Origin of the sequence: Idiomarina seosinensis (assembly GCF_003987275.1) — a bacterium.
GTDB classification, from domain to species: Bacteria; Pseudomonadota; Gammaproteobacteria; order Enterobacterales; family Alteromonadaceae; genus Idiomarina; species Idiomarina seosinensis.
Genome location: NZ_PIQF01000003.1, coordinates 173,014 through 288,356, shown reverse-complemented (window position 1 = coordinate 288,356; position 115,343 = coordinate 173,014). Strand labels below are relative to the sequence as shown.

Annotated in this window: 95 protein-coding genes, 1 other RNA gene and 1 pseudogene (2 of these 97 only partly in view); 46 read left to right on the top strand and 51 right to left on the bottom strand. The window is 47.7% G+C overall.

All coding sequences use genetic code 11. The annotated features are described in order from the left end of the window. On the bottom strand, positions 1-161 hold the 5' portion of the coding sequence (locus tag CWI81_RS10420; protein ID WP_126785260.1) for a cation efflux transmembrane domain-containing protein. It extends 736 nt beyond the left edge of the window; only the first 161 of its 897 coding nucleotides appear in the window; it begins with the start codon at positions 159-161; its stop codon lies beyond the left edge, outside the window. Positions 162-256: 95 nt separating this feature from the next. Between CWI81_RS10420 and cadR the strand changes: the two genes are divergently transcribed. The 8 genes from cadR to CWI81_RS10380 all read left to right on the top strand — a co-directional run bounded on the left by cadR (position 257) and on the right by CWI81_RS10380 (position 14,282). Then, entirely contained in the window at positions 257-664 is a 408-nt protein-coding gene (gene cadR, locus CWI81_RS10415; RefSeq protein ID WP_126785259.1) for a Cd(II)/Pb(II)-responsive transcriptional regulator, read from the top strand. 606 nt (positions 665-1,270) lie between these two features. Continuing rightward, positions 1,271-1,723: a GbsR/MarR family transcriptional regulator gene (locus CWI81_RS10410; RefSeq protein ID WP_126785258.1), complete on the top strand. Its 453-nt coding sequence runs from the start codon at positions 1,271-1,273 to the stop codon at positions 1,721-1,723. 67 nt (positions 1,724-1,790) lie between these two features. After that, entirely contained in the window at positions 1,791-2,909 is a 1,119-nt protein-coding gene (locus CWI81_RS10405; protein ID WP_126785257.1) for an efflux RND transporter periplasmic adaptor subunit, read from the top strand. Next, positions 2,909-5,989, top strand: coding sequence for an efflux RND transporter permease subunit (locus CWI81_RS10400; protein WP_126785256.1), 3,081 nt, complete (start codon positions 2,909-2,911; stop codon positions 5,987-5,989). The genes CWI81_RS10405 and CWI81_RS10400 overlap by 1 nt, the downstream gene beginning before the upstream one ends. Before the next feature lie 150 nt (positions 5,990-6,139). After that, on the top strand, positions 6,140-9,406 hold the full coding sequence (locus CWI81_RS10395) for a PAS domain S-box protein (protein WP_126785255.1): 3,267 nt from the start codon (positions 6,140-6,142) through the stop codon (positions 9,404-9,406). Then, positions 9,403-12,237 (top strand): ATP-binding protein, encoded by a 2,835-nt coding sequence (locus CWI81_RS10390; protein WP_126785254.1) that lies wholly within the window; start codon positions 9,403-9,405, stop codon positions 12,235-12,237. The genes CWI81_RS10395 and CWI81_RS10390 overlap by 4 nt, the downstream gene beginning before the upstream one ends. Then, positions 12,230-12,622: a response regulator gene (locus CWI81_RS10385; protein ID WP_126785253.1), complete on the top strand. Its 393-nt coding sequence runs from the start codon at positions 12,230-12,232 to the stop codon at positions 12,620-12,622. The genes CWI81_RS10390 and CWI81_RS10385 overlap by 8 nt, the downstream gene beginning before the upstream one ends. Next, positions 12,609-14,282, top strand: a complete 1,674-nt coding sequence (locus CWI81_RS10380) for a diguanylate cyclase (RefSeq protein ID WP_126785252.1) — start codon at positions 12,609-12,611, stop codon at positions 14,280-14,282. The genes CWI81_RS10385 and CWI81_RS10380 overlap by 14 nt, the downstream gene beginning before the upstream one ends. A 31-nt stretch (positions 14,283-14,313) precedes the next feature. Here CWI81_RS10380 and CWI81_RS10375 read toward each other — a convergent pair whose 3' ends face one another. Continuing rightward, positions 14,314-15,279, bottom strand: a complete 966-nt coding sequence (locus tag CWI81_RS10375; protein ID WP_241970419.1) for a DUF817 domain-containing protein — start codon at positions 15,277-15,279, stop codon at positions 14,314-14,316. A gap of 26 nt (positions 15,280-15,305) precedes the next feature. Between CWI81_RS10375 and CWI81_RS10370 the strand changes: the two genes are divergently transcribed. The 6 genes from CWI81_RS10370 (at position 15,306) to CWI81_RS10345 (ending at position 22,140) form a co-directional block, all read left to right on the top strand. Further along, a complete protein-coding gene (locus CWI81_RS10370) occupies positions 15,306-16,307 on the top strand; it encodes a hypothetical protein (RefSeq protein WP_126785251.1) in 1,002 nt (333 codons plus the stop codon). Positions 16,308-16,322: 15 nt separating this feature from the next. Then, positions 16,323-16,559 carry a hypothetical protein gene (locus tag CWI81_RS10365; protein ID WP_126785250.1) on the top strand — a complete coding sequence of 79 codons (237 nt, stop codon included), beginning with the start codon at positions 16,323-16,325 and terminating at the stop codon, positions 16,557-16,559. Then, a complete protein-coding gene (locus tag CWI81_RS10360; RefSeq protein WP_198678673.1) occupies positions 16,507-17,808 on the top strand; it encodes a carbohydrate porin in 1,302 nt (433 codons plus the stop codon). Before CWI81_RS10365 ends, CWI81_RS10360 begins: the two co-directional genes overlap by 53 nt. Positions 17,809-17,885: 77 nt before the next feature. After that, positions 17,886-18,710, top strand: coding sequence for an alpha/beta fold hydrolase (locus CWI81_RS10355; RefSeq protein ID WP_126785248.1), 825 nt, complete (start codon positions 17,886-17,888; stop codon positions 18,708-18,710). Positions 18,711-18,716: 6 nt separating this feature from the next. Next, positions 18,717-19,601, top strand: a complete 885-nt coding sequence (locus CWI81_RS10350) for a GGDEF domain-containing protein (protein ID WP_126785247.1) — start codon at positions 18,717-18,719, stop codon at positions 19,599-19,601. Between the two features lie 94 nt (positions 19,602-19,695). After that, on the top strand, positions 19,696-22,140 hold the full coding sequence (locus CWI81_RS10345) for an EAL domain-containing protein (protein ID WP_126785246.1): 2,445 nt from the start codon (positions 19,696-19,698) through the stop codon (positions 22,138-22,140). On the opposite strand, the gene CWI81_RS10340 is transcribed toward CWI81_RS10345, so the two are convergent. The 4 genes and pseudogenes from CWI81_RS10340 to CWI81_RS10325 all read right to left on the bottom strand — a co-directional run bounded on the left by CWI81_RS10340 (position 22,137) and on the right by CWI81_RS10325 (position 28,736). Further along, positions 22,137-25,313, bottom strand: coding sequence for a response regulator (locus CWI81_RS10340; protein ID WP_126785245.1), 3,177 nt, complete (start codon positions 25,311-25,313; stop codon positions 22,137-22,139). The two genes, CWI81_RS10345 and CWI81_RS10340, sit on opposite strands and share 4 nt — an antisense overlap. Positions 25,314-25,325: 12 nt before the next feature. Then, the gene (locus CWI81_RS10335) at positions 25,326-25,715 is read right to left on the bottom strand and encodes a response regulator (RefSeq protein WP_126785244.1); all 390 of its coding nucleotides are present in this window, start codon (positions 25,713-25,715) and stop codon (positions 25,326-25,328) included. Positions 25,716-25,727: 12 nt separating this feature from the next. Beyond that, positions 25,728-27,362: a GGDEF domain-containing protein gene (locus CWI81_RS10330; protein WP_126785243.1), complete on the bottom strand. Its 1,635-nt coding sequence runs from the start codon at positions 27,360-27,362 to the stop codon at positions 25,728-25,730. 393 nt (positions 27,363-27,755) lie between these two features. Next, positions 27,756-28,736: pseudogene (locus CWI81_RS10325) on the bottom strand (M24 family metallopeptidase). 244 nt (positions 28,737-28,980) lie between these two features. Here CWI81_RS10325 and CWI81_RS10320 point away from each other — a divergent pair. The 4 genes from CWI81_RS10320 to CWI81_RS10300 all read left to right on the top strand — a co-directional run bounded on the left by CWI81_RS10320 (position 28,981) and on the right by CWI81_RS10300 (position 31,913). Beyond that, positions 28,981-29,388, top strand: coding sequence for a hypothetical protein (locus CWI81_RS10320; RefSeq protein ID WP_126785242.1), 408 nt, complete (start codon positions 28,981-28,983; stop codon positions 29,386-29,388). 287 nt (positions 29,389-29,675) lie between these two features. Beyond that, positions 29,676-30,326, top strand: coding sequence for a DUF1707 domain-containing protein (locus tag CWI81_RS10310; RefSeq protein WP_126785240.1), 651 nt, complete (start codon positions 29,676-29,678; stop codon positions 30,324-30,326). A gap of 48 nt (positions 30,327-30,374) precedes the next feature. After that, positions 30,375-30,992 (top strand): glutathione S-transferase family protein, encoded by a 618-nt coding sequence (locus CWI81_RS10305; protein WP_126785239.1) that lies wholly within the window; start codon positions 30,375-30,377, stop codon positions 30,990-30,992. 15 nt (positions 30,993-31,007) lie between these two features. Further along, positions 31,008-31,913, top strand: a complete 906-nt coding sequence (locus CWI81_RS10300) for a mechanosensitive ion channel family protein (RefSeq protein ID WP_126785238.1) — start codon at positions 31,008-31,010, stop codon at positions 31,911-31,913. 26 nt (positions 31,914-31,939) lie between these two features. Here CWI81_RS10300 and CWI81_RS10295 read toward each other — a convergent pair whose 3' ends face one another. Beyond that, the gene (locus CWI81_RS10295; RefSeq protein WP_126785237.1) at positions 31,940-34,600 is read right to left on the bottom strand and encodes a TonB-dependent receptor domain-containing protein; all 2,661 of its coding nucleotides are present in this window, start codon (positions 34,598-34,600) and stop codon (positions 31,940-31,942) included. Between the two features lie 76 nt (positions 34,601-34,676). Beyond that, positions 34,677-37,427, bottom strand: a complete 2,751-nt coding sequence (locus CWI81_RS10290; protein WP_126785236.1) for a hypothetical protein — start codon at positions 37,425-37,427, stop codon at positions 34,677-34,679. Between the two features lie 182 nt (positions 37,428-37,609). Between CWI81_RS10290 and CWI81_RS10285 the strand changes: the two genes are divergently transcribed. The 5 genes from CWI81_RS10285 (at position 37,610) to aceA (ending at position 44,527) form a co-directional block, all read left to right on the top strand. Further along, entirely contained in the window at positions 37,610-38,452 is an 843-nt protein-coding gene (locus CWI81_RS10285) for an MBL fold metallo-hydrolase (protein ID WP_126785235.1), read from the top strand. 77 nt (positions 38,453-38,529) lie between these two features. After that, on the top strand, positions 38,530-39,675 hold the full coding sequence (argE, locus tag CWI81_RS10280; protein ID WP_126785234.1) for an acetylornithine deacetylase: 1,146 nt from the start codon (positions 38,530-38,532) through the stop codon (positions 39,673-39,675). Between the two features lie 87 nt (positions 39,676-39,762). Further along, entirely contained in the window at positions 39,763-41,394 is a 1,632-nt protein-coding gene (locus CWI81_RS10275; RefSeq protein WP_126785233.1) for a methyl-accepting chemotaxis protein, read from the top strand. Between the two features lie 184 nt (positions 41,395-41,578). Next, positions 41,579-43,162, top strand: a complete 1,584-nt coding sequence (aceB, locus tag CWI81_RS10270; RefSeq protein WP_126785232.1) for a malate synthase A — start codon at positions 41,579-41,581, stop codon at positions 43,160-43,162. Between the two features lie 27 nt (positions 43,163-43,189). Next, the gene (aceA, locus tag CWI81_RS10265; protein WP_126785231.1) at positions 43,190-44,527 is read left to right on the top strand and encodes an isocitrate lyase; all 1,338 of its coding nucleotides are present in this window, start codon (positions 43,190-43,192) and stop codon (positions 44,525-44,527) included. Here aceA and aceK read toward each other — a convergent pair. Beyond that, positions 44,511-46,217, bottom strand: a complete 1,707-nt coding sequence (aceK, locus tag CWI81_RS10260; RefSeq protein WP_126785230.1) for a bifunctional isocitrate dehydrogenase kinase/phosphatase — start codon at positions 46,215-46,217, stop codon at positions 44,511-44,513. The genes aceA and aceK overlap by 17 nt on opposite strands. 162 nt (positions 46,218-46,379) lie before the next feature. On the opposite strand from aceK, the gene CWI81_RS10255 reads away from it, so the two are divergent. Further along, entirely contained in the window at positions 46,380-47,318 is a 939-nt protein-coding gene (locus tag CWI81_RS10255; protein ID WP_126785229.1) for a LysR family transcriptional regulator, read from the top strand. Positions 47,319-47,325: 7 nt separating this feature from the next. On the opposite strand, the gene CWI81_RS10250 is transcribed toward CWI81_RS10255, so the two are convergent. Continuing rightward, on the bottom strand, positions 47,326-50,496 hold the full coding sequence (locus CWI81_RS10250) for an amidohydrolase family protein (protein WP_126785228.1): 3,171 nt from the start codon (positions 50,494-50,496) through the stop codon (positions 47,326-47,328). A gap of 151 nt (positions 50,497-50,647) precedes the next feature. On the opposite strand from CWI81_RS10250, the gene CWI81_RS10245 reads away from it, so the two are divergent. Genes CWI81_RS10245 through CWI81_RS10235 form a run of 3 tightly spaced genes read left to right on the top strand, consistent with a single transcriptional unit; the run spans position 50,648 to position 53,255 of the window. Then, the gene (locus tag CWI81_RS10245) at positions 50,648-52,021 is read left to right on the top strand and encodes a sensor histidine kinase (protein ID WP_126785227.1); all 1,374 of its coding nucleotides are present in this window, start codon (positions 50,648-50,650) and stop codon (positions 52,019-52,021) included. Positions 52,022-52,029: 8 nt separating this feature from the next. Further along, a complete protein-coding gene (locus CWI81_RS10240) occupies positions 52,030-52,491 on the top strand; it encodes a tellurite resistance TerB family protein (protein WP_126785226.1) in 462 nt (153 codons plus the stop codon). Continuing rightward, positions 52,488-53,255: a substrate-binding periplasmic protein gene (locus CWI81_RS10235; protein ID WP_126785225.1), complete on the top strand. Its 768-nt coding sequence runs from the start codon at positions 52,488-52,490 to the stop codon at positions 53,253-53,255. The genes CWI81_RS10240 and CWI81_RS10235 overlap by 4 nt, the downstream gene beginning before the upstream one ends. Here CWI81_RS10235 and CWI81_RS10230 read toward each other — a convergent pair. The 3 genes from CWI81_RS10230 to azu form a co-directional block, all read right to left on the bottom strand. After that, positions 53,233-56,340, bottom strand: coding sequence for an efflux RND transporter permease subunit (locus tag CWI81_RS10230; RefSeq protein ID WP_126785224.1), 3,108 nt, complete (start codon positions 56,338-56,340; stop codon positions 53,233-53,235). The genes CWI81_RS10235 and CWI81_RS10230 overlap by 23 nt on opposite strands. Further along, a complete protein-coding gene (locus CWI81_RS10225) occupies positions 56,340-57,395 on the bottom strand; it encodes an efflux RND transporter periplasmic adaptor subunit (RefSeq protein ID WP_126785223.1) in 1,056 nt (351 codons plus the stop codon). Before CWI81_RS10225 ends, CWI81_RS10230 begins: the two co-directional genes overlap by 1 nt. Positions 57,396-57,470: 75 nt before the next feature. Continuing rightward, on the bottom strand, positions 57,471-57,920 hold the full coding sequence (gene azu / locus CWI81_RS10220) for an azurin (RefSeq protein ID WP_126785222.1): 450 nt from the start codon (positions 57,918-57,920) through the stop codon (positions 57,471-57,473). A gap of 80 nt (positions 57,921-58,000) precedes the next feature. Here azu and CWI81_RS10215 point away from each other — a divergent pair, with 80 nt between their 5' ends. Beyond that, positions 58,001-59,161, top strand: coding sequence for a trans-sulfuration enzyme family protein (locus tag CWI81_RS10215; RefSeq protein ID WP_126785221.1), 1,161 nt, complete (start codon positions 58,001-58,003; stop codon positions 59,159-59,161). A 1-nt stretch (position 59,162) separates the two neighbouring features. Here the strand turns inward: CWI81_RS10215 and CWI81_RS10210 are convergent, their stop codons facing one another. The 5 genes from CWI81_RS10210 to CWI81_RS10190 are packed head-to-tail and all read right to left on the bottom strand — an operon-like array spanning position 59,163 to position 64,934. Beyond that, positions 59,163-60,854 (bottom strand): NAD-dependent malic enzyme, encoded by a 1,692-nt coding sequence (locus tag CWI81_RS10210; RefSeq protein ID WP_126785220.1) that lies wholly within the window; start codon positions 60,852-60,854, stop codon positions 59,163-59,165. A 12-nt stretch (positions 60,855-60,866) separates the two neighbouring features. Then, complete coding sequence (locus CWI81_RS10205) at positions 60,867-61,286, bottom strand: MAPEG family protein (protein ID WP_126785219.1); 420 nt, start codon at positions 61,284-61,286, stop codon at positions 60,867-60,869. Between the two features lie 13 nt (positions 61,287-61,299). Continuing rightward, positions 61,300-62,046, bottom strand: a complete 747-nt coding sequence (murI, locus tag CWI81_RS10200) for a glutamate racemase (RefSeq protein WP_126785218.1) — start codon at positions 62,044-62,046, stop codon at positions 61,300-61,302. Between the two features lie 6 nt (positions 62,047-62,052). Next, entirely contained in the window at positions 62,053-64,305 is a 2,253-nt protein-coding gene (locus tag CWI81_RS10195; RefSeq protein WP_126785217.1) for a heavy metal translocating P-type ATPase, read from the bottom strand. Next, the gene (locus CWI81_RS10190; RefSeq protein ID WP_126785216.1) at positions 64,305-64,934 is read right to left on the bottom strand and encodes a DUF998 domain-containing protein; all 630 of its coding nucleotides are present in this window, start codon (positions 64,932-64,934) and stop codon (positions 64,305-64,307) included. Before CWI81_RS10190 ends, CWI81_RS10195 begins: the two co-directional genes overlap by 1 nt. 78 nt (positions 64,935-65,012) lie before the next feature. Between CWI81_RS10190 and CWI81_RS10185 the strand changes: the two genes are divergently transcribed. Continuing rightward, the gene (locus CWI81_RS10185; protein ID WP_126785215.1) at positions 65,013-65,810 is read left to right on the top strand and encodes a 3',5'-cyclic-nucleotide phosphodiesterase; all 798 of its coding nucleotides are present in this window, start codon (positions 65,013-65,015) and stop codon (positions 65,808-65,810) included. A 15-nt stretch (positions 65,811-65,825) separates the two neighbouring features. Continuing rightward, positions 65,826-66,701 (top strand): LysR family transcriptional regulator, encoded by an 876-nt coding sequence (locus CWI81_RS10180; RefSeq protein ID WP_126785214.1) that lies wholly within the window; start codon positions 65,826-65,828, stop codon positions 66,699-66,701. Here CWI81_RS10180 and CWI81_RS10175 read toward each other — a convergent pair. The 8 genes from CWI81_RS10175 to CWI81_RS10140 all read right to left on the bottom strand — a co-directional run bounded on the left by CWI81_RS10175 (position 66,670) and on the right by CWI81_RS10140 (position 72,833). Further along, positions 66,670-67,119 carry a PH domain-containing protein gene (locus CWI81_RS10175; RefSeq protein ID WP_126785213.1) on the bottom strand — a complete coding sequence of 150 codons (450 nt, stop codon included), beginning with the start codon at positions 67,117-67,119 and terminating at the stop codon, positions 66,670-66,672. The two genes, CWI81_RS10180 and CWI81_RS10175, sit on opposite strands and share 32 nt — an antisense overlap. Before the next feature lie 28 nt (positions 67,120-67,147). Further along, complete coding sequence (locus CWI81_RS10170; protein WP_126785212.1) at positions 67,148-68,314, bottom strand: APC family permease; 1,167 nt, start codon at positions 68,312-68,314, stop codon at positions 67,148-67,150. 3 nt (positions 68,315-68,317) lie between these two features. Next, positions 68,318-68,512 (bottom strand): zinc ribbon domain-containing protein, encoded by a 195-nt coding sequence (locus tag CWI81_RS10165; RefSeq protein WP_126785211.1) that lies wholly within the window; start codon positions 68,510-68,512, stop codon positions 68,318-68,320. A gap of 25 nt (positions 68,513-68,537) precedes the next feature. After that, a complete protein-coding gene (locus CWI81_RS10160; protein WP_126785210.1) occupies positions 68,538-69,245 on the bottom strand; it encodes a nuclease-related domain-containing protein in 708 nt (235 codons plus the stop codon). A gap of 72 nt (positions 69,246-69,317) precedes the next feature. Beyond that, positions 69,318-69,620, bottom strand: a complete 303-nt coding sequence (locus tag CWI81_RS10155; RefSeq protein WP_126785209.1) for a Rho termination factor N-terminal domain-containing protein — start codon at positions 69,618-69,620, stop codon at positions 69,318-69,320. Between the two features lie 18 nt (positions 69,621-69,638). Next, a complete protein-coding gene (locus CWI81_RS10150) occupies positions 69,639-71,075 on the bottom strand; it encodes an HNH endonuclease domain-containing protein (protein ID WP_126785208.1) in 1,437 nt (478 codons plus the stop codon). Next, positions 71,072-71,674, bottom strand: a complete 603-nt coding sequence (locus CWI81_RS10145; RefSeq protein ID WP_126785207.1) for a class I SAM-dependent methyltransferase — start codon at positions 71,672-71,674, stop codon at positions 71,072-71,074. Before CWI81_RS10145 ends, CWI81_RS10150 begins: the two co-directional genes overlap by 4 nt. Before the next feature lie 133 nt (positions 71,675-71,807). Continuing rightward, a complete protein-coding gene (locus tag CWI81_RS10140; protein WP_126785206.1) occupies positions 71,808-72,833 on the bottom strand; it encodes a thrombospondin type 3 repeat-containing protein in 1,026 nt (341 codons plus the stop codon). 337 nt (positions 72,834-73,170) lie between these two features. On the opposite strand from CWI81_RS10140, the gene CWI81_RS10135 reads away from it, so the two are divergent. The 3 genes from CWI81_RS10135 (at position 73,171) to CWI81_RS10125 (ending at position 75,025) form a co-directional block, all read left to right on the top strand. After that, the gene (locus tag CWI81_RS10135; RefSeq protein ID WP_126785205.1) at positions 73,171-73,800 is read left to right on the top strand and encodes a hypothetical protein; all 630 of its coding nucleotides are present in this window, start codon (positions 73,171-73,173) and stop codon (positions 73,798-73,800) included. 4 nt (positions 73,801-73,804) lie between these two features. Continuing rightward, positions 73,805-74,587, top strand: coding sequence for a DUF3307 domain-containing protein (locus CWI81_RS10130; RefSeq protein WP_126785204.1), 783 nt, complete (start codon positions 73,805-73,807; stop codon positions 74,585-74,587). 117 nt (positions 74,588-74,704) lie between these two features. Further along, positions 74,705-75,025 (top strand): hypothetical protein, encoded by a 321-nt coding sequence (locus CWI81_RS10125; protein ID WP_126785203.1) that lies wholly within the window; start codon positions 74,705-74,707, stop codon positions 75,023-75,025. A 4-nt stretch (positions 75,026-75,029) separates the two neighbouring features. Here the strand turns inward: CWI81_RS10125 and CWI81_RS10120 are convergent, their stop codons facing one another. Then, the gene (locus CWI81_RS10120) at positions 75,030-78,083 is read right to left on the bottom strand and encodes an efflux RND transporter permease subunit (RefSeq protein ID WP_126785202.1); all 3,054 of its coding nucleotides are present in this window, start codon (positions 78,081-78,083) and stop codon (positions 75,030-75,032) included. Then, positions 78,083-79,141 (bottom strand): efflux RND transporter periplasmic adaptor subunit, encoded by a 1,059-nt coding sequence (locus CWI81_RS10115; protein WP_126785201.1) that lies wholly within the window; start codon positions 79,139-79,141, stop codon positions 78,083-78,085. Before CWI81_RS10115 ends, CWI81_RS10120 begins: the two co-directional genes overlap by 1 nt. Before the next feature lie 116 nt (positions 79,142-79,257). Here CWI81_RS10115 and CWI81_RS10110 point away from each other — a divergent pair, with 116 nt between their 5' ends. The 7 genes from CWI81_RS10110 to CWI81_RS10080 all read left to right on the top strand — a co-directional run bounded on the left by CWI81_RS10110 (position 79,258) and on the right by CWI81_RS10080 (position 84,694). Further along, a complete protein-coding gene (locus CWI81_RS10110) occupies positions 79,258-79,509 on the top strand; it encodes a TIGR03643 family protein (RefSeq protein ID WP_126785200.1) in 252 nt (83 codons plus the stop codon). Between the two features lie 109 nt (positions 79,510-79,618). Then, entirely contained in the window at positions 79,619-79,837 is a 219-nt protein-coding gene (locus CWI81_RS10105) for a DUF4177 domain-containing protein (protein ID WP_126785199.1), read from the top strand. 5 nt (positions 79,838-79,842) lie between these two features. Continuing rightward, positions 79,843-80,088: a membrane protein insertion efficiency factor YidD gene (yidD, locus tag CWI81_RS10100; RefSeq protein ID WP_126785198.1), complete on the top strand. Its 246-nt coding sequence runs from the start codon at positions 79,843-79,845 to the stop codon at positions 80,086-80,088. Further along, on the top strand, positions 80,078-80,458 hold the full coding sequence (locus tag CWI81_RS10095; RefSeq protein ID WP_126785197.1) for a TM2 domain-containing protein: 381 nt from the start codon (positions 80,078-80,080) through the stop codon (positions 80,456-80,458). Before yidD ends, CWI81_RS10095 begins: the two co-directional genes overlap by 11 nt. Before the next feature lie 462 nt (positions 80,459-80,920). Then, on the top strand, positions 80,921-82,666 hold the full coding sequence (locus CWI81_RS12895) for a PAS domain S-box protein (RefSeq protein WP_126785196.1): 1,746 nt from the start codon (positions 80,921-80,923) through the stop codon (positions 82,664-82,666). Positions 82,667-83,387: 721 nt separating this feature from the next. Further along, complete coding sequence (locus CWI81_RS10085; RefSeq protein ID WP_126785195.1) at positions 83,388-83,606, top strand: hypothetical protein; 219 nt, start codon at positions 83,388-83,390, stop codon at positions 83,604-83,606. 260 nt (positions 83,607-83,866) lie between these two features. Continuing rightward, positions 83,867-84,694 carry a MipA/OmpV family protein gene (locus CWI81_RS10080; protein ID WP_126785194.1) on the top strand — a complete coding sequence of 276 codons (828 nt, stop codon included), beginning with the start codon at positions 83,867-83,869 and terminating at the stop codon, positions 84,692-84,694. 68 nt (positions 84,695-84,762) lie between these two features. Here the strand turns inward: CWI81_RS10080 and gcvP are convergent, their stop codons facing one another. From gcvP to gcvT, 3 genes are all read right to left on the bottom strand, one after another. Beyond that, positions 84,763-87,651: an aminomethyl-transferring glycine dehydrogenase gene (gcvP, locus tag CWI81_RS10075; protein ID WP_126785193.1), complete on the bottom strand. Its 2,889-nt coding sequence runs from the start codon at positions 87,649-87,651 to the stop codon at positions 84,763-84,765. A gap of 119 nt (positions 87,652-87,770) precedes the next feature. Next, positions 87,771-88,160, bottom strand: coding sequence for a glycine cleavage system protein GcvH (gcvH, locus tag CWI81_RS10070; RefSeq protein WP_126785192.1), 390 nt, complete (start codon positions 88,158-88,160; stop codon positions 87,771-87,773). A 43-nt stretch (positions 88,161-88,203) separates the two neighbouring features. Continuing rightward, complete coding sequence (gene gcvT / locus CWI81_RS10065; RefSeq protein ID WP_126785191.1) at positions 88,204-89,283, bottom strand: glycine cleavage system aminomethyltransferase GcvT; 1,080 nt, start codon at positions 89,281-89,283, stop codon at positions 88,204-88,206. 131 nt (positions 89,284-89,414) lie between these two features. On the opposite strand from gcvT, the gene CWI81_RS10060 reads away from it, so the two are divergent. Then, positions 89,415-90,257 (top strand): LysR family transcriptional regulator, encoded by an 843-nt coding sequence (locus CWI81_RS10060; RefSeq protein WP_126785190.1) that lies wholly within the window; start codon positions 89,415-89,417, stop codon positions 90,255-90,257. Here the strand turns inward: CWI81_RS10060 and CWI81_RS10055 are convergent. The 4 genes from CWI81_RS10055 to CWI81_RS10040 are packed head-to-tail and all read right to left on the bottom strand — an operon-like array spanning position 90,254 to position 94,495. Further along, positions 90,254-91,435: an FAD-dependent monooxygenase gene (locus tag CWI81_RS10055; protein WP_126785189.1), complete on the bottom strand. Its 1,182-nt coding sequence runs from the start codon at positions 91,433-91,435 to the stop codon at positions 90,254-90,256. The genes CWI81_RS10060 and CWI81_RS10055 overlap by 4 nt on opposite strands. Continuing rightward, entirely contained in the window at positions 91,428-92,597 is a 1,170-nt protein-coding gene (gene ubiH, locus CWI81_RS10050; protein WP_126785188.1) for a 2-octaprenyl-6-methoxyphenyl hydroxylase, read from the bottom strand. Before ubiH ends, CWI81_RS10055 begins: the two co-directional genes overlap by 8 nt. Continuing rightward, positions 92,579-93,901: a Xaa-Pro aminopeptidase gene (gene pepP / locus CWI81_RS10045; RefSeq protein WP_126785187.1), complete on the bottom strand. Its 1,323-nt coding sequence runs from the start codon at positions 93,899-93,901 to the stop codon at positions 92,579-92,581. Before pepP ends, ubiH begins: the two co-directional genes overlap by 19 nt. Positions 93,902-93,928: 27 nt before the next feature. Further along, entirely contained in the window at positions 93,929-94,495 is a 567-nt protein-coding gene (locus CWI81_RS10040) for a UPF0149 family protein (RefSeq protein ID WP_126785186.1), read from the bottom strand. 134 nt (positions 94,496-94,629) lie between these two features. Here CWI81_RS10040 and zapA point away from each other — a divergent pair, with 134 nt between their 5' ends. Next, complete coding sequence (gene zapA / locus CWI81_RS10035; RefSeq protein WP_126785185.1) at positions 94,630-94,947, top strand: cell division protein ZapA; 318 nt, start codon at positions 94,630-94,632, stop codon at positions 94,945-94,947. 18 nt (positions 94,948-94,965) lie between these two features. Then, positions 94,966-95,150, top strand: a non-coding RNA gene (gene ssrS, locus CWI81_RS10030) — 6S RNA. Between the two features lie 24 nt (positions 95,151-95,174). Here ssrS and CWI81_RS10025 read toward each other — a convergent pair. Beyond that, positions 95,175-96,743 carry an amidohydrolase family protein gene (locus CWI81_RS10025; protein WP_126785184.1) on the bottom strand — a complete coding sequence of 523 codons (1,569 nt, stop codon included), beginning with the start codon at positions 96,741-96,743 and terminating at the stop codon, positions 95,175-95,177. 47 nt (positions 96,744-96,790) lie between these two features. Here CWI81_RS10025 and CWI81_RS10020 point away from each other — a divergent pair, with 47 nt between their 5' ends. The 3 genes from CWI81_RS10020 to serA all read left to right on the top strand — a co-directional run bounded on the left by CWI81_RS10020 (position 96,791) and on the right by serA (position 99,385). Continuing rightward, positions 96,791-97,381, top strand: a complete 591-nt coding sequence (locus CWI81_RS10020; RefSeq protein ID WP_126785183.1) for a 5-formyltetrahydrofolate cyclo-ligase — start codon at positions 96,791-96,793, stop codon at positions 97,379-97,381. 81 nt (positions 97,382-97,462) lie between these two features. Beyond that, complete coding sequence (rpiA, locus tag CWI81_RS10015; protein ID WP_126785182.1) at positions 97,463-98,128, top strand: ribose-5-phosphate isomerase RpiA; 666 nt, start codon at positions 97,463-97,465, stop codon at positions 98,126-98,128. Between the two features lie 21 nt (positions 98,129-98,149). Then, positions 98,150-99,385, top strand: coding sequence for a phosphoglycerate dehydrogenase (gene serA, locus CWI81_RS10010; protein WP_126785181.1), 1,236 nt, complete (start codon positions 98,150-98,152; stop codon positions 99,383-99,385). A 12-nt stretch (positions 99,386-99,397) separates the two neighbouring features. On the opposite strand, the gene phoU is transcribed toward serA, so the two are convergent. From phoU to CWI81_RS09935, 15 genes are all read right to left on the bottom strand, one after another. Beyond that, positions 99,398-100,117: a phosphate signaling complex protein PhoU gene (gene phoU / locus CWI81_RS10005; protein ID WP_126785180.1), complete on the bottom strand. Its 720-nt coding sequence runs from the start codon at positions 100,115-100,117 to the stop codon at positions 99,398-99,400. A gap of 10 nt (positions 100,118-100,127) precedes the next feature. Continuing rightward, positions 100,128-100,946, bottom strand: a complete 819-nt coding sequence (pstB, locus tag CWI81_RS10000) for a phosphate ABC transporter ATP-binding protein PstB (protein WP_126785179.1) — start codon at positions 100,944-100,946, stop codon at positions 100,128-100,130. Between the two features lie 33 nt (positions 100,947-100,979). Next, positions 100,980-102,641, bottom strand: coding sequence for a phosphate ABC transporter permease PstA (pstA, locus tag CWI81_RS09995; RefSeq protein ID WP_126785178.1), 1,662 nt, complete (start codon positions 102,639-102,641; stop codon positions 100,980-100,982). 20 nt (positions 102,642-102,661) lie between these two features. Then, the gene (locus tag CWI81_RS09990; RefSeq protein ID WP_126785177.1) at positions 102,662-104,929 is read right to left on the bottom strand and encodes an ABC transporter permease subunit; all 2,268 of its coding nucleotides are present in this window, start codon (positions 104,927-104,929) and stop codon (positions 102,662-102,664) included. Positions 104,930-105,083: 154 nt separating this feature from the next. Beyond that, positions 105,084-106,073, bottom strand: a complete 990-nt coding sequence (locus CWI81_RS09985; protein WP_126785176.1) for a PstS family phosphate ABC transporter substrate-binding protein — start codon at positions 106,071-106,073, stop codon at positions 105,084-105,086. A gap of 104 nt (positions 106,074-106,177) precedes the next feature. Continuing rightward, the gene (gene phoR, locus CWI81_RS09980) at positions 106,178-107,476 is read right to left on the bottom strand and encodes a phosphate regulon sensor histidine kinase PhoR (RefSeq protein ID WP_126785175.1); all 1,299 of its coding nucleotides are present in this window, start codon (positions 107,474-107,476) and stop codon (positions 106,178-106,180) included. Between the two features lie 37 nt (positions 107,477-107,513). Beyond that, positions 107,514-108,200: a phosphate regulon transcriptional regulator PhoB gene (phoB, locus tag CWI81_RS09975; protein ID WP_126785174.1), complete on the bottom strand. Its 687-nt coding sequence runs from the start codon at positions 108,198-108,200 to the stop codon at positions 107,514-107,516. 87 nt (positions 108,201-108,287) lie between these two features. Further along, positions 108,288-109,211, bottom strand: a complete 924-nt coding sequence (locus tag CWI81_RS09970; protein ID WP_126785173.1) for an AEC family transporter — start codon at positions 109,209-109,211, stop codon at positions 108,288-108,290. Positions 109,212-109,307: 96 nt separating this feature from the next. Continuing rightward, on the bottom strand, positions 109,308-110,291 hold the full coding sequence (locus CWI81_RS09965) for a porin (RefSeq protein ID WP_126785172.1): 984 nt from the start codon (positions 110,289-110,291) through the stop codon (positions 109,308-109,310). A 161-nt stretch (positions 110,292-110,452) separates the two neighbouring features. Further along, positions 110,453-111,718, bottom strand: a complete 1,266-nt coding sequence (locus CWI81_RS09960; RefSeq protein WP_198678672.1) for a CDC27 family protein — start codon at positions 111,716-111,718, stop codon at positions 110,453-110,455. 12 nt (positions 111,719-111,730) lie between these two features. Continuing rightward, complete coding sequence (locus CWI81_RS09955; RefSeq protein ID WP_126785171.1) at positions 111,731-112,333, bottom strand: energy transducer TonB; 603 nt, start codon at positions 112,331-112,333, stop codon at positions 111,731-111,733. A gap of 1 nt (position 112,334) precedes the next feature. Further along, positions 112,335-112,742, bottom strand: coding sequence for an ExbD/TolR family protein (locus tag CWI81_RS09950; RefSeq protein WP_126785170.1), 408 nt, complete (start codon positions 112,740-112,742; stop codon positions 112,335-112,337). A gap of 1 nt (position 112,743) precedes the next feature. Then, a complete protein-coding gene (locus CWI81_RS09945) occupies positions 112,744-113,274 on the bottom strand; it encodes a MotA/TolQ/ExbB proton channel family protein (protein WP_126785169.1) in 531 nt (176 codons plus the stop codon). Between the two features lie 2 nt (positions 113,275-113,276). Further along, a complete protein-coding gene (locus tag CWI81_RS09940) occupies positions 113,277-114,653 on the bottom strand; it encodes a MotA/TolQ/ExbB proton channel family protein (protein WP_126785168.1) in 1,377 nt (458 codons plus the stop codon). Positions 114,654-114,669: 16 nt separating this feature from the next. Continuing rightward, on the bottom strand, positions 114,670-115,343 hold the 3' portion of the coding sequence (locus CWI81_RS09935; protein WP_126785167.1) for a DUF3450 domain-containing protein. 97 nt of this gene lie beyond the right edge of the window; only the last 674 of its 771 coding nucleotides appear in the window; its start codon lies beyond the right edge, outside the window — the gene reads right to left on this strand; it ends in the stop codon at positions 114,670-114,672.

Genomic DNA, 115,343 nt, shown 5'->3' with positions numbered 1-115,343 from the left:
TTCAGGGCTAGGCGAATCATTCGTTCTTCTGATGGACAGTCCATCTTCGGCACGGCATAAACACTGACCCATCTCCCTGGCGCCTCGGAGGAGGCCTGTATATCGGTATCCGCTGCGGACGTTGCATCACCGCCACAGGCGCCACCACAGGATTTGCTCATGATACGACTCCACTTGAACAATGTTGTGGTACCATTTTAAACTATAAAGCTACTATAAGGTCAATAGAGTAAAGAATCCGTTGGGGAGGAGGCTGATGCGCATTGGTCAGTTGGCGCAGTTGGTAGGGGTCGAAACACAGACGATCCGCTTCTATGAACAGCAGGGCTTGTTGCCGCCGCCTGATCGGCAGGACAACGGTTACCGTGTCTATACCGAGAAGCATGGTGAGGGGCTGGCCTTCATCCGTCGCTGCAGAATCCTGGGCCTGTCACTGGCTGAGATTCACGAACTACAGAGCTATCAGGACGACCCTCATCAGCCTTGTACCGCCGTCAACGCCTTGCTCGATGATCACATCTCTCATGTGCGGTCGCAGATAACCGCTCTGCAAGCGCTTGAGAAACAACTCGTTTCACTGAGAGCGAGTTGCAACGATGAGCGGGAAGTTGAGGCGTGTGGGGTTCTTGCTGGAATTAGCGAAGGAAACATGCACCAGCAGTAGGTGAAGCATCAACCAGATAATCCGATGAGATGCCGGTCTGTCTCACTCTCATGCAAAGGTAAGATCAACCATTTAATCCGCTTACCCGAATTTATTTGCCACTACACGTTCACAAGTTGCAGACCACTATAGCTATGTTCAACGTGTTAAGCGAGTATTGGGCATAGCCAAAAAGTTAAAAGATTCATTTGTGAAAAAGCTTTCAATCAAAAAACTAAAGCTGAAGTTTTAGTAACAAGGTAAGTAACACGCTTGAATCTTAATATTTTTTATCCACTATAAAACAATAAGTTATTAGATCTTATCGATTCCGCCTCCGGCACCACTATTCTAAAGGCCCTGCACAATGTGCGGGGCTTTTTAGTTTCTGGCGGTGTACCAAGTTTGTTCCAATCGAGCCAAACCGTGTTGGCTTATGATTAAAATTAAACTCCATCATAGCCAATAATAAGTTCGCATACCCATAATACTTAATTCACTAGAACCTCGTAACCCATTTTTTATTGGAGTATCCACACTTGGCGTTAACTCGTTTTATTTGTTTAATCTTGACTGAACAGATTAAACAGATTAATCTAAAATTATCCAAATTAACAAGTTTTTACTATGAATAAGCTTACCGAAGCAGAATTGCAGTTTATTACCGATATGGGCATGCACACTCAGGGCTATGGTCTTTCTCGAATTGCTGGGCAAATAATTGCGGCTCTTATCATATCTGATGCCCCACTAAATACAGCCGATCTCATGAACTTACTTGAAATAAGTAAAGGAAGTGTCAGCACCAATATTCGCTTTTTGGAAATGCTTCAGCTGGTCGAACGCAGAGCGCTGCCTGGAAAGCGCCAAAACCATTTTGTAATGCGTACCAACCCTTATGATTCGCTGCTGGAATTAAAGATAAAACAGCATCAAGAAGCGAAAAAGATAATAACGGAAGCCAAAGCAAGTATTAAGAATACTAGAGCTCAGGAGAAAATTACTGAGTTGGAAAGGTTTAATACACTCTACGATGAAAGCGTGAAAAAGTTGCTGCTGGAGTTGAAATCCGAACGCTAAGCCATGCTCAATAGTCAGAAAAATTGACGTTTGACGAAAACATTTAAATTATTTAGGTGCAACATCAATGACCTCATCATCACGTGGCTCACTGCACAAGCAGCAAGGCCGAATCAGTAGCTCTACAGCCGTATTTATTGCCATCGTAACCTTGGTTTTTTTGTGGATAGCCAGTGGTTTCATCTTCAGAGGCGATACCGAAAAGACAAGCGCAACTGAGAGCAGTTTACCGTCAGTTGCAGTAAGAAATAGTCAAGCCCAGCTTGTGGCTCGCGAGTTGACACTAAACGGCGAAATTAGACCAAATCAGCAACTTAATATTCGAGCACGTACTGACGGCATGCTCGAAATGATTGCCGACAGTGGTGCTGAGGTCAGCCAGGGTGACGTCATTGCAAAACTTTCCATTGATGATCGCGAAGTTCAACGTACTCAGGCAGAAGCTCAACTAACAAAGGCACAAAGCGATTTCAATGCGACTAAAAAGCTCATCGAACAAAATTTGTCGTCCCAGTCTCAACTCCAGGCGTTAGAAGCACAACTAGAAGCAGCACGAGCACAGCTTCGCCGTATTACCTTTGATATTGAAAATACTAAACTGACAGCACCGGTCAGCGGCGTTATCAATCAACGCTTTATTGAGCAAGGTGCTTATGTGTCAGCTGGCAATCAAGTGCTAGAGCTTATCGATAACGATCCGTTAATCGCCATTATTAACGTACAACAAAGTCAAATTCACAGGCTCAAACTCAACATGCCCGCGACGGTCAAACTTATCGGTGGTACTGATCGTCAGGGACAGGTCAGCTTTATCGCTCCTATTGCCGATCCGCAGACCCGGACATTTCGCGTTGAAATAACCATCCCAAACCAGAACGACCCTATCCCTTCCGGTATGAGTGCCGAAGTCACTATTGAAACCAACAACGTTAAAGCACACAAAATTTCTGCGGCCCAAATCAAAATAGATGCGGCTGGCCGCATGGGTGTTTTAACCATTAATGACAATAACGAAACACGTTTTTCTCCAGTTACTGTGGAGCAGGCAGACGTTAATGCCTTATGGGTCAGCGGGCTGGATGACGAAACGCGTTTAGTCATCATTAGCCATAGTTCGTTGACCGCCGGTCAAAAAGTTACCCCCAAACCCGTACCTGCTGATTATGACAAAGGCGAGGAATTATAATGAAAGCCTTTATTGCCGCCGCTTTCTCACGCAATCGCGCAGCGATACTGTTACTCGCTGTGTTGTTTATAATGGGCAGCATCGCCTACGCCACAATTCCCAAAGAAGCAGCCCCTGAAATTGACATTCCGGTATTCACGGTCACCGTAAGCTACCCTGGCATTTCAACCGAAGACAGCGCACGCTTATTGGTCGAGCCGCTTGAGCGAAAATTACAAAGCATCGACGGTTTAGATACTTTAACCGCTCAAGCCGGTGAAGGCTTTGCCATGTTGCAACTGGAGTTTGCCGCAGGCTTCGATAACGAAAAAGCATTACGTGATGTCAAAGATGAAACTGAAAAAGCAGAGCAAGATTTACCATCCGATGCTGAGAAGCCCACAGTGCAAGAAGTTGATCTGTCGTTATTCCCCATTTTAACGGTCGCGCTCTCAGGCAATATTCCCGAACGGGACTTAATCCAACTGGCACGTAACTTAGAGGATAAACTTGAAACGCTTAATGGTGTACTCGAAGTTGATATGTCCGGTGATCGTGAAGATCTGTTAGAGATCATCATCGAACCGTTAGCCATGCAGTCTTACAACATTTCTTTAGCGGAAGTATCGCAAGCTATTAGTAATAACAACCTTCTGGTTACCGCGGGTGCAATGGATACCGGAGCAGGGCGCATTAGCGTCGCCATCCCTGGCACCATTGAAAACATTGTCGATGTATTCGAGATGCCGGTAAAAACTACGCCCAATAATGTCGTACGGGTAAGCGATGTCGCTGAAGTTCGACGCACCTTTAAAGATCCCGTCAGTTACGCCCGTATTGATGGTCAACCGTCGATAGCACTTGATATTACAAAACTGAGCAGCGCTAATGTGATTGACGTTGTCGACCGTGTAACCCAAATGGTCGAACAGGAGCGCACCGACTGGCCTGCAACCGTTAATGTCGCTTATATGCAAAACCAGGCCGACGATGTTAAGCAATTTCTGGGCGACCTTGAAAACAATGTCATTCTCGCCATTATTCTGGTCATACTAACTGTTGTGGTGGCTTTGGGCGTCAAAGCTTCCCTGCTCGTTGCTCTTGCGATTCCAGGCTCATTTCTTGGCGGCATCTTGACGCTGCAACTGCTGGGTATAACCCTGAACATCGTGGTGCTGTTCGCACTCATTTTAGTGATTGGAATGTTAGTCGATGGTGCCATTGTTGTGGTCGACCTTGCGGAGCGCTATCGTCGACAGGGACAAGACCGATTACAAGCCTACCTGGCAGCTTCGCAACGCATGGCGTGGCCTATTATTGCGTCGACAATGACCACCCTCGCCGTATTTATACCACTGCTCTTTTGGCCGGGTATGGCCGGGCAATTTATGTTTTATCTGCCCGCCACTGTTATCATAACACTGCTCATGTCTTTGCTCATGGCACTGGTTTTCGTTCCGATAATTGGCTCATCAGTAAAAAGCAAAGTATCAGTGACCTCACAATCAGAGAAAGCACCAGACAAAGGCTCAAAACTCCAGTCTTTGGTCAGCTATATGGTAGGTAAGCCGTTACTTGCTTTGCTGGTCAGCCTGTTTGTCTTATTACTTTCATTTTTCCTCTACAGCAAGCTCGGGCAAGGCGTAAACTTTTTCCCTGACATCGAGGCCGATCGTATACAAATACAAGTTCAAGCCGATGGTAATTTATCAGTAAGTGAAGCTGATAATCTGGTTAAGCTGGTCGATAAGACCGTTGAGCCGGTCGCGGGCATTGAACGCATTTATTCTCGCACCATAGGGTCAGTTGAGGAAAGGCTGAAAGCCAACCTGGACTCAGAAATTATTGGTACACTACAAATTGATTTGCTGGATTGGCAGGAGCGTGATTCTGCCGCAAAAATCATACAGCGTATTCGCGCTAAAACAGACAACTTACCCGGGATAGCACTAAAGATTGAAAAACAACAAAGCGGTCCGTCCTCTGCTCGTCCCGTCTCTATAGAAGTGTCAGCGAAAGATCGGAACTTATTGCCTGAAGCCGTGGGTAAGTTACTCGAGATAATGAAAGAATCAGATGATTTTATTGATACCTCCAGTGACATGGCGACCCCTAAGCCACAGATAAAAATTGATGTAGACCGTGAAAAAGCTGCTGAGTATGGTGTCGATGTCGCGACCTTAGGTACCTTAGCGCGTCTATTGACCGATGGTGTCTTAGTTGGCACTTATCTGCCTGAGTCGGCACCAGAGCAAGTCGATATTCGTATACGTTATCCCTGGGAAGAACGCTCAATGGCGGACCTTGCTAATTTACGCATTCCAGCAAGCAGAGGTCTCATGCCTATAGAGAATTTTGTCCAGCTATCGCCCAGTTTAAGCCCAACTATTATCACTCGTGTGAATTCACGCAACGTACAAACAATTGAATCAGGTCTTGTTGCTGGAGTGACTGTTGGCGAAGCAACGGAAACGTTGCGACAGAAGATCAAGCAGAGTGATTTTGCCAAAGGTGTGGAATTTGATTTTACCGGAGAGCTTGACGACCAAAATGAAGCCATGAGCTTTTTATTACTGGCATTTGCCTTAGCCATTTTCTTAATGCTGTTCGTCCTACTATTACAGTTGAATAGCTTCTTCCAGAGTGCTTTAGTGCTATCCGCTATTGTATTCTCTTTAGCTGGCGTGCTGCTTGCATTACTCGTGCGGCAAGAACCCTTTTCTGTAGTAATGAGCGGAATCGGCATTATGGCTCTGGCGGGTATTGTAGTAAATAATAATATCGTTCTAATTGACGCATATAACGAGTACCGCTCGGATGGGTTATCGCCGATGGAAGCTGCGGTAAAAGCAGCAATGCAACGTTTAAACCCGGTACTTCTCACCGCGACAACGACGATAGTCGGATTGTTACCTATGGTGTTGGGTTTAACCGTCGACTTTTTTGAGCGGGATATTTTTGTTGGGGCGCCTTCAGGACAATACTGGATTCAGTTATCTACAGCACTGGTTGGCGGACTGCTAGTTGCGACGTTTATTACGCTTCTGTTAACTCCGGCAATGCTTGCCTGGGACGGCCAAAGAAGGGAGAAAGCCAATTAAACATGGCTACTTTAAAGCCTCGTAAAATGGTAACCGATAATACTACTTTGATTCCGGAACCTTTTAAGAATCGCTCTGCACAAAATCATTGCAGTTCCTTACCTAGCTACATAGTATTGTTCTGAGGCGGTTATAAAGTGGAGCGTTTAAATGAAATCAGCTGATATCCCAGATAATGAACAACAACGTTTAAAAGCGTTACAAGAAACGGGACTGCTGGACTCTCCCCCGGAAGAACGATTTGATCGACTATCTCGCATTGCACAAACTGCCCTGAACGTGCCAATCGCCCTTATTTCCCTTGTCGATGAGTGCCGACAATGGTTTAAATCTAAGCAAGGCCTTTCGGTTTCAGAAACACCACGTGAATTTGCATTCTGCGCCTACAGCATACTCAACGACAAAGTGTTTGAAGTTAACGACACAAAGGAAGACAGCCGGTTTAGCGATAACCCGTTAGTCATTGATGACCCAAAAATCCGGTTTTATGCGGGCTGCCCCATTCAAAGTATCGATGGTTTTCGGATTGGCACTCTCTGTGTTATCGATACTCGACCTCGCGTACTTTCTGTTGCAGAAAGAAGCATTTTGCAAGACATTGCGTCGGCCGTGCAGGATGAAATCAAACTCACTGAGAAGCTCAAAGCAACGAAAAAGAATGAACAACGGCTCCAGTCCATTTTAGAAGGAACCAACGTCGGCACCTGGGAATGGAATGTCCAAACCGGAGAAACAGTTTTTAATGAGCGCTGGGCAAATATCGTTGGCTACACCCTGGCGGAACTTGAACCCATCTCAATTGATACCTGGATGTCGCTTGCACATCCTGACGATTTAGAAAAGTCTAATGAGTTGTTACAACAACACTTTCGGGGTGAAACCGATTTCTATGATTTCAACGCGCGCATGCGTCACAAAGATGGACATTGGGTATGGGTCCATGACCGCGGGCGGTTGGTTTCGACCACTGAAAGTGGCGAGCCTCTTCTCATTGCTGGTACTCATGAAGATATTACCAAGCAGAAACAAGCAGAGAGAGAAATAAAGTCTCAGCGCGAATTTCTTGAAAAGATTTTTAACAGTAATGTTGTTGCTTTCTTCGTACTCGATGAGGCGGGCAAATTCACCTACGCAAATGCTGAAGCAGTCAATGTTTTGGGGTTAGAGCCACAGGAATCACCGGATAAAACTAATGCAACCTTTGACGACCCGCGCTGGCAAATTACTAAAATCGATGGGTCATTCTTTCCCCCCGAAGAGCTTCCTTTTCCTGTTGTCCGTCGAACCGGTCAATCCATCAGCGATGTGCAGCACGCTATCCATTGGCCGAGTGGGGAGTGGAAAGCGTTATCAGTTAACGGTGCCCCCCTCGTCGTGGGCGCTGAAACTCACTACGTATTCGCGGTTCGCGATATAACCCAGCAAGTAAAAAGTGAACAAGCATTAAAAGCCAGTGAAGCTCAGTTTCGCTCACTTGTGAATAATATTCCGGGTGTGACGTATCGCTGCCTTCACGATGAGCATTGGACGATGCTGTACATGAGTGACAAGATAGACCCTCTGTCGGGTTACCCTGCAACCGACTTTATTCAGAATACCGTTCGTAGCTATGACAGTGTTATTCACCCTGATGATAAAGAGAGATTGGAGCGGGAAGTATCAAAAGCCATTGAAAATAATCAAGAGTGGCTCCTCGAGTACCGAATTTTGCACCGCGATGGAGGCATTCGCTGGGCTCAGGAAAAGGGCAGAGCCATAAAAAATGAAGAAGGCGATGTTGATTATTTCGATGGATTCATTCTCAACATCACGCAGCAGAAACAAAACCAAGATGAGTTACAAACTCAACTTGCAGCCTTTAAAGCGCTTAACCAAATCGCCTCACTTTCTCCTGAGAACCCGCTTCAGCGCATTACTCAAGGTCTTAACTTGGCATGCGCCTACTTGGATCTCGAACTCGGTATTGTCAGTAGGATTAATGAGCAAGCGCAAGAATATGAGATCATCGCCTATAATGCGCCAGAAGAGGCCGACTTAACAACAGGACAAACGTTTCCACTTAAAGACACCTATTGCCAAATAGTGATGTCTGAGGGTGAAACTGTTGCCATTGAAAATATGGCGACATCCAAGTACCGGCAACACCCCTGTTATGAGGCATTTGGCCTTGAATCTTACATTGGTTTAGCAATAAACGTGAATGGGCACCCATTTGGTACTCTCAACTTTTCTTCCGCACATCCCAGAGGCGAACCCTTTAAGGAGACTGAAAAGCAGTTTTTAGGCTTGCTCGCCCGCTGGGTCTCTTCGTCTCTGGAGTTTAAACATAAAAACGAAGCGCTGGAAAATAGTGAGAGTCGATTACGGGGTCTTTTTGAACTGTCTCCGATTGGCATTGCACTAAACGACTACGAAACAGGGAAGTTTGTTGACTTAAATAATGCGCTGTTAGCGCCCACTGGGTATACACGCGAAGAGTTTATTTCTTTAAGTTATTGGGACGTGACACCTCGCGAATATGAAGAGGAAGAAATCAAGCAACTGGAAGTTTTGGCGGATACCGGCCGCTATGGTCCCTTTGAAAAAGAATACATTCGTAAAGACGGGAGTCGTTACCCTGTCCTGTTAAACGGGATGGTCGTCTATGACGACAATGGCAGGAAGCTAATTTGGTCCATCATCGAAGATATCTCAGAACGCAAACGTAACGAAGAAATTAAAAATGCCTTCGTCTCAACAGTAAGTCATGAGCTGCGCACTCCCATAACATCAATTACCGGTGCCCTTGACTTATTGCTTGGCGGTACTTTTGGCGAGCTCCCCACGCAAGCCACAGAAATGATAGAGGTTGCTAAAAAGAACAGTGTTCGCATGAACTTACTGATTAATGACATACTCGATCTCGAAAAATTGCTAGCCGGAAGAATGCAAATGCATTTTGAAAATCTGCTTGTCGCTCCTTTACTGGAAGCGATTATTGACCGCAATACGCCCTATTCTCGTCGTTACCAAGTTAATCTAGAATTATACCCTATCGATCCGTCGCTTTGTATTTATGTCGATGCTCAACGGTTTGAACAAGTTCTTGCCAATCTAATTTCAAACGCCGTCAAGTTCTCACCAAAAGGTGAGACTGTAAAAATCTTTGCTGAAGAAACCGGCGAATATGTTCGAATATCAGTAAAGGATAACGGCGAAGGGATCCCTGAGGAATTTCAGCCCAGAGTATTTGAGAAGTTCGCCCAAGCAAACTCAAGCAATACGCGAGCAACAGGCGGTACTGGCCTCGGATTGTCTATATCAAAAGAGATTGTTGATCGCTTAGGAGGCAACATCGACTTTATCACAGATTCAACTGGTACAGACTTTTACATCATGCTGCCAAAGCCCACATGCGCGCTTGAGGTAGACGAATGAGTTATTATCGGCATTCATATAAAAGCTCACGCTGGCTCAAACTAATCGCCGCCTTGCTGTTTTTCAGTTTTATCGGAGCTACTGAGTACCTTATTTATGAGTATAAAAAAAGTCAGCGGGCGGATCTGGAACGCAGCGCCTCGGAGCTTGCTATCAGGCTTAAGTCTCAACTGGAAACAGAGCTTAATGGGACGATATTTTTAACAAACGGCATCGAGGCATATATTGTTGCACGCCGAGGAGATATTGTTTCGGATGAAGTAAACTCAATGCTTAAACAAGTTTATCAATTTAGTCCCTTCTTTAGAAATATTGGTATTGCCCCTAATAATAAGCTTTCCTGGATTATCCCCCTTGAGGGAAATGAGGCCGCGTTAGGCTTGAACTACGAAAACCTGCCATCTCAGTGGCCATCGATCAAACAAACTATTGAGTCAAACACTGTTGCCCTCGACGGCCCTTTGGAATTAGTGCAGGGCGGTTTAGGGCTAATTTACCGATCCCCGGTATACCTTAATGATAATTACTGGGGCATAATCAGCGCTGTTATAGACGCAGATCGCTTATTTCAGTCGTTAACGGAAGAAATTCAAGAAACAGAAATCTCAGTACAGCTGGGTTTAAAACATGCCAACAACACCAAAAACATTAATCCATCCCCTTTTATAGGAGATGCGGCGGTTTTTGCTGATGCATCCGCAACAACTGTTGTAGAAACTCCCAGCGGAGACTGGCAGCTTGCTATTGCAGTTGAAGAAGATGAACCAAATCTCTGGGTTGCTCGCTTTATCATTTGGTGCCTCACTCTTGCTGTAGTGCTTGGCATTTATTTTTTGACGCGACATGTCTATCAGCAAAACTTACTTAATTCACTATCAACCGAAGTTAAAGCTCGCACAAAGGAACTAAGTGATGTCAACAGTAAACTAAACCACGTGCTTAATGCCGCATCTGAAACGGCTATCATTGCAACCGACAGAAACGGCTTAATAACCGTCTTTAACCGCGGCGCCGAGCGCATGCTTGGGTATTCAGCCAACGAGGTTATTAATAAAACAACACCAGCAATTTTTCATGACCCCGATGAAGTAACCAAAAAAGAGAAAATACTGACAGCACAGCTGGATAAAGATATTTCTGGTTTTTCTGTGTTTACAGCAATACCAGACATTGAAGGGTCAGAAAAAGATAACTGGACCTACATATCTAAGTTCGGAAAGCGCATTCCGGTTGAGTTGATTGTCACTAAAGAATTTAACAACGACGGCAATCCCGTTGGCTATCTAGGGTTAGCGACAGATATCAGCCAACATATTAATGATCAGCTCACGCTTAATGAACTAAAAGAACGATTAGAATCAGCCACCAAAGTGGCCAATATCGGCGTTTGGGAACTCGACTTAAAAGATTATAAAATGCTCTGGAATGAGCAGATGTACTCACTGACGGGAACAACTCATCGCGACTTTTATGGTAACTATGAAAGTATAGAACCCGTGTTTTGTCACGAAGAACGAGAAGAGTTTAATCAACTACTAGAAAAGTTGAAGAGAAGAGCGCTCAATCGAGACCCCTTTAGTGAAGCGCCTCCCCCACTTGAAACGACGTTTCGTATTATCAGAGCCGATAACGAGGAACTGCGTTGGATGAAAGGCCATGCCGTCATTCAGTGTGATGAGTCCGGCGTTCCTCAGTCTATGCTGGGCGCAATGCATGAAATTTCGTCATTGGTCTTCGCGAAAGAAGCCGCAGAACAAGCTGAAAGATTAAAATCGCAATTTTTATCCACTGTGAGCCATGAATTAAGAACACCTCTTTCAGTAATTTCTGGCGCTCTCTCACTGCTATCGCTAGAAGAAAAGAGTTTCTCAGAGGAAACTAAAAATGTGTTGGACTTAGCCAACCGGAACAGTAAACGATTAACACTGCTGATTAATGACCTACTCGACATTGAAAAGCTGACCTCGGGAAACTTAACTTTTAAGTTTCAGGAACATTCGCTCAAATTATTGTTAGACCAAGCCATTGCAGAAAATCGCAGCTATGCCGAACAAGAGAACGCGATAATTAAGTTCGATAATACGTTATCGACAGACGCTCATATCGTCGTTGATGAACTTCGGTTTATACAGGCAATGACCAACTTACTCTCAAATGCCGCAAAATTCTCGCCGAATGATGGTGAGGTTCGGGTGACTGCATCAATGACGGGTCAAAATGTTCTTATCGAGATTATTGATCACGGCTCAGGAATTCCTGAGGCTTTTAAAAACAGAGTATTCGAGCCTTTTGCACAAGCTGAGTCTTCAGACTCACGAAATAAAGGTGGAACTGGGCTTGGACTTGCTATTACAAAAACGATTATCGAAAAAATGGGTGGAACCATTGGCTTCGACTCAGAACTGAATCAGAAAACAAGATTTTGGTTTTCTCTGCCGAAAAAGACCAACCTTTCTAATAAAAAGTCCGTATTACATGTAGAAGACTCTGATGATTTCTCTGCTGTTATCACCGCCATACTAGAAGATAACTATGAGGTCGATACGGCAAGCTCTATACAGCAAGCCAAGCAGAAATTATCATCAAACAAATATGATGTTGTAATATTCGATATTCTTTCACCAGACAGCTCTGGTTGCGACATCATTGAGATTGCAAACAGCACTCATGAAGCAATAAAGATCGTGGTTACATCCGACCCCGAGGTGTCACTTGAAAAAGCTAGCCGTGTCGATGCGATTATGGATAAAGCAAATTTTACGCGTACCAACTTCGTTGATTTGATCGATAAACTCGCTGGCAATAATGAGAATAGGAGACCCCATGTCTGAGTTAAAACGTGTTTTATTGGTGGATGACGAACCAGACATCCAGGCCATTGCAAAGCTGTCTCTCGATAAGGTTGGCGGGTTTACATCACTCATCTGCTCATCGGGCTACGAGGCAATTGAGCAAATAGCTGACTTTAAACCCGACTTAGTATTGTTAGACGTTATGATGCCGGGCCTGGACGGGCCACACACACTGAAACAGCTTCAGGAAAAGGGATTGCTAGATGGAACACCTGTAGTATTCTTTACCGCCAAAGTTCTAAACTCTGAAGTTGAAGAGCTAAAAGAACTCGGCGCCCAAGACGTTATCTCTAAGCCATTTGACCCAATGACATTACCGACCCAACTAAAGGACATCTGGAATCGTGCTAATGAGCAAACATAATGTACCAGAAGAGCTACAGGCTGAAATCCAGGCTATCCGAGATCAGTATAAAGAACGTCTGGTGTCAGATAAGTCGAAACTAACTTCTCTATTAGACGGATTAAGCCTCACTAACGCCAACCAAAGAGTTGATGAGATACATCTTATACTGCACTCCATCAGCGGCTCTGCAGGAACTTTCGGCTTTGATAAAATCAGCGAAGAAGCACGCCGTATTGACGAAAAATTAAAAGAATCTGCGAGTCAGTTCGGGCAAGACACAATCATTAAACTAATTAGTAATGATGTCACCCGTTTTTGTCAGCTGTTAGATAGAACTAGTGTTCATAATGCATCCTCTTCTAGTGAGTCTGCAAGCACTGCTAAAACACTCCAGAAAACTAATCCGTCCCGTTCAGCTCATGAAGGCGAAGTATGGCTCATTGAAGAAAACGAACAATTAGCCGCCCAATTTTCGAAGCAGCTTGTAAACTTCAACTTTAAAATCAACACTGTAACCCTGAAAGAAGCACTTAAGTTAGTGGATAAAGGGGGCTGGCCGGATGCAACTATTATTGATATGGACGGCCATCCATTCAATGCCACAGCAGATTTCAAAACATTGTTCACAACCACAGAAGGAGCTCCTAAAGGGCTTATCATGCTGTCCGAAAACGATGCTTTTGATCAGCGAATAAAAGCCGCGAAAATTCGCGCAACAAGCTTTTTAAAGAAGCCGATCAACCTTTCAGAACTAGTCAGTCATTTAGAGGCAGTCGTCAACGAGGAGAAGTCCGCACAACCTCGTGTCATGCTCATTGATGACGACAAAGAACTCTGTTCATTAATGAAGCTAGAGCTAGAGTCGCAAGGGATGCAGGTTAGTATTCTCCACGACGTCAGAAATATTGTCTCAGAACTGAATGAGTTTCGGCCTGAATTGCTGCTACTGGATATGGAAATGCCAGAGTACTCAGGTATCGATATAGCGCTGTTAGTTCGACAAAACGTGCAGTTTGAAAGCCTTCCTATTGTTTACCTTTCAGCCGAACGCAATCTCGATAAACAAACCGAGGCACTTTTGTTTGATGCCGATGACTTTTTAGTGAAGCCTATCTCGAACGAACGTCTAATTTCCTCTATTCGTTCCAGAGTGCATCGCGCGCGAAATCTAGAGCAATTAATCAGCAGGGACGGATTAACCGGCTTATTAAAGCACGCAACCATTAAGGAGCACGCAGACCGAGAACTTATGCGGGCTCGTCGGGAAAAAACCGCCTTATCAATTATCATGCTGGATATCGATCACTTCAAACGCGTAAATGATACATACGGACATTCTACCGGAGATACGGTCATCGCATCACTTGCAGCCTTGCTACGTCACCGGTTTCGACAAACTGACATTGTTGGCCGTTATGGGGGCGAAGAGTTTTTGGTTATTTTGCCAAACACTCAAGAGCAGGAGGCTTTTAAAATAGTTGACCGAATACGAATAGCGTTTAGTGAGATGGAGTTTTCCGCGGACAATCAAAAGTTCTCCTGCACCTTATCAGCAGGTTGCATTTGTTCAAGCCACCTCCCCGATCAGATGGACGCTTCAGAGCTTATCGAAACTGCGGATAAAGCGCTCTACGAGAGCAAAAGGAATGGTCGCAATCAAGTCAGTACTCAGCAATAAACGTTGCCATATTTAACGTTTATTAAAACACTCAAGGACACGCCTTAACACGTTGATCCTCTGACTCCCCCGCTTTTCTTATTTTCAGCTGATTGATAGAAGCGACCAGAACAAAGCTCAGTAACATCAACAAGAACCAGGAGCTGAGCTTAGCAACAGAGACCATTTCCCAGTCGTCTGTCTGGTTCGGGTAAATCCAGATATTCGCGTAGGTTGCAATGTTCTCAGCAAACCAGATAAACAGTGCGACTAAAAACCAACCCAGCAACAGCGGCATACTGCGATGCGTTTTGTTTATTTTGTAGTAAATGGTGGTTTTGTAGAACAGCAAAATGGTAGCGCCCAGTAACACCCAGCGCATGTCCCAAATATAGTGATGGCTAAAGAAATTTATATAGACTAAGGAAACTAATAGTATGGTTGCGCTTTTCGGTGGGTAGTAGGAGTATTCGAATTCAAAAATGCGCCAGACCCGGGCGATATAACTGCCTACCGCACTGTACATAAACCCGGTAAACAGAGGCACGTTGGCAATTCCAAAAACATACTCTTCGGGATATACCCAGGCTCCTATAGCGTCAGAGGTTTTAAATAATTCCATAACCGTTGCGACGATATGAAACACTAGAATAACCGTGAACTCGCGCCAAGTTTCCAACCGAAAAACGATAAGAAACAGCTGAAAGGCGATAGCCGCTAAAAAGATAAAGTCATATCGGTGGAGCCCTTCTAGCGGATACCAGAACTTGGTAAGCAGCATTAGCGCCAATAAAAAGCCACCAAACAAACAGGCGTAGGCTTGCTTTACACCGAATAGCCAAAACTCTTTTACAAAGGTTTTGATGTCCATATCTCTATCACAACATGCCTTGAGAATAATAACGAAGCTTTCTGTTCTACCACCCTGACTGGTTACCAGCAACTGTTTTGTCGTAGCTAGAAGACCGCCCTCCAGCTTTTGACTCCCCATTAACAAAGTGTCAACATACTGATTCACTTCGGTTATTAAGCAAGGGACTTGGTATGTACACGGACGATGACCTGCACTCCGCGGTTCAGGAAGGCGTGATTTCTGAACAGTCAGCGAGTGACTTCCGCCAATTTGTAGAAGAGCGTCGCAATACCCATTTTCAGGATGAAGAGCATGTGCGTTTCGTTAGTGGTTTTAACGACATCTTTGTGGTTATTGCGGCGGTTGTCACTCTGGTTGCTTCCTGGACATTAGGCAACTTAATTGGTTTCGGGCTGGGCGGTTTATTAGTCGCTGCTAGCAGCTGGATCATGTCCGAGTACTTTAGCCGGAAGCGGCAAATGGCATTGCCCTCTATTGTGTTACTGCTCACCTGTTTAGGCGGTGTTTACTTTAGCGCCTTCTTTGGTTTTAAACTTATTACCGGTGAAACCGAGTTGGCCGCGATGCTCGCGACAGCTGTTACCACACTTATTTCAGTGGCTCATTGGCTTAGGTTTCGGGTGCCAATTGCGTTTGCGACCAGTTTAGGCTTGCTGATGGTCACCGCTTTTGTCCCGCTAGAATGGTGGATAGAGTCTACTGTTGTTTGGCAGTCTGTGATTTTTCTTGCTGGCGTTTTGGTATTCGCCATTGCGCTTTACTGGGATAGGAAAGATACCCTACGCCAAACTCGCAGTTCGGATATTGCCTTTTGGTTACACCTGGTGGCGGCCCCCATGTTGGTTAACCCGTTATTTGCCGGTATCACCAAAGGCGATTTTGATATTGGTATTGCGCAGGCTCTAATTACCGTTGCTGTCTATGCACTGCTGAGCGTTACGTCGTTAATTATCGACCGCAGAGCCTTAATGGTATCCGCGCTGGCTTATGTCTTTTATGTGTTTGCCAGCCTATTAACCAATGTTGGTCTGGTCGACTTAGCAACCACCATTACTGGCTTAGTGATAGGTATTGGATTATTATTGGTTTCCTCTCAGTGGCACGGCATACGCGCCATTTTGCTGAACCAATTACCGCCTCGGTTACAGGCTTATGTTCCACCTATTTCTTAACATATCGAGCGAGCGATGTTCCTAAAACGTTTTTACGAACGCAATAAGTTTCTCATTTATATTATTTTAGCCTTTATTCCATCGGTACTAATGGCGCTCGGGATCTATTGGCTAATCAGCGCTATTTTCTTTGACGAAGGTGAAGGCTGGGGCTGGGGAACCATCGGCTGGGTATTGCTGATATTTATTGGGTTTTGGTTTGTTGCTGCCATTGCCAACGCCGACAAAATATTTTTTGGCGGTAAACGCTAACCTTTATTTATCCGAATCAGAAAGCGCTCTGGATGATTCAAAGCTTTTAGCTCTCTCTTCCAATAAAAATCTAGACCGGCTTTTAAACCTGCTGTATAAAGCGTTCCGAGATCCCCCTGAGTTTATTACTTATTTACTTAACGGCTTCCTCAATATGAAATTTCCTAAGCTCCTTTTGGCCACTAATTGCCTACTTCTCTCTGGGTATGCATATGCCAACGGCTCCCCTGTCGATATAAGCACAAGTGGGGTTCTTATATATCAGACCTCGAATAACTCAGCGGTTGCTGATGAATTTAGCGCTAGCGGCGATATAGTTTTGCAAAAAGGTTATACCGCTGGTGGGTGGCTAGTTCACATTGAAGGTTCCAGCTCGTTAGAACCTGATGAGGTGTCAGCAGCATACCCAGAAGCCAATGGGGATGCTGGTTCAGCATTAGATAGTAAAAATCAAGGTCGTATCCAGCTTTCAGAGCTTTACTATTCACATTATTTTTTCAACCAACAAAAGCTGTCAGTAGGGCTTATTGATATTTCCGGGCTTTTTGAACAAAGCCGCATAGCCAGTGATGAAACAACGCAGTTTTTAGGTGCAAGCTTTACCGCCAACCCAACCATTGCATTTCCCGACTACACGCTAGGAGCTGTGTATGAGAATCAACTAAGTAACGGGATCCAAGTAGCTGCTGCTATTGCAAGTTCTAATGGAATTGCTGATAACCCTAGTCGCTCCTACTCTCAACTTTTATCACTCGATGATAAAGGCAAGGGTATTTTCAGTGTAGTCTCCGCCAGCTGGCAGCAACAAGGATGGTTAATTAGAGCGGGGGCATGGATAAACTCATCAGATTATGTCACTTTCGACGCAACCAATGAAAACGCCAGTAACTATGGTGTGTACTCGCTTGCTGGTTACCAGCTTAATAACCATGCGATCAATTTTCGCTTTGGGGTTGCAAACCCTAATGTAAGTTTGGCGCAAACATTTACGAGTGGCAGTTACAGTTATGATGCAACGAGTTATGCACTAGGAGTTGGTATTGGCTGGACGCAAGCATCATCGGAATACGCTGAAAAAGTTTTAAAAGACATGACTCACTTTGACGCATATGCACAATATCGCCTGAGCCAAAACCTTATTGTTACCACTGACATACAGCGAATTATGAATAGCGGCTTCGCCCTGTACGATAGTTTAAGCAGTCACGATGCGACAATACTGGGGTTAAGACTGACCTGGCTTTATTAGTAAGTAGCGTTCTCTGCTTGTATAATCTCGGGTGAATCGGCATATTTATAGAACTGGATCACTACAAAGGACTTTGCATGTTTGCACCCGAGCATATCATTGACCGGAATAACGTCTACATAATGGGATCTGGCAACAAAGTCATAATGATGGCTCATGGCTTTGGTTGCAATCAAACAATGTGGCGTTTTCTCATACCAGAGCTGCCCGATGACTACAAATTAGTGCTTTTTGATTACGTCGGCTCTGGAGCGGCGAGTATGGCAGAGTATTCAACCTCTAAATACAGCTCCCTCGAAGGTTATGCTCAGGACATTGTCGATATATGCAAGGTACTCGACCTCCAGAATGTATCTTTTATAGGTCACTCCGTCAGCGGTACGATAGGTCTACTTGCTGCACGAGCCGTTCCTGACAGAATCAACGCCCTGATTATGATTTGCCCCTCCCCTTGTTTTTTAAATATTGACCAAGGTTACCAAGGTGGCTTTGAAAAGCATGACTTAAGCGAACTCATCGAGTTAATGGATAAAAATTATATTGGCTGGGCGGAGTATCTGGCCCCTTTGGTAACCGGAATCACGGAGCGCCACCCCGTGACAAATGAGCTGACGGAGAGTTTTTGCACGACCAACCCAATTTCAGCTAAGAATTTTGCCAAGGCTACTTTCTTTTCTGACCATCGGACGATACTTCCCGAAAATACGCATCCGGTATTGCTATTACAAAGTGATAACGATGCCTTAGCTTCGCTGTCTGTGGGTCAGTACATGGAAAAGAATACACCTAACAGTGAGTTACAGGTCATAAAAGGAAAAGGCCACTGTCTACATATGACTCATCCTCAAGACGTTGCTCTGCACATCAAACGTTTTTTAGAAGTGAAATGCGCCGGCGAGTAAAGACAAATGTCTAAAGTGCAACTGGACAACTTTCCAATCGGACTGGTTGTCACCACAGCTGAAGGCCATGCCGTACTGCATGGCAATAAGGACTTTTACCGGCTTTGTCAGCAAACGCCACAAAGTCTATCGTTATTAACAAGTATATTAACTCCAGCCTCTAAGATTATTGTTGAAAGCTTTGTCATGCCGTTACTTTTGCATGAAGGGCATTGCAGCGAAATACAATTGACCATTAACACTCCGAGTGGCGACAAAATCCCCGTTTTGGTTAATGCTTTAATGCATTCAGCAGAGAAAGATTCGATTTATTGGGCCATATCATCGGCTCAGAAGAGGGATGATCTTTATCAAGAACTGATCAACCTTCGCAACGACTTAGAAGATAAAGCTGAGCGACTTAAGCAGTTATCGGAAACCGATGAGCTCACCAAATTACTTAACCGTCGCGCCTTCGTCGCGGACGCTCGCACTATGATAAAGCAAGCTAAGCGCAATAACCTATCCTATTCTTTTATGATGCTTGATATTGATCATTTTAAGCACATCAATGATCAGCTGGGACATTTTGTCGGCGATAAGGTGATAGCCGATGTTGGCGCTCTACTTAAAAAGTACTGTCGTGAAAACGACTTAACCGCTCGTATAGGCGGTGAAGAGTTTGCCATCTTTTCGACTAGTAACGCCACCGACTCTGCCAGCCAGTTTGCTGAGAAACTTCTTAAGGTGTTCAGCTCTGAAGACATTCAGGGCCTGAACGTTACGGTCAGTATTGGCGTGGCGACATCGCTCAGCGACGATTTTGATACACTTTACAAAACTGCGGACCGCTTACTTTATCAAGCAAAAAAGAACGGCAGAAATCAATTTTGTGCCCATTTTTTTACTTAACACGCAAACTTGGATATCAACGAGCTTTGGCGCTAAACTCATAATCAAACGTTATTTAGTTGTTTGCGGTAACTCTATCTTAAAGGATTAAAAGATGTGCTCAGCTCAAGAGAAACTGGATAAATTGCGCATTCAATACCAAGCTCATTTAGCCGATTACCACGGCCGTCTTAATGCGCTTTGGTTAAATGCGACCGCCGACAAGGGAAAAACCGAAGAAATACGACTTATTGCTCATAAGTTAGCGGGCTCTGGGCAAGCCTATGGTTTCCGGGAGCTGTCGCAAGTTGCAAAGGAGCTTGAGTCTGTCTTAGATGCCAGTAATAATTTCTCTAAAAAAGAACTGCGTTTGGCACTAACAGAGCCGTTCAATGAGCTTTTGAGAGTATTAAAGCACTGCCTGGAAAAACAAACTCCTGTTCCTTTCTCTGAACAAAGTTTGGTGCACCCCAATGACACTGAACAGGCTGACATTAACGTTCTAATATTTGACGACGATGAGCACTTTTCGGCTAAGTTGACTCAAACTCTGGCAAACTATGGTTACCAAGCCACAATTGAGACTGATATTACAAAGCTCGAAACAACTATCCGTGAGCACGAGCCACTTGCGCTGCTCGTCGATATGGACTTTTACGGACAACGCTTTGCGGGCGCTAACCAGGTTCGTTTGTGGCGCCAAAAAGACGGGGCACCTTTACCGGTCATATTCATATCTCAACATGACTCGTTTGATCTTCGTTTGGCTGCTGTTCGGGCAGGTGGCAATCACTTTCTTACCAAACCACTCGATGTCCAAAAGTTGATTGCATTACTCCGTTCAGAGCTTAACCTCGCACCCGCAGAGCCATACCGGGTGATGATTGTCGACGACGATAGGCACTTACTCGACTTATACGACTCAATACTTACCGATGCCGGCTACACCGTATCGACGGGCACTAGTGCCGAAGCTGCATTATCCTTACTGGACCAGTCACAACCGGAACTCATACTTGTCGACGTGAATATGCCAAACTGTGATGGCATAGAGCTTGGCAGAATTATTCGACAACACGAAGAGTTTGCCTCTATTCCATTGTTATTTATATCGGCCTCTAACGATACTGATATCGAGCTTGCCTGCGCTCGACTCACCAACGACGACTTTATTCATAAACCCATCGAGCCATGGCGACTGTTGATGATGGTAAAGTCTCGGGTGATAAGAGGGAGACAACTGCGAACAGGAGTATCCAACCTAACGGGCTCGAACGCTGATATAGCTCCCGACTCTTTAACCGGATTAGGTCGCCTTGTTCATCTCAAGTCTGCTATTGATAAAACACTAAAGAGTAGTACAGATAATACCATCGCTCTGTTGAAAATTGATATTCGCAATTTTCATACTATTAACAATTTGCACGGTCAGCACTTCGGCGATCAAGTGTTACAGCAAGTTGCATGGCAGTTAACCCAGTACCTACAACCCAATAGCCAGCTTTGCCGTGAACACAATGATGAATTTATGCTTTTTACAGCTGACTTTACCTCTCAGCAAGCATTAGAGCTGTATCTAACTAAATTGGTCGGTGCCATCAATGAAATTAGCCTGATATCATCCCACGGACCTGCAACCTTATCCGTTGATGCAGGCGTGGCCCTTGCAACTGGTAAAACCGTTAACTCTGACGAACTTATTGATAACGCTGATATGGCATTATTCAAAGCAAAACGGTTGAGCGGTCCCAAAGTCGTCTATTTTGATCAATCCGTGAAGGAGGAACAGAAGTATCGGTTTAACCTTGAACAGAATATAAAAAAAGCACTGGATAAAGATGAGTTTATAGCGGTATATCAGCCCATAATTTGCGTCAAAACAGGAGCACTTTTTGGCTTTGAAGCGTTAGCACGATGGGACCATCCTGAACGAGGCTTATTGACCCCCAATGAATTCATACCACCAATGGAAGAGTACGGGATAATCTCCGATTTAACAGCGAGCATAATAAAGCAAGTGACTCGTCAGTTATCTGTGTGGCAAAGTTCACACCCTGATTTATACATTTCCTTCAACTTGTCAGCTTTAGATATTCAACAACCGAAGTTTCTCAAGGTTCTTGATTCACAAGTCGAAGCATGCAATCTGGATGCTAAAAACCTGACTTTGGAAATCACTGAAAGCCTCCTGTTGTCTGATTGGCAGAAGGCCGGCCCAATGCTCGATGCACTCAGTGAGTCGGGCTTCTCGTTAGCATTAGACGACTTCGGCACCGGTTACAGTTCACTTAGCTACTTATACCGTATAAACGCTGACAAGCTCAAAATTGATCGCTCTTTTATCCAGTATTGGTCGGAAACAGGGGATGCCCGTCTACTCAATACCATCGTAAAACTGGGCCATCTCATGCACATGCAGGTTATCGCTGAAGGCATAGAGCAACAGGAAGAGCTTGATTTTCTTGGCCGTATCGGTTGCGACCAGTACCAAGGTTTTTTAAGCGCACGTCCAATGTTGGCAGAACAGGTAGTAAAAGCAGGGTGGCTTACTAAGCACTAACTCGTATCAATACGAGCGTGGATCAAGTCAATTAGCGCCTCAGTTGACAACCGCGTTTTCATTAATACGGCCTCCACATCATCCGACTTTTGCTTACTAACATCTCTGCCCGTAAGAACGATAATTGCCGTATTGGGGTTTGCAACTTTTAAATCAGGAACGAGCTCCCAACCAGAGCCATCGGGCAAACCAATATCTAGCAAAATAACATCGTAGTGATGGGCTTTTAACAAACGCCTAGCCTCGCCGAGGTTTGACACATTATCAAGCTCAATATGTTCGCCTATCATCGAACGAATAACCGACGATAAATCGACATCGTCCTCTACATGCAATACACGTGGCGAGGCCAGCTTAGCTATCTGCGTATGTACTTTCTTGAGAAGCTGATCACTTTTTATAGGCTTTGAGACCCACTCCACATTGGGGGGGAGCGTTTTTAATTCTAAACGATCTTTTTCAATTTTTCCGGAGACTACAACAATAGGAATGTCAGCAGTACCGGCTTCATCTCTTAAGCGCCTGATAATTTCCAACCCATTAATATCCGGCAAACCTAAATCAAGAGTTATTAAATCAAAATGCTCACTTTCAAGACTTTTTAGTGCTGCGTGGCCATTGTGCTGAAGATGGACGTCATAGTTCTGCGTCTCTAAGGTCAATTTTAATAGCTTTGCGACATCTTCGTCGTCTTCTATGACTAAAATTTTGCGTGCGTTCTCAGTTATTTCTGAGAACTGCACTTGTTGCTTTTTTTGCTTCGAATGAGGCTCAGCTTCTTGTGCTGCTTCTTTTAGTAAAGGGAGTTTAAAGAAAAACCGTGTCCCCTCGCCTTCTTTTGTTTTAAAGCCAATGCTACCCCCCATATGCTCGACAAGCTCTTTAGTTATAGACAGGCCCAGGCCTGTTCCTCCTTTCTCCCGGGTATCGGAGCTATCAGCTTGAGAAAAACGATTAAATAACTTGTGCTGAAATGCTTCAGGAATACCATTACCTCGGTCAGTCACACTTATAACAACGTTATCGCAGTCAGTATCGACATCTATTGTCACCGTTTCGTTTTCCGGAGAGAACTTGATCGCATTCGACAAAAGATTCGCCATGATTTGCTTTAACCGCTGTTCATCCACTTTAAATAAAACGTCGCTTACGGACTTCACCAGTTCAAGTTTAATTTTTCTTTCCGAGCCATACGCCTTATTTTCCTCTATGATTCGCTCAATCAATGAAATAACACGATGAGTTTGTATATCGAAATCCAATTGGCCAGCCGCCACCTTTTCAATATCCAGTAAATCGTTAATGAGGTGAGATAATCGCTCACTGTTGCGGTGTGCCGTATTCAACAGTGTCTCAACTTGCTCAGGTAAGTGCCCCAAGCTGCCGCTTAGTACTAACCCAAGAGCACCGCTAACCGAAGTCAATGGCGTTCGTAACTCATGACTGACTGTAGAGATGAATTCACTTTTCATCTTCTCCATACGTTTACGCTCAGTAATATCCTGCGCAACACCCAAATAACCTACAGTCTTATTCGACTCATCAGTAATTGGTGTCACCACCAAGGTCACCGGGACACGCTCGCCATTTCGGGTAATATAATGCCAGTCGTGAATATCAGAGCCTTCGTAGTGAGCCTTTACCACAAACACATCAAAGCCCTCAACGTGCTCTGATAACTGTTCTGCCAGTTGTTTAGCCCGTTCTGCTACCTCTGCCTGGTCGTGAAAGAGCGCAGGCGTGTGTTTATTAACCACTGATTCCGCCGTATAGCCCAGCAACCGCTGTGCACCAGAGTTAAACAACTTGATAGTTCCCTGGGTATCAGTGGCAATGATAGCCAGTTCAGTGGATGCTTCCAGAATATTGCTCAGCATTGATGACGTTTTTGCTAACTCTTTTGTTCGCTCTGCAACTTCTAATTCAAGGTTCGAGCGCGCAGACTCTAATTTACTAAACGCATCTCTAAGCGACTGGCTCATTGTCGTTACAGAGTCAGATAATTCGTCATATTCAACTAATCGAGTGTCAGGAAGTTTTGTTGTTAGCTGCTGTTCAATATTTTCAGGTAGCTTTCTCGAGACCGAGTTTAGTGCTAACAATGGACGCAGCAGCAATCGAGTTAGCAGAAAACTGATAAAAATGCTTAACAGCACCAATACAATTAATATTAAAAAGCTTGAATTTCGTTCGCTCTCCAATTGGGAAGCTAAAGAAGCAGCCGGTAACTCAACGACTAATTGAGCAACACCCGGAACACCGTTGACCGACAATCGATATTGGTAAATGCCTTTTTTCCAACGATTAACCAGACTGCCATTAGTGTCAGGAGTCCAAATATACAAATTATCGACACGTTTCACTGGACTGACATTTTTAGACGTTAAAGCGACCAAGTCACCAGCGCCTGTCTGAAGACTGCCTTGCTTGTCGAGAATACCTATCCCGCTGATATTCGCTCCCTGCAGTGCAGTATTTAATAGCACCAACGGAGGCACTTGCTGTTGAGTTTGCTGCTGAAACTCACTAACAACGTTTACCAATGTAGTCTGCAATTGTTCGGCGAGCATTTGCTCTTGTTCAACTTTGTGGGTGTAACTATTTAGTATTATGGGTACTGCACCTGACAGCATCGTTAAACCAACGAGCATATGGAAAACCAGCTCATTTAGTCTCACTCGACTGGGTAGCCAGGCTACTTTGCCATTTTGGATAAAGAGTACCAACAGCTTAATGATCAAGCCGGCAATTAGTGCATTAAAAACACCATTGAGCGCCTGCTTAAGGCCAATTGTGGCAGCAGTCGGGCCGTCCATTCCCAGCAGACCCATATAGGCTAGCGAGATCACGAATGGACCCGCCAACAGCCAGAAGCCTAAATCTGCTATAACTAAATTACTAACTCCCCGGCGAAATAGCAGGCCAACAACACCAGCTTCTAACATAAAGGTCAACAAGGCATAGGGATGCCCCCATAATTGCCACGTATAAAGCCCACTAACAAATGCAACAGCTATGGCAGGCCAAAAACCAACTATTTTAATAGCGGCGATAACAGCCACGGAGCCAAAAATAAAATGGATACCAAAGAACAACGGCACGTTCACTACATTGCCAATAAGCGCAAGCAGCATTAAGATGAGTGTGACAAAAACCTTTAATCTTGGTGTCATGAGCTACTCAAGTTAAGTATTGAAATCGTTCCATAATTGTTTTACTTCATCAGCCAAAGCCACAGGATCAAAAGGTTTAGAAATGACTTTTTGTACGCCCATTCTTTTGTAGCGTTCTATTTCTTTGGGCTGAACCTTGGCGGTCATAAAAGCAACAGCTGTGTATTCCGTAACCGCCCCCATGTCCCGCATCGCCTTTAATACCTGAGGGCCGTCCAGTCCAGGCATCATCACATCGAGTAAAATAACTTGCGGAATAAAAGCTTCTACTTCCTCTAACGCCTGTTCACCTGACTTACATTGTCGAACTGTCAGTCCGCCAATATCTTCTAATGCCACGACTGCTATCTCTCGAATATCAGCATCATCTTCAACATAAAGCACTCGTTCCAGCACATCCATCAATTATTTCCTTTAATCGCTGACTTTATTCCTTCCTGAGCCTTTACCGCGATAAAGCGCTTTATCTGCGCGGCTCAGCAGTTTTGTCCATGTATCGCCATTTACCGCAGCAGCAACACCAATAGTAATGGTTACTGCTATTTCAGTATCAGTACTTATTTTTATTGATTGCTGTTCTATGTTAGCGCGTAATTTTTCTGCCACACGAAACGCATCTTCAAATGGTGTTTTCGGGAGCATTATGGCGAATTCCTCGCCACCAATTCTGCTGACACTATCCCCGGAACGTGTCTCGTGTTGCAAAGTATCCGAGATAGCTTTAATCACTGAGTCACCCGCCGGATGACCATAATTGTCATTAACCGTTTTAAAATGGTCAATGTCCAGCATTAATAATGACAGAGGTTCCTTATGCCTTGATGCATGCAATAACGACTTTTCGACCTCTTCCGAGAAAAAGCGCCGATTGTAGAGCCCGGTCATTTCATCCGTAGCGACCATCTCCCGCAATTTCAGCTCAAGCGCTTTTTGCTCGCTGATATCTCGTACGGCTCCTATGAGAGTGACGCCATCGCTCTGCATTTCAGCTTGCTCTTCGACCCAAATATAATGGCCTTTCGCGTGTTTCATTCTATGCTGAACATGATGAACACCGGTTTCCTTGGCTTTTTCTTCGCTTGCGCGAATAGTTGCAATGTCGTCTGGATGTACAAGGCTATTGAACAAATCGACACTAGGCTTTGTTGAGCTTTTTGCCAGCCCAAGTAGTTCATAGATCATATCGGACCAAAATAACTCGCCGGTCTCCAGGCTTGCTTTCCAGTGACCCACTCGCCCTACGCGCTGCGCAAGCTGCAAGTCTTTGTTTGCCTGGCGAACTTTCTCTTCGATTTCTTTTCGCATTGTTGCATCAGTAAAAATACCGTACCACTGCACGCTACTGTTGCTGTCTTGCTCTGCCGAAGCACGCATCGATACCCACTTTAGCTGCTCATTATCGATTATGCGAAATTCGCAGATAATAGGCGATAATGTTTTTGCTGACTCCGACAAGGTTCGCCAAAGTGGCCGAATATCATCAGGATGTACTCGCTGCATTAACTGCAGGCTATCGTTTTTTAATTGCGACTCACTTAGACCCAGTAAATCATTCACCTGATGACTTACATAGGGAAAGTCCACTGTTCGGTCATTGTTAAACCGCATTTGGAAAAATACACCAGGAATAACGTCTGCCAAATGATTAACATGTGATCGCGCCTTCACCTCTTTTTCGATAACAGTCATTATACCGACATAGAATTGAACGTTTTGTTTACTGCTGCTATGTCGCCGAATATGATCTTCCACCCACAGGAAGTGACCCTTTTTATGCTGAAACCGATATTCTCTGCGAAGCACATTGTTAAACTCATGCTGCTCCCAAGACTCAAATTCTTTTAACGCCAATTTGACATCATTAGGATGAATATGATCAAACCACCACTGTTCTAAATCCGTTATTTCTGCTTTTGAATAGCCAAGTGTTCGTTCTACATCGTCAGTAATAGCACTCGGAAGATCAGGCCGCCCAATTGCGACCCGAAAAACCACTGCCGGGATATCACTAATGAGAGCGTCAAGCTCGTCGGTCGCCAATTTGTTCACTTTGTCAGCCTCTAGTTTTCTTGATTTGGTTTTGTATTTAGGCAACAGTCAGGACATAGTTTCACATCCCTGTATAGCGTTTGCCCCTGCTTGAGCGCGATCGATGCGGTAGGAAAAGCCCCTAACGGAACACCTTCAGTCGCTTTCTCACAGTCCTTTTTATGAATAAAACGAAGGGGCTCTAGGGCGTCTGAAGCTTGCGCAACGAGAACAAATTCTGTCACTATCTTGGATCCACATATTAAAAATATTATATCTTATATTATATTGTTATATCGAGTAACATTCCAGCCCCTAAGCAGCTATCGGCAACCGTTATCTATGGCTATAAGGTGTCTAGCAAACCAAAGGCGATTCAAGAGGCCCTTCACAAGGTATGGGCCTATTATCCGGCTAAACCAGGTTAAAGGGGTCATCCAGCGACCGTGAGGGCTGGGTAAACCAAACCGGCCCGTCTTCAGTCATATAAAAATGGTCTTCTAAACGCACGCCAAATTTTTCCGGTTGTATCACCATGGGCTCGTTGCTAAAACACATGCCCGGGGCTAACGGCGTCGTGTCACCGCCAACTAAATAAGGCCATTCGTGCAAATCCATGCCAACGCCGTGGCCGGTGTCGATTAAAACCCAATCGTCTTTTCGCAGGTGCTGCTCATAATTGACCCCATGCGGGTAGCTAGTCGCCTGACCAAATAGAACGATACAGAAGAACGAGCCACTGGCACCCACGCGGCGATGGGCTTCGTCAATAAAGGCGCGCACTTCAGAGGCACTAATGCCCTCGTATAACATGGCTCCGGTGGCACGGTGGACAGCCAACGTCATGTCCATGGCACGTTGTATTAGCGCTAGTTCCGCAGCAGATTTCTGCATACGACATGCTGCGGTAATTACTTTTTCATCCACCATCTTTGCCGCCGGATAGCGTTCTTCAAGGTTGGCAATGATGCTGTAGGAGCAGGATTCATCCAGCGCCAGCTTGCCTGCCGTTAATTCTCGTTCTTTTAAAAAGTCTACTAAATGACCATAGGGTGACTCGTGTTCGTCCCACAGTAAAGTATCCAGCGGCACCACCATCGCCTGAGTTAAAGAACCAACTTCAAACGCTGGCGCAATCTAGGTTACGTTGCCGTCAGCCGGAACAACAGCACCGACCAAACGTTCACTCGGATACCACTGCAAACCCGTAAAGTAGGTCAGGTTGGTACCGACATTTAAATACATGGCGTCGATTCCCTGAGCTTGCATCAGCGTCTGAGCTTTTTGTATACGCGCCTGATATTCTTGCAAACCCATTGGTTCAATGTCTGCGGTCATATCGCTTGAACCAGCGAGTGCATCCTCAACCTTCGCAATGCCTACCCCATGGGTCATACTCTTTATTCCCGATTGTCATTGTTAATAAGTATTTACTCATTATCAAGCTATACTCCACTTAAAACAAACAGTTGGGCAACCATTGGCTGGACCCTACTTATCCTTGTTTGCATTTGGTTTGTGGCAGCGATAGCCAATGCAAGCCGCCTATTCTTTGGAGGAAAACGCTAGATAAACAATTGCGAATGATTCTTGTTTGTAATATCGTTGTTATTAACCTCAGCAACAATAGAGTTTGATCATGACGTCGTCCGTTTCAGAAAACCATCAATTCCACCAAGCCTTTACGGCCGGAACCCAACAACTTCAAAACAACAACTTTGTGCAAGCGTTACACTATCTGACGCAGGCAAAATCATCTGCGTTAGCGATAGCTGACGATGAATTGTTGGGTCCTAATGCGCGTCAAAACTACGTCACCACTAGCCTGATTATTATGGGCGTGCAATTCCGTCAACAACGTTATGCCGACACATTGGCAAGTTACTATCAGGTGTTTCACCTATTAGACCGATGGTTAGCAACAACGCAGGATTACGCGCTCAAAAAGCGTCTACGCGGGTATCAGGCGTTGGCAGAAAAAGCATGCCGGCACTTACATCTGGAGCGATTTCGTGAGGAGGCATCCTATGCGCACTCAACAAAGTAGCCGCATACGGTTAGAGATTGATAGTCAGCAACTCATGCGTTTAATGCAAGATCGTCAACTCGTCGTGAGTGATTTTCGCTGTTGTGACAGTAAAAGCCGATGTGTGCTTAAGCTGTTATTATTGGAATGTTCCGCAAGAACCATTAATCAAGTAACTAAATAAACAGTTTGAGTAATATGTGTAATTGTAAGAACATGTTATCCATTTGTTTTATATATAAAAAGCTATTTTGCGTTTATCTCCCACCCGACTAATAATAACAATATGTCAATAACGGGGAACAACCATGGCGGTTAAATTTGAAGATCGCCCGATTGAGCAGGTACGGGAAGAAACAATAGACCAACTGGTGATGAATTACAGTCACGGCATTATTTCGGCGCAGGCGTTTGAACGGCGCCTGGATCAAGCGATGGATGCCACCGACAACCAGCTATTAGCAGAGCTGGTCAGTGACCTCGAGTTAGAGGCTGACACCACCTATACTTCAATGAAAGAGCAGCAGTTTGCGCCCCATTACGGCGAAGGCCGGGTGGAGCCAACCGAAAAAGTCATTAGCATCTTATCCTCTAATGAGCGTAGCGGTCACTGGACAGTACCACGGGAGATCACCGTGTACTCGTTGCTCGGTTCTGTAGAGCTTGATTTTAGTGATGCCGTGTTCCAGCATCCCAGTGTCACCATCAAACTTATCGGTGCACTGTCGAGCGTTGAGCTGTTTGTACCCGAGGAAGTAACCACCAGCTCTAATGTATTTAACATTTTAGGCTCTGTGGAAAATAAAGTATCAGCCAGCGGACGGATGCGGCAAGCGCCTCACATCGAGGTTGTCGGCACGCAAATACTTGGCTCGATAGAAGTAAAAGTACGCCGCACCATGCGTGAGAAATTTATGTCCTTCGCCAACAGCGTAAAAAGTGCCTTTAATTCTAACTGAAGTCGGAGTAGATTGGAGCTAACCACTTAATAACAAGGAGTTAGCCTAATGAAACTCTACGAAATGGCAAGCGCGCCTAACCCCAGACGGGTGCGCATGTTTTTAGCTGAAAAAGGCCTGCTAGATAAAGTCGAGCGCATCGAAATCGATCTGGCTAAAGGTGAAAACCTCAGCGACGACTTTAGCAGCAAAAACCCGATGAAAAAGGTGCCGGTACTCGAGCTTGATGATGGCTCCTGCATCAGCGAAACCACGGCCATTTGTCGATATTTTGAGGAACAATATCCGGACAGTCCCAGCCTGTTAGGCGATAACGCTAACGAAAAGGCTATTATCGAGCAGTGGACACGTTGGATAGACTTTTACTTATTCACCCCTATTGGTATGGGCTTTCAGCACACCTCCGGTTATTTTAAGGATCGGATGAACCCTATTAAGGAATGGGGCGAAGACAGTATTAAAGCAGCCATAAAGTTTCTCGATTTTCTCGAGCAGCATTTAAAGGATAACGAATTTATTGCCTACGGCCGGTTTACTGCCGCTGATATTAACGCGTTTTGTTCGGTTGATTTCGGTAAAGTCGTTAAGTTGCGAGTCGATGATTCGCGACCTCATTTAAAAGCTTGGTACGAGAAGATCCAGGCACGTCCTTCCGCATCTGTTTAATCAGGAAATTATTTAATGAACTGGCAGGAGCTTTCATCCTCTTTCGCTAATTTGTGGCAAACCGAGCTTTACAAAGCTGGCGATACGCAAATTTATCTATCGCAAGTTATTATTGCGTTTTCGCTGATTGTTATCGGCTTTATTATTGTCCGCTGGTTAGGCGCACACGTGGTCAAACGTGCACTTAAAAACAGCTCTTCCACCGAAAACACGGTTTATGCGTTTCGTAAGCTGTTTTCTATCCTGGCTTACATATTGATCGTTCTGATTGCCCTGCCTATTGCGGGCATTCCGATTACCGTATTTGCGGTGATGGGTGGTGCGCTAGCCATCGGTGTCGGTTTTGGCGCACAAAACCTGCTTAACAACCTGATATCGGGGGTCATCTTAATTGCCGAACGCCCCATCCGTATTGGCGATATTGTAGAGCTCGAAAAAGAACGTGGCCGAGTCGAAGAAATTGGCAATCGCTGCGTTCGCATTCGGCGTTACGATGGCGTTCACGTGCTAGTACCAAACAGCTACTTTTTAGAACAGCGAGTGGTTAACTGGACACTGGTATCAGCAGATATTCGCTCGGTGGTTACCGTTGGCGTTGCCTACGGTTCACCTGTGCAGAAGGTACACGACCTAATGCTGGAGGCTGCTGTTCACGATAAGGTATCTGCGGATTATCCGGTTGAAGTATTCTTTGATAACTTCGGCGATAACGCGCTAGTTTTTAACCTGTTTTTCTGGACTAGCGTACACCAACCCATGGATATTCGCCGGGTGCAGTCAGATGTGCGTTTTAATATCGAACGCCTGTTTGCCGAAAACGGCGTCGTTGTTGCGTTCCCGCAGCGCGATGTCCATCTGGATACATCAAAGCCTCTGGAAATTCATTTAAAAGATCCATCAGAACAAAAAAAGGGCTCTTAACAGAGCCCTTTTTTACCACACGGTATTTAGAATTCGCGTTTATAGGTGAGCGAGAAGCTCACTCCACGAGTTTCTGAGCGTAACAGCGTATTATCAAACTCAATCTCTTTATCCTGGTTCAGGATATTTTGTACCTTTAAGGTTACTTGAGAATTAAAGTCCGGATAATAACTATATACCGCGTCTAATGAATGAAACGGCTGTTCAAAAGCATCGCCACGACCGTCAATGCCCGGAATGATAATACGGTCACCAAACACATTATAAACGAACGACGCGGAATGCATGCCATCGTCGGAGTCGAAGCCAAGCTGCGTGTTTACCACCCACTCGGAATGACCGGTTAAGCGGCGTTCGGTATTAGTAATCGAGGTTGATACGCCGGTTTGCTCAACAATATTCTGGGTATCCAGGGTGATGCTCGAATCACTGAGCGTAACGTTCCCGGAGACAAAAAAGTTGTTGCTCAAGGTCTTCAACCATTCAACTTCAGTACCATAGACTTCGCCAGTTTCCGCATTAGCAATACGCACCAATGGCGGACCGTCTTGTGAAGGTGACTGCACCGATTCAATCGGATTGGTCATGTCTTTATAGAACAACCCAATCGACAAGGTATCACCGTTATCCTGATACCATTCCCAACGGGCATCAATGTTGTCGATGTCCGTTGTTTGCAGGCCGGGAGTACCGCCCACCGGAAATAATGTCAGTGGATCCAGGTAAGTTGAGCTGGAGACTTCCCGCAGATCAGGACGCACCACGGTCTTGCCGTAGCTAAAGCGTAATTGCTGTTCGTCGGTAAGGAAGTAGGTGAGCGCCAGCGAAGGGTATAAATCATCTTCCTGGAACGCCAAGTCAGCGAGATCCTGCGCGTTCGGGCTGGTCGGAAGATCGATTTCCCCCGACTGAGGGATTAACGGTACAACAACTTGACGAAAGTCTTCCCACCGCACACCGGCCGTAATACGCCATTGATCATCAAAGAAGAAGTCTCCCTCAAAATAATACGCATCAATAGCCTGTGCCGAGATGTAATCATCGCCGGCTACCGTCGTGTCGTTCAAAATCGGCAAGAAGCCCAACTCAGCATCCGCAATCACCTCATCACTTAGAATGTCACCTAGCTGATAACCTTCCAGAATACTTGAGTCGCTAAACGCACGGGTGTTGATGTCAAAGCGTCGGTTAGTGGCATAACGCGTCTTCTGCACGAAGTCCGCACCGGCTTTCAGGGTAATGTCCCAGGTGTCCAGCATAATAGGTAAGGTAACGTTCCCTCCCCAGTTCTCAACCTGGTCATTCAAGTCCTGAAAGTTATAGCGTGCTGCCGTCGTTGCGTTGGTTAAAACGCTCTCGTTTTCGCGGTCAAAAGTCCCGTCGTCGTTGCGATCGGTAAGGATAAAGCGGGTTTCGATATTGCCCGGCGCATAACGACTAGAGCGAGACTTCGAATACTTCCAGTCAATACCGAGGAAGTTCCAGTCGGTAAAGGTATGCATACCTTTAACCTGGTTCGCAACCATGCGACGCTCTTGATAAGTGACATCGTATGAGCGGATGCGTTGGTTTGAACCAAAGTTAATGTTGTTGCTGTTACCAAGTTTCTCCCGGAACTGATCTTCGGTGTCATTCAAAATAACATGACTAAAATCGACTCTGTGGTTACTGCCGTAGTTAATACCGGCGGTAAGCATACCTGACCAGGTCACTTGCTGTTCAGTAGACTCAACATCGTCCCAGCCACGCAGAATCGTGTAAGTTCCGTCTGGGTTACGACTCCAGTCTTCACCCAGATACTGCTCCGACACTTCCCACTCGTTGTCATAAGCTGCGGTAGCCAAAAAGCCGACCGCCCACTTGTCGTCTATGTCATAACGGTTACCGTAGGTCAGGTCCAAACCATAGTCGGGATCGATGCTTTGCCTGGTGGGGTCATAATCGCGATTTAACGCCAGTGCGACGTCGCGGTTCTGTTCCAGTGAGATATCATCCAAAAAGGTACGCTGATCCCATAGGTTTTGCAGCATTTGCGGCGCCGCACGCGTGCCATCATCTTTACCATTCCAGTTACTGCCACCGTCGTACCAGTAGGCATCATCAAAGTTTTCGCTGTTGCCGCCCAACTTAACCGATGCGTTAAAAACTTCGTCATCCGGTGCTGATTTCAAACGAATATCTACATTGCCGCCACCAAAATTCGCCGGCATCGAGGCAGAATAAGACTTTTGCACAGCCAGGCTTTCAATGATGTCGGCCGGGAATAAATCCAGTGGTATAACAGCACGGGTCGGATCAGGGCTTGGTACCGACATACCGTTGAGCTGCGTGCTGGAGTAGCGTTCACCCAAACCACGAACATAAATAAACTTGCCATCAACCAGGGTGAGTCCAGTAACTCGGCGCAGTGCTGCTGCAGCATCGCTGTCGCCGGTTCGGGAAATTTGCTCCGCCCCCATGATATCGGCAACAAACGCTTGCTCTTTGCGTTCCTGTACCACTGCAGCGGCGCTGCCCTGAAGGCGGGTACCGGTGGTCACCACTTCTTCAATAACAGCTTCGGGTGAGGACTCTTGCTCAGCAGTCGCCGTTTGCTGCTGCTCTTGCAATGCATAAGCAGTTTGCGATGACAAGCCCGTTAAAACCGCAAGAGTAAGGCTCGCCAGAGGAAATTGTTTGGCTCGCATGATAGTAACTACCTCTTTTATACAGTGAAAACCGGGGCACGCAGTCCTTTGCGTACCCACGGTTTAGAGTGCGGTGTTATTCCAGACCAACTGTCCAGCCGGCTGTCCAGTCGTTATCGCTGCTCACAGCACCAACAAAGTCTGCATTATCAAAGAAGGTGTCGCCGCTTAAGTCAGCTGCTGCCGCGTCCGATGCGGTAAAGATGCCATCCAGGGCTTCAGCCGCTGTTACAACGCTGTTGCCTGCCTGACCAAGGAACCACTGCTCCAGGTCTACATCGGAAGCACCAAACTTGAAGTTCTCACCGTTGTCGCAGGCCATCAGTGAGTTCGTCATGCTGATACCGCCGTCTTGCAGATGTCCCTGACTTACCGGGTTACTCTCAACCTCTAAACATTCGCCCATACCGGCCGGTCCAGATACGATAGTGTTGTAGAATGTTGCCTGAGTCCCCTCACGCAGGTAGATACCTTCCGAAGCATTTTCGCCGGCAAAGGTGTTACCGATGATGCTCAGGTTGGCAAGGATTGGGCTGGACATTGGCTCAGCACCCGGGTTAGAACCATCGTTATCAGCTTCTATACCGCGGTTAGCATCTGAGTTGTCCGGGTTCTGACGTACCAGTACATATTGCAGCTTACCCTGATAACCGTTGTCCCAGTCGATACTGTCGTCTTGCATGTTGGTTAATACAACGTACTTGAAGTTAACGTTACCACCGAACATTTCGATGCCGTCATCCGAGTTATTGTGAACCTGGATATACTCAACAGTCGTGCCTGAGCCAACACCACCAAAAGTAATGCCGTTTAACTCGTTGTCCGGTGCAATTTCAAAGCCGCCATTCATCACCCGCACGTAACGCAGCGTCCCTGAGCTATCGCTGCTATCGGTACCACCGAATACAGCTCCTTCTTCGGCACCTTCAACTTGCAGCGCACAGTCAGAACCATCGGATGGGCATTTATTGCTCGGAGCGTTGCCCAGAACAATTAAGCCACCCCACTGACCCGGCATACCTTCACCCGTTTCAACGTCGATTGAAGAGGTCAACGTGATTGGCTCTTCGGCTGTACCTTGTGCATCGATCTCTGAGCCGCGGCTGATCACCAGGTAATCGTTGCCGGTGCGGCCATATACAGTAACACCTGGCTCGATGGTCAATGTGGCCGAGTCGACATTATCGCCGCCCATAAATACCGGACCCGTCAGCGCGTAGAAATTACCGGCCGTCAGTGTCAGATCGTCAGTATAACGACCTTCCAGCTCACAGGTGGTGGTAGTTCCGTCGATAGGGGTAATAGCTTCTGTACCTGTCGGGCATCCTGCAACGGGGGCTTCTGAACCGCCGGCAGTGACTTCGCCGCCGCCAAACCCAAATGCCCAGCCTTGACGCCAGTCGTCGCTGCCGCCGACAGCACCGATAAAGTCAACCGCTTCAAAGAAGCTGCCATCTACTGTATTAGATACATCCTGGCCGGCTCCCAGCAATGGAGAACCGCTCATAGGCTGACCGTTAGCAGATAACATGACCGACTCACTGATAAAGTTATTGGACTGGTCGTTTAGGAACCAATCTTCAAGGTTTACGTCAGTATCGCCGTATTTAAAGTTTTCGCCGTTTGAACAGGCGAATACTGAGTTTTCCATGCGAATCGTATTGTCCGCCAGGTGCCCCTGAGAAACAGGGTTACCTTCAACTTCAAAACATTCACCCATCTCTGATGGGCCAGATACGACAACGTTGTAAAACTGAGCACCTGTACCTTCGCGCAAATAAATACCTTCCGACGAGTTTTCGCCCTGAAAGTTATTACCAACAATAGTCAGGTTCGCCACAATCGGGTTAGACATGGGTTCAGCAGCCGGATTAGAGCCGTCATTATCGGCTTCGATACCACGGTTAGCATCGCCACCGTTTTTATCATGTTCAACATAAACAAACTGCATACGGCCGCGGTAGCCGTTATCCCAGTCGATGCTGTCATCCTGCATGCCGGTTAATACAACGTGTTTAAAATCCACGTTACCACCGAACATTTCGATACCGTCGTCTGAGTTACCGTGTACTTGCAAATACTCAACTGTTGTTCCTGAGCCTACGCCGCCAAAAGTTATGCCGTTTAACTCGTTATCCGGTGCAATTTCAAAGCCGCCGTGCTTAACCACTAAGTAACGTAAGACACCCGAGTTGTCGCCTTCGTCGTCACCACCGAATACCGCGCCTTCCTCTGCACCTTCTACTTGCAGTGCGCAATCCGAACCGTCGGCCGGACATTTGTTGCTGGGAGCATTACCAAGAATGATAAAACCGCCCCATTGGCCCGGTGCCGTTTCTTCGCCTAGCACATCCTGCGAAGAGGTCATGATGATAGGCGCTTCGGCAGTACCTTCTGCCATAATTTGAGAATCACGACTCACCACTAAGTAGTCGTTACCCTGGCGCCCGAAAATAACGGTGCCGGCCTCAACCGTCAGTACCGCTGAATTGGTTTTATCACCGCCAACAAAAGTCGGCCCATCAATCGCGTACATCACCGTTGTGCCATCATCCAGGCTATTAACGAGGGTAGTATCTTCTGTGATACGTCCAGATATTATCTGTACCTGAACCTCTTCACCCAGAGCTTCCGAGGCCGCCAGAGACAGTGAGCCACTGGTTTCACCCGGTAGTTCAACGCTGCTGCCGCCATCATCGCCGCCACCTGTGCCGGGATCAGGTTGTTCTACCGTAGCACCGGTATCAATATTGATATCGCCACCACAGCCAGCGAGTACCAGCGCGGTAGCTACAGCAGAGGCTTTAAAAAGGGTTTGCAATTTCATTGTGTTCTCCAGACTTAGAACAAGAGTGTTATTAGTTGTCGGAGAAGGAGGTTAATGAGCTTGCATGACAGCTTTGTGACAACAAAAAAGTGTCACAAAAGATTCACCATAATGACATGTTAAATTGATCCTTTTGGCTGTCTAGAAAGTAATCAATCAAAAATCCAAACAGGGAAGCAACAATGAAAAAAATCGCTTTGTTAATGGGGTTAGCACTGGCAACCAGCGCTACTGCTCAAAATCGTTTTGACGACGTTAATGTCGAGGCAACCAAAGTTGCGTCTAATGTGCACATGGTCACCGGAGCCGGCGGCAATATGGCACTCATGCATGGTGCAGATGGCGTACTGTTAATTGATGATCAATACCAACAGATGGCAGAAAAGATTTCTACTAAGATCAAAGACCTAACCGGTGAAAGCGTACGGTATTTGATCAACACCCACTTTCATGGTGACCACGTTGGTTCTAACATGTGGTTCAAAGAGCAGCACAACAGCACCATTATGGCGCATGACAATGTGCGCAAGCGGTTAGCCGCAGATGACGATTTTAATCCTGCCGGTTTACCTGCTTTAACCTTTGACTCAACCGTCACATTGCACATTAACGGCGACACCGTGCACGTATTTTATTTGCCCGATGGTCATACCGACGGTGATGTCGCTGTCTGGTTTGAAAAAGCCAACGTGTTGCACCCGGGCGACTTGTTCTTTAACGAGCGTTTTCCGTTTATAGATTTAGGCAGCGGGGGTGATGTCGAGGGTTACATTGATAACGCTGAAACCCTAATCGCTAAAATAAACGAGGATACCGTGATTATTCCGGGTCACGGACCGCAAGCGACAAAAGCTGACTATCAGCAGTTCGTCGATATGATTAAGGCGACTAAAGCAGAAGTGGACGCTATGCGGGACAGTGGTATGGCGCTTGAAGATGCTCTAGGAAACGGCCTGAGCGATGAATTCAAACCCTGGGCATGGAACTTTATTACCGAAGAACGCTGGATTAAAACGCTTTACTGATAGGCTTTATAACACTAGGATTTCTAGGCCAACTCATTGTAGTTGGCCTTTTTCTTAGCATCTATGGATACGTATCTATGCCAGTTCCATCATTTTTTTCCATGTATCAACAGCTAATTGCTATTCCCTCCATCAGTAGCATGGACAGCCAATGGGATCACAGCAATAAGGCCGTTATCGAAAAGCTTGCAGAGTGGCTGGGTGAGCTCGGCTTTGACTGCGAAATTAATGAACTGCAGGGCAAGCCCGGTAAATTTAATTTACTGGCACGCAGAGGCACTGGCAGCGGCGGGCTGCTTCTTTCTGGCCATACCGATACGGTGCCCTACGATGAGAGCCGCTGGAGCAGTGACCCTTTTACCTTAACCGAGCGAGACAACCGCTGGTATGGGCTGGGCAGCATTGATATGAAAGGCTTCTTTGCGTTTGTCATTGAGGCTTTAAAAGAACTGCCAGCAGAGCAACAACAACAGCCGCTGATGATTCTTGCCACGGCCGACGAAGAAACCACAATGGACGGTGCTCGTCAGCTATCAAACTTTTCGAATCTAAAACCAGACGCTTGTATTATCGGCGAACCCACTAGCATGACTCCGGTACTGGCTCATAAAGGGCATTTAAGCGAAGCTATTCGAGTGACCGGTAAGTCAGGTCATAGTTCTGATCCTAAGCTCGGCTTAAATGCTATCGAGATTATGCATCAGGTTATCGGTCGACTATTGACCGTGCAATCTGACTTCTCGAGTAAATATTCAAATGCCTTATTTACCGTGCCTGAACCAACACTCAATTTTGGCAGCATACATGGTGGTGATAACCCAAACCGTATCTGCGGCTGCTGCGAGTTACAGATAGACATTCGACCATTACCGGGAATGGATATAAGTGAGTTGTACCTACTTATCAACCAACAACTGGCCGATCTGAGACAACGTTGTCCGGGGCAAATCGATCTGATTCAATTACATCCGGCTATTCCTGGTTATCAGGAACAAGCGGATGCGGCTCTGGTCCATCTTGCAGAAAAAATTAGTGGTCGGACCGCTCATGCTGTGAACTACTGTACCGAAGCTCCTTTTATTCAGCAGCTTGGCTGCGAGACTGTGGTGATGGGGCCTGGCTCGATTGCACAAGCGCACCAACCGGACGAATACCTGGCCACAGACACCATTGACTCTACCCAAAAACAGATATACCAGCTAATTCGGGGGTATTGTTATTAAAAAAGCTGTCGATAACAATTTGACAAAGCATGATACAGATCAAAAGCTTTAACTTATTGCTATCAAAAATCACGGAGACCGTTCTCTATGTTTCGACAGTTTTCAATTGGCATCCGGGCCGCTGGTGCTTTTGGCATTATTGGTCTGTTAGTGCTGGCACTGGGAATATTCTCAGTCAATCGTCTAGCGGCAGTCACCACTGAACTAGAGCTTATTACTACCCAAAAAATGCCGGCAGTTGAGCTGGTAAACGAAATTGATCGCTCGTTCCTGCGTGTAAGAGTTCACTCTGCTAATGTCGCCACTTATATTAACGACCCCGAGCGTTTAAGCCGCTATCAAGATAGTCTGGACAACGCCATTGAGGACTTAAGAGCCGCACAGACGCAACTAGATCAAGTTGCCGAGAACCCTGAAGTGCGCAGCATTTATGAAAACTATATGAAGCTCGACGCTCAATATTGGGAGCTGCAAGAGCAATTTAATAAACTGGTGGATGCTAAATTAGCGGACCCCATTGCTTCGTTACGGGAAAACTCGATTTTACCCGTCACCTCAGAAGTTTCGGCGACTCTCGACAAATTGCTGGCCAAGCAGATGGCGGTTGTAGAACAAGTATCTGAGGAAGCGCAACAAGTGTCCTCCAACGCTAATATTGCAATTATCGTTGCGCTTATTGCTGTGATGCTATTACTGAGCGTATTTGCAGTACTGTTAACTCGCAGCATCGTACAGCCGATTCAGGCAGCTGTTGATTTTGCGGAAACCATCGCATCCAGAGATCTCACTCACAGCATTCAGATAGAGGGCAATGACGAAGCTTCTGCGTTATTGCGTCAGCTGAAGAAAACCCAGCACGAATTACGTGATTCAATTAGCAAAATTTCTGAATCATCAGAGCAGTTGGCATCTACGTCAGAGGAACTGAGCTCTGTCACTGAAGATTCGACCCGCACTATCCAGCAACAAACAGAGGAGCTGGAGCAAGCGGCAACCGCCGTCAACGAATTAACCACAGCGGTTGAGAATGTTGCTCAAGACGCGCAAAGCGCTTCGCAAGCGTCTAACGATGCCGATGAGCAGGCACAATTTGGTAACGACCGCGTTAGTAAAACCGTCACGGCCATTGAGCAGCTCTCACAAGAAATTGGTGACTCTTCCAGCAGCGTCACCGAGCTGGCTAACAAGGTCACCGATATCACTAAAGTGCTTGATGTCATCCGCGGTATTGCCGAGCAAACCAACTTGCTGGCCCTGAACGCGGCTATCGAGGCGGCGCGAGCCGGCGAATCAGGCCGTGGTTTTGCGGTTGTTGCCGACGAAGTAAGGTCGCTGGCGCATAAAACTCAAAAATCCACCGTCGAAATCGAAGAAATGGTGGAATCTATTAATAGCTCCAGCGAGCGCTCTGTATCAACCATGAAGCGCAGTATGGAACGAGCGACTAACACATTGGATATTGCCCGTGAAGCTGGCGAGGCGCTTAAGCAAATTGCGCAAGCCGTTAGCGAAATTAATACTCACAATACGTCTATTGCCAGTGCGGCTGAAGAACAAGCCAACGTGGCACGAGATGTCGATGAGAACTTGGTCAGCATTCGTGACCTGTCCAATTCAACGGCGTCCGGTGCGGAGGAGACCAGCGCTTCTAGCCAAGAGCTATCAAGACTGGCGGTTGATCTTAACGGCTTAGTCGAGCGCTTTAAAACACGTTCTTAAGCGGCATAACTATTAAGTGGGGCTTTGTCACTGCAACAGCCCCGCTTAAATTTTAAGCAGCCTTTGCCTGAAAACAAAAATAACCTTCCTGAATACCCATAATCCACTTTATAAATTCGACTGATACCACTAACCCAGTCTACTCTGAATTCGTGTTAACAAATCAATAACAACGGATTCAACAATGACCAAGCAACTTGTTTTTACCAATACGCTCGATAGCGCTGCCCAATCGGTATTTACCGATCAGGCTGTCGATTTTCTATGTGATTTGGTTGAGCAGTTTCGACCCCGCCTATTTGAATTATTGCAGCAGCGAAGACAACGCCAGGCGCTGTTTGACGATGGCGAACTACCTAACTTTGACGCAGCCACAAAAAACATTCGTCAGCAGCAATGGCGCATTGCTGAATTACCAAAAGACCTAACCAAACGTCGTTTAGAAATTACCGGTCCGGTCGACAGAAAAATGGTGATAAACGCCTTAAACGCAAACGTTGACTGTTATATGGCCGACTTTGAGGATTCACAGTCACCCACCTGGGACGGCCTTGTTAATGGCCAGATTAATTTACGTGATGCCAACCTGGGCAATATGAGCTATGACGACCCAAGCTCAGGCAAGCACTATTCGGTTAAAGACGATCCGGCTTTATTAATTGCCCGGGTTCGCGGCTTACATCTTCCCGAAAAACATGTCCTGCTTGACGATCAGCCGATTCCCGGCGCGTTAATGGATTTTGCCTTGTACTTTTTTCATAACTATCAGCAACGTCTAAAACAAGGCTCTGGCGTCTACTTTTACCTGCCAAAGTTAGAACACAGCGACGAAGCTAAATGGTGGGCCGATGTATTTCATTACACCGAGCAGCGGTTCCAGCTTAAAACCAGCACCATTCGCGCCACAGTCTTAATCGAAACATTACCCGCGGTCTTCCAGATGCACGAAATTCTGTATCAGCTGCGCGACCATATTGCAGCGCTAAACTGTGGCCGCTGGGACTACATTTTTAGTTATATAAAAACTCTGAAAGAACACCCCGATCGGGTCTTGCCGGATCGCCAGGTTGTCGGAATGGACAAGCCGTTTTTAAATGCCTATTCGCGTTTATTGGTGAAGACCTGTCACCAACGCGGCGCTCTGGCAATGGGCGGGATGGCTGCATTTATTCCCAGTAAGGACGCCGATGAAAACGAAAAAATACTGGCCAAGGTCCACGCCGACAAAACCCTCGAGCGCGATAACGGCCACGACGGCACCTGGATAGCTCACCCAGGTCTGGCTGATACCGTGCGCGGCATTTTTGTCGATGGTATTGACGGTGATAATCAGCTGCAGGTACTACGTGAACAGGACACCGACATTGACCAGCAGTTGTTGTTACAACCTTGCGATGGTGAGCGCACCGAGCAAGGTATGCGCACCAATATCAGAGTCTCGCTGCAATACATCGCTGCCTGGCTCGATGGTAAGGGCTGCGTTCCTATATACGGGTTAATGGAAGACGCCGCCACCGCTGAGATTTCACGCACTTCGATTTGGCAATGGATCCGCCACGGTAAAACTCTGGCCGACGGAACTCAGGTTACTAAACAACTGTTTCGCGACTTTTTACAGCAAGAAGCTGACGTGGTTCGCAATGAAGTCGGTGATAAACGCTGGCAGAGCGAACCTTTCGAAAAAGCGAAAAAATTACTCGAAGAAATTACTACAGCCGACCAGTTAGTCGATTTTCTAACCCTGCCGGGCTATCAAAAACTGGCATAAAACAACTTGAACAACAGGACAATCATTATGACAACTCAATCTTTATCACAGGCCGCTCAAGCTAAAAAGCTTAAAGAACAATGGCAAAACGACCCACGCTGGGAGGGTGTGCAACGCCCCTACACGGCAGAAGAAGTGGTGCGACTGCGTGGCTCGGTGCAGCCCGAGTATACCTATGCCCGTAACGGTGCTAACAAGCTTTGGCGACTAATTAACGGCGAAGCTCAGGGAAAATTTGGCAAGGACTATGTGAATGCTCTGGGCGCGCTCACTGGCGGCCAGGCCGTGCAGCAAGTGAAAGCCGGATTGCAAGCTATTTACTTATCTGGCTGGCAAGTTGCTGCGGACAATAACAGCGCCTGTAGCATGTACCCGGATCAGTCGCTATACCCAGTCGACTCAGTACCCACGGTCGTCGAGCGCATCAATAACTCGTTTGCGCGGGCCGACCAAATCCAATGGTCAAAAGGCCTTACCGCAGAAGACGACAACTACGTTGACTATTTTGCCCCGATTGTGGCCGATGCCGAAGCTGGCTTTGGCGGAGTACTGAACGCTTACGAGCTAATGAAACGCATGATCCAGGCCGGTGCTGCCGGCGTGCATTTTGAAGACCAGCTCGCGTCTGTTAAGAAGTGCGGGCACATGGGTGGCAAAGTGCTGGTACCCACTCAGGAAGCGGTACAAAAACTGGTTGCGGCACGTTTAGCTACCGACGTCGCCGGCATTCCCACGCTGATTGTGGCGCGTACCGATGCGAACGCAGCCGATCTGTTAACCTCAGATTTTGACGAAAATGACCGTCAGTTTATTACCGGCGAGCGCACTGCCGAAGGCTTTTACCGGGTTAAGCCGGGCATTGAACAGGCCATTTCTCGAGGTTTAGCGTATGCACCTTATGCTGATTTATTGTGGTGCGAGACAGCCAAGCCGGATCTGGACGAAGCGCGTCAATTTGCCGAGGCCATTCATGCTAAATATCCGGGTAAAATGTTGGCCTATAACTGCTCGCCATCGTTTAACTGGCGCCGCAACCTGGATGACGAAACTATCGCTAAGTTCCAGCGCGAACTCGCGGCAATGGGCTATAAATTCCAGTTTATTACACTCGCGGGCGTACATAATATGTGGTATCACATGTTTGAGCTGGCTCATGACTATGCCCGCAATGACATGTCTGCCTATGTTCGTTTGCAACAACAGGAATTCCAGGCTGCGGACAAAGGCTATACTTTTGTGGCTCACCAACAAGAAGTAGGTACCGGCTACTTTGATGATCTGACTAACGTGATTCAGGGCGGCGGTTCTTCGGTAACCGCATTAACCGGTTCCACCGAAGAAGATCAGTTTAAAACCTCCGCGTAAACCTTAGCTGTTCAGCATAAGGAAACACATCCGTCAGGGACCCCTCGCGGATGTGTTTTTGCGTTCTTTGCCAGTATTTAGGATCAATCAATTCAGGGTGATGCTTTAACAGTTTTTCCCGGTAGCGCGGCTGTGGCACAGCAAACTGCCCGAGCTGCTGCGGAAACACATCATCCGGTGCCGACGACACGTCTACGTCTGAATACTGGTCAATTGGCGGCAACGCTCGAAAATTCATGTCGGTTAAATAGCGCACTTCGTCGTAATCATAAAATACAATTCGCTTGTGTCGGGTGACCCCAAAGTTCTTAAGCAGCATATCGCCCGGGAATATATTGGCCGCGATCATCTCCTTAATCGCCCGGCCGTAATCGTCCATTGCTGCATCCACCTCTTCATCGCTAGCATATTCAAGAAAGAGGTTCAGTGGTGTCATCCGCCGTTCAACGAACAGCTGCTTAATAACCAGCGTTTTATCTTCTACCTGAATCGATCCGCCTACCGTTGCCTGTAACTCATCTAACAAGTCCGCAGCAATGCGATCCAACGGAATAGCAACGTCAGCAAATTCCAAAGTGTCAGCCATGCGCCCAACCCGGTCGTGGCGTTTTACCATGCGGTAACGGTCGATAACGGTCTGTCGGCTAAAGGTTTTGGTGGAGCCCAGGGTATCCTTAATCACTTTAAAAACGTACGGAAACGACGGTAAGGTAAACACCGTCATCACCATACCTTTAACCCCTGCAGCCGCCGCTAACTGATCATCGGTACGCCGCAAGTGATGCAAAAAGTCCCGATAAAACTCGGTTTTTCCCTGTTTATGAAACCCGATCGAGGCGTACAGTTCTGCCAACGTTTTATGTGGCATTAAATCTTTTAAAAAACGCACTAATGCCGACGGCGCTTCGGTCTGTACCATAAAATAAGAGCGGGCAAAGCCGAATATCGTCGCCATCCGGTTAGAATTGGTAATAAAGGCATCGACATACAGCTTACCGTGACTGTTAACCAGCACCGGCACAATAAACGGATAGTGATACTGTTCTGTCACTATTCTGCCAACAATATAAGCTGCTTTATTGCGGAAAAAGGGCGAGCTCAGAACATCGATGCGAATGTCGTGCGGTTCGATTTCAGTTTCCTGTGAACGCTGCAAAAAGGCATCGCGCAGCTGCTCCAGATCGTTCTCAAAGTTTTCGAATTCACCGTTTAAGCCAATATCTAAAAACAGCTGTGACAAAATTTTTGGCAGTCCGCCTTTTACCGGAAAGTAGCTGTGATACTGGCTTTGTACAGACACCGGTATATGGCTTTCCAGCATGGTTTCGACAAAAATAAAGTCGTTATGAAAATAGCGGCGTTCAAACGCGCGGCAAAATACCGAATTGTAAAAGGTCTCGGCCAGCTCAGCCTGGGGATGAAACTTTAACAATGAGCGATAACGCTGGCGAGTAGCCAACCACAGCTGTTCCTCAAACTGTTGACCCACTGCCCTTTGAATACTGGCACTGGTTTCTTTTACCTGACGGTCGTAATACGAGATTCGCTCGGCAGAAGCTTCGATAACCTGCTGCCACTGACGCTTTAAAAACCGCGAACGCGCGCCTTTTGTCAGCCGTTGAAACCGATCATAATGGCAATGAAAACCTTGTAAAATTTTCTGCGCTAAATAATTACTGTCGACCGCCAAGTTACGTCCTTTTTATACGCTTTATGCCCTACCATAGCGGTTAGCGACACCAACATACAATGGTTTTACGCGACCACTACTTTTATTAACTATTCACAGCGTTTATAATCCCGATACATTATTTCTATTGTCCGTATTTTGCCATATCGATTAGGCGGCCCGATGAACACAATAAAAGATATCGATCTAAACCTCTTGGTTTATTTGGACGTGTTACTAAGAGAACGAAATGTGACCCGTGCAGCGGCTCAGCTGAACATAACACAGCCAGCTATGAGTAACGGTCTTAAGCGTTTACGTAACCTACTCAATGACCCCATTTTAGTCAGAACCAGTGAAGGCATGATGCCAACTCAACGGGCGCTGGATATGCAGGAGTCGTTGCGTGGCGTGCTGTACTCAGTCGAAGAGATGATTCAGCCAGTGCGTGAATTTGAAGCCGCTACCAGTGACCGGGTATTCCGAATTATGGCCTCAGATTATGCCGCTTCCACGCTAATGCCAAGGTTGTTAGAAGCTCTGGACGAACAAGCTCCGCACGTTTCTCTAGATATCATGACACCGAGTGACATCAGTTTTCATGACGTTGAGAACGGTAAAGTGGATTTAGCCATCAACCGCTTCGAAAAGCTGCCACAATCGTTTCATCAAAAAGTCCTTTGGCAGGATCAGTTTTCCTGTCTGGTTCACAAAGATCACCCGCTACTGGCCAGCTACACGCTTGATGAATACCTTAAAGCTGAGCATGTCTGGGTCAGTAAAACTGGATTTGGTGTGGGTGTCGGGATGGATCCGCACGACGTGCAAAAACTGGGCTGGGTCGACGAAGCTTTGGACAAGTTAGGGTGCCGCCGTCACATAAAAGTATTTACCCGTAACTACCACGTAGCTATGTACCTGGCACGACAAGGCCTGATTGCAACACTACCAACTCGAGCTGCGTCACTATATCAAGACGACGACTACCTGGTAATGAAACAGCCGCCGTTTGAAATTCCCGGCCTTACCCTGACCATGATTTGGAGTCCCTTGTTACAGCACGATGCTGGCCACCGCTGGTTCCGCCAAATTGTAGCGGATACAGCGGCAGCCGAGGCTTAATCCAGGGTTACTTTTCCCAGAAAAACGGCTCTCGTTGTTTAGGCTCAGGTAATAACCGATCCATGGTGTTGGCGTCGTATAGCACGCCATTAACCATGGTATGCGTAACTTTATCGGTGTCACGGATATCAGCTAGCGGGTTACCGTCAATAACAATAATATCCGCCAGCTTACCCTCTTTAAGTGAACCGACTTGATGGTCCATGCCAAACACTTCGGCAGGCGCGATAGTTGCCGTGCGCAATGCCTGCAACGGTTCCATCCCCCCTTGTGCCATCATCCATATTTCCCAGTGCTGAGCCAGGCCTTCGCGCTGGCCATGAGCGCCGGACAACACATCAACTCCCAAGCCTTGTAACTCGGTAGCCACTTCGGCGTTGTTAAAGTGGTTGTAGTGATTGTGCGGAGCTTTTTCGCGACGCATAGCCTTGCCGACTAAAAAATCCTGCGGCACATAGCGAGACAACTTAGGATGTTTCCAGACATCAGTTTCTGCATACCAATAGTTTTCACCCCAGATACCGCCATAAGCGACCCCCAGGGTTGGCGTGTAAGCCACATCTGTTTGCGACCATAGCTGGCGGATATCATCATAGATACTGGCAACCGGCAGTGAATGCTCTACCGTGGTGTGGCCATCCATTACCATGGTCAGGTTATGTTGCAATAGCGAACCACCTTCCGGCACTACCATCATCTCTAACTCGCGACCGGCTTCAACCACTTGTTGCCGTTGATTTCGGCGAGGCTGGTTATAACTTTTAACCGAGAATGCACCGACTTTCTTTAATCGTTGTAGATGGAACTTAGCGTCTTCCAGGCTATCAACATGCGAGGTATACCCCGGCCCATGAGCCCCGTACAGAATAGTGCCGGTCGAATATAACCGTGGCGCTGCTATTAACCCCGCTTTTTGCATTTCTGATGCGGCAAAAAACTCAGTGGTGTCATTGGAAGGATCATGAATACTGGTTACCCCAAACGCCAGGTTGGCATATTGCCCCCAGTTTTGTTCAGGGATAATTTCGTCGTCCCCCTGAGCACCGTGAGCGTGTGCATCAAACAGTCCCGGCATGATGGTTTTACCGCTGGTATCGATAACTTCGGCGCCCTCCGGCACCTGCACTTCGTCGACGGTACCGACAGCAACAATGCGGTTGTTTTCAACCACAACGGTACCGTTCTCGATAACCTTATCGCCTTCCATGGTAATGACTTGTCCACCGACAAAGGCAACCGTCGTATCCGGCACCATTGCTGGCTGGTCAAAGCCAATATTGATGCCGCTATCGGCTTGCAGTGTTTGCTCGTCAACATTGGCATTAAACGCCCCGCTGACATCCGTATGGTAAAGCTCCGGCCCCAACGTCCAGTATATTTGTGAGCTATTAGCTGTCCACGATAAGCTTTCACCGGCACGGACTGATAACTGTCGTACTGGCATTTGCTGATCACCCGGGCCCACATTGATCACTTCGCCGCGTTCTACCAACGGCGTTACAAATACTTTAAAGCGCTCGGCAAAGGCTAATTGTTTACCATCGGGCGACACTCTGAACTCTGTCGCTAATTCCGATTGATACAAAGGCCGAGCTTGTCGCGTTTCCAGGTCAACAACGCTGAGTGTTGGCTTTTCGCCCGGAGTCATTAGGTATAAGCGATCGTTACGAGCGCCAAATTGTGGTAGCCAACCACTATCAGAAACTTTTTGCGGCTCCCCCCCACCAACATCAATTTGGTAAACCCCAGTGTCTAACCCGTATTTATCACTGGTGATATAACCGCCATCGACTTTGCGATAAACAACCGACTGGCCGTCGGGCGAGAACGTTGGCTCAACAAAGGTGCCACCGCCGGTTTCTAGCTGAGTTTCTTCGCCACTTTCCAGATCACGAACAATAACCTGGCCTAACTGTTGGTCGTCCCAGGTCACGTAAACCAACTTATCGCCGTCGCGCGAATAGCTTGGATACAGCTCAAAATGTTCGGCTGAGGTGAGTCGTTCGACCTTGCCGTCTGGTAACTGCTTACGATAGATATGCCCTAAAGCTTGATAAATCACCTCACTACCGTCGGGTGATACCTGCGTCATCCGCAGCATTTTTACATCAAAAGAGTCATTATCGATATCTTGTTCAAACCGCAGTGGTTTCTGTACTTGTTTGGTGGTTTCCACTTTAAACGGCACGATGCGAGCATTGCCCGACTCAATGTTTAAACGCTGAATATGCCCACCAGCCCAGAACACTAATTCTTCACTGTGCGGCGTCCAGTCCATTTTTGGATACACACCATGGATAGCCCAGGTTTCCTGCATGTCGCGTTCCATGTTTTTATAAACGCGTTTATGCTCACCAGTTTTTAAGTCCAGTAGGTAAAGCACACTATTAAAGTCTTCGCGTTTAATGTAAGCAAGGTAGCGGCCATCTGGCGATGGCGTTGGGCGAATGGCACCACCAGCGCCACCAATTAGCGTTTCAATGTCGCCGGTCTCACGCTCGAAGCGCTTAATTTCATAGATCCCTTCTAAGGAATCTTTGCTGTAATGAAAGGTCTTACCTGGGGTGTCATCCTGAGAAAAATAGATATATTTTCCGTCAGGTGAAAATGCTGGCTCTCCTAAATCTTTCTGGTCATTAGGCCGCTCCGTTAACTGCACACCTGTGCCGCCACTGACGTGATACATCCAGACCTCACCGGCACCCAGTGAGCGGGTTGCCGTGTAATGCTTACGGGCAACAATAAACTCACCATTGGGAGACCAGGCAGGACTATTTAACAAGCGGAAGGTTTCTTCAGTAACCGGGCGTTGATTGCTGCCATCGGCATCCATCACCCAAATATTATCGCCACCGCCCTGATCCGAGGTAAAGGCTATTTGTGAACCATCCGGAGAAAACACGGGCTGCATTTGCCAGGCAATATCACTGGTTAGCTTTTCCGCAGTACCGCCATCGGCAGGCATACGATAAACGTCGCCCAGCAAATCAAAAACGATAGTTTTTCCATCAGGGCTTAAATCGACGTTCATCCAGGTGCCGGAGTTAACACTGATATCAACGGAATCGAACACGCCTTTAGGTTGTTCCACATTCCAGCTATCGGAACCTTCTTGTTGAGCAACAGCGCTGGTGGCAAACAACGACGCCACAGCAACAGAGAGTAATGTCTTTTTCATTATTATCACTTTTATTTAGGGTTTACCCGGTTGTAAAACGAAAGCAACGGTTTGTCTAGTGCCGATCGTTCGACGCGCAGCTAACCGCGGTAAATGGACATGCAAAACAACTGATGTATAGTAAACATTAAGTTAACAACGGACGTAGTAAATGCTTGAACGACTCGAAAACATTTTACTCGATGTTTCCAAATCGCCGGAAATTGACGACGGGCAGCTAGATAAGGCCACGCTAAAAATTCTAAACGCAGCCATGGACGGACTGGAGATCACCCGGGTTGGCGTGTGGTTGTATAAAAATGACAGCACCAAGCTGCACACCGAAATGGTTCTGGATGAAAAATCCGCGCTGAAAAAACAACTATCGATTGCTGAGCAGGACTATCCGGACTATTTCGCTGCACTAAGAACCGAACGCATCATCATTGCTAACAATGCTCGTTCTCACCTAGCTACCCACGAACTAACAGAATACATGCAACCCTTAGGCATCGTAGCAATGCTGGATGCGCCATTACGGCATAAGGGAAAAATGGTAGGTGTTATTTGTTGTGAAAGCCGCCAGGCTGACCGCAAGTGGACCTCTGACGAAGTGGCTTTTGTCGGTATTTTGGCGGATATTTATGGTCGCGCAATGAGCGCCGCCGAGCGACATAAATTCGAACAACTACTAATCCGTCAGAATGAACAGCTGGAAGAAATTGTTGAGCAACGTACCGAGTCTTTACAAAACGCGCTGGATAACTTTAAGCAGGCACAGGATCGCTTGGTCGAAACGGAAAAAATGGCAGCTCTGGGTAAGCTGGTTGCCGGCGTTGCGCATGAGGTCAATACTCCTTTAGGTATTGCGGTAACCGCAACCACACACTGTGAGCACCGACTGAAAAAACTGCAGAAATCGTTTGTCGACGGCAACATTTCGCGCAAGCAACTGACCAATTTTATCGATGAAACGCTCGACGCTTATACACTACTTAGCAGTAACCTGGAGCGAGCAGCGACACTGATTCAAAACTTCAAAAAAACAGCGGTTGACCAATCCAGTTTTGAGTTAGTTAACTGCCAACTCACGGACTATTTGAATGCGCTAGTCATTAGTCTTAAACCGATGGTTAAAAAGAAAAAGGTAAGTATCAATATTGATGCAAAAGCCGACGTTAGCATCAGAACCTATCAAGGCGCATTGGCGCAAATCATTACCAATCTCGTCAGCAACTGTCACGATCACGCTTTTCTTCAACCTGACGAAAACCATCAGATAACCATTATCATTGAACCACACGAAGATGGCGCGATTATACGTTTTACCGATAACGGTCGTGGTATGGACAAAGATACGCTGAATAGTATATTTGAGCCCTTTTATACCACCGCGCGTGACAGTGGGGGATCCGGCCTCGGGCTTTCGATCGTTTATAATTTAGTAGTCCGGAAACTCAAAGGCGAAATTGACGTCAAATCAGAGCTGAGCAAGGGCAGTGAGTTTATTTTATTACTGCCGAATTTAGACCAACACAAGACGTAACAGGACCTATGCTAAAAAAATTACAACAGCTAATGCAGCAGAGCTTAACACCGCAACAACAGCCTTCACTAAAACCCATCGATAATTTAAGCGCTGAGCAAGGGCTTAGTTTGATCCTGATGACCGAAATCGCACTGGCTGATGGTGATTTTTCTGCGGATGAAGAAAGACACTTGCTGGACGAGTTGTCTAACGACTATCAACTAACCGAACCGCAAGCCCAAGCAGCGCTTAAACAAGCCGTTGCAGAAGTTAAAGAAGCCGCTTCATTGCAGCATTTCACCTATCCTCTCAAAGACTTAGATTATCAGGTAAAAGTCGATTTACTGGAAAATCTATGGCGGCTTGCCTATGCTGATAGTAAGCTCGACCCACATGAAGAGAGCATGCTAAGGAAGTTGTCTGACTTGCTTTATATTTCTCATGCGGATTATATTAAGACCAAACTTAAGGTCACAGAAAATTTATGACTACCCTCAAGCAGCTTGCAGCGGTTGGTTTAGTAATTTGCTCTTTCTCAACCACGGCGACTGCCGATATAAAAGCAGGTATGGCGACAGGTTATCCTCCCTACCAGTTTAAACATGAAGGTGAACTGTCTGGCTTCGATGTAGCGGTTATTGAGGCTATTTCTGATCAACTTGACGAAAATATCGATTTAACTCAGTACGACTGGGACAATGTCGTCAGTTTACTCAGATACGGCGAATTAGATGTCGCTATCGGAATGGAGGCGACCGATATCCGTCGTCAATATTTTGATTTCACAACACCTTACTACAGGCGCCAGACAAGTCTGTTTATTCTTCGCAGCAATACTCAGATAACGACTGTACGTCAGCTTATTGGGAAACGAATCAGTGGCGATCGTCATTCAGCACTCGAGCTGCATTTAAAAGATTTAGGGCTACGTGACGCCATTCGTATCGAGCAGGCAGACTCTAAGAGACAGGCGATGGCGCAACTCGCAGTGGGCGAAGTTGAAGCCGTTATTATGCCTTCCAGAGTGGCTTTTTACTTAGCGGAACAGCATGGCATTAAACTGGATATATTATGGCAGCCAAACGACTCAACCCCCGTCGCTATGGCAGTCAGTAAGGGTAACCAGGCATTGCTCGAGCGACTGGAAAAAGCATTAGCCGAACTCGAGCAAAATGGCACATTATCGACATTAAAAAAGCGGTGGGATATTACCCCACCGGAAAATGATCTTAGTTATTTTCAGCTTCGCTAAGTTCTTGCGCCAAGCGCGCTGATTCATCTGCCCGTGGTTTAGTAAAGCGTGCTAACCACAAGTACAGTACTGGCGTCAGGTACAACGTAAAGACGGTGGCTAAGCCAAGCCCGCCAAATACAACCCAACCAATCGAATTACGTGCCTCGGCACCTGCCCCACTCGATAGAATAAGCGGTAAACCACCCAGTATAGTCGAGACCAATGTCATCATGATGGGGCGCAAACGAATCGACGCGGCATTCTCAATCGCATCACGCACAGATTCGCCGCGATCACGCAGCTGGTCAGCAAACTCAACCAATAGCACTGAGTTCTTAGCGAGCAGGCCAATCAACATCACCAGACCAATCTGAGAATAGATGTTAAGTGAAACCCCGGTCAGGAACAGCGCATAAATTGCAGCGGCAATACCAAACGGCACCGTCAACATAACCACGACCGCACTGTTCACGCTCTCAAACTGAGCCGCTAATACCAGCAACACAATTAAGAAAGCTAAGATATAGGTCATCGCCACTTCGCGATTGGTGTCCTCAAACGTTTGCGCCTCGCCCAAGAAGAGCAGTCCCATGCTGTCGGGCAGAGTTTCCTGGGCAATGCTACGAAGGCTATCAGTAGCTTCAGACAGCGGGTAGTCCTCGGGGACTTCAAATTCAACCTCGATGGCACGACGTTGTCCATGTCGCTCAAGCTCTGCAGATACTCCTTCTTCAACGATTTCAGCTACGCTAGAAATCGGCACTAAACCGCCGTCTCTGGAGGATACATATAAGTTCTGCATATCCTGCGGTGACTTTATAGCTTCAGCGCGGGTTTGTAAGATAACCGGGATCTGCTGGTCACCAACATTCAGATCGGCAACATCATCACCGTTTATTGCAGCTCTTAACGTTGCTGATATATCACTAAGCTCAACCCCCAGTTCAGCGGCTCGGCGACGATCAATTTTAAAACGCAATTGTGGCTGTGTGGGCTGATACGAAATATCCGGGTTACTCAAATTTGAGTTGCGCTTTACCGCAGCTGCGGTGAATTCCTGCGCCGCTTGATAAATTTCGGTATAGTTTTCACCGGTTATCGCCATCTCCACTGCACCGCCGCCCTGGCCGCCGCGCACGTCTAATGAGTTAGAGCCAAAGGCACGACCTGGCGCTCCAGGAATCTTGGACAGCGGTTCACGAATTTCTTCAATCACTTCTTGCTGAGAAATATCACGTTCTTCCCAAGGTTTCATATTGGCAGTGATAAAGCTTAGATTAACGTCCCACTGACCAACGACTGTATAGATGGAGTCAAACACCCCTTCTTCCTGATAAGGAATAAGAACATCTTCTAGCTGTCGCGTCTGACGATCCATAAAGCTAAGACCAACACCATCAGGGCCGCGTGAAAATACTCTTACGGTGCCTCGGTCTTCAGACGGTAATAGTTCTGCCGCAACGCGATCATACAAAAAGCCGGCTCCTGCCGCTGCGACTAAAGAAGCCGCAACGATTACCCATGACCAGTTTAAAGCTCGATGTAACGTGCGCTGATAGCCACGCTTAAACCAATTACCAATAGGCCGAAAAATATTGTTACGGCCGGCATCTTTGGGGAGTTTTGCGGTAAACGCAGGAACCAGCGACAACGCCACGAACGACGAAATAACTACCGCGGCGGCAAGTACTCCACCAAATTCTCGGAATAGCCGACCCGCGGTTGATGGTAAGAAGGCAATGGGCACAAACACGGCCACTAACACGGCTGTGGTTGCCACCACCGCGAAAAACACTTCGCGCGTTGCTAACACCGCAGCTGCTCTGGGTCCCAACCCCATGCCTCGGCGTCGCTGAATATTCTCGGTAACAACGATCGCATCATCGACAATAAGACCCGTTGCGAGCACCAACGCCAGCAGTGTTAATATATTGATGGAAAAGTCCATTAACCAGATAGCCGCAACCGCACCAAACAACGCAACCGGAATAGAAAGTGCCGGCACGATCGTTGCCCGGAACGAACCAATAAATACCCAAAGGGTCGCAACCACCAGTGCAATAGTAATCGCTAAGGTTGTTATCACCTCGGTTACCGACTTGCGAATAAACAGTGCGTCATCGTTGGTTACCGTCATTTCCATGTCCGGGAAGCGCTCACGCAAACGTTCCAGCATGGCTAGTGCTTGATCGGATATCTCTATGGTATTTGAGCCCGCCTGACGGATGACTCCAACACCAACTACAGGTTTACCGTTAAGCCGTACAAAGCTACTGGCATCGGCGGGTGCGAAGTAAGCTTGTGCCACATCACCAATGCGGGTATCACCCTGGATAATAATATTCTCAACTTGCTCGGCGTTAACCGAGGTTGCATCGGCACGAATAATCAACCGTTGATCGGTGGAGCGTAAGCTGCCCGCAGGCACATCGAACGGTGCTTGCCGCAAAGCATCCGCAACCTGTGTTACCGACAAACCAAAGCTACTGAGTTTGAGCGGATCCAGAGCTACCCGTAAAACGCGTTCCCGATCGCCATTTAGACGCACGTCAGCAACTCCGTCTATCGACAGAAATTCTGGTGCAATATCGGTTTCCAAACGTCTGGTTAGCTCTTCCAGACCTAAAGTTTCACTACTTACCGCGATATCTAACACAGCTCTCGCGTCAGAGTCTGCTTTGACCACGTTAACCTGCTCTACTTCGTCCGGAAGTTCACGCCGCACCTGGTTCACCGATTCACGGACTTCACTGGCAACCACGTCGATATCAACGCCTGGCCTAAATTCAACCACGGTGCGGGCCGAGTTTTCCTCAGATTGCGAGCGAATTGACTTAACCCCCGACACTCGCGCGGCAGCACCTTCCAGCACACTGGTCACTTCGGAGTCGACAGTTTCTGGGGCACCCCCCGGCAAGTTAGCGCGCACCGTAACAACTGGGCGATCAACATCCGGTAGTTCGCGGACTTCAACGCCCATAATCGCCGCTACACCAGCCAGTGCGATGAGTATATTAAAAACAATGATCAGTATCGGGCGACGGATAGATACTGACGGGAGATCATTCGCCTCGGTTACCTGTTGGTTCTTTTGATCAGACATTACTCAAGCGCCTCGGTGGTATCTACGCCGCTGTTTTTAAATTTCAGCTGTTGTCCATCGCGCAGATTCTGAATTCCTTCAGTTATTAAAATAGCATCGCGTTGGATGTCACCAGAGACTAAAACACGGCCTTCCAGGCGCTGCTCAATTTGCACCTCTATGCGCTTAGCGGTTTTGTTCTCTGAGATCCAGATATAAGGATTGCGTGAGCCCCAGGACAATGCAGCTTCCGGAATCGCAACAAACTCTTTGCCACGCAACTGAATATTAGTTCGGAAGCTAGTACCCGGTAGAAAATCATCTTTGCTATTGTCAATAGCCGCTCTGGCACGAAACATACGGGTTTGCGGGTCAATACGGGAGTCTTTCTCGACGATCTCAGCAGTTGCCGGGGGGCCTGAATAACGCCATGGCTGCACCGTCAGCTCCACGCCTTCCTGAAATAAATTGACTGCCGCTTCCGGCACCGAGAAGTCAATCAGTAAAGTTTCACGGTCATCGATGGTCGCAACCATGGTTTGAGTGGTAATGCGATCACCCTCTTCGATATCACTAATACCGACCACGCCATCAAACGGAGCAATGACCTTGCGGTCGCGAATTTCGGTTTCGGCGCGCTCTACTTCAACCTCAGCTAGATCACGCAGCAATATTGCGTTGTCTAGCTCAGATTGCGGCACTGCGCCCTGGTCAAAGCTGGACTTGAGCCGTTCCACGGTTCGTTCAGCATCGCGTAAATTAAGTTTTGCCTGGCGCAAAGCAACCTGTTGACGGCGATCATCGAGTTGCACAAGTATTTGCCCGGCCTTAACCTCGTCGCCGGATTCAAAGTTTACATTAAGTACACGCTCACCGACGGCAGGATAAAGAGTAACTGAACGACGGGCTTCAGCGGTTCCAACGGCTTCCACACGATTAAGTTCTCGTTCGAACTGCACCGGCTCGACAATGACCAACGCTTCGCGTGGACCAAAGCCTTGTGCTTCTGCTGGTGTCATCAATAACGACGACATCATCACCAATAATCCGAGGCCTATTACCGCAAAACTTCTCATGAATTCTCCATTAAAAACCCGCGAATGTATTCATTCACGGGCTTTGACTCTACCTTGTTAAAAAAGTAGTACTAACTACTTAGTAATTTTGAAAACACCCTGCATGATTGCTGAATGCCCAGGGAATGTGCAGTAGAACTTGTAGTTGCCGTCAGCGCTCATACCGTCCGTTGAGAACGTTACGCTGGTAGACTCACCACCACCGATCACGTCCGTTGACGCGATGACTGCATCAGAGTCTGGAACATACTGGTTATCTAAGCCGGCTGACATGCCCTGTTGAACAATAGATTGCATATCAGATGCGCTACTTAACACCCAGTTATGGCCCATCACTTTCTTACCCAACTCACCAGAGTGGTTAAGGGTTACTGTGACCTCTGAGCAACTTGCAGGCACTGACATTTCCTTTGTATCAAAACGCATGTTGTCATTGCTATCGATTGTTAGCTCACATTCGTTAGCCAGCGCAGAGTTTGCGACAAACAACAACGAACCAAACAACAAAGTTTTTAAAAGACGCATTGCTTTACTCCTTCGGTTAATATCAAATACCATCCATATATACGTGAAATTCCACGTTTAGATTACTTAAAGGGTTGCCAATGACAGAAAAAACGCAGTTCACGTCTCAATCGGCTTTGGCACAGGGTGCTCCGTTGAGTCACGTTCACCCTGACAACGAAAAAGAATCGTTGATCCCTCCAGTATATAACTCCACAACCTATCTGCGTGATGAGGATAATCAATATCGCAGCGGAAGAGTTTACTCACGCGCTGACAACCCCACCTACCGGGCACCCGAAAGCTTATTAATGGAGTTAGAACAAGCCGCCGATGCCCGCTTATTTAGCTCGGGCATGGCGGCAGCTACCGCAGTTTTTCTTGCCTTAAAACCGGGTGACGAGGTTATAGCACCTACCATTATGTACTGGGCGCTGCGAAATTGGTTGCACACCTTTGGGCAAGATATGGGACTAAAAGTTCGGTTTGTCGATACCCATAAACCAGGCCATGTTGAACAAGCTTTAAACGACCGGCCAGCGCGGTTAGTATGGCTGGAAACCCCCGGTAATCCGCTGTGGACAGTAAGTGATATTGCCGCTATCACAGAAGCTTGCCAACAACACGGTGCAATGCTGGCTGTCGACTCGACCGTTGCCACCCCATTACTGACCAACCCATTAACCTTAGGTGCTGATATCGTCATGCATTCAGCCACTAAGTATTTAAATGGTCACTCCGATGTTATTTCCGGCGCTTTAGCCTGCCGTGAAGATAACGCTTTTTGGCAACGTATTGTTAAATTACGGGCGCAAAATGGTTGTGTTCCTGGCCCTAATGACGCGGCGCAGCTGTTACGCGGCATGCGTACCTTGTTCTTAAGAGTCAGGGAAAGCTGTCAGTCTGCGCAGTGGCTTGCCGAGCAGTTACAGCACAATAAACACATTAAACAAGTACTGTACCCTGGGTTACCCGACTTTGATGGCCATCAAGTCGCCGTAAAACAGATGCAGAACGGCTTTGGCGGTATGTTGTCAATACGGGTTAATGGCGGGCCAGAGCATGCTATTCGCACGGCCGCTAAAACTCATTTGTGGAAACGGGCAACATCGCTGGGTGGTGTCGAGAGCCTCATTGAACATCGCGCCAGCATTGAAGGCGAAGGCACGCCAGTACCAGACGATTTACTGAGGTTATCTGTCGGCATCGAAAACGCGGCAGACCTGCTCCACGATCTTGAGCAGGCCTTAGCTAACGATTAGTTTAAATACTGACGCGTTTGTAGAAACGGTATTCAGGCTTCCAGAAGTTATCTTCGATGCGCTGGCGTAACAGCTCATCATCGATCTCTAATGCGGAGCCTTCTTGCTGAGCCACTTTACCCACAGCGAAAGCAATGTCTTTGGACAACTGAGCAAGGTCATTAAATGCTGGCAGCAACTCTTCACTTTTACCGTCCGCTGCGGGGGAAGCGTCGGCTAGCGTTTTACTCGCGACCCGAAACATTTCGTCACTGACCCGACTGGATTTTACCGAGAGTACTCCCAAACCAATTCCCGGGAAAATATAGCTGTTATTGCATTGTGCAATCGGGTAAACACGACCGTTATATTCCACTTCACCAAACGGGCTACCGGTGGCGACAATAGCCTCTCCATTACTCCACTTTAAGACATCCTGAGGGTGGGCTTCGACATGCTTGGATGGATTACTTAACGGGAAAATTATAGGCTTCTCGGTCTGTCGTGACATGGCGTCGATCACTTGCTCGGTAAATAGACCCGCTTGTCCCGAAACACCAATTAAAACATCCGGCTTGGCAGAATAAATAACGTCTAACAAGGTTGGATAATCACCACTGTATTGCCATTCACCGACTTGTTCCTGAGGTTGCGCCAGCGCCAGTTGGAAGTCACGCAATCCGTCCATACTGTCGACCACGAGCCCGAAACGATCCACCATAAAGATGTTCTGTTTGGCTTGTTGTTCGGTCAACCCCTCAGCCATCATCTGAATCATCACTTGCTCAGCAATACCACAACCTGCAGAACCAGCGCCTACGAACACAACCTTCTGCTGGCTAAGCTTCTTGCCTTTTTTGCGGCAGGCGGCCAGCAACGTCCCCACTGTTACTGAAGCAGTGCCCTGGATATCGTCATTAAAACAGCAGACTTCATCCCGATAACGACGCAGCAATGGCATCGCATTCGGCTGTGCAAAGTCTTCGAACTGCAACATAACACCCGGCCACCGGCGCGTCACCGCTTTAATAAATTTATCCAGAAACTCGTCGTACTGCTCCTGGTTAATACGCTTATGACGTGCGCCCATGTACATTGGATCGTTCAATAACTTCTCGTTATTGGTACCGACATCCAGCATCACCGGCAATGTGTAAGCTGGGCTGATGCCGCCACAAGCGGTGTAAAGCGATAGCTTACCGATTGGAATGCCCATACCGCCAATGCCCTGATCGCCAAGACCCAGAATGCGCTCGCCATCGGTTACGACAATGACCTTAACCTTTTGCTTGGTGGCATTGCGCAAAATATCATCCAGCTGATCACGCTCTGAATAGGAAATAAACAGACCGCGGGAACTGCGATAAATATCAGAGAACTTCTCGCAGGCATCTCCCACTGTCGGGGTATAAATAATCGGCATCATCTCTTCCAGATGATCAGTAACCAACCGGTAAAACAAAGTCTCATTGTTATCCTGAATAGCGCGCAAATAAATATGTTTATTCAGTGGTGTTTCAAAACTTCGGTATTGCATGTAAGCGCGCTCGACCTGCTCTTCGATCGACTCATAGCGAGGCGGAAGCAGGCCGGTAAGGTTAAACGCAGCACGTTCTTCTTTTGAAAACGCACTGCCTTTATTTAGCAGCGGAGTTTCTAATAAAGAGGGCCCCGCATAAGGGATATACAAAGGACGTTGTTCACTTTTCGGCATTCAGTACCACTCCTACAACAGTTTTATAAACGTCATGACCAATAATACGATGTTAGCCAGCCAGCCGACCATAAAGAAGTAGCTGCGCGGGCTTGGGTTCTTATTCGTTGCGATAACGTAATACAATATCATATGCGCTATCCGGGCAACGGCGAAAACCGCCGTTACCGAGGCAGTCCACAGCGGATCCACACCCGCTAATATTGCCACCACAATAGTACCCAGCATGGGGCTTAAGTTTTCTAATGAATTCTGGTGCGTGCGCCAGGCACGAAAGACAAAGTTCTGATGACTTAGATCCTGGGGTTGCTTTCCCGGTATGGCATTTTCTTGTTTCGCTTTAGTACCGCTGGCAATCAGCCATTGCAGCAAAACCGTTGCAATAATTACTGACATCCAGATAAGTGTGGCGCGATAGTCATTAAATATCATCTTTAATTTCCTTTTATAAGTTTAGTTGCCAGCGTGTTGCTACGCGTTTTACCGCTTCTACGTTTTCAGACGCTAAAATGGTTATCGGTGTCTGAGCGTACTGTTCGGGCAAATCTAAGTGCTGCTTTAACCACTGCAGCATTGCCTCACCGGAATGAATCGTTTGGGCGCCATCAAAATAGGTCGAAATAGGCTCTGCTATCAACGGAAAGTGAGTACACCCTAACAGCACCACATCCGGCTTAGGTAAGGCTTTAAAATAATGTTTAAAAGTCTCCTGCAGTATTGCCCCTTCATACAACTCTTCTTCAACGATAGGCACAAACAATGGCGTTGGCAATGCATCGACATTGTTATAGCCCAGTTGTTGGATCCGCCTTTGATATTCGCCGGATCCAATAGTCGAACGCGTTGCAATCACCAGGACTCGCGCACTTTTATCAATTTCCGGTAACTGCTCCAACACCATAACGCCCGGTTCTAGTACACCGTAAACTGGTTTGTTGGAGAAACGCTGCATTTGTTCCAGGGCAACGACACTGACGGTGTTACAGGCAACAACTAAGGCATCAACATTAGCCCCGTTAAAAAATTCAACCGCTTCCAACGCGTAGCGGGTTACCGTATTTGCATCTTTACTGCCGTAGGGCACGCGCGCCGTATCGCCGTAGTACAGCAGTTCACTAAAACAGCCGCTGCGCTGCAATGATCTGGCGACCGTTAAACCGCCCACCCCACTATCAAAAATACCAAGCTTCATGCCGGTCTAACTCTCCAGATTGATACGTTTTAAGCGCAGCGCGTTGGTTAATACAAACACGCTCGATAGTGCCATTGCCGCAGCCGCCAGCATTGGCGATAGCAACAACCCAAACCATGGGTACAGCAGCCCGGCAGCCACCGGAATTAACGCTGTGTTGTAGGCAAATGCCCAGAATAAGTTTTGGCTAATATTACGCATCGTCACTTTTGACAGCGCAAACGCCTGTTGCACAACGTTAAGGTTATCCGACATCAGCACCACATTAGCGGATTCGATCGCTACGTCAGTGCCGGTACCAATAGCAAACCCGACATCCGCCGTTGCCAGTGCCGGAGCATCATTTATGCCGTCACCAACAAAAACAACCTTGCCCCACTGTTGTTGCAATTGTTGCACCGCATCGACTTTGCCGTCCGGCTTAACCTCTGCAACCACTTTATCAATTCCAACCTGCTCGGCAATACGCTTAGCTGTGCTCTCTGCATCGCCGGTGACCATCGCCGTTTTTAGACCTCGTTGGTGCAGCGACTGGATTAATGCTTTCGCGCTATCGCGGATAGGATCACTGACGCAGAAAGCCGCCGTTAATTGCCCGTCAATAGCGACATAAATGGGTGTCAGGCCGTTTTCAATCCATTTATCAACACCGTCTGGCGACTTTTGCAAACCAATATCGTGCTCTTTCATTAAGGTTTTAGAGCCCACCAATACATCATGACCTTCGACTTGGCCGATAACCCCTAACCCAGACAAGGCTTCAAACTTGTCCACCTCGCTCAATGGATGCTCTTGTTTGGCGAAGTCTACCAGAGCTTCGGCGGTGGGGTGCTCAGACCTTTGCTCCAGGCTCGCTGCCAGCCGCAGGCTTTGTTTATCGTCAGCGTCTACGGTCAACCACTGATCAAGCTCCGGTTCGCCTTTAGTCAGGGTGCCGGTTTTATCAAAAATAACGCCATTGGCCTGCTGTAATGCCTGCAGTGCACTCCCCTGGCGAAATAACACGCCCATATCGGCACCACGCCCGGTACCAACCATAATGGAGGTCGGTGTCGCCAGCCCCATCGCGCATGGGCAGGCAATAATCAGCACAGACACCGCGTTGACCAACGCAAAGGTTAGCGCGCTCTCGCCTGCCGCAAAGTACCAGACAACAAAGGTAACCAGGGCCGCCAGCATTACCGCTGGCACAAACCACAGAGTAATTTTATTAACCGTATCCTGAATCGGCAGTTTGGCACCCTGCGCCTGCTCAACCATGCGAATGATTTGCGACAGCACCGTGGTTTCTCCAATAGCAGTGGCTTTAAAACGCAAGGTCCCACGCTCGTTAATCGTGCCACCTACTACCTTGTCTTCTTGTTGTTTATGCACCGGCTCCGCTTCGCCGGTAATCATTGATTCATTGACGTAGCTATCACCACTCAATACCTGACCATCGACCGGAATCTTCTCGCCGGGCCGCACTTCAATTTCATCACCCTTTTCCAGTTCAGAAACGTTCACTTGCTCAGCGTTGCCATCCCGGATAATGCGCGCTGTTTTGCTTTGCAGGCCCATCAACCGTTGTATTGCATCCGATGTATGACTCTTGGCCCGGGCTTCCATATAACGCCCAGCCAGGATCAAAGTGACAATAACCGCGGACGCTTCAAAATAGACACTGACCGACTGTTCAGGTAACCATTCCGGTACCACTGTGGCCACAATCGAATAACCCCAGGCAGCAGTTGCACCTAGCGCTACCAGCGAGTTCATGTCCGGCGCGCCTTTTATTAGGGCCGGTAAACCAATCTGATAAAACCTCCGGCCAGGCACAAACAGTACAACCGTAGTGAGTACTAACTGTACCCACCAACTAGTTTGCAAACCCAGAGAGTTGTTTACCCAACTGGAAAATACCGGCACTAAGTGGTTGCCCATGGCCAGGATAAAAACCGGCAACGTAAGTAGCGCCGCAAAAATTAACTCGCCCTGCAAAATCTTAAACTCTTTCTGCTGACGCTCGCGTTGCTCCTGCATTTCCTTATCGCGATCGACCACCCGATGGGCATCGTAGCCGGCTTCTTTGACCGCCTCGACTAATTGCTCAATGCTGACGTCCTGAGACTGGCTTAACTGAACTTCGGCCGAATCCGACGCCTGATTCACCGATACTTGTTCAACACCGTCGACTTGTGACAACGCCTTATCGATACGACTCGCGCAGGAGCCGCAGCTCATGCCTGAGATACCTAAACGAATAGTTTTCTGACTCATTAGGACACGTCCTTAGTGGGTTTTTCCACCAAAAATAGCAGTAACCAGAATACCGCCAACTGCGCGGCTTCGGCATAGCGTTGTATCGCCCCACGAATCTCCATTAACGGATAGGAGGTCATCAATAAAAAGCCGAGTACCGTTATGGCTGCTAATAAAATAAAAGCGATCCTGACCGCCCAATGGGTTTTCGGAGTAAAAGCGAGACAAACGGCGCCCAACGCAAAGCCAAAGTAACTGATAATCGCCACCACATTGTGAATTGCCTGTGAGCTACTGCCGTCGGCAGGGCAGCCTGTGTCACACGGTGCCAGCGCTGAGGCCAAATAGCCAAACGGCCATAAAAACAACAACAGCCAACCAATATGGCTGATACCTTGTACCCGCAGTTTGCTGCGCATCGACACCAGTGCGCTGAAAGCCACCATTGCCAGCGGAATAAATCCGACCCAGCCGAGTACCCCGGCATTGGGTGTGCCCGTTGCGTTAATTTCACTAATGTACTGTGTAATATGGTTAAAGCCCGGTTTTACCCAGCTTGCGACCAGTTGTAGCCCCAACCAGAACACCGTCAGAATGATTAGTTGAGGAATAAAGCCGTGAGATGTTTGCGATGATGTGGTTTGCAAAAGGCACGCTCCTGAATTCACTGGGTTTTAGTTCATCATAACACTTTTTAGCGGGTACAGTTCATCCTGACCCTACCGATGTCTAGCTATACACGCTATGATGGCATTACCAGTTCAGATTGGAACAGCGAGGGTGATTACGTGTCAATTCGGGTTTTAGGTTGCAGTGGCGGATTAAGTGGTAATAACCAGCAAGGCTCTACCTGTATTCAATTGAACGAAACCACCCTTATAGACGCAGGAACAGGGCTAGCAGGTTTGAGCCTGGAAGAGATGCAGCGCATTCGGCATATCTTTTTAACCCATGCGCACATGGACCATATTGCCGCTTTACCAACCTTTCTGAGTAACCAATTTGATCAACAGGATTTACCCGTTAAAGTCTATGGGCTGGCAGAAACCCTAACGCGTCTGCAAGACAATATTTTTAATAACGAGATTTGGCCGGATTTTACTCAACTGGTAGAGTCTGAAGTGCCGATGTTAGAGCTTGTTGAAGTTAGTGCTGGCGATATTATTAGTCACCAAAACTTAACATTAGAACTGTTTGCTGTAGAACACAGTATTCCTACTATTGGCTATTCCGTAAAAAGCGAAGGCTCACACTTTATTTTTTGCGCTGACTGCACTGAATCGGATCAGCTAGCTGCTGATTTAAATCGGCTCGCACCCATTGATATTCTGATGATTGAATGTGCTTTCCCGGACCGGCTGACCGAAGTGGCCGAAAAGTCAAAGCATATGACGCCCAGCATGTTGCATAGGACTCTGGCAAAAATCCCGGACGTAAAGCATGTCTGGATAACTCACCTAAAGCCAAGCTATGAAAAAGAACTGCGCAACGTTCTGCATGGCAGTCGCTTAACGGTGCTATAACGAAAGGAGACTTTCATGGCTAAATCGACTCTGGAACAGTGGCGTATGTTTAAGGCTGTCGCCGAACATGGTGGCTTTATGCAGGCGGCAGAAAGCGTCCATAAAAGCCAGTCCAGTGTGCACCATGCAGTGAATAAAATGGAAGAGCAACTGGGCGTTGAGCTGTTTGAGATTCAAGGCCGCAAGACCTCCTTAACCGATGCGGGTAAACAGCTACTACGCCGGGTTAATTATTTACTGGCAGAGACCGAACGTTTTGAAAACGTCGCTCAGAATTTAAAAGTGGGTGTCGAATCGACACTAACCGTCGCGGTCGACGAGGCTTTTCCTAAACCTATTCTCTACCAGGCGATGGAAAAAGTCTCCGAGGAATACCCGCTGGTCCATTTAGAAATTATAGAAACCATATTAACCGGTGCCAACGAGCTGTTGAATAAAGGCTTAGCGCAGGTTGCTGTGGCGCCGTTTGTACTGGATAACGAACTCAGTGAAGTTATCTGTGACGTTGAGTTTATTGCCGTGTGTGGGGCTCAACACGGATTAGCGCAAAAAAATACCGTTACCCCGGAAGACTTAAAAAGTTGCCGACAAATTGTATTACGTGATTCTGGCACTGAAAAACGCATTGATATTGGCTGGCTCGGTTCCGAACAACGATGGACCGTCAGTCATTTAGCCAGCTCCATCGAGCTTATCCGCAAAGGTTTGGGGTTTGCCTGGCTGCCAAAGCCTGCCGTGCAGCAATACTTAGACGACGGTTCGTTAGTGCCTTTAGCCTTAAAACGAGGCGCAAAGCGTTCATTACCCTTTTACCTGAATTTTGAAGACGCTGACAGCTTAGGCCCGGTGGCACGCAGCTTTATTGGTCAGATTCGTTACTTAAGTCTTTAATCGCTTGCTCGAGTTCGTGCGGCTTGTAGATGTGTGTTAACGAATGAAAATCGCCTTGCTTAGTATTAACCGTGAGGGTGCCATAGTTAAACCGACGACCCAAAAAGCTTTGCTGAACGTAAAAACTGCTAATGTCACTTGGTTTTAAGTCCACTTCCTGGTTAAAAAAAGCACCGTACTTTGCCAACAAGCGTTGATTAGTCACTGCGATTTTTGTTCGCCAGTACAATAAAGTAACTTTTATCGCATCAAAGCCAATAACTATAACCAGCGTCATCGAAAGGAAAGATTGCGACGCAGAAGAAAGCAAGTTAAAAAAAATGGCTAGCAGAGTAAATCCCGCTAACTCCATAAAGATAATGTAGCTTTTCCAAGCCCGGTGCTGCACCTGTTCATTTTCGTGTAATTGAATTGCCATCTGCGTCCTTGCCTGATGTATCAGCTTATTATTGGTATCCTGCTGCCAGTATCACCAAACCAAAACAACTGATCAAGCCCAGCACAGAAACAGCTTTCGGAATAAAACGTTGTTCGGCACTCACTTTAAGTGCCGCGATATTGGTAATGCCGTAATACACCAATACCGTAAAAGCACTGAGTGTCCAGGCCGACTTAATGCCGCCAAATAAGGCAATCAGCGCCATGATTAAAAAGGTCAGCCAGGTCGCTGCAGGGGCCGACTTGCTGTCACGGTCAAGATTAGCTAAGAAGCGGGGCAAGTCGCCACGCCGTCCCATCGCCAGCACCACCCGTGATACGCCTAGCAGCAGGTTCAAAACCACACCGCACATCGCCACCGCACCACCAACGATAACCAGCCATTGCCATGGTGAGTCCTGCACTAAGTTAGAAATATTAAAGTGGCTTTGCTGAAACGAAGCCAGCCCGCCCACATGTAAAATGGCCAGACCAACTGCAATGTATAGCGCGGTGACGACGCCCAGAGTCAGTACCACAGCTTTGGGAATATTCTTTCTCGGCTCGGTAATTTCTTCACCCATCGTGGCAATACGGCCATAGCCGGTAAACGCCACAAACATAAGTGCCGCCGCATGAAACAACGATAACTCGGAATCCGGCCTAACCGCTGTCGCTGTTTGCGGCTGACTGAACGATACTGCGATAAATACTAACAAACCCAGAATGCTGACCGCGACCAGCAACAGGTTCAGCCAATTGCTGCGGCGCACGCCCAGCAATACTAATAGAGTGAAGAGTAATAGCAGACTAACGGCAATGAGACTCACCAGCCATTCAGAGAGGCCAAAGCTGGCACTGATATACCACGCTACTGCCAGCGCCGCTGTTGCAGCTGAGGCGCTTTTGGCAATAATGAACAGAACACCGGCAACAATACCGCTGGCCGGGTTTAAAAACTGATAACCGTATTCGTAAGTACCACCACTGACCGGATGCGCTGCGGCTAACTGAGCCGAAGACAGGCCATTAAGCAATGCAGTCGCGGCCGCTATCAAAATGGCAATCACCAGCATATCACCGGCAATGGTCGCGCTTAAGCCGACACTGACATAGGCACCCGTTCCCAAAATAGAGCCCAGACCAATGACTAAGGCTCCGGCAAGTCCTGTTTCACGAATCAGTTGCTTATTCATGCATTATTCCTCATCGGTCTGAGCATGAACCTCAAAATCTCCGGTCGGTGTTTCCTGAATCCACAGTTCTATCGGCTGACAGCACACCTGACAATCAACGATCTGATGTTGCCCAACATCGTTGACGGGATCAACCTCCAGCGAATTCGGCGCCATACAATACGGACAACTGAAACTGGTTTCGTGCGCTAACGACATAACTGTCTCGCTCTGCTTTAAGTAATTAACTCGCTGCTTGCTTTAAGACGATAAGCTGCTGAATAACCTTGTCCAGATTGGCTGGAGGGCGTTTTGGCTGATAAGCCTGGATGTGTTCGACCAACCCTTTGCGCTCAAGCACCGGGATACTCGGTGGAGAACTTAATTTAACCCGAGCTTTGCGATGAGAGAAAAACACCACGCCCTCGAGCCAGGTAGATGCTTTTTTACCTTTTAAATAGGTTGCCAGCACGTGTACCTGCTTTTTAAGCTGTTTTATCGGGTTGCGAACGTCAGCGGTATAACGACCACCCTTCTGTCCCACCTTGTGAGCCGTCCAGTTAGGTGCTTGCTCATCACCAGTTACTTTCGAATTATTGTTTTTAACCTCGATGACAAACACGCCATTAGGCCCTACCACAATCAGGTCGAGCTCGGTATAACCACGCTTTGTTTTCGGGTTAGGAACATCAACTTGGTTAAATAGCACATAATCGTCAGGCAGCTTCTCTAGCTGTTTCAAGGTCTTCAGCTCGCCGCTGGCACCCGACTTCTTAGTCGCTGCCGCGCCAAACACCAGGATTAAGTAGGCGAATGCTATAACCCACCACAGCTGTGGCAGTGCGAACATAAGGGTTGCGGCAATCGGCGCACCGATAATGGCGACCCATTTTCGGGCTTGGTTTACTTCTTGAGAAAGGCGATTTTTCGTAATGTACTGAGTGTCGGCCATGACCTGCTACTGATTTTTCCTATTAAACGTGCGGTTATTAAACCATTAAACCGCGTTAACGTCAGCTGCAATTCACGACTGCTTTTGCCTAATTGCCTGAATGAGCTCGTCTTTGCTCATATAGCTTCGCTCATCGATGTTGAGTTCCTGGGCACGATTATAAAGTTCGTTCTTTGTCCTCTCTTCCAGCGGCGTATTAGGATTACCCGTGCCCTGAGTCGTCACATTCTCAGTTTCACCTTCCTCTCGCCGCTGCTTATTCACCGTGCGACTGGCAATTTCTTCAGCCTCTTCCTCACTTTTACCCTCATCCAACTGGGTCTGCTTAATGTGTTGATACATCCGTTCGTCTTTTTCTCGCCAAACGTCTGGCATAATAGCCTCCTTGTATCTTTACCCTTCCCACGCCGGCAGTTGCCGGGCATTAACCGCAATTTCAGCAGTTTGTAGTAAATGGCTGAACAATTGTTCACGCCAGTTACGTTGTTCAAAACGACCGATAGTTCGAGTCACTTCACTTTTAAACTGTGTTGGTTCGCACTCATATAAGTAACGCCAGTTATCCAATAACGGATCTTTTCTTTGCTGCAAAAGCTCTGGCAGTGGGACCTTATCACCTTTTCTTGAATTCACCGCTTTAAAGCTCGGCTGCAGGTTCCACAGGTCATTAGAAAACCAAAGGCTAAACGGCAGAACGTGATCGACCGCAAGAGTCTTTGCGGATATCTGTTCATCTGTCCATACGCAACAGAGGTTGCTTTGCTGCTTGTAGTATTTACTCGCAACCGACTGATCCCGGGCGACGTTGCTACTCTCTAGTAACACTCCAAACACATGCGCTTTTTGCACCGGTGTCGGGACACCAACAGCTGCTAAAGAAGCAGAAAGCTCTGCCCAGCGAACTAGCAGCGAGTCTCTGACCCAATAGCCAGACAAACAAAACTCCTGCCAAAGATCGCCATCCACCATAATCTTTTGCTGAGCTTGATCATATTCAAATAACTCGCCTTTAGTATAGTCAACAGGGCCTCTGATAATGGTCTGAGAAATTTCTTTTATAACCCTGCTATATCGATTCGCCAATGACTCCGGCAGCCTATCTTGCTCTCGCTGGGTCAAGAACACCGACAATAGGTTAATTGATTCAGCCGGCAGACGGTAAAGCTCCGCAGCTTCCTGAATCAAAAGCCTTAAACCCTTTTCAAACTTTAAGTTAACGTTGCCGCGAATTTGCGCAATATCGTGCACCAACAGTGGCCAGTAATACTCTAGCCAACATTCAGCCAACCGATTTAACGAGACTCCGGCACGTCCATCGGCATACCAATACATCGAATCATGGCCCTGCTCCGCAATGTCACAAAACGCTCGCAGTAGCGCCAGCTTGTAAGTCGCTGTTTTCTTATCGTGACGCAACACACTCTCTATTCGATCCAGAGGCTGTGCAGCCCATGCGCGCTTGCGCAAAACCAGTATCCAATAATGCTCAGTTATGTTCGACTCAACCGACGATAAGCCAAGCCTGGAGCACAATAGCTTTAACCGCGCCAGTGGCCCTTGGTCGATATTGTTATTAGCTGACTGCCCAAAGTTTTGCGCAATAAATAGAAAATCATCCGTTTTTAATTGCTGCCGCTGATCGGACAAAAAGTGAAACAGCTCATGGGAAGGAAATCGGTCCAAAGGGTCACGAATAATGTTCGACGAAGCTATTTGACTTGAGCCAACATTATAGCCAGCCGCGGACTCACCGAGATAAGATTCCTTACCGGCATCGACCGGTTGATAACGTTGAACCAGCTGTCGCAAGGAATGTTCTAACGACATCATTTAGCATCCGCACTCTTTTTTAAAATTGCGTTTAGCCATTGCTCGTCTCCGCGCCCGGGTCGTGCATCCGCATCGACCCATAAGGCATCGACATGAAGTGGTGTATCCTGAACCGCCTGATGCAATCTCTCTTCGTTAAGGTCGGTAAAGTCTCTTCCCTGATTATGGCGTTCTTCATCACCATATTTAAACGAGCAATAAAACACACCTTCGGGGGCTAAAAAGTTCGATAAATGACTGAGCACTCCCGGTAATTCGTCTTCCGGCACATGTAACAGGGAGGCACAGGCCCAAATTGCGTCAAAGGTTTCATCAGAGCTGTAATCAGAAAATGTTGCTCGTTTAATGTCCGCGTTTGGCAACAGCTTTTGTGCTTGTTCCACCATTTTTTCACTGGCGTCAAAAGCCGCCACTTTAAATCCCTGATCCGAAAAAGCTAGAGCGTCACGACCTGATCCGCAGCCCGCATCCAGGATACGGCTGCCGGCTGGCACCATTGCCAAAAATTGATTATAAACAACAGACATATCGACATTTAGCGTGTCATCTAGAAACTGCTCAGCATTATCGTTGTAGTAGCGAATGGTTTGATTCGGCATGTCATCCTTTGACTTACTTTGGTTTACCTTAGTTATTTAACAGCATAACGCGTTTGGGTAATAAATAAACACATTAGAAACGTAAAAAGGCGAGCCAGAAACTGACTCGCCTTTGTCTTTGAAGAATACACTGTTATTTGTTTTTGCCTTTTCCTTTAGGCGCTTTACCGCAGTCACTGCGGGCCGCTGAAGAAATCAGCGCTGACGCTTGGTCCTGGGTAATTAGGCCACTATTAACCTGTGCGTTAGAGGCCTTCGCCACACAACTAACGTACTTGCCGTGATTTTTCCAAGGCACGTCTGTTGCAGGTCCTGCGCAGTTACACGCGTTAGCAATATTTTGCTCACCGGAGCAACCAAACTGATCGACCGCTGCACCTTCTTCAGTAGCTGGACAAGCATCGACATCATCGAATACGCCGTCAGCGTCACTATCCTCAACTGGCCGACTGTTCGGATCATTTGGATCGCTACCCGCGGCTACCTCTTCACCGTCCAGGAACCCATCGCCGTCCGAGTCTGGGTTCTGCGGATCGGTTTCAGTCAGTGTTTCTTCCGAATCAGTTAACCCATCGTCGTCACTATCAGTAAAGGTAGTACCCGTATTGGTTTCCAGTCGGAACATACCGCCGGCTAAGCCGCCGCCGTCAAATATAATAAACTCTAGTGTGTGATCACCGTTAAGGGTGACAGGATAAGAGTCTGCTGAACTCGTAGCGGCCTGAAAACCAACAAGGTTGCCATCGATATAAACCCATGAGCAATTGTCGGCCAACAGATCCAGAACAAATTCACCCTGACCTGTTATTTCTTGTGAATAGCGTGTCCAGTTGTGTCCATCCGGCCCACCTGAGTCCACCGAATCCATAGTATTCCAGGCATTGATCCACTGAGCGCCGAAACCCGCTGCTGGTTGCCAGGGATGAACTGACAAGCCAAATTCGGTCGCAGCGTGTGGGTTAACCCAGTTATCTTGCAGACTAACGTCGGGGTTAACCTTACAAGCATTGGTTGGCCAGCTAGCATCAGCCGTCGACGGCAGTATCGGGTCATAGGCCGTAACCGAGGAGTCGCTGGTATAAACGATCGTTTGTTGAGCCATTGCGGAGGCAGCCGTGAACGCAGCTGCAGCAATAAGAGTTTTAGATAGGCGAAACATTTTTATTACCTTTTAAATGAATTATACGCACTAAGTTCATCAAGCGAGGGCTTGGACAACATAAACTCAGCAGTGATTACTCGAGCTTAAGTTACATCGTGTTTTCTCGAAGTGTATTCTTGTATAGTTTACAACCAATTTACTAGCAATAGATTTAGGACAAATGACTAACGGTCATTTGCTATATGTGCATCGTCATATGCCGGTACTATCAAAAACCTAAGCGCTACTAGGTAACCACATACGGTTACATTTGAAATTGTAACTGAATTCGGTTACATTCCTTATTGTAACTGTATGTAGTTACTCTTGATCGCTATTAGTTAGGGATTTCGATATGTCTAAAAATTTAGTAGCCGTAATTACTGGGGATATTGTCGACTCGAGTCAGATTGAAGTAAAAGCATATAATACCGTGCTCGAACATCTGACAAAGGTTTTAAAGCAGCTCGCGAAGAGTCGAGAAATGCATTTCGATGTTTTTCGCGGCGATGAATTCCAAATTATTCTAACGTTTCCTAAAGAAGCGCTATTCGTTGCCTCTATCATCCGCTTGTCCCTAAAGTCAGCTAAGATTGACGTTCGACAGAGCATTGCAGTGGCAGAAATTGATAAAATGCGCGATGATGTTAAAAGTTCTACCGGTGAGGCATTTGTGATGTCGGGGCGGAATCTAGACAAAATGAAGTCTGAGTTATTTATATTCTCATCCTCAGACAGCAGCCTCCATCGACATCTTGGTGTAACGGTTAAGATTCTGGACGCGCACTTATCTTCGTTAACCAAAACCGAAGCCGAAGTGTTAAGTTGCTTTCTGCAACACGATAATGAATCCCATGCGAACCTTGGTAATAGACTTAAAAAAAGCCGTGCCAACACCACGAAGTTACTCAACGCTAGCCATTACACAGCGGTCTTAGAGTATTTGACTTACGCAGGCGACTTAATAAGCGAGGCTAAAGCATAATAATATGAACGAATACTTTATCCTCGTCTTACTACTAATCACCCACATTGTAGGTGATTTTTATCTACAAACCGATAAGTGGGTTAAAGCCAAACGTTTTGTCTTCTACCGCCCCAAAAGACGTTATTATCTTCATTGCTATTTTATAACCTCACAGCTATCGCACGCACTTTTGCACGGTTTTCTCATCCTAGCAGCACTTTTTACTGCACATAAGCTGGGACTTATTTGGGTTTCCGATAGTGAATTGTATAAGGTCACTATTTGGTTAGCCAGTACACACTTAGTTATAGACGTAGCGAAAGCAGTAGCGGAGCGTTTTTTTAAGTCGTTAAAAACCAATGCTCTAAGCACACTGTTATTTGACCAATTAGCTCACATTCTATCGATCATTGTTATCTGGCTGATTTTGTTTAGTAATAACCTAAACTGGGTTGAGCAAATTTCATTGGAGCATCTCATCATTGTGGCGGCTTATTTATTAACCTTAAAGCCAACATCAATTTTAGTAAAACTTATACTTCAATCTCGAGACGTAGCCGACAACCGTCAGATCCCCAAGGCCGGAAAGTTAATTGGATACCTAGAGCGCTTAATCACTCTTACTTTAATTTTTGCAAATCAATACACGGCGATTGGTTTTATCATCGCGGCTAAGTCAGTTCTGAGATTTGGTGAGAACAAAGCTAAAGATACTCAACTCAATGAATACGTTCTGCTAGGAACATTAGCTAGTTTTACGTTTGTATTGCTAATCGGTGTAGTTGCGAAACTGTTATTGTTCTAGTGACCTTCTTAATAATGTTAAAACCCTTACGCCCTCATATGTTAATTCAAGTAAAGAAACTTGCGTAGCTGCCTCCAGCGCATAAGCTTAACTTAGTTACTTGTCGCTGGAGCAGTTATGAAGCCGATTCTTCGGGTTACAATAGGGTTACTGGCTGGTGTGATGCTGACCGCCTGCGGTCAGCCGAGAATTGTTAACGACTACCTGGAGAAGCTGGAAGGCCTGGCTCAGCATGTCGAATCGTTGGCGGAACAACCTAAGGTCTGTATGTCTTCGATAAGCGAAGTGGAAGAGCGCTACGGTTACCTGGCACCGGGTAAAAACACCTACCTCGAATACCAATTTACACCCGCCGAGGCGCGCCGCTTTGATGCCCTGGTGTCCCGCATTGAGCAGGCCAACAGGGTCATTCGTAAACGCGGCGATGATAACTGTTAACGCACTACGATACTTTATACCAAAGGGCGTAAAGCGCCGGTACAAACAATAGCGTGATCACAGTACCAACACTCACACCGCCGATTAGAACAAAGGCCAACGGCCCCCAGAAGCTATCCAGCGTTAATGGCACAAATGCCAGCACGGCAGCAAAGGCGGTCAGCAGTACCGGCCGGGCACGTTGCACCGCCGCCTCGATAATAGCTTTACGCTCGGACATGCCGTCCGCCAGGTTATCGCTGACCTGCTGCGTCAGGATTAATGTGTTCCGCATGAGTATACCGGCCAGACCGATAAGCCCCAGCGTTGCTACGAATCCAAACGGTTGATTAAACAGCAGTAACGCCACTACCGCACCAATTAATCCTAACGGAGCTGTTACCACCACCATAAATGTGCCGCTAAAGCTACGCATTTGCAGCATCACGAAAATGAGCATCAGGGCCAGCATCAACGGCATTAATGCCCGAATAGAGTCCTGCGCTTTAGACGACTGTTCTTCGGTACCACCAATTTCGATATCATAGCCGTACGGCATTTGCTCTCGCAGTTGCTGCAAGTCAGACCATATCGCGGTAGTTACATCTTTCGGCTGCGCCCCCTGTATTTCGCTGTTCACAGAAATAGATAGCTGCCGGTTGTAACGCTTTAATACCGGGTCTTCAAACTCTACTTTAATATCCGCAATTTGCTTAAGCGGTATCACCTTGTCCGAGGCTGTACGCAGTTCCAGTCGCTCCAGTGCGTCTTGTTGCTGGGCGGCATTATCACTGTGATCAATACGACTTCTGCCACCGATGGCCTGCAACGGTACCGTGCGAATACCATCCCGCAACTGAGTAATCATCTGTCCGTCTAAGAGCATTTGCAGCTGCTGGGCAACGGCCGCCGGTGTTAACCCGTGGCGCGCCAATTCGCCATTTTTCCACTGTAAATGCAGGGCCGGGATGCGTTCCGACCACTCCAGATGAGGCTCAACCGTGTGTTCGTTACTGGCCATTATGTCCCGCACCTCATTGGCATAGTCGCGCAGTTCAACCGGATCGGAGCCTAACACCCGGAACGCGACCGGCCAGTCCACAGGCGGTCCGTACATGAGCCGTTCGACACGGACTCTTGCTTCGGTGAACTGGCCGTCATCAATCGCCTGCCGGTAAGTTGCCATCAGTTTGTCGCGGGCTTTAGGGCTGTCAGCAACCACCAACAGCTTACCGAAACTGCTGTTCGGTTGTTCCGGATTCGCTGAAATAAAGAATCTGGGCGGACCTGCACCAATATACGCCGAGACAGAATCAATACCTTCAGCGTCAGCGGCTATATTTTCCAGCTTGTTCATCGCGCCGTTGGTGCGATGGAAGGCAGTGCCCTCCGGCATGTACACACTGACAATAACTTCGGTCCGGTCCGACGCCGGGAAAAACTGCTTTTCTACCGGCCCGGCCATCCCTGCAATCGCAACAATCAAAAGTGCTGCGGTAATTCCCACAACTGTCTTTTTGTATTGCACGCAACGTGTTATCCAGCTTCGCAATTTGGGATAGCGGGCATCGTGGTCAACGTGTTTATCCGGGGAGATGTTAGGCAGCATCTTAACCCCCAGATAGGGCGTGAAGACGACCGCAACAATCCACGATAAAGTCAGTGAGATTGCCAGCACCCAAAAGATATTACCGGCGTATTCGCCCACCGCCGATTTAGCAAAACCTATTGGCACAAAGCCGGAAATCGTAACCAGCGTACCAAACAGCATTGGCGCCGCAGTCACCGTCCAGGCGTAGGTCGCGGCCTGAGTACGCTCGACCCCCTGCTCCATTTTTACCAGCATCATTTCGATGGCTATAATGGCATCGTCCACCAGTAAGCCCAGCGCCAGTATCAACGCGCCCAGGGTTACCCTGTCCAGGTTCATCCCCATCGCCAACATCACCATAAAGGTCGCGGCCAGCGTTACTGGAATCGCAATACCAACCACCAGCCCGGCCCGAAAACCAATCGCCAGAATACTGACCCCCATGACCACTAACAAGGCGACCAAAAACTTCACCTGGAAGAGGTTAACCGCATCGTCGATGGCGTCGGCTTGATTGGTCAATACCTGTAGCTGAGTTCCGGCCGGCAGGTTTTGTTTTTCGGTTTCGACGAACTCAGCTAGACGGGCACCAAACTCCTGGCCGTTTTCGCCTTGTTGCATCACCACGCCAACAATCAGTGCCTGTTCTCCAAAGGCCCTAATGATTTGCTGTGGCGGGTCGCGGTAGCCACGCTCGACAGTAGCAATATCCTGCAACTTGAACTGTCTATCTTCAATAATTATCGGCAGCTGCTTTAGCTGTTCGAGATCAGACAAATCGTTTTTTACACGCAGCCTGAGCGTTGGTCCTTCACTTTGAATCTCGCCGGCGGGTAGCAGTTGATTGTATTGTCTGAGCTGTTCAGCTAACTGCTGGCTGGTTAGCCCCAACCGCTGCACCCGGGCTTCGTTAAAGCGGATATAAACTTGCTGTTGCCGCTCGCCAAATAACAGTGCTTTGTTAACTCCGTCTACCTGCTGCAGCCGATCACGAAGCGCCTCAGCGACCGGAATAAGCTCCCGTTGCGGTTGCTCCTCGCTGGTCAACGACATCATCGAGAAATAAACGTCCGAAAAGTCTTCATTAACGTGCGGGCCGATAACACCCTGAGGTAATTGCGCCTGAATATCCTGCATCCGCCGTCGCACCTGATAAAAACGATCGGGCAGTTCACTGGAGGTAACAAAGTCTTCAAACTCAACTTTTAAATAGGCAGCACCCGGTCGGATGGTAGTCTCGATGGCTTTTAGATCCGGTACTTCCTGGATTTCTTTCTCGAGTTTATCGACCACTTGCTGTTCAATAACTTCGGGCTCAGCCCCTGGCCACTGGGCGGATACCATCATTACCCGCACGGTAAAACTGGGATCTTCGGCGCGTCCCATAGAGCCAAAAGAGTACAAGCCAGCAATTAACGTTAACAATAAAAAGAATAAGGTAACCGAGCGCTGCTTTACCGCTATCGCTGAGAGATTTAGCGAGGACATCAGTTAACCGCCTTTACAGATTGGCCTTCGGTAATCCGGTTAATTCCCTGACTGATGATAACGTCGCCAACGGCCAGGTTATCGCTTTTAATCAGCGCTTGTTGAGTGGTTAGCTCCATGACCTGCACCTCGGTAGTCGCCGCCTTACCTGATTCTATACGCCAAATTTGAGCGTGCTCTCCGCGCTGATCGATGGCGGCAATAGGCACCGCCAGCAACTGACCATTGTCATAATCGGTATTGACCACCAGCACCGTTGCCAACTGACCAAATAACGCATCATCCAGAGGTTGTTCGAGGTTGTATCTTACCCGCCGGGTAAAACTTAACGGGTCTAAGGCTCCGGATTGAGAGAATAAACTCAACGGCAATTCCTGCCCGTTAAGCATCAGTGTTGCCGATTCAGTGACCGGTTTATCAGCGGGCAAATCAAACACCACTTGGTGTTGTTCACCCTGGGCAAGTTGCACAACCGGTTGGCCGGCACTGACTACCAGCCCCGGATCGGCATTAATAGCCACCACGGTACCGGATTCAGGTGCTTTTAAGCGCGTGTATTCCAGTGCGTTTTGCGCCTGTTGCTGTTGTGACTGCGCTTGCTGGAACTGGTCCTGGGCGGATTCATAGGCCAGCTGATAAGACTCTAGTTGCTGCTCGCCGATGGCGTTGCTCTGGTAAAGCTCTTTACCACGTCTTAAGTCGTTTTCGGCTTTTTGTAAATTCTGTTTAGCCGCTTTTAAAGCAGCCTCTGCCGCTTGTTTGCGCTGCACGTAATCGACATCATCCAGGGTGGCCAGTGTCTGACCTTTGCTGACCTTTTGTCCGGCTTCCACCTGGCGGCTACTGACCTTGCCGCTCACCTGAAAACCCAAGTCTGTCTGATAACGGGGAACTAACGCTGCCGTATACTCGGAACTGGGCGTTTCGGCAGTCTCTATCGCAACCGTTGCTACCGGTGTCGCGGTCGTTTCCGTATCAGTTTGGCTATTGTCTGAGCAGGCAGTCAGAAATACTGCAAAAACCCCGTAAGAAACTAGTCTGGCAACCTTCTTATTCATGACAATCTCGATGATTTAATTTTAAGCATAATAGTGTCACAGGTCCGTTAAACATAAAAGTCAGGATCGTTTTTAGTTTTGATGACGTATCCATAATATCAAAGTATGGAGGTACCATGACAATCAGTGAATCGGAACAATCTCGCATTATCGAAATGGCCTGGGAGGATCGAACGCCGTTCGAAGCAATTGAACAGCAGTTCAACCTAAACGAAAAGCAAGTCATTAACTTTATGCGTCGACATCTAAAACCCAGTAGCTTTAGGTTGTGGCGCCAGCGCGTCAATGGCCGCAATACCAAACATCAAAAGTTGCGACCTAAAGCAGTCAATCGTGGCTATTGTCCGACGCAGTATAAACAACGTTGAACCTAGGGCAAAACGAGCGTTATGAAATATCCTACACATGGTTCTAATTGACGCTTAACCCGGCATGCTCTAAGTTATAAAAATTAACAACAAAACAGGGTATTAGCGCATGTCAGACTTTAAAGAATATAAAGTAATTCACGTAGCAGAAGGCGGTTGTGGAACGCTGTTACTGGGCTCCAGTGGCTTACCTTTAAAGCGTATTGAGTCGGTATTAAACGAAGAAGCCGCTAACGGTTGGCAAATGGTGTTTCAGGTACTGGAACAAAAGCGCTTTTGGCTCTTCTGGACTCGTGAAGCAGCGATTCTCACACTAGGTCGCAAGTAAGTACCATGAACAACCCTCTGTTAACGGCCATCCGCTGGTATCAGAAGCGCGGTGGCTCGCGTCACTTTTTTAACACCGAATGTAACTATACTCCCAGTTGCTCGGAGTATACCTATCAGGCTATTTCAAACTTTGGTACATGGGATGGTCTAAAATTAGGTTTTAAACGAATCCGGCGCTGCAGCAATCCCGATTGCTCGCATAAGATCCATGATCCAGTGCCCAAAGTAGGACCTCCTCATGTCAATTGAACAACTACGCGATCAAGAAGAAGCATTACGCACTGAGATTAGACAGCTGTCTGCCGAGCAGCGCAGCCAATATCACCGACTGGAGCGCCAGCGACTGAAAGACCCGGACACCTACGCCGTATTGAACTACTTTTTTATTGCCGGGCTGCACCACTTTTATTTAGGCAACAAACCACGCGGCATACTCAATTTAGCCGTGATGCTGTTTGGTTTTCTCATGCTGCCCGTGTTTGCACCGCTCGGCATTATTCTGTTAGTCGGCATTTTTGTAGTCGAGTTGCCACAGCTGTTTAAGTCACAGCAGATCGTATATGCGCACAACATTGAAAAGATGCGGAAGATTTTAGCTGAGGTGCGGTCGGAGGGGTGAAAGCTTGCGCTGGGGTCTGGGTTCTTTATGCAGCAATGATATTTTGGCTTGGAATCGAGGGGGTTAAACCTGACAGCGGACGCTAGGCTAAACGCTACGCTCGTAGATTACTATTTTATCGTTACTGGCTTTTAAAAGTATTACCTCTGTTCGCCAGAACAGTCGTGCGTGTGGGTCATGTTTTTACTGTTTCATCAACAACCTCAGGTTGCTCCGACCATGCTAATCGTTAGCTATTTCTTGGCTAGATAATTTTGATCCTCTTAGAATAACGCAGCGTATTTACGGCGTTTCATTCAACGTCATTAGTTAAAGCCAGAGCGCCAGTCCGTTACTAGCGGAAATATAATGTTACTTGGCGCGATAAGCCTTCCCGACTATGAAGCAACTAAATATTGAATACTATTAAGATTGAATTTGTGCTGCCGATAAACTAGGTAGGACTACTTCCCAGAGGTTCAGATGCTTTTTAAGAAACAAAAACAACGCCGTCAGCTAGCCGATGCAATGGCTAGCAGTGTTTTTGCTGTCGTCAATATTGATGACAATAATTTGATTACATTTTTTAATGATTCCGCAGAGAGTTTGTGGGGCTATTCAGCTAATGAAGTACTTGGTAAAAATGTCGCTATATTGATGCATGAAGATGTCGCGGCAGGACATGACGGTTATGTTGACCGACATCGAAAGACCGATCAGGATCGCATCGTCAACTCAACACGGGAAGTCCCGATAAAAAAGAAAGACGGTAGCACCATCTATGCGGAGCTCTCATTAAGCAAGGTGATTATTGACGGCAAAAAGCACTATACCGCGTTTGCTCGCGATGTCAGTAAGGATCGCCAGAACCGGGCAATTTTAAATCAGGCGTTTGAACAAACGTTAGACGCTGTGGTTATTATTGATGAGCAAAATAACGTTATCACCTTTAACAAAGCTGCTGAGAACTTATGGGGCTACCCCCGTGAAAAAGTTCTCGGCAACAATGTCAAGATGCTGGTGCCGCGTAGCGAGCAGGGTAGTCACGACGGTTACGTAAACAGAAACCGAAGAACCGGAGAAAACCGGTTAGTAGGACGCCCCGTCGAGATTGAGGTACACAGAGCTGATGGTTCCACCGTATGGACATCAGTCACTATTTCTAAAGTTGACTTAGGCGAAGATAAGTTATTTTACGTCGCGTTTTTCCGAGACATCGATGAAGAAGTCAAGCGCCGAAAAGAAGTCGAAATGCTATCACTTGTAGCCAACGAGACCGACAATGCGGTTGTGATTACCGATAACCGGGGAGCAATAGAGTACGTAAACCGAGGGTTTACTAAAATGACTGGCTATGAAATGGATGAAGTAAAAGGTAGAAAGCCGGGTGACTTTTTGCAAGGAAGAAATACCGACCCCAATACCGTCAGTCGTTTATCTCAAGCTATCGCCGCAAACGAGGTTATCTATGAAGAAATTCTTAACTACGACAAACACGGAAATGCTTATTGGATAAGTCTGTCAATCAGTCCTGTATTTGAGGGTGGTCAAATAAGCCGTTATATTTCAATACAGACTGATATCACAGAAAATAAACTTGCTCGCGATGAGTACTACGCCAAGACCGATGCAATGGCATCAGCTCTGGTCACTATAGAGTTCTCATCAGAAGGACAGCCCACAGAAATTAATGAACTGTTTAAACAATCTTGTTCCGGTGATGCCGAAGGGGCTGCTAAGAACCTCTGGGCCTGTCTTACTGACGAAGTGATAAAGCTGAGTATCGAAAACGGCCTGGCCGAACAAAAAGTCCAATTCAGCGAAGTCGGCGGAGTGAAACGGTCAATTGATGGACGCCTATGCCGTATCAACGATAGAGATGGCAATATTTCTAAGCTGGTATTTTTCGGCGTTGATATTACTGAACGACAACGCGCTCAGGAAAAGACTAAAGAAACCTCAACTCAACTGGTGGACTCAACCCAGCGCATTACAAAGTTTGTGACCACTATCAATGGCCTATCAGACCAAACGAATCTATTAGCGCTGAATGCCGCCATTGAGGCCGCTAGGGCTGGCGACGCAGGCAGAGGGTTTAGCGTTGTTGCAGACGAAGTCAGAGCGCTCGCGAACAGCTCATCACAAGCAGCATCTGAAATTAATAACGTCATTCAGGAAAGCGATAGGTTAATTGATGAGCTTGTCAGTGCATTGTCGAAACTTGATTAGCCTTAAGACATTTAAACCGACAGATTTATAAGGTCTTTCGGTTTTATCTTGTTAGCTCTTTAAGCCATATAACCCAAGTCCTTCAAGCTCGGATATATTGATTTTCCAGTAGCCTGCCGGGCCAACTGGAAATACTTGGGTTATATATCCTTTATGCACATAGTAAGCAAAAAACCATACCTAATGTCCGTTCCTCACTCGCGGCTGACTGTTTAATTACGGCACTTCAGCATTGTCCAAATAGGCTACTTAAACTCCTTATCCAATACGCCTTTTCGTTTAAGTTCACGAATGAGTTTTTCTAGTCTGTAGGCTACGTATAATCCGACAAAAAATGCCATCCAACCGATTATTTCCATTTCAGCCTCCTTAAAAGCTTCGAGTTTAGGTTTTGGCAAACTAAAGTGAGTAAGTATTTAGCTTACCACCTCTAGTCATTTTAGGAGCCAATTCGTCAATATTCAGGTTTTCCAGCTCACCTTCTTCAAATCACCGTTTTTTGCCCGCAATTCTCTTACCCGATTCGCGACTGGCGACAGGATTAATAACCTCTCCGAAAACTCCAAATTTGCAATGGCTAATGTCCCGAGCAACATCAGCCATGCTGATTTTTTTAACATTAGAATGACTTTTTATTAATTCACTATCTTGGTGTCGAGACTTCCCGACACTATTTATGGTAAAAAGAGCAGCTAAATCATAAAAGAAACAAGGAACATAAATGCTTAACAAAATTGCTAACGTTTTTTTGGTGTTGACCTCAATTGCGCTTCTCTATAAAGGAGCAACCATCGCTTATCACACCTCTGGCCTCGTTCGCGGTGGTGAATTTCAGATGCTGATAACTCTAAGCAATCAATTTGCGTACTTTATGGTATGGGGGGCGTCGTTAGCTTTCTTTCTTATTTCAAAAAACATGTCAAAAGCAGAAGCTGAGTAACAGTTATTCAGCTGTTTGCATGCTACCGCAGTTTCGTCTAGCCAGGAGCGGTCCCTAAGGTCCGTTCCTGGATAACTACAAAACAGACTCTAAGTAAACACTGTCAACTTCGAACTCTTCCAGTATCCTAAACTCCGATGGTCATCAATGACCTGGTGATATATAAAATATTTGTCTGTGATCCACGCACAATAACTTGTAAGTATCACGCTTATGCTCTAAGAACTGTTTATACACCAACACATGCTGGAGAAGTTGAAATGAAAAAGTGTAGCGCTTTACTGTTGGCTTTGTGCGTAAATGGACTAACCCTTCAAACCGCATTAGCGCAGGACGAAAAAACAGCGATGGTGCCTTTACCTTCGCTCAATGATTTCTCCAAAGGCGAGGATGGCTGGAGCTTCGGGCTCGGCTTAGGTGTTGAGTATGAAACCGCCTACGAGGGCTCAGACGAATTTGGACTGGAAGTTCAGCCTGCCGGCGCCGTGCAATGGCGTAGCGGTGATAATATCTTTTATTTTGCCGGCGAAGCGCTCGGTTGGCGAGGTCTTCGCGCTGAGAATTGGCTGTTAGAGGCCACCATTGGCTTCGATGAAGGCCGCGAAGAAAGCGACTCGGACGATGGCCGGTTGGATGGGCTCGGCAATCAGGACGAAGGCGCTGAACTCGTATTTCAAGCGCGTCGCGCGCTCGATGCCGATTGGCGCTATTGGTTAGTGAGTCGTATCGTAACGGGTGATGACGGAAACTTAGGTCTATTTGGTGTAGGCCGCCGTTTTGGTGACCAATTTGACGGCACCGGCTCTGAAGTTAACTTAGTGGCAACCTTTCACGACAGCGAATACGCCAACACAGGTTTTGGCATAGACGGCGGTCAGGCAGCGGCATCCGGTTTACCGGCAACTTCAATGAGTGGCGGATTACGCTCGATTGGCATTGATTATAATTATCGCCATTACGTTAATGACAATTGGCAGATTTATGGCGAAGCGCTGTACGAATACTACAGTAGCGAAGTTCGGAATAGCCCAATCGCTCGTAGCAACTATGAAACCGAAGTGGGTATTGGTTTTATTTACATCTTCTAAAGCGATTTAGCTGCATAAAAAAGCCCACACAAGTGGGCTTTTTTTTATGTGATTTTTGTCACCAACAACTATCGGTATTCGTCAATACTCGGGCATGAGCACATCAGATTACGGTCACCGAATACGTCGTCGATGCGATTTACCGTTGGCCAGAATTTATCGTAGCCGACGGCTTCAACCGGATAAGTTGCGGTATGACGATCGTAGGGACGATCCCACTCGGCGTCGGTAATATCCGCTAATGTATGTGGTGCATTCACTAGTGGGTTATTATCCTTCGGCCATTCTCCTGCCGCGACTTTTTCCGCTTCTTGCTTAATGCAGATCATCGCTTCGATAAAGCGATCCAGCTCGGCTTTAGACTCGGACTCCGTTGGTTCAACCATGATCGTACCCGCAACCGGGAAGCTCATGGTCGGTGAGTGGAAGCCATAATCCTGCAACCGTTTAGCAACGTCGATTTCGGCAATACCGGCCGCTTCTTTTAACGGACGCAAGTCAATAATACATTCGTGTGCGACACGGTTATTGCGGCCGCGGTACAATATCTTGAACTGCTTGCTCAGTTGCTCAGCTACATAGTTCGCGTTCAGGATTGCGGTTTCTGACGCTTCGCGCAGACCGCGTCCGCCCATCATGGCGATGTACATCCACGAAATTGGCAGGATACTGGCACTACCAAACTGGGCACCGGAGACCGCGCCATTGCCGGTTTTAGTGGTATCCAGATTGATCACACTGTGGTTTGGCAAAAAGTCTTTTAAGTGGTCTTTTACACCGATAGGTCCCATGCCCGGACCACCGCCACCGTGCGGAATACAGAACGTTTTGTGCAGGTTTAAGTGCGATACGTCTGAGCCAATGTAACCCGGCGAAGTCACGCCGACCTGCGCGTTCATATTCGCGCCGTCCATATAAACCTGACCGCCGTATTGGTGCACCAGGTCACAAATGTCACGGATACCTTCTTCGTAAACACCGTGTGTCGACGGGTAGGTCACCATAATGCACGACAGATTATCGCCCGCTTCTTCAGCCTTGGCTTTTAAGTCGTCCATATCGACGTTGCCCTGCTTATCGCAGTCTACGACAACCACTTTCATATTCATCATCTGCGCCGACGCCGGGTTGGTGCCGTGTGCAGAGCTTGGAATTAAGCAGATATCACGATGCGCGTCGCCGCGGCTTTCGTGGTACTTCTGAATCGCCAGCAGTCCTGCGTATTCGCCCTGCGCACCTGAGTTCGGCTGCATCGACAACGCATCGTAACCGGTAATATCAATCAGCCAGTCCGACAGCGTTGATACCAGTTCCGCATAACCTTGCGCCTGTTCTACTGGACAGAACGGGTGCAACTGAGCAAATTCAGGCCAGGTCACCGGGATCATTTCGGCGGTGGCGTTTAGTTTCATGGTGCATGAGCCTAACGAAATCATCGAATGGTTCAATGCCAAATCTTTGTTTTCCAGCTTTTTAATGTAACGCAGCATTTCGGTTTCGGAATGAAACTCATTGAATACCGGGTGCGTTAAGTACTCAGACTCACGCACTAATGCCGCTGGAATCGACTCCACATCACCACTGGCGACACGGCTGTCCAGAACATCAACGTCCAGGCCGTGGTCTTCGCCAAACAAGGCAACAAATAGCGCTTCGACATCATCGCGTGTTTTTGCTTCGTCCAGGCTTACCCCGAATACGCCTTCACCGTCGTTACGCAGGTTAATGCCCGCAGCTTTTGTGCGTGCCAGCACGTCGGTGGCGTTTTCGGTCATGCTAAAGGTCAGGGTATCGAACCAATGGCCGTTTTCAATTTTTACGCCTTTGTCCTGCAGACCCAGCGCCACAATGTCGGTTAACCGGTGAATACGGTTGGCGATGCGGCGCAGTCCCTGCGGACCATGATAGACCGCGTAAAACGAAGCCATGTTGGCTAACAATACCTGGGCGGTACAGATGTTGGAGTTGGCTTTCTCGCGACGGATATGCTGTTCGCGGGTTTGCATTGCCATACGCAGCGCAGGACGGCCGCGGCTGTCCTTAGAAACACCAATAATACGACCCGGCAACGAGCGCTTAAACTTGTCACGAGTGGCGAAAAATGCCGCGTGTGGACCACCATAGCCCATGGGTACACCAAATCGCTGGGCGTTACCAAACACCATGTCAGCGCCCATCTCGCCCGGAGCTTTCAGCATCAACAGGCTCATCAGGTCGGAGGCGACAGCAACAATAGCTTTTTTGTCCTGTAACTCACCGATCAGTTGCTCGATGTTATGCAATTCACCGGTTTTATCCGGATACTGCAACAACGCACCAAACACGTCGTGATCGGACGCTTCGCGTGCCGGACCAACGATAATGTCAAAACCAAAGTATTCCGCACGGGTTTTCACCACGTCGATGGTTTGTGGGTAAACGTTGTCAGCAATATAGAACGCATTGGCTTTCTTATTTTTTGAAACGCGCTTTGCCATCGCCATTGCTTCTGCAGCAGCAGTCGCCTCATCCAATAATGACGCACTAGCCAGATCAAGGCCGGTCAAATCCATCGTCATTTGCTGGAAGTTCAACAGCGCTTCTAGACGGCCCTGGGCAATTTCCGGCTGATAAGGCGTGTAAGCCGTGTACCAACCCGGGTTTTCCAGTACGTTGCGCAAAATCACGTTAGGGGTCACTGTGTCGTAGTAACCCATACCGATATACGAGGTAAAGATTTGATTCTTCTTGGCAATCGCTTTTATCTCTGCCAACGCCTCGCGCTCGGTTTTAGGTTCACCGACCTGCAGGAACGGGTCACGTAGTATCGAGCCCGGCACGGTATCCTTGGTTAAAGCTTCCAGCGAATCGGCACCCAGCACTTCGAGCATCGCTTTTTGCTCTTCTGCGCTAGGACCAATGTGGCGGCCAATAAATTCGTCGTGATATTCTAATTGCGTCAAAGTAGTACTGGTCATTTACCTCGGCCTCGTACAAAAAAAGAGAGAGTTTTCTAAAACGAAAAACAACAAACCCCGGCTAAAGTTCCGGGGTTCGCGACGTTCCATGTCTGCTATTAGTTCATGCTTAGATGCGGTTAGTCTTCATCAAGCGTTGCTTCATACGCGTCGGCGTCCAACAAGTTCTGCAGCTCGCTGCTGTCTTCTGCCTTTATTTTGAATAGCCATCCGTCGCCAAACGGGTCGTTGTTAACGGTTTCTGGAGAGTCTTCCAGCTCTTCGTTAACGGCAACCACTTCGCCACTGATCGGTGCGTAGATATCCGAAGCGGCTTTTACTGATTCTGCAACCGCGATGTCATCACCGGTTTCGACTTTGTCGCCAACATCCGGCAATTCAACAAAGACCATATCGCCTAGCAGGTCTTGCGCATGTTCAGTAATACCGATGGTGAAGGTGCCATCGCCCTCATCGCGAACCCACTCGTGGGTGGATGCATATTTCAGATCCGCTGGAATATTGCTCATAATAGGTCCCTGTAGTTCAAATCGACTAGTCTAATAAATAGGTTTATAAAACGGATTGGCCGTTTCGCACGAAGCCCGGCTTAACCACTTTGACCGGCACTTGCTTCTTACGCATTTCAACCTCGGCTGTATCACCTACCGTTGCGGGTACGCGTGCCATGGCGACAGAAAAACCAAGTGTAGGCGAGAATGTACCAGAAGTAATGATACCTTCGCCACCCTCAATGGTCACTTTTTGACCGTGGCGTAACACACCTTTGGCTTCCATCACCAGTCCAACCAGCTTATGGTGGCCCTGCTGCTTTAGAGTTTCTAACGCCTTGCGCCCGATAAAATCACGGTCGGCCGGTTCAAACGCGACGCTCCAGCCCATATTGGCTTCTAACGGCGTGATTTTTTCGTCCATATCCTGACCATACAGGTTCATGCCGGCTTCTAAGCGCAGTGTATCACGAGCGCCCAGACCACATGGAGCGACTTTGGCTTTTAGTAATTGGTCCCACAAGCTTTCCAGCTGGTCGGCCGGCACCACAATTTCGTAGCCCTTCTCGCCGGTGTAGCCCGTGGTCGCGATAAAGAAATCGCCCACTTGTTTACCGACAAACGGTTTCATACCGTCGATTTCAGCGTATTGATCAGCGCTTATTACTTGCTGGATTTTTTCTGCAGCATTAGGGCCTTGCAGCGCCAGCATGCCCATGTCGTCACGCTCGTTGGTGGTAACGTCAAAATCTGCGGCGTTTTTCTCGATCCAGGCCAGATCCCGATCACGAGTGGCTGAGTTAACCACCATACGGTAGGAGGTGTCGGAGAAGTGATAAACGATCAAGTCGTCAATAACACCGCCGTTTTCATTTAACATGCTGGTGTATTGAGCTTTACCTTCGGTTTTTAATTTAGCCACGTCGTTGGCTAAAAGGTAGCGCAGAAAAGCTTGTGCCTGAGGTCCGTCAACGTCCACGATGGTCATGTGTGACACATCGAAAACTCCACAATCACGGCGTACCGCGTGGTGTTCTTCGATTTGCGAACCGTAATTTAACGGCATGTCCCAGCCATGAAAATCGACCATCTTTGCACCCGCTTTTACGTGTGCATCGTACAGTGGCGTTTTGCTGCCCATAACGCGTTCCTTAATTACCGTCGGTTGATGGCCGCAAATTATAGGCGTGATCGGCTTAATTTTAAAATCAATAATGCTTATAATGGTATTAACTTTTCTAATAGTGACTTAGCACTTTATAAGGCGCACCAATGAAACACTTATCCCTTGAAGCCTTGCGCAGTTTTACCGCGGTCATCGAGCTGGGCAGTATGACTGCCGCCGGCGAGCGAATGGGTCGTTCGCAACCGGCAATTAGCCTGCAGCTAAAGAAGTTAGAGCAGCAAGTGGGGGTGGAATTACTGACCCGCCACGGTTCAGGCTTCGCCCTAACCGCTGAAGGTGGTGTGCTATTTGACTATGCTCAGCGTCTATTGGCACTGAATGACCAGGCCTGGGCACAGTTTGAGCCACAGCAAGTTAGTGGCAAGGTGCGCTTGGGTATTACCAGTGAATTTGCTTCAAGCCTATTACCCAAGGTGCTTGGCCAGTTTGCTCAGGTTTATCCGCAGGTCACTCTGCAAGTTACCTCTGCGTTAAGTAAAGACTTACTTGCTGGTCTGGGGCAGCAATTTGATGTGATTCTGGCTTTGCGCGAACAAACCAATAAAAGCGATGTGCTGATACAACGCGAAGAGTTGGTTTGGGTAGGGTCTTCGGCGCTCATGGAGCAACCCAGTTTACCGCTGGTGGTGGCACCCGAGGGCTGTATCTATCGACGGCGCGCGGAGCAGTCATTGCAGCGCATTCATCACCCTTACCGAATTACCTATACCAATACCGATTTTTCGGGCTTAACGGCGGCCCTGCATAGCGGTCTGGGGATTACCGTGTTGGCCCGAAGCACAGTGCCCGAGACCATTTCGATTATTGACACCTTAGCCGATGGCAGACGCCTGCCACAACCGGGGAGTGTTAATGTGATTATGCGCTTAGCCGGCGGCGCATCCAGTGCCGCCGCGCAACTTGCCGATTATCTGCAGGCACGCATTTAACCCAGGGCTATTTCCGCCAGCTTGCGTTTTAACGGAGTAAACCGGTTGGGGATTGCAAAAGCCACTGCGCGCAGTCCTTTAAGCAGAGGATTAGCGGTGCCAAAACCGCGTTTAAACAATTCCATGGCCGCAATCATGACCTGGGTTTCGGCTTTGCGGCTGCGCTGGTAAGCCGATAGTTTACGCTGTAGCTCGTCCAGTGCTTTTAAATGACCGGAGCCCAATGCCTCGGCTAAAGTTTTAACATCGCCAAAGCCGAGGTTAGCACCCTGCCCGGCTAACGGATGAATGGTATGAGCGGCATCGCCGACCAATACCAGCCGCTGTTGCTGCCATTGCCGGGCATACTGCATACGCAGCGGAAAGGCTTTTACCGCTGACTCGCAGCGGCACTCGCCCAATACCCGGCCGGATTCTGATTCTACCCACTTAGCCAATCGCGCCGGCGACTCCGCCAATAATTGTTCAGCGAATGCCTGGTCAGCCGACCAGACAATCGATACCGTATTGGCTTCAGGTGTTGGTAATAACGCCAGTGGACCTGTCGGTAAAAATACCTGGCGGGCAATGCCCTGGTGTGGCTTCTCGGTGCGAATATTAGCCACAATTCCTTGTTGTTGGTAATCCCAAAAAGTGAGCGGTAACTCCGCCCAGTGCCGCACTTTAGAGCGGCCGCCGTCGGCACCTACCAGCACATCCGCGGTTACTAACTGCTGTTCCAGCTGAACTTCAGCCGAATGAGATTCATTGCCGGCAGTTAGCAATTGCCACTGCGGGGCCTGCTGAATTTTTACACCCAGCTGTTCTGCCCGTTGCCATAAAAAATGCTCAACCACATTATTTTCAACAATCGCGCCCAGATCTTCGGCATCAACTTCGGCTGCACTAAATTCAATATGCGCTGAGCTGTCCTTATCCCACACCTGCATGCTGTTGTAAGGGCCGCTACGGTGATTCTTTATCCGCTGCCAGACACCGCACTGCTTTAATACCTGCCGACTGCGGTCGTTCAACGCACTAACCCGCAACGCCAGCTCATCGGTTAACTGTGGCTGCACGTGTTGCTCCAGCACCATGACCTTTCGGTCCTGCTGTGCCAGTAGAATACTTAAACTGAGGCCAATCATGCCACCGCCGACAATTAATACGTCGACGTGCTCTCGGTGCAATTTACTCATTGATCTGCCCTCCCGCTTTCATGCCCATCGTTAACCGCGCAAACTCAGATTTAACCGGGGCCAGGTGTTGCAAGCCCAGCAAGGCCAGGTTACGTGGCAGTACCATGGGTAAGTAGCGATTCGAAAAGCCACGCACTAATAAGTCGGTTAAGTTAATAATCGACTGATAATCCTTAGCGCGTTGTTGCTGATAGGCCGACAGAACCGGAAATGTCCCCGGATCAGAGCTGTCCTGCAACAACTCCGTTAATGTTTCGACATCGCGCAGACCCAGGTTAAAACCTTGTCCGGCAATCGGGTGCAGTGCATGCGAAGCATTACCGATGATCACACAGCGATGATGGATATTACGTTTTGCTCGTCTTAGCTGGAGCGGGTAAAACACTCGTTCGGATACCGAGCGCATCGCGCCGGCCCGATAACCAAAGGCTTTTTGGCAGGCTTCCAGAAAATAATCGTCGTGCCAATTTTTAGCGTCCTGCGCCTGCTCTGTATTAAAGGTCCAGACCAGTGACGCCTGATTGTTCGGCATTGGCAGCAAGGCTATCGGGCCATCCTCGGTAAACCGTTCATACGCCCAGCCGGCCAGCGAGCGATCCAGGGTAACCGTGGCAATGCAGCCAATCTGACCATAATCTTCGATATCGCTCGGCAGCCCCAGCGTTTCGCGCACAAACGAGTTTTGCCCATCAGCGCCGACTAACAGTTCCGCCTTTATTTGGCGGGATTCTGAGGTTGTTACCTGAACATAATCCTGCTGTTGTTCAATCTCGTGTACCCGGCTGCCGCTCAACCATTCAATATTACTGAGCTGCTGACATTGTTGATACAACGTCTGCACCAACGCGGCTGCCGGAACCACGACGCCCAAAGCATCCACTCGTTGGGTTGTCGCATGCAGTTCGGTTGCGCCAATATAGCCACGATCGCTGATATGAATGTGTTCGATCGGGGTCTGTTGCTGAGTGTCCGTTAATACGCCCAGTGCAGTTAGCCGTTTAGCCGAAGCTGCCGCTAACGCAATAATCCGTTTGTCATCCGGCGGGCCCTCAGCGCGCGGCTCTACCACCACGATCGGCCAGTCAGGATGTTGTTTAGCGAGCATCAGTGCTGTTAAAGCACCCACCAGCCCGCCACCGGCGATTACGACTTTTGCATCCACGCTTCTATCTCTTCGACCGTTCTCGGGACCGACTCGGTCATGTTTTCAAAACCGTTCTCGGTAATAATCAGGTCATCTTCTATGCGAATTCCAATCCCGCGCCAGCGCTCATCGGCGCCCGATTCGCGAGAAATATAAATACCAGGCTCCACGGTAATCACCATGCCCGGCTCCAGTTTTATCGACTCGTTATTGGCGTCTTTATAACGCCCTACGTCATGCACATCCAGGCCAAGCCAGTGACCCAGCCCGTGAATAAAGAATTTTTTCCAGCGCTGCTGTTCAAAGTTCTCGTCCGCATCACCGGTTAAAATTTCAAGTTTTGTCAGCCCATCGTTAATTACGCGCGCTGCCGCTTTGGTTGCAGTCACTAGGTCAGAGCCGGGCTTTATTTCTTTAAAAGCCGCCTGCTGAGCTTCTAACACCAGTTCATATAATAGCTTTTGTTCGTCGGTAAACTTACCATTAACCGGGAAGGTACGAGTTATATCGGCGGCATAGCCCTGGTATTCGGCACCGGCATCTACCAGCACCAGCTCTCCGTCGTGTAATTGATCGCGGTTATCGGTGTAGTGCAGTACGCAAGCATTGGCACCACCGCCACAAATCATGCCATAGGCGGGGTACAGTGCCCCATTCATGGCAAATTCGTGATGCAGCTCGGCACCTAATTGATATTCGTAGGCACCAGGCTCAACGAATTTCATGATACGACGAAAGGCACCGCAACTAATTTTTGCCGCTTCGCGCATCACACTCAGTTCGTGCTCTGACTTAATTTGACGCATGCGATCGAGCTGTGGGCGCAGATCATCAATCCGATGCGGGACCTTGTTGCCACGCTTTTCGGTTTCCCGCAAATACGCCATGGCATGATGGACCTGATGCTCCAGCTCTTCGGTCTCACCTAAAATCAAATACACACTTTCAGCGCCATTGAGCATTTCTGGCAAGCGTTCATCCAGCTGTTCAATATCATGGGCCTGGTCAATACCCAGGGCATTGGGTGCATTGTGATACCCCAGCCGTAAACCATGCCAGACTTCGGCGTCAGGATCTTTGTCCTGACAAAACAGAGTGCTGCCGCTGTGTTCACTCAAAGTACTTAACAACAGAACCGCATCGGGCTCGTTAAAACCGGTTAGATAATGAAAATAGCTATTTTGCCGAAACGGATACTCGGTGTCGTTGCTGCGCGTCAATTCTTCACTGGCTGCAACTAACGCAACCACGTTAGCAGGCAGCTGCTTAAGTACTCGCTGTCGGCGTTGTAAAAATTCATCCTGCGGTATAACGGGCTTCATGGGCTTGGTTCCCCTGTTGCTAAAGCATTAATGAAGTGTTTTATTATTTTCCGATGAAGAGGCCTCGTGGCGACCCAGTTCAGTAAAGCACATCATCGCCGAAATACGCAGATACTCAGCCACTTCAAAGTACGCTCGCTCAGCATCGTCGCCTTCTTCAACGTCAAATTCCAGCTTCGAGATCTCGACCATATCATCCAGTGCTTCGCGCAAATCGCCCGAGGTGTTGCCAACATTGGCCTGGTTGACACCAAATCCGACTAAAAACGCCTGCACCCATCCGGCCAGAGCCTGTACCCGATCCGCTAATGGCGCATTGTCTTCTGGGAGTAACAATTGATAACCCATATCGCGGTCACTCAACGACGCCTGCACTTCTTCGGCTTGTTGCTGCAACAAATGCTTTAGCTCAGCAGGCAATGGGTTACCATCGTAAGCCAAATCAGTCATCAGGGTCATCAGTTCTTCGCTATCGGCCGCGGTGCCTGAAGCAATTAGCCCGGTCAGCATGCCTTGCACTTCGGCAGCTGAGGGCGTCATATCATATTGTCCGAGCATCTCTGCGAGTCGATCGTAATTAAATCGTGTTGGCATTGTAAAAGTCCTTGAAAATTCTTGTTTACATCCTAACACTGGCCTTTGTAATTCGCTAGCTGACAAGCAGCGGCCGCTCGTGCCATAATAACGTCAGTTAGCTAACAGTGATTCATTAGCAGGGAGTCCGCCACATGGCTGGTCGTACAATGGATATAACATTACTGGACAGAAACTATCGGGTAAATTGTCCGGTAGGCCAGGAAGGTGCATTACAGCACGCGGCAGACAAGCTAGATGAACGGTTGCGTGATACCAAAGAGCGCACGAAATTAACCAATGTCGAGCAGATTGCGGTTATGACAGCGCTAAACCTTTGCCACGAGTGGATTCAGGACCAAAACGATCAGGCGGCTCGCACCGCTAAGTTAGAAGAAAAGATCCAATTACTGCAAGCGACCATAGAACAAGCAATGAGTGAGCAGCGTTCACAACGTGGTTCACAACGATAACCAACAGTACCTTTTTGAGGTTTCCTGGGGCGTACGAAAGTAGGCGAATGTCCCTGAGCCGATGCTTTTAGAAAAGGGGACCACTGGCCCGTCATGAGCAAGCCCGGCATGTACCGGGAAGCCTACGACGGATCCCACTTGCTCCCCGCCTTGGACCAATGGGTTCAAGGGCCAACGCCGTAAACGGCGCCTCCGGGAAACCACCCTATTTATTGGTTATCAAAGCATCACTGACGTGATGCTTTTTCTTCAACAACGATATTTTTGACGTCCTGCAGCAGTTGCTGCGAGTCATACACAATGCCGTCTTTAATCGTGTATTTAACACCGTCGGTGCGCATCGGCTGATTGTTATCATCCAATTTGAAATGGCCCGTACCGTAAAGCACTTTAAAGTTAGCCAGCGGGTTTTCTTTAACAATAACCATGTCGGCTTTTTTACCCAGCGCAATACTGCCAATTTCGTCATCCAGGCCCAGTGCTTCAGCCCCTGCCAACGTGGCTGCATGAATTACTTCCAACGCGTTCAGTCCCGCTTCACGCAGCAACTCCATTTCGCGAATATAGCCGAACCCATAAATTTTATAGATATAGCCGGCATCCGAACCTAGCGTAATACGTCCGCCATTAGCGTGATAGTCTTTCAGGAAGCGCATCCAGGTCTGGTAATTTTTCTTCCATGCAATCTCGTTGTCGGTGGTCCAGTCAAACCAATAGGAGCCATGAGCGTAGCGGCTTGGTTCAAAGAACTCCCACAACCGTGGCAAGGTATATTCGTCATGCCAGATAGCCTGCCGCTCGCGCATTAAGTCACGAGACGCCTCGTAGATAGTCAGTGTCGGGTTAATGGTAAAATCAAGTTGGATCAATTCGTCACGAACCGCGTTCCACTTGTCAGAACCTGGCTCTGCCGCTTGCTTCCATAGGCGCCCGGCTTCCTCAAAACGATGTTGTTCGTTGTTGTAATTGTAATTCGCCGGATAATCCTGAATTCGCTTATCTTCAAACAATGCTTCGGGTAACCCGTACCAATGTTCCATCGAGGTTAGTCCGAGCCGCGCTGAGTCAAGCGCGTTCATCGACATCACATTCAGTTGCGCATGGTGCATCATAGTGCCCAAGCCTTGCTTATTAGCCTCGTCCAGTGCCGCTTCCATGACCTTGCGCGAAGCCCCGAAAAACTTAATTCCCTCGGCGCCTTGCTGCTTGATATAGCGGACCCACTCACGCGCTTGCTCGGCTCCATAAATGGGTTCTTCCCAGCCTTGGCCAAAGCCAACATAGGGAACTATTCTTGGTGCAGCGATAGCATTCTCACTGGCTTGTTGCTGATGCCATTGCACCCAGTCGAAACCATTAAAACTGCCCGGCTCGCGAATTGTCGTAATGCCATGGCCCAGCCACAGTTTCATTACGTATTCGGCCGGAATACCTTCAGCAGAGCCGCCAATATGAGCGTGCATGTCAACAAAGCCCGGCAGGATATAATGTCCAGACACATCCATCTCTTTGTCGTTATCCCCGGCTTTAGGTCGCCGGGATTCAATAATCGGAACGCCGGGATTACCAACGCTAACTATCTGCGTAATTCGATCGTCTTCGATAACAATATCCACCGGACCTTGTGGCGGCGCACCCTCACCGGTAATCATTGTTCCACCGCGTAAGATAAGCCGTTCGTAGGGTCCGTCGCCCTGAGTCCGCTCTGGAGCTTTGGGGGGAGTTTGCAGCGCCATAGCCTGGGCAGTGAAAACAAACACGGCCAAACTGACAAACATCGTTTTTAATGTTTTCATCAGGTATCCTTAGTTATTATTCTTTATCATTATTTTATTGCCCAAGCATGACCCGAGACGAGCTTAGACGCAAGTTACTGCAGACCAGAACACAACTTTCTGAGGCTAACCGCTTAGCAGGGGCGAAAGCGGTAGCTGAGCGTGTTGGCAATTACATTGCAGCTCGCCAACCAAACGACAAAGTGGCTGCCGTTTTTAAGAGCTTCCGCGGCGAGCTAAATACACAACCGACGATTACGGAATTATGGCAGCAAGGCGTGCAGACGGTACTGCCGGTATTGCATCCATTCTCGCCAGGCCATCTGTTATTTTTACGCTACGATGCGAATACGCCGATGGTAAAAAATCGCTACGGCATTTCCGAACCCGCGCTCAGTTGCCAACAGTTAGTGCCGTTAGCGCAGATCGACTGGTTGTTTATGCCGCTGGTTGGTTTTGATAACCATGGTAACCGACTGGGCATGGGCGGTGGCTACTATGACCGGACCCTGGTGCAATGGCGCAAAGGTCTGCTACCAAAACTGCGACCAATTGGACTGGCTTTCGATCAGCAGTACTTAGAGCAAATTCCGGTAGAGCCCTGGGATGTGCCTATCCAACAGGTCATTACACCCAGCAGACACTGGAATTTTTGTTAATTATCTTCGCTAAATGAGCGATGCAAGTTAGCGCTAAAAACCCTATACTGAGGGACCAAATTCATTTTTCGGGAAGCTCTCATGTCAAACAGTGATGTAATGAAGAAAGCAGCGGCGGAAGCGGCGTTAGAATATGTTGAAGATGGCACCATTGTCGGTGTTGGTACCGGCTCAACCGTTAACTATTTTATTGACGCACTAGCTGCTAAAAGAGATGACATCGAAGGAGCTGTTTCCAGTTCTGAAGCGTCTACCGAGCGGTTAAAGCAACATGGCATCCCGGTTTTTGATTTAAACGGCGCCGGGCCCATCCCGGTATACATTGACGGCGCCGACGAAATTAACGAGTTTGGACAAATGATCAAAGGCGGCGGTGCTGCACTGACTCGCGAAAAAATCATCGCTGCAGTCGCCGAGAAGTACGTTTGCATTGCTGACCACAGTAAACTGGTTGGCGTGCTTGGTAGCTTCCCATTACCGGTCGAAGTGATTCCCATGGCGCGTTCCTACGTCGCCCGCGAAATTGTTAAGCTCGGTGGAGATCCCGTGTGGCGACAGGGAGTGACCACGGATAACGGTAATTGGATATTAGATGTGCATAATCTTGAGATTATGAAGCCAATGGAGCTTGAACAAAGCTTAAATAATATCGTCGGTGTTGTAACCAATGGTCTATTTGCCCGACGCGGTGCCAATATTGCTTTATTAGGCGCCAATGATGGCGTACAAAAACACCAGTTTGATTAAAATAACAAAAGAAAAGTTGCCATGAGACCAGTTAAGCGATCGCTGTCAAAAGATAAAATAAAGGTTTTGTTACTGGAAGGCGTTCACCAAAGCGCCATCAAGTTATTTGAGCGTCAAGGCTATACCAACCTTGAAATTCTGCCTAGCTCGCTGTCCGACGACGAACTTGTTGAGAAAGTAAAAGATGTTCACATTATTGGCATCCGTTCACGCTCACAACTAACCGATAAAATATTTGCCGCTGCCGACAAACTTATTGCGGTTGGTTGTTTCTGTATTGGCACCAATCAAGTGGATCTGGCCGCCGCCAAAAAGCATGGCGTGGTGGTGTTCAACGCGCCTTTCTCGAATACGCGTAGCGTGGCAGAGCTGGTACTGGCAGAAGTTATCATGTTACTGCGCGGCATCCCGGCTAAAAACGCATCGGCCCACCGTGGCGGCTGGTTAAAGTCGGCTAAAAATTCTTTTGAAGCGCGCGGCAAAGTATTGGGCATCGTCGGTTACGGCCACATCGGTAGCCAACTGAGTGTGCTTGCCGAGCAACTTGGGATGCAGGTGCGCTACTACGATGTTGAAGACAAGCTGCCGATGGGCAATGCGCAACCGGCCCATACTCTTGATGACCTGTTAGCTGAGTCCGATATTGTCACCTTGCATGTGCCTGAAACCGAACAGACACGTTGGATGATGGGGTCACGTCAGTTTAGCCGGATGAAACCACACAGTTTATTTATTAACGCCTCACGCGGCACAGTGGTCGATATCGACGCCTTGGCGTCGGCGTTAAAATCCGGTCACCTGGCCGGTGCCGCAATTGATGTCTTCCCGGAGGAACCAAAGGGCAATAATGAGGAGTTCATCTCGCCATTACGCGGTATCGACAATTGTCTGCTAACACCGCATGTCGGTGGTTCTACCATGGAAGCTCAGGAAAATATCGGGGTGGAAGTGGCCGGAAAACTGGTACGTTACTCCGATAATGGTTCCACCTTATCAGCCGTAAACTTTCCCGAGGTCAGTTTACCAGCACATGATACTGCCCGCCGCTTGCTGCACATTCATAAAAACCAACCGGGTATGCTGAATGCGATTAACAGTATTTTAAGTGAGTATCAGATCAACGTAGCCGGCCAGTATCTGCAGACCGATTCTGCGGTCGGTTATGTGGTGATGGATATTGATACCGATAACGGTACCGAAATTTTACAGCGGATGAGAAAAATACCGGGCACGATCCGCGCCCGGCAATTATTTTAACTCAATACTGAGTTAATCTTTACGCCCTAAAACCGTGCGTTCCATGCTCTCTGGCGAGACATGACGCACGTCTTTACCTTTCACGAAAAAGATAATGTATTCCGCGATGTTTTGACAACGGTCGCCCATACGCTCTAATGAGCGCGCCGACCACAATACATCCATGATCTTCGGAATCGAGCGGGAATCTTCCATCATATAAGTCATTAGCTGACGGGTCAGAGCTTCGTACTGACGATCCGCCTGTTCATCCTGCTGATGCACTTCGTACGCCGCTTCCAGATCCATCCGCGCGAACGCATCCAGTACCTTACGCAACATACTTAAAATGTGCTGTCCCAGGTTTTCCAGGCTCACTAACAGTTGTTGCTGATCCTTGTTAAAGCTTTCTTTAGCAACCTTAGCAATACGCTCAGCCTCGTCACCAATTCGTTCTAAATCGGCAATGGTTTTAATAATTGCAATAACAAGCCGCAAGTCACTGGCGGCCGGTTGCCGCTTAGCGATAATGTGCACACATTCTTCGTCAATTTGCACTTCCAGCTTGTTGATTTTATGGTCACTGCTTAGCACCTTATCGGCTAAATCAACATCGCCTTTTTGAATCGCTTCCAGCGCATCACTAATTTGTTGTTCAACCAGACCGCCCATACTCAGTACGCGGTTACGGACAGCTTCCAGCTCTTCGTTAAATTTGCCGGAGATGTGTTTGCCCATATTTAACTTATCCATCACTGTCTCCTTAACCGTAACGGCCAGTAATATAATCTTCTGTCTGCTTTTCAGACGGGGTAGTAAACAGCGTATCGGTATCGGCGTATTCGATCAATTTACCCATGTATAAGAACGCTGTTTGATCGGAAACCCGCGCTGCTTGCTGCATGTTGTGCGTAACAATAACGACGGTAAATTTTTTCTTAAGGTCGGTAATCAATTCTTCAATAGTTAACGTCGAAATTGGGTCCAACGCCGAGGTTGGCTCATCCAGTAGCAGGATCTCCGGCTCAATGGCGATAGAGCGCGCGATAACCAGACGCTGCTGCTGACCACCGGACAAGCTAAAGGCACTCGCGTTTAAGCGATCTTTCACTTCGTCCCAAAGTGCGGCGCCACGCAGCGACGTTTCTACCGCTTCGTCCAATACCCGGCGGTCTTTGACACCTTGCAGTCGCAAGCCGTAAACCACGTTTTCATAAATTGATTTAGGAAACGGGTTAGGACGCTGAAACACCATGCCAATGCGCCGCCGCAGGGCAGCAACATCAACGTCTTTATCGTAAATGTTCTTACCGTGCAGTTCGATATCGCCTTGTACCTTACAGATCTCAACCAGGTCGTTCATGCGGTTGATGCAACGTAATAGGGTCGATTTACCACACCCTGAAGGACCGATAAATGCAGTAACACGGTTCTTAGGCACGTGCATTGAAACATCGTAAAGCGCTTGATCCTCGCCGTAGAACAGGTCGAGATTCTTAATGCTTAACGCCGTTTGCTCTGGGCTTAAGTTTTCCAGATCCAGTTTATCTGTTGTACTTTTAGTCGGGTTTACCGAAATCATAATTTAAAACCTTCTCGACAATTCAAACAATGCTTATTGCTCAAGCGAACGATATTTTTCACGTAAATGGTTACGCACTCCAATCGCCGTGAGATTAAGACCCACGATGACGGTAATCAACAAGAACGAAGTAGCGTAAACCAGCGGTCGTGCCGCCTCTACGTTGGGGCTCTGAAAACCTACATCATAGATGTGGAAACCAAGGTGCATAAACTTGCGATCCAAGTGGAAGTACGGGAAGTTACCATCTACCGGTAACATCGGCGCCGCCTTCACCACACCAACCAGCATCAACGGCGCTACCTCACCTGCAGCACGAGCGACGGCCAAAATTAAACCGGTCATAATAGCGGGTGATGCCATTGGGATTATAATCCGCCAGATGGTTTCCCATTTGGTGGCACCTAACGACAACGAACCTTCACGTAGGCTGCTGGGAATACGGCTAAGACCTTCCTCAGTCGAGACAATCACCACTGGCAATGTCAGTATAGCCAGAGTCACCGCAGACCAAAGTACGCCCGGTGTACCAAAGGTCGGGTTCGGTAATGCTTCTGGATAAAATATCTGGTCGAGACTGCCGCCGACCATATAAACAAAGAAGCCTAAGCCAAACACCCCGTAAACAATAGACGGTACCCCGGCCAAGTTAATTACAGCAATGCGAATTAACTTAGTAACTGAATTTTTGCCCGCGTACTCATGCAGATACACCGCCGCAATAACGCCGAACGGAGTGACAATTACAGACATCAGCAGCACCATAAACACCGTACCAAAGATGGCCGGGAAAACACCGCCTTCAGTATTTGCTTCACGCGGGTCCTCGCTAACGAACTTGCCAATTTGTTGGAAGAAGTGTCCGGTTTTAGCAAAAAAGCCCATGTCGTTCGGAAAATTCACATCCAATACCCGATACATTGGCACTGTCACTTCTTCGCCCCGGAAGTCTCTCACTAATAGCGAGTTCTTCTTGGCCTTTTCACGTAATTCGAATAACTGTTCCTCGTATACCTGATACTCGGCCTGCAATTGCTCGCGTTGACGCTGGAGATCAGCGACCGCTTCGTCAGTTAGTGCATTTTCCAGCTCTAACCGACGGCGCTCCAGATTCAACTGACTCAATTGGTAGTTTATCGCGCTGATTTCACCTTCTTGTAAATCCATCGCCTGATCATTTAGCTCTACCGCACGCTCTACCCGGTCAAACATCACCTGACGAAAGTTATCGTCGGTGTGCCTGGCGATGACCTCACCTTTTTCGGTAATAGCCATGATTTTACCGTAAAAGTTACCGTCTTTTGTCCGCTCAATGACTGCCATATCTGCTGGAGTTTTGTCTTCAACAATCAGTGACTCCAGTACCCAGGTAAAATCCAACGGAACATACTCGCGGTTACCAATCTTCATCAGATAACGAGTGACCATTTCTGACTCAATATTACCCAATTTAATCGTCTCTGCGTTTAAACGGGTGGTCGGGACTGATTCAGAATCGTACACTTCACCAATAAGTTCTGCGGTTTCGCCATTGACTTGTTGCACGGTCATTTGGTGAATCGCCGACGGCCAAAAGAACGATAAGCCACGCCAACCAATCATGAGCACCAGCCCAATGACCGCGATAAGGCTTACACTAACCGAGCCGGCGGTTAACCAAATCCAGGGTTTTCCGGTGTTGAACCACTTTTTCATCGTTAAACCTCGAGTCCGGATTACATTGAGCTGTATTTGTCACGCAAGCGTTGGCGGACAAATTCAGCAATAGTGTTAAAGAAGAAAGTGAAAATAAACAATACAAATGCTGCCAGGAACAGGATCCGATAGTGCGAACTACCCACCTCTGACTCCGGCATTTCCACCGCGATATTAGCTGACAAGGTGCGCATACCTTCAAAAATGTTCCAATCCATGATTGGCGTGTTACCGGTCGCCATTAGCACGATCATAGTTTCGCCCACAGCTCGGCCAAGGCCCATCATGACCGCCGAGAAAATTCCCGGACTGGCGGTTAATAACACGACCTTAGTCAAGGTTTGCCACGGCGTTGCGCCTAAGGCCAGCGAGCCATTTGATAAATGCTTGGGCACGCTAAATACCGCGTCTTCTGCAATTGAGAAAATCGTTGGAATAACGGCAAAGCCCATTGCGATCCCGACGACTAAAGAGTTGCGCTGGTCAAAGGTGACTCCCAACTCATTGGTCAGATAACGACGCGCATCACCGTCGAACAGGATTTGCTCTACCCAAGGGCTTAACTCAAACGACAACCAGCCCATAAACAGAACCACAGGAATCAGCAATAGTGAGGCTCTGCCGTCGCTCACTTTATTGCGAATTCGAGTAGGCAATGTGCTCCACAGAGCAGCCGTTACGATAACCGCCAGAGGTACTAAGATAATCACCGAGATAAAGCCGGGTAAATAAGCCTCTGCTAATGGCGCCAACCATAGGCCGGCAAGGAAGCCAAGAATAACCGTTGGCAGCGCCTCCATAATCTCCACCGTCGGCTTAACAAACTTGCGCACTGATGGCGACATAAAGTACGCCGTGTAGACGGCAGCCGCTAACCCAATCGGAACTGCAAACAACATGGCATACGCTGCTGCTTTGATGGTCCCGAATGAAATTGGCACCAGACTAAACTTTGACTCAAAATCATCCGAACCACCGGTCGACTGCCAGGTATAGTCAGGCTCAGGATAGCCTTCGTACCAAACTTCCTGCCAGATCGCACTCCAGCTGACCTCTGGGTGTTCATTGTCAACATCATAGATGCCATAACCCTGGTCTGTTTTCATCAACAGATAGTTGGCACGAGGGTCGACCATCACCGCTTCAATGGTAGCTTCACTCGGTTTCCCGCGATAAAGATCAGCCTCGGCGGTGGTGTGGAAGATGTTCATGTCGCCGTTTTCTGACAAGGTATAGAAGGTTCGGCGATAGTATTCGACTTCGATATTAGTCACCGGAGAGCCGGCTTCAAAGCTGCGAATGTACTGGTACTGACGTCCCTCGTCACCTGGCACTTCGAACCACTGCGACACTTTACCCGTGTCATGTGTTAACAAAATTGACGATGCACCTGCTAACAGATACATACCAGTGGCATTGCCGAGCTCACGTGACCGTGCTGGCATGAGCTCGCGCTCGCTGACTTCGCCGTTAATGGAAACATCAAACACATGCACCCGATTGCCACGGCGTGCCAATACCTGTCGCAAGTCCGGTGTTACCACAATATCGTCAATAGCGCTGTTTAAAGGGATTTCCGTATACTTAGGGGTTAACGAAACCTCACCGGTCATAAAGTTTTCTTCAGCAACATAATGAGTCACTAACAGCTTATTCTGCTCTACCACCGCGGCGAATAGCATGCCGTCACCGTCAGTTTCGTAGGCCAAACGCTGCAATGGTCGTTGCTGCTCATCAACGGTTAACGGCTCGCCCTGGTTTTTATACTCAACACGCGGTGTGATCACTCGCTCAACCCGATCGGTCTTAGCGGTTGCTGCGGTTTCGGGAAAGCTCACTAGAAATTTAGGCTGTACCACAACCGCACTACCGTCGCTGAAGCCATAAACGTACTGCGAATTAACCGGTAACGAGCTGCCAAAACTAGTGATTTCAGCACCTGTTTTTATGGTTTCAGTCAACAGAATATCGCCAGCTTTTCGTTCATCTTTATCAATCAACGAGAAAAACTGCAGTTCTCCATCGCTTAAAAAGCGATAACCAATTTCCGCTTGTTCTTCCATTCCCACAGCCTCGACGTTGCTTTGTTCAGGCAACTCAAAGCTGTTCACCTTTTTTAAGTCGACCGACTCAAAAATAGGCTGAACCACATACAGTAGGTAGAAAAAGATCAAAAGCAGTGCAACCAGTACCATAATGCCACCGGCAGTAACTCCGTAGCGTGCGGCATGGTCTTTAACGAGTCGCATCCGGTTAGCAGATAACTGCTCGGCAGATTGTGATGCCATTGTGACCTCAAACTTTAATAATGAAACTGAAGCTAATTGTAGTGAACTTTTATGACAGTATTGTTACAAGGCTGTCATTTTTGTTTCACCAAACTGTAAAAATACAAAAACCGGCGACTCATGAGAGCGCGCCGGTTAATCATAGCCAGGTCAATTAGTGGCTTAAGCCTAATTTTTCCAGCTCTGCATCTACTACTGCCTTTGGCAAGCCAATGTAGCCGTCTTTGTTAACGATATCCTGACCTTGCTTGGACAAAATCATCTTTAAAAATTCAGCTTCGGCATTACCTAGTGGCTTATTCGGGTGCTTATTCACATAAACGTATAAGAAGCGAGCGAGCGGATACTTGCCGGCTAAGGCATTTTCGCGGGTTGCTTCGATATAATCATCGCCTGTACCTCTGGCAAGAGGTACTGTTTTAACACCGGAAGTAACATAGCCGATACCTGAATAACCAATCGCGTTAAGCGAGGTTGAAACAGACTGAACCACCGAAGCAGAACCGGGTTGCTCATTGACGTTAGAGCGGAAATCACCGCCGCACAATGCCGCATCTTTAAAATAACCGTAGGTACCTGATACCGAGTTACGTCCATACAGCTGTAAGTCGCGATTATCCCAAGAACCGGTCAGGCCTAAATCACCCCAGCGGTTAACTTGCTTGTCGGCACCACACTTGCGAGTTGACGAGAATACCGCGTCAACTTCAGCAATAGACATACCTTCGATTGGATTATCTTTATGCACGAACACCGCTAGCGCATCTATTGCTACACGAACCGCGGTAGGCTTATAGCCATGACGCTTTTCAAACGATTCAATTTCTTTTGATTTCATTGCCCGGCTCATTGGCCCGAAGCTGGAGGTACCCTCGGTAAGAGCGGGTGGAGCCGTTGATGAACCAGCTGCCTGGATTTGCACATTGACGCTAGGGTACATGCGCTTAAACTCTTCGCTCCAGAAAGTCATCATGTTAGCCAATGTGTCGGAACCTACCGATGATAGATTGCCAGACAAGCCAGAGACTTTTTCATATTCGGGCAGGTCATCCGTGTTTGCTGCCACAGCACCACTAAATGCCAGTCCGCCAGCTATGGCGAAAGTTGATAATGATTTACTAACTATTTTTGCTGATTTGAACATGTCGTTCACCTCTTCGCTTTATTGATAGTTAACAGTTTAGGACGGCTATATGACACTTTGATGACAAATGTGACAGTTTTTTAAAATTTTTATGATTTGCGAGTTTAACTATCAACGACCAACCCCGCCGGCATCCGGAACCAAAAGCGCGAGCCTAATCCCGGCTTACTATTAACCTCGAGATGGCTGTTATGATGTTGCAATGCTTGTTTAACAATCGATAAGCCAAGTCCGGTGCCGCCACTATCGCTATTACGATCGGGATCGACCCGATAAAAACGCTCGGTCAGCCGGGGCAAATGGTCACTATCAATGCCTGGCCCGTCGTCCTCAACACTAAATTCAACCTCATTATTAACTTCACGCCAGGTTATCCGAATTTGTCCACCAGCGTTTGTATAACGAACCGCATTGGTGATTAAGTTTTGCATGGCACTGCGTAACTGATCACCTTTGCCATAGACCTTAATAGGTTCAACATCGACCGTTAAAGTGAGCTGTTTATCGGTAGCCAGCTTTTCACCTTCAAGCCGCAATTCTTCAATCAAGGCCGGAACATCAACCACCTGCTCAAACACATCGTGGCTTGGTGTTTCCATTCGCGACAACTGCAACAATTGATCAACCAGATTTTTCATTCGATCGCTTTGTTGCTGCATTTGATCAACCGCCCGCTGTGCCATTGCTGGGGGCACATTTTCAACATCGGTGAGCATTTCCAGATAACCTTGTAACACGGTTAAGGGGGTTTTTAACTCATGCGAGACATTGGCGACAAAATCGCGACGCATAGTATCCAGCTGTTTTCCTTGTGTAACATCACGTGCGACCAATAAGAACTGATCGTCACTGTAAGGCATCACTCGAATTTCGATATCGAGCGACTCACGCATCGGGGATGGAATGGTTAAAGCTTCACTGAAATCGCCATTGTTTAAATACGCGAAAAATTCCGGATAACGAATTAGGTTGGAGAGCCGCATACCGGCATCTTCCGGCCAGCGCAGACCAAAATAAAATTGGGCGAGCTTGTTGCTCCAAAGTAACGAGCCGTCGCTTCTAAACACGATAGCGGCATCAGGCAATGCTTCTGACGCTTCGCGGAAACGACGTAATAGTTTTGCCAGCGAGCGACGACGGCTTTGGCTACGACGTTGGTTACGATAAATACCGTCGTAAATATAGCCCCAGGAGCCAGGAGCCGTTGGCGGGAGCAGGTTGCGGCTTTTCCACAACCAACGTGTTAGTCTTTGCTGATAATAATAATGCCATACTATTAGCCCGGTCAGGGCAATGGTAAGCACTGGCCACAAGTAACCAATTAACCACCCAACAATAATGAAAGGTAATAAATACAGCACCAACCCACGCAATGCTAACAAGTTAGAATAGTCACGATCCATGGGTCGCTACGTCTCCTCTATGCTACGGTCAATGTGGTTAACGCATAGAAAAACGATAACCAACTCCTCGCACAGTCTGAATTAAACGGTCGAAACCGTACTCTGTTAGCGCTTTGCGCAAGCGTCTTATGTGAACATCGACGGTCCGATCTTCCACATAAACATTAGTGCCCCAAACATGATCCAGCAACTGCTCACGACTATAGACCCGCTCTGGGTGAGTCATAAAAAAATGCAGTAATTTAAATTCCGTTGGCCCCATATCAACGCTATTGTCATTAACTGATATTCGGTGCGATACAGGATCAAGTTTCAGCCCGTCAAAATCTAACGGTTCATCAAGCACTGTAGGTGCAACCCGACGAAACACCGCTCGCATACGAGCCATCAACTCTTTCGGTGAAAAAGGTTTAGTAATGTAATCATCGGCGCCAACTTCCAATCCTTTGATTTTATCTTCCTCTTCACCGCGAGCGGTCAGCATAATGATCGGAATATTACGGGTGAAGTCATCACTTTTAAGCTTTTTCGCCAGCTGAATACCGGATCCGCCTGGCAACATCCAGTCCAGTAACACCATATCCGGGTAAGGCTCGGCAATTCGACTCACCGCGCTGTCAAAGTCCTTGGCTTCTACCGCCTGGTAGCCATGTTGCTCCATCACGAAACTGAGCATTTCGCGAATCGGTGCTTCATCTTCAACAATAAGAATTCTGCGTGACATTTAGGGATTCCTGCTATGTTTGAATACCCTGATTATTACCAATTAATATGACACTTTTATTAAATTCCGTCACTTTTATGACAAAACTTAGTTGAGCCACTGCAACAGCTGGTAAAACAACGGCAATGTGATAAAAGCAGCAAGAATTCCATAACCGACCATAGCCGCTGATAAGCTCGGCGCCAGCCCCGCCATAATAGCCACAGCACCGGCGGTAATCATGGGAGGCATCGCACTTTCGAACACCGTTACCTGCACCAACTGTGAGTCGAAACCGAAGCTCCATAATAAGCTAATGGTAAGCAACGGCATAATTAACAGTTTGGTCGTTAAACCAACAAATAAAGGCGTTTTACTACCTTTCGGTAATCGAAATTTTAGTTGGAAACCGACCGCTACCATAATAACCGGCACTAAAGTTACAGCCAGCGATTCAACCAATACTGAAAACACTTTGGGGTAGCTGAGGTCTTTTACCAGCAAGGCAATAACCAATGCAATGAACGGCGGAAACGCAAAGATTTTCTTAATAATACCGAACAAGCTTGGGCGCGCGGACTCATCCCCGCTTGGTTCTTTAAACAATGCAATAATAATCGTTGAATAGATGGCCAACCCAAAAAATGACCCGAATTGATCGTAAAGCAAGCCGTAGACTATGGCATCACTGCCATAGAACGCCTCTATCATCGGGAAGCCGAAAAACGAAGTGTTACCGAGCGGCACGCACACCAGCAAGGCGCCGATAACCGTTCGACTCCAGTTTAATAAGCGACCGATTGCGTAAATAAATAGCGCACTACACAACAGCAACACCCAGGGGATGATAACCGGAATGAGTAACTCTGATGAAAACTCGAGCGACGGGACTTTAGTAAAGATAACGCCGGGTAAGGCGGCGTAAATAACGTAAAGGTTTAAAACTTGCGCGGTATTATCAGGAAACTTGCCGGCGCGCTTAATAATTAAACCTATCAACAAATAGATGGCCAGAACAACTAGGTTGGTCATTGCCTGGATACTCCTACAACCAGAAGGCTCGAAATAGTTGTAGTGTAGCCCCTAACGCTGTCAGGGGCTACCGTAAGCAACGGTACTAACGGTTGGTTACCAGGAAAAGTCGTGGCGAATACCAATCGCTAAGTAATCTTGCTCTACGCCCGGTGACGCGCCGCAGCCACGACTTTCATAGAAAGCGATATCGCACTGGCGGCCGGTATACCAAGTGTACACGCGAGTGTTGCCATTAAAGAAGTAGTCTGCTCCGACGGAAATTGACGAATCGCGGTCCTCGCCATCATCGATAGCTTGGTACTGTGCTTTAAAAACCCAGTCTTTATAAGGGTGCGCGGCACTTATTAAGTAACCATCGGAATCATATAAGCCGTCGGTCCGCTGGAACTGTTGCAAAGCCGCGCCAATACGGGTATTGCCTAACTTTGTAGCAGCAGAAAACTGTTCGATATCATAGTTGGCAACATCACGATCAATCGCCAGCGCAGCATAGAACTTGGTTTTCTTTAGCTTAGCGTCGCCGTATAGCACGCCGAAGGAGACACCGTCATCCTCACTTTCATCACCAGACGCAATATAAGTTAAACCCACACTAAAGTTATTAAACGAAGGTGAGTAATACGTCACTGTGTTATCGGGACGGTTCTCGCCACGAAACAGGCTTTTTAGATCCGCTTCGTAGTCGGTAAACTCATCAATTTTACCTTGCGAATCTTTTAGGAACGTATCGTAACGGCCAAGCATGATCTCGCCAAAAGAGCCGCGTAAACCAACCACTTGGTTACGATTACCAATAGCGTCGTCGCCCTCATCGAAGTCCGCCAGATCGATACCAAATTCGATCTGATAAAACACTTCAAGATCGTCGTTAAGCGAGTTGAAGCCCTTTAAACCAAAGCGCGACGAGTTACTAACTAAATCAGTATATGATCCATCGCCCTCGTCATTGCTTTGAAACGACACGTTGGCACGACCGTAAACGGTTAGTGCCGTATTTTCGTCTTTGTCTGACCCCTGAGCCTGCACCGGAAGCGAACTCAGCAAGACTAAAGAAGCTAACCCAAGTAGTTGTTTCATAAAACGTTCCTAAACAATTAACACAGTGTTTAACGCTGAAATCTGACAGCGATTATAAAACAATTAAGGAATCTTTTCAGATTCATTAATGACCTGTGTCTATTGTATGTCTGTTTTATGACAACTTTGTGACAGTGTGACAGAAAAGTGAATTTTTTATGTCAGTTGAGTTTATTCTCAGCAAGTTGTCGCTTATAAGCCAGTTGCGACTTCGCATAGCGGGACCACTGTTGGGCCGCGGCTCTGCTCCCGGAAAACTCAGCAGCCGTGTTAAACTCATTCAGAGCTTGATCAAACTGCTGCAAATTGACATACACCATGCCTTTTACCAGATACATATTACCTGGATTTTTTAACTCTCCGGCTGCCAGCGAATCGTCCGCAAGCTGCAGTGCTTGCTCGTTTTTGTCGTTGTTAATTGCCAGCTGCGCAGCTTGTGCCAGCATCTCGCCACTGTCGCCCAAGTCTGCTGCTTGTTGATAGGCTGTAATCGCCTTTTGGTATTCTTTGGCCTGCATTAGGCTCTGTGCATAAAACTTACGATTACTTAAGTTATCAGCCAATATATTTTTGCTAAGGCCCTGCTCAATGACCTTCGCGGCTTTAAATGGCAGTTCGTTCAGATAGTAAACCTGCGCTAAATTACGCCATTGCTCAGCGGTTTTTATAAAGCCCTGCTGATGCGCCGCTTCTAGTACCGCAAGTTGCTTTTTAGTTTGCTCCAGCTGACCATAGACACCAGCGAGTTGAAGCCAATACTCGGGCTTACTGTAATTGACCACCAACTGCTCCAGCATTGCCGCTACGCCAGCGGTCTGGTTAAGTTCGTAATAAATTGCCCGCGCTAACACCAGCCAATTTTCTTTCGGTACGTCATTATTGTTGGTCGTGGACTCTATAGCCTTATCAATAGCCGCCAGCGCCTGCTGATAATCCTCATTTTGATAAAGTGCCTGGGCTTGCAATACCCAAGACTTAGGCAGTTCTTTATCACTGGCCATCGCCTGCCACTGATCAACGTAGTCGAGCGCTTGCTGGTACTGACCATCGCTCAATGCCAGTTGAGCAAGGCTGAATAGCGTATTCTTTTTCAAGGACTCTGGTATCGGCTGCTGCTCTACAACTTTGCCGAAATAATTGATGGCTCTTGCCGTTTCTCCCTGATCGTAATACATAAAGCCAAAGTAATTCCAAAGCATCGCTCGTTCATAGCTGTTCATACTGTCAGCGCGCGCTGCTATTTCTTTTAAAACTTTAATGCCCGCGGCGTTGCCTTGCTCATCCGCGGCTGTCTGAGCCCGTGCCAACTGGCTGTATACTTTCTCTCGCAAAGCAGGAACGCGCTCTGTCTGTTGCGCCAACACAGGTTGCGCCAGCGACCACGCGACAACGCCAGTTAACGCCATTGCTTTTAGTAAAGTCTTCATGGGCGTACCTCTTTAATTCATCTCAAATGTCATGCGATTACGAACACCTTCAACTGCTACTGGCTCGCCATCAATAACGCGGGGCTTGTATTTAAACTTAAGCACAGCATCCAACGCCGCCTGTTCAAATACGCCCTCGGGCTCTGCTTGCACTACCACTGGATCGCGCACCGAACCCTGAGGTGTTACCGTAAATTCAACCAGCACAAAACCCTCTATTCCCCTCTGCATAGCACGTCTTGGATAGGTCGCCTGTACTTTAACAATCGGTAAGTATTCACCATCTGAGGATTGCAACGAGGCGCCGTTGCCAATATCTGCTGCAGTATCGACATTGGCCGAGAAGTCATAGTTGCTGCTGCCCTCGTTATCGACCTGCGAATCCATCTGTGGCTGCGGTAAATCTTCTGGTGGTTGCTCCGGTTCAGGTGGGCGCTCAGGCTTACGCTCTTTTTCCTGTACCTGCTCCTGCTCGGGCGTGCGAACAAAATCCAGAACGCTGCCTCGAACCGGCTCTGACATCGCGCCTTCGCCACTACTGATCAATGACTGCATCAGATAAAACAGTCCAATAGTGACGACGGCGGCGGCTAAAATGGCTGCTAGATATCGCATATCACTGCTCGTCGGTAGCTACTGAGACGTCAAACACACCGGCCGAACGGGCGGCATCCATGACCTCAATCAACGTTTTAGTATTGGCTTGCTCATCGGCTTGAATGACCACTGAACCTTGCGGGTTTTCGGCATACAAACGTTCAATGTTTGCCTGTACCGCACGGATATCAATTTGACGTTTATTAATCCAGACTTCATTGCCCTCACTGATAGCAACAAGGATATTAGCCCGGTCTTTTTGCACGGCCGTCGCGGCATCGGGACGGTTAACATCAATACCAGACTCTTTAACGAACGACGCCGTAACAATAAAGAAGATCAACATGATAAAAACGACGTCCAACATTGGCGTCATATCAATCTGGCTTTCTTCTTCTTCCACTAAATTGGCAAAATGCTGTTTCATTTTAATGACGCTCCAATAAGATTCGATCTTCTAATTTCATTTTTTCGCGACGTGTAGTCCGCTGTAACCAGGTCGCTGCAAAAACTCCGGAGAGAGCCCCGACCATGCCCGCCATGGTTGGAATCGTTGCCTTAGAAACGCCGGATGCCATTGAGCGGGCGCTGCCGGTGCCTGTTACTGCCATCACATCAAACACTTCGATCATGCCGGTTACCGTTCCCATAAGGCCTAGCAAGGGACACAGCGCTACTAGAGCTTTTATTACCGGTAAATTGCCGCCAAGACCCAGCGCTACTCGTGAAATCATTGCCTGGCGTATCTGTTCAGCACGCCAGGACGATTTGTCGCTGCGCTGCTGCCAGCGTTGCATGGTCTCTTTTACTCGCGCACGATGGCCTCGCAAAAAGTAGAAGATACGTTCCAGAATCATCAGCCACATGGTAAAAATCAAAATTCCGATAACCAGCAGGACTTGCCCGCCGGCTTCGATAAAATCACGTATTGCGTGACTAAACTCGATGAGAAATAACATGGTTATTCTCCTCGCTCAGAGCGCTCCGCAATAATGCCTGACGCTTGCTCCTGCAGGATGTGAATCATGTTCTTGCTGCGCGTGTGTAGCATAGCGAATAGCAACGTCATTGGAATGGCAACAACCAAGCCAAGCACAGTCGTGACCAAGGCTTGCGAGATACCACCGGCCATTAGTTTCGGGTCGCCGGTACCAAACAGCGTAATTGCCTGGAAGGTGTTAATCATACCGGTAACGGTACCGAGCAGACCCATTAGCGGTGCGACCACGGAAATAATTTTTATGAAGGTCAGATTACGAGTGATTTTAGGCACCTCTCGCAAAATTCCTTCGCTTAACTTAAGCTCAAGAGTTTCGGTGTCAGCCTGCGGGTATTTGTCTTTAATTAACATCACGCGGCCCAGCGGGTTGTCATTACTTGGCTGCGGTTTTTTCAACTGGCGCTTAACTTTGTTACCAATCAGCATCAGCGACACAAAGCGTTCTAAGGCAAATAACAGACCAATGACGCCCAAACCAAGAATGATGTAACCAACGATACCGCCCTGCTGAATACGCTCTTTCAAACTCGGAGCCTGCACCAATAGTCCCAGAATAGAGCCACCCGTTGGGTCCAGACCAAAGCTAACTGTGCCGCCCTCGACCTGTTGAATTTTCTCTGCCGAACTTAAGTAACGCCCGGCCGGCTGACGCACTAACTCTGCCGTGTTACCGGTACTGGGATTGTATTCCAGGTATTTACCATCGCTGACCAGATTAAATGTGCCTACGCGGACTACTTGTTGTTGCTGCTTATCGCCACCCGCTGCGGTAACTTGCGTCGTAAACTCGGCAATTTTTCCCGACTCCGTCATTTCTTGTTGCAGCGCGAACCAGACTTTTTCAATTTCATTAATTGAAGGCATCTTTGACGAACTGCCCATCTTTTCCGCTAGCTCAGCCAGTTCCTCTGCCCGAGCCGGGAACTGTGCAGAAATCACCGAATTCTGAAACTTGCCTGAAGTATCGCTTGTGACTTGCTGCAACACCCCGAATAATTCCTTTAGTGACCCCATGCTCTGAGTCAGGTTATCTTCCAGGTTACCGAGTTGAGTTTCATTATTTTCGAACTCTGTTTCCAACTCAGCGGCAAGTTGCTCCAGCCGATCGCGTTGATTAATCGCCTCGCGAAGAATTTGCTTTTGCTGCTGCTCTTGTTGACGAAAGCGTTGCTCTCGTTGCTTGTTATCCTCAGATTGAGAAAACTGTCCTTGTTGTAATTGTTGCAGTAGCTCGTCGAGATTAATCGGTTCCTGCGGCGCTGGAGCAGCCGCGGCAGAATTAAATAACGCCGTGACAGTAAAGGCGACGGCCAGTTGTTTCAGTGTACGAAAAAACATAAATGTCTCCTTCACCTTATTCAGCTGTTTTGTTAGCCAGTAACGGCAACATTAATAAATCCGGGGCTTTTTGCTTGCGCGCAATACTTATTGCCTGATCAATTGCAATCAAATGACTGCTGTCCAGTGACTGCCATTGGCGCTGCTCCTGATTCCATATTCCCAAGTGCTCGCCATCGCGTGTTTTATACAGCAGAGCGACACGGCCAATGCGCAGGAAGGTGACATCTTGTACGTTTCCATTAACATCGTGCTCCGCTGTATAAGCTTCGATATTGCGCCCGTAATCGGCTTCAATTTGGTAGGCTTCCATGACCCGGCGGAATTTTTCCGACACATCAACGTTGGCGCGTTCCATGAGTTCCCGTAAACCGGCAATGCGTTGTTCACGCTCTTGCTGTAAAAACGGAACATCGAGCTCAGTAAAGGTATCCAGCGAGTCGATCATACGCATCATTAGCGGCGTAACCTGTCGCTCAACAAAGCTAACCTGATCGATAGAATCATTAAGATCGGTCATTTCCTGTTGTTGATTCGCGACTTGCTGCTGCAGTTGCTGTGTGTAGACTTGCAGCCCGTCGATCTCTTTCGTAATTTGTTTGTATTGCTGCAATCGCTGTTGCATTGATTCAGAAATAGAATCAATAGTGAGTTGCGACTGGCGAGCCGATTGGTTAATCTCAGCCGCGT

Bases quoted from the DNA above. Each gene is read 5' to 3' on its own strand.
- cadR (WP_126785259.1), top strand. From the start codon at position 257: ATGCGCATTGGTCAGTTGGCGCAGTTGGTAGGGGTCGAAACACAGACG.
- CWI81_RS10410 (WP_126785258.1), top strand. From the start codon at position 1,271: ATGAATAAGCTTACCGAAGCAGAATTGCAGTTTATTACCGATATGGGC.
- CWI81_RS10405 (WP_126785257.1), top strand. From the start codon at position 1,791: ATGACCTCATCATCACGTGGCTCACTGCACAAGCAGCAAGGCCGAATC.
- CWI81_RS10400 (WP_126785256.1), top strand. From the start codon at position 2,909: ATGAAAGCCTTTATTGCCGCCGCTTTCTCACGCAATCGCGCAGCGATA.
- CWI81_RS10395 (WP_126785255.1), top strand. From the start codon at position 6,140: ATGAAATCAGCTGATATCCCAGATAATGAACAACAACGTTTAAAAGCG.
- CWI81_RS10390 (WP_126785254.1), top strand. From the start codon at position 9,403: ATGAGTTATTATCGGCATTCATATAAAAGCTCACGCTGGCTCAAACTA.
- CWI81_RS10385 (WP_126785253.1), top strand. From the start codon at position 12,230: ATGTCTGAGTTAAAACGTGTTTTATTGGTGGATGACGAACCAGACATC.
- CWI81_RS10380 (WP_126785252.1), top strand. From the start codon at position 12,609: ATGAGCAAACATAATGTACCAGAAGAGCTACAGGCTGAAATCCAGGCT.
- CWI81_RS10370 (WP_126785251.1), top strand. From the start codon at position 15,306: ATGTACACGGACGATGACCTGCACTCCGCGGTTCAGGAAGGCGTGATT.
- CWI81_RS10365 (WP_126785250.1), top strand. From the start codon at position 16,323: ATGTTCCTAAAACGTTTTTACGAACGCAATAAGTTTCTCATTTATATT.
- CWI81_RS10355 (WP_126785248.1), top strand. From the start codon at position 17,886: ATGTTTGCACCCGAGCATATCATTGACCGGAATAACGTCTACATAATG.
- CWI81_RS10350 (WP_126785247.1), top strand. From the start codon at position 18,717: ATGTCTAAAGTGCAACTGGACAACTTTCCAATCGGACTGGTTGTCACC.
- CWI81_RS10345 (WP_126785246.1), top strand. From the start codon at position 19,696: ATGTGCTCAGCTCAAGAGAAACTGGATAAATTGCGCATTCAATACCAA.
- CWI81_RS10340 (WP_126785245.1), bottom strand. From the start codon at position 25,313: ATGACACCAAGATTAAAGGTTTTTGTCACACTCATCTTAATGCTGCTT.
- CWI81_RS10335 (WP_126785244.1), bottom strand. From the start codon at position 25,715: ATGGATGTGCTGGAACGAGTGCTTTATGTTGAAGATGATGCTGATATT.
- CWI81_RS10320 (WP_126785242.1), top strand. From the start codon at position 28,981: ATGACGTCGTCCGTTTCAGAAAACCATCAATTCCACCAAGCCTTTACG.
- CWI81_RS10310 (WP_126785240.1), top strand. From the start codon at position 29,676: ATGGCGGTTAAATTTGAAGATCGCCCGATTGAGCAGGTACGGGAAGAA.
- CWI81_RS10305 (WP_126785239.1), top strand. From the start codon at position 30,375: ATGAAACTCTACGAAATGGCAAGCGCGCCTAACCCCAGACGGGTGCGC.
- CWI81_RS10300 (WP_126785238.1), top strand. From the start codon at position 31,008: ATGAACTGGCAGGAGCTTTCATCCTCTTTCGCTAATTTGTGGCAAACC.
- CWI81_RS10295 (WP_126785237.1), bottom strand. From the start codon at position 34,600: ATGCGAGCCAAACAATTTCCTCTGGCGAGCCTTACTCTTGCGGTTTTA.
- CWI81_RS10290 (WP_126785236.1), bottom strand. From the start codon at position 37,427: ATGAAATTGCAAACCCTTTTTAAAGCCTCTGCTGTAGCTACCGCGCTG.
- CWI81_RS10285 (WP_126785235.1), top strand. From the start codon at position 37,610: ATGAAAAAAATCGCTTTGTTAATGGGGTTAGCACTGGCAACCAGCGCT.
- argE (WP_126785234.1), top strand. From the start codon at position 38,530: ATGCCAGTTCCATCATTTTTTTCCATGTATCAACAGCTAATTGCTATT.
- CWI81_RS10275 (WP_126785233.1), top strand. From the start codon at position 39,763: ATGTTTCGACAGTTTTCAATTGGCATCCGGGCCGCTGGTGCTTTTGGC.
- aceB (WP_126785232.1), top strand. From the start codon at position 41,579: ATGACCAAGCAACTTGTTTTTACCAATACGCTCGATAGCGCTGCCCAA.
- aceA (WP_126785231.1), top strand. From the start codon at position 43,190: ATGACAACTCAATCTTTATCACAGGCCGCTCAAGCTAAAAAGCTTAAA.
- CWI81_RS10255 (WP_126785229.1), top strand. From the start codon at position 46,380: ATGAACACAATAAAAGATATCGATCTAAACCTCTTGGTTTATTTGGAC.
- CWI81_RS10250 (WP_126785228.1), bottom strand. From the start codon at position 50,496: ATGAAAAAGACATTACTCTCTGTTGCTGTGGCGTCGTTGTTTGCCACC.
- CWI81_RS10245 (WP_126785227.1), top strand. From the start codon at position 50,648: ATGCTTGAACGACTCGAAAACATTTTACTCGATGTTTCCAAATCGCCG.
- CWI81_RS10240 (WP_126785226.1), top strand. From the start codon at position 52,030: ATGCTAAAAAAATTACAACAGCTAATGCAGCAGAGCTTAACACCGCAA.
- CWI81_RS10235 (WP_126785225.1), top strand. From the start codon at position 52,488: ATGACTACCCTCAAGCAGCTTGCAGCGGTTGGTTTAGTAATTTGCTCT.
- CWI81_RS10230 (WP_126785224.1), bottom strand. From the start codon at position 56,340: ATGTCTGATCAAAAGAACCAACAGGTAACCGAGGCGAATGATCTCCCG.
- CWI81_RS10225 (WP_126785223.1), bottom strand. From the start codon at position 57,395: ATGAGAAGTTTTGCGGTAATAGGCCTCGGATTATTGGTGATGATGTCG.
- azu (WP_126785222.1), bottom strand. From the start codon at position 57,920: ATGCGTCTTTTAAAAACTTTGTTGTTTGGTTCGTTGTTGTTTGTCGCA.
- CWI81_RS10215 (WP_126785221.1), top strand. From the start codon at position 58,001: ATGACAGAAAAAACGCAGTTCACGTCTCAATCGGCTTTGGCACAGGGT.
- CWI81_RS10210 (WP_126785220.1), bottom strand. From the start codon at position 60,854: ATGCCGAAAAGTGAACAACGTCCTTTGTATATCCCTTATGCGGGGCCC.
- CWI81_RS10205 (WP_126785219.1), bottom strand. From the start codon at position 61,286: ATGATATTTAATGACTATCGCGCCACACTTATCTGGATGTCAGTAATT.
- murI (WP_126785218.1), bottom strand. From the start codon at position 62,046: ATGAAGCTTGGTATTTTTGATAGTGGGGTGGGCGGTTTAACGGTCGCC.
- CWI81_RS10195 (WP_126785217.1), bottom strand. From the start codon at position 64,305: ATGAGTCAGAAAACTATTCGTTTAGGTATCTCAGGCATGAGCTGCGGC.
- CWI81_RS10185 (WP_126785215.1), top strand. From the start codon at position 65,013: ATGTCTAGCTATACACGCTATGATGGCATTACCAGTTCAGATTGGAAC.
- CWI81_RS10180 (WP_126785214.1), top strand. From the start codon at position 65,826: ATGGCTAAATCGACTCTGGAACAGTGGCGTATGTTTAAGGCTGTCGCC.
- CWI81_RS10175 (WP_126785213.1), bottom strand. From the start codon at position 67,119: ATGGCAATTCAATTACACGAAAATGAACAGGTGCAGCACCGGGCTTGG.
- CWI81_RS10170 (WP_126785212.1), bottom strand. From the start codon at position 68,314: ATGAATAAGCAACTGATTCGTGAAACAGGACTTGCCGGAGCCTTAGTC.
- CWI81_RS10165 (WP_126785211.1), bottom strand. From the start codon at position 68,512: ATGTCGTTAGCGCACGAAACCAGTTTCAGTTGTCCGTATTGTATGGCG.
- CWI81_RS10160 (WP_126785210.1), bottom strand. From the start codon at position 69,245: ATGGCCGACACTCAGTACATTACGAAAAATCGCCTTTCTCAAGAAGTA.
- CWI81_RS10155 (WP_126785209.1), bottom strand. From the start codon at position 69,620: ATGCCAGACGTTTGGCGAGAAAAAGACGAACGGATGTATCAACACATT.
- CWI81_RS10150 (WP_126785208.1), bottom strand. From the start codon at position 71,075: ATGATGTCGTTAGAACATTCCTTGCGACAGCTGGTTCAACGTTATCAA.
- CWI81_RS10145 (WP_126785207.1), bottom strand. From the start codon at position 71,674: ATGCCGAATCAAACCATTCGCTACTACAACGATAATGCTGAGCAGTTT.
- CWI81_RS10140 (WP_126785206.1), bottom strand. From the start codon at position 72,833: ATGTTTCGCCTATCTAAAACTCTTATTGCTGCAGCTGCGTTCACGGCT.
- CWI81_RS10135 (WP_126785205.1), top strand. From the start codon at position 73,171: ATGTCTAAAAATTTAGTAGCCGTAATTACTGGGGATATTGTCGACTCG.
- CWI81_RS10130 (WP_126785204.1), top strand. From the start codon at position 73,805: ATGAACGAATACTTTATCCTCGTCTTACTACTAATCACCCACATTGTA.
- CWI81_RS10125 (WP_126785203.1), top strand. From the start codon at position 74,705: ATGAAGCCGATTCTTCGGGTTACAATAGGGTTACTGGCTGGTGTGATG.
- CWI81_RS10120 (WP_126785202.1), bottom strand. From the start codon at position 78,083: ATGTCCTCGCTAAATCTCTCAGCGATAGCGGTAAAGCAGCGCTCGGTT.
- CWI81_RS10115 (WP_126785201.1), bottom strand. From the start codon at position 79,141: ATGAATAAGAAGGTTGCCAGACTAGTTTCTTACGGGGTTTTTGCAGTA.
- CWI81_RS10110 (WP_126785200.1), top strand. From the start codon at position 79,258: ATGACAATCAGTGAATCGGAACAATCTCGCATTATCGAAATGGCCTGG.
- CWI81_RS10105 (WP_126785199.1), top strand. From the start codon at position 79,619: ATGTCAGACTTTAAAGAATATAAAGTAATTCACGTAGCAGAAGGCGGT.
- yidD (WP_126785198.1), top strand. From the start codon at position 79,843: ATGAACAACCCTCTGTTAACGGCCATCCGCTGGTATCAGAAGCGCGGT.
- CWI81_RS10095 (WP_126785197.1), top strand. From the start codon at position 80,078: ATGTCAATTGAACAACTACGCGATCAAGAAGAAGCATTACGCACTGAG.
- CWI81_RS12895 (WP_126785196.1), top strand. From the start codon at position 80,921: ATGCTTTTTAAGAAACAAAAACAACGCCGTCAGCTAGCCGATGCAATG.
- CWI81_RS10085 (WP_126785195.1), top strand. From the start codon at position 83,388: ATGCTTAACAAAATTGCTAACGTTTTTTTGGTGTTGACCTCAATTGCG.
- CWI81_RS10080 (WP_126785194.1), top strand. From the start codon at position 83,867: ATGAAAAAGTGTAGCGCTTTACTGTTGGCTTTGTGCGTAAATGGACTA.
- gcvP (WP_126785193.1), bottom strand. From the start codon at position 87,651: ATGACCAGTACTACTTTGACGCAATTAGAATATCACGACGAATTTATT.
- gcvH (WP_126785192.1), bottom strand. From the start codon at position 88,160: ATGAGCAATATTCCAGCGGATCTGAAATATGCATCCACCCACGAGTGG.
- gcvT (WP_126785191.1), bottom strand. From the start codon at position 89,283: ATGGGCAGCAAAACGCCACTGTACGATGCACACGTAAAAGCGGGTGCA.
- CWI81_RS10060 (WP_126785190.1), top strand. From the start codon at position 89,415: ATGAAACACTTATCCCTTGAAGCCTTGCGCAGTTTTACCGCGGTCATC.
- CWI81_RS10055 (WP_126785189.1), bottom strand. From the start codon at position 91,435: ATGAGTAAATTGCACCGAGAGCACGTCGACGTATTAATTGTCGGCGGT.
- pepP (WP_126785187.1), bottom strand. From the start codon at position 93,901: ATGAAGCCCGTTATACCGCAGGATGAATTTTTACAACGCCGACAGCGA.
- CWI81_RS10040 (WP_126785186.1), bottom strand. From the start codon at position 94,495: ATGCCAACACGATTTAATTACGATCGACTCGCAGAGATGCTCGGACAA.
- zapA (WP_126785185.1), top strand. From the start codon at position 94,630: ATGGCTGGTCGTACAATGGATATAACATTACTGGACAGAAACTATCGG.
- CWI81_RS10025 (WP_126785184.1), bottom strand. From the start codon at position 96,743: ATGAAAACATTAAAAACGATGTTTGTCAGTTTGGCCGTGTTTGTTTTC.
- CWI81_RS10020 (WP_126785183.1), top strand. From the start codon at position 96,791: ATGACCCGAGACGAGCTTAGACGCAAGTTACTGCAGACCAGAACACAA.
- rpiA (WP_126785182.1), top strand. From the start codon at position 97,463: ATGTCAAACAGTGATGTAATGAAGAAAGCAGCGGCGGAAGCGGCGTTA.
- serA (WP_126785181.1), top strand. From the start codon at position 98,150: ATGAGACCAGTTAAGCGATCGCTGTCAAAAGATAAAATAAAGGTTTTG.
- phoU (WP_126785180.1), bottom strand. From the start codon at position 100,117: ATGGATAAGTTAAATATGGGCAAACACATCTCCGGCAAATTTAACGAA.
- pstB (WP_126785179.1), bottom strand. From the start codon at position 100,946: ATGATTTCGGTAAACCCGACTAAAAGTACAACAGATAAACTGGATCTG.
- pstA (WP_126785178.1), bottom strand. From the start codon at position 102,641: ATGAAAAAGTGGTTCAACACCGGAAAACCCTGGATTTGGTTAACCGCC.
- CWI81_RS09990 (WP_126785177.1), bottom strand. From the start codon at position 104,929: ATGGCATCACAATCTGCCGAGCAGTTATCTGCTAACCGGATGCGACTC.
- CWI81_RS09985 (WP_126785176.1), bottom strand. From the start codon at position 106,073: ATGTTCAAATCAGCAAAAATAGTTAGTAAATCATTATCAACTTTCGCC.
- phoR (WP_126785175.1), bottom strand. From the start codon at position 107,476: ATGGATCGTGACTATTCTAACTTGTTAGCATTGCGTGGGTTGGTGCTG.
- phoB (WP_126785174.1), bottom strand. From the start codon at position 108,200: ATGTCACGCAGAATTCTTATTGTTGAAGATGAAGCACCGATTCGCGAA.
- CWI81_RS09970 (WP_126785173.1), bottom strand. From the start codon at position 109,211: ATGACCAACCTAGTTGTTCTGGCCATCTATTTGTTGATAGGTTTAATT.
- CWI81_RS09965 (WP_126785172.1), bottom strand. From the start codon at position 110,291: ATGAAACAACTACTTGGGTTAGCTTCTTTAGTCTTGCTGAGTTCGCTT.
- CWI81_RS09960 (WP_198678672.1), bottom strand. From the start codon at position 111,718: ATGAAGACTTTACTAAAAGCAATGGCGTTAACTGGCGTTGTCGCGTGG.
- CWI81_RS09955 (WP_126785171.1), bottom strand. From the start codon at position 112,333: ATGCGATATCTAGCAGCCATTTTAGCCGCCGCCGTCGTCACTATTGGA.
- CWI81_RS09950 (WP_126785170.1), bottom strand. From the start codon at position 112,742: ATGAAACAGCATTTTGCCAATTTAGTGGAAGAAGAAGAAAGCCAGATT.
- CWI81_RS09945 (WP_126785169.1), bottom strand. From the start codon at position 113,274: ATGTTATTTCTCATCGAGTTTAGTCACGCAATACGTGATTTTATCGAA.
- CWI81_RS09940 (WP_126785168.1), bottom strand. From the start codon at position 114,653: ATGTTTTTTCGTACACTGAAACAACTGGCCGTCGCCTTTACTGTCACG.